At 53.3% G+C, this 111,809-nt stretch carries 123 protein-coding genes and 2 riboswitches (1 of these 125 running past the window's edge); of the genes, 93 read left to right on the top strand and 30 right to left on the bottom strand.

Annotation, left to right across the window (positions count from 1 at the left end):
• Positions 1-61 carry the 5' portion of a homoserine O-acetyltransferase MetA gene (metA, locus tag ACE99V_RS04235; protein WP_400490025.1) on the bottom strand. Its footprint begins 857 nt before the window's first position, so only the first 61 of its 918 coding nucleotides appear in the window; the start codon lies at positions 59-61; the stop codon falls past the left edge of the window.
• Between the two features lie 203 nt (positions 62-264).
• On the opposite strand from metA, the gene ACE99V_RS04230 reads away from it, so the two are divergent.
• The 3 genes from ACE99V_RS04230 (at position 265) to ACE99V_RS04220 (ending at position 2,410) form a co-directional block, all read left to right on the top strand.
• On the top strand, positions 265-639 hold the full coding sequence (locus ACE99V_RS04230) for an ATPase (RefSeq protein ID WP_400490024.1): 375 nt from the start codon (positions 265-267) through the stop codon (positions 637-639).
• 95 nt (positions 640-734) lie between these two features.
• A complete protein-coding gene (locus tag ACE99V_RS04225; RefSeq protein WP_400490023.1) occupies positions 735-1,691 on the top strand; it encodes a tetratricopeptide repeat protein in 957 nt (318 codons plus the stop codon).
• A 170-nt stretch (positions 1,692-1,861) separates the two neighbouring features.
• Positions 1,862-2,410 carry a flavodoxin family protein gene (locus ACE99V_RS04220; RefSeq protein WP_400490022.1) on the top strand — a complete coding sequence of 183 codons (549 nt, stop codon included), beginning with the start codon at positions 1,862-1,864 and terminating at the stop codon, positions 2,408-2,410.
• 194 nt (positions 2,411-2,604) lie between these two features.
• Here the strand turns inward: ACE99V_RS04220 and ACE99V_RS04215 are convergent, their stop codons facing one another.
• The 3 genes from ACE99V_RS04215 to ACE99V_RS04205 are packed head-to-tail and all read right to left on the bottom strand — an operon-like array spanning position 2,605 to position 5,194.
• Positions 2,605-3,411: an ABC transporter permease gene (locus ACE99V_RS04215; RefSeq protein WP_400490021.1), complete on the bottom strand. Its 807-nt coding sequence runs from the start codon at positions 3,409-3,411 to the stop codon at positions 2,605-2,607.
• On the bottom strand, positions 3,398-4,195 hold the full coding sequence (locus tag ACE99V_RS04210; protein WP_400490020.1) for an ABC transporter ATP-binding protein: 798 nt from the start codon (positions 4,193-4,195) through the stop codon (positions 3,398-3,400). The genes ACE99V_RS04215 and ACE99V_RS04210 overlap by 14 nt, the downstream gene beginning before the upstream one ends.
• Positions 4,196-4,201: 6 nt before the next feature.
• Complete coding sequence (locus tag ACE99V_RS04205) at positions 4,202-5,194, bottom strand: ABC transporter substrate-binding protein (RefSeq protein WP_400490019.1); 993 nt, start codon at positions 5,192-5,194, stop codon at positions 4,202-4,204.
• Between the two features lie 115 nt (positions 5,195-5,309).
• On the opposite strand from ACE99V_RS04205, the gene rnz reads away from it, so the two are divergent.
• From rnz to ACE99V_RS04180, 5 genes are all read left to right on the top strand, one after another.
• On the top strand, positions 5,310-6,251 hold the full coding sequence (gene rnz / locus ACE99V_RS04200) for a ribonuclease Z (protein ID WP_400490018.1): 942 nt from the start codon (positions 5,310-5,312) through the stop codon (positions 6,249-6,251).
• 70 nt (positions 6,252-6,321) lie between these two features.
• Positions 6,322-6,549: a hypothetical protein gene (locus tag ACE99V_RS04195; protein WP_400490016.1), complete on the top strand. Its 228-nt coding sequence runs from the start codon at positions 6,322-6,324 to the stop codon at positions 6,547-6,549.
• 77 nt (positions 6,550-6,626) lie between these two features.
• Positions 6,627-7,235 carry a YczE/YyaS/YitT family protein gene (locus tag ACE99V_RS04190; protein ID WP_400490035.1) on the top strand — a complete coding sequence of 203 codons (609 nt, stop codon included), beginning with the start codon at positions 6,627-6,629 and terminating at the stop codon, positions 7,233-7,235.
• Positions 7,228-8,163, top strand: a complete 936-nt coding sequence (locus ACE99V_RS04185) for a DMT family transporter (protein WP_400490015.1) — start codon at positions 7,228-7,230, stop codon at positions 8,161-8,163. Before ACE99V_RS04190 ends, ACE99V_RS04185 begins: the two co-directional genes overlap by 8 nt.
• Before the next feature lie 155 nt (positions 8,164-8,318).
• Complete coding sequence (locus ACE99V_RS04180; RefSeq protein WP_400490014.1) at positions 8,319-8,414, top strand: YjcZ family sporulation protein; 96 nt, start codon at positions 8,319-8,321, stop codon at positions 8,412-8,414.
• A gap of 72 nt (positions 8,415-8,486) precedes the next feature.
• On the opposite strand, the gene ACE99V_RS04175 is transcribed toward ACE99V_RS04180, so the two are convergent.
• Positions 8,487-8,801, bottom strand: coding sequence for a hypothetical protein (locus ACE99V_RS04175; RefSeq protein WP_400490013.1), 315 nt, complete (start codon positions 8,799-8,801; stop codon positions 8,487-8,489).
• Positions 8,802-8,875: 74 nt separating this feature from the next.
• On the opposite strand from ACE99V_RS04175, the gene ACE99V_RS04170 reads away from it, so the two are divergent.
• Together ACE99V_RS04170 and ACE99V_RS04165 are read left to right on the top strand one after the other, a co-directional pair.
• The gene (locus ACE99V_RS04170) at positions 8,876-9,328 is read left to right on the top strand and encodes a DUF188 domain-containing protein (RefSeq protein ID WP_400490012.1); all 453 of its coding nucleotides are present in this window, start codon (positions 8,876-8,878) and stop codon (positions 9,326-9,328) included.
• Positions 9,325-10,008 (top strand): phosphatase PAP2 family protein, encoded by a 684-nt coding sequence (locus ACE99V_RS04165; RefSeq protein WP_400490011.1) that lies wholly within the window; start codon positions 9,325-9,327, stop codon positions 10,006-10,008. The genes ACE99V_RS04170 and ACE99V_RS04165 overlap by 4 nt, the downstream gene beginning before the upstream one ends.
• 2 nt (positions 10,009-10,010) lie before the next feature.
• On the opposite strand, the gene ACE99V_RS04160 is transcribed toward ACE99V_RS04165, so the two are convergent.
• Entirely contained in the window at positions 10,011-10,892 is an 882-nt protein-coding gene (locus tag ACE99V_RS04160; RefSeq protein WP_400490010.1) for a LysR family transcriptional regulator, read from the bottom strand.
• A 129-nt stretch (positions 10,893-11,021) separates the two neighbouring features.
• Here ACE99V_RS04160 and ACE99V_RS04155 point away from each other — a divergent pair, with 129 nt between their 5' ends.
• Positions 11,022-12,227, top strand: coding sequence for an MFS transporter (locus ACE99V_RS04155; RefSeq protein WP_400490009.1), 1,206 nt, complete (start codon positions 11,022-11,024; stop codon positions 12,225-12,227).
• A gap of 472 nt (positions 12,228-12,699) precedes the next feature.
• Here the strand turns inward: ACE99V_RS04155 and ACE99V_RS04150 are convergent, their stop codons facing one another.
• The gene (locus tag ACE99V_RS04150; RefSeq protein ID WP_400490008.1) at positions 12,700-14,103 is read right to left on the bottom strand and encodes an amino acid permease; all 1,404 of its coding nucleotides are present in this window, start codon (positions 14,101-14,103) and stop codon (positions 12,700-12,702) included.
• A gap of 157 nt (positions 14,104-14,260) precedes the next feature.
• On the bottom strand, positions 14,261-15,640 hold the full coding sequence (locus ACE99V_RS04145; protein ID WP_400490034.1) for a sigma-54 interaction domain-containing protein: 1,380 nt from the start codon (positions 15,638-15,640) through the stop codon (positions 14,261-14,263).
• Between the two features lie 266 nt (positions 15,641-15,906).
• Between ACE99V_RS04145 and ACE99V_RS04140 the strand changes: the two genes are divergently transcribed.
• Positions 15,907-17,121: an ornithine--oxo-acid transaminase gene (locus ACE99V_RS04140; RefSeq protein ID WP_400490007.1), complete on the top strand. Its 1,215-nt coding sequence runs from the start codon at positions 15,907-15,909 to the stop codon at positions 17,119-17,121.
• Positions 17,122-17,469: 348 nt separating this feature from the next.
• Positions 17,470-17,622 (top strand): sporulation histidine kinase inhibitor Sda, encoded by a 153-nt coding sequence (locus ACE99V_RS04135; RefSeq protein WP_400490006.1) that lies wholly within the window; start codon positions 17,470-17,472, stop codon positions 17,620-17,622.
• Between the two features lie 62 nt (positions 17,623-17,684).
• Here the strand turns inward: ACE99V_RS04135 and ACE99V_RS04130 are convergent, their stop codons facing one another.
• Positions 17,685-18,191 (bottom strand): molybdopterin-binding protein, encoded by a 507-nt coding sequence (locus ACE99V_RS04130; protein ID WP_400490005.1) that lies wholly within the window; start codon positions 18,189-18,191, stop codon positions 17,685-17,687.
• 148 nt (positions 18,192-18,339) lie between these two features.
• On the opposite strand from ACE99V_RS04130, the gene ACE99V_RS04125 reads away from it, so the two are divergent.
• The 4 genes from ACE99V_RS04125 to ACE99V_RS04110 all read left to right on the top strand — a co-directional run bounded on the left by ACE99V_RS04125 (position 18,340) and on the right by ACE99V_RS04110 (position 22,524).
• The gene (locus tag ACE99V_RS04125; protein ID WP_400490004.1) at positions 18,340-19,509 is read left to right on the top strand and encodes a MalY/PatB family protein; all 1,170 of its coding nucleotides are present in this window, start codon (positions 18,340-18,342) and stop codon (positions 19,507-19,509) included.
• 37 nt (positions 19,510-19,546) lie between these two features.
• A complete protein-coding gene (glsA, locus tag ACE99V_RS04120) occupies positions 19,547-20,467 on the top strand; it encodes a glutaminase A (RefSeq protein WP_400490033.1) in 921 nt (306 codons plus the stop codon).
• Positions 20,468-20,535: 68 nt separating this feature from the next.
• The gene (locus ACE99V_RS04115; RefSeq protein ID WP_400490003.1) at positions 20,536-20,844 is read left to right on the top strand and encodes an Fpa/YlaN family protein; all 309 of its coding nucleotides are present in this window, start codon (positions 20,536-20,538) and stop codon (positions 20,842-20,844) included.
• 345 nt (positions 20,845-21,189) lie between these two features.
• Positions 21,190-22,524, top strand: coding sequence for a sodium-dependent transporter (locus ACE99V_RS04110; RefSeq protein WP_400490002.1), 1,335 nt, complete (start codon positions 21,190-21,192; stop codon positions 22,522-22,524).
• Positions 22,525-22,585: 61 nt separating this feature from the next.
• Here ACE99V_RS04110 and cax read toward each other — a convergent pair whose 3' ends face one another.
• Positions 22,586-23,632, bottom strand: a complete 1,047-nt coding sequence (cax, locus tag ACE99V_RS04105; protein ID WP_400490001.1) for a calcium/proton exchanger — start codon at positions 23,630-23,632, stop codon at positions 22,586-22,588.
• A 171-nt stretch (positions 23,633-23,803) separates the two neighbouring features.
• Here cax and ACE99V_RS04100 point away from each other — a divergent pair, with 171 nt between their 5' ends.
• A complete protein-coding gene (locus ACE99V_RS04100; protein ID WP_400490000.1) occupies positions 23,804-24,061 on the top strand; it encodes a hypothetical protein in 258 nt (85 codons plus the stop codon).
• A 106-nt stretch (positions 24,062-24,167) separates the two neighbouring features.
• On the opposite strand, the gene sleB is transcribed toward ACE99V_RS04100, so the two are convergent.
• Positions 24,168-24,920 carry a spore cortex-lytic enzyme gene (sleB, locus tag ACE99V_RS04095; protein WP_400489999.1) on the bottom strand — a complete coding sequence of 251 codons (753 nt, stop codon included), beginning with the start codon at positions 24,918-24,920 and terminating at the stop codon, positions 24,168-24,170.
• A gap of 145 nt (positions 24,921-25,065) precedes the next feature.
• On the opposite strand from sleB, the gene ACE99V_RS04090 reads away from it, so the two are divergent.
• Both ACE99V_RS04090 and ACE99V_RS04085 read left to right on the top strand, forming a co-directional pair.
• Positions 25,066-26,694, top strand: a complete 1,629-nt coding sequence (locus ACE99V_RS04090; RefSeq protein WP_400489998.1) for a thiamine pyrophosphate-binding protein — start codon at positions 25,066-25,068, stop codon at positions 26,692-26,694.
• Positions 26,695-26,772: 78 nt separating this feature from the next.
• On the top strand, positions 26,773-27,123 hold the full coding sequence (locus ACE99V_RS04085) for an Asp23/Gls24 family envelope stress response protein (protein WP_400489997.1): 351 nt from the start codon (positions 26,773-26,775) through the stop codon (positions 27,121-27,123).
• A gap of 104 nt (positions 27,124-27,227) precedes the next feature.
• On the opposite strand, the gene ftsW is transcribed toward ACE99V_RS04085, so the two are convergent.
• Together ftsW and ACE99V_RS04075 are read right to left on the bottom strand one after the other, a co-directional pair.
• Positions 27,228-28,397 (bottom strand): putative lipid II flippase FtsW, encoded by a 1,170-nt coding sequence (gene ftsW, locus ACE99V_RS04080; protein WP_400489996.1) that lies wholly within the window; start codon positions 28,395-28,397, stop codon positions 27,228-27,230.
• Between the two features lie 114 nt (positions 28,398-28,511).
• Positions 28,512-28,856 carry a YugN family protein gene (locus ACE99V_RS04075; protein WP_400489995.1) on the bottom strand — a complete coding sequence of 115 codons (345 nt, stop codon included), beginning with the start codon at positions 28,854-28,856 and terminating at the stop codon, positions 28,512-28,514.
• A 240-nt stretch (positions 28,857-29,096) separates the two neighbouring features.
• Between ACE99V_RS04075 and ACE99V_RS04070 the strand changes: the two genes are divergently transcribed.
• From ACE99V_RS04070 to ACE99V_RS04050, 5 genes are all read left to right on the top strand, one after another.
• Positions 29,097-29,177, top strand: a complete 81-nt coding sequence (locus tag ACE99V_RS04070; RefSeq protein WP_400490032.1) for a putative holin-like toxin — start codon at positions 29,097-29,099, stop codon at positions 29,175-29,177.
• A 343-nt stretch (positions 29,178-29,520) separates the two neighbouring features.
• Positions 29,521-29,964 (top strand): CBS domain-containing protein, encoded by a 444-nt coding sequence (locus ACE99V_RS04065; protein WP_400489994.1) that lies wholly within the window; start codon positions 29,521-29,523, stop codon positions 29,962-29,964.
• Between the two features lie 140 nt (positions 29,965-30,104).
• Positions 30,105-31,154: a methyltransferase domain-containing protein gene (locus tag ACE99V_RS04060; protein ID WP_400489993.1), complete on the top strand. Its 1,050-nt coding sequence runs from the start codon at positions 30,105-30,107 to the stop codon at positions 31,152-31,154.
• Between the two features lie 305 nt (positions 31,155-31,459).
• Entirely contained in the window at positions 31,460-32,128 is a 669-nt protein-coding gene (locus tag ACE99V_RS04055) for a thermonuclease family protein (protein WP_400489992.1), read from the top strand.
• 70 nt (positions 32,129-32,198) lie between these two features.
• Positions 32,199-32,606, top strand: a complete 408-nt coding sequence (locus ACE99V_RS04050; RefSeq protein WP_400489991.1) for a hypothetical protein — start codon at positions 32,199-32,201, stop codon at positions 32,604-32,606.
• A 39-nt stretch (positions 32,607-32,645) separates the two neighbouring features.
• On the opposite strand, the gene ACE99V_RS04045 is transcribed toward ACE99V_RS04050, so the two are convergent.
• Positions 32,646-33,074 (bottom strand): protease complex subunit PrcB family protein, encoded by a 429-nt coding sequence (locus ACE99V_RS04045; RefSeq protein ID WP_400489990.1) that lies wholly within the window; start codon positions 33,072-33,074, stop codon positions 32,646-32,648.
• A 69-nt stretch (positions 33,075-33,143) separates the two neighbouring features.
• Here ACE99V_RS04045 and ACE99V_RS04040 point away from each other — a divergent pair, with 69 nt between their 5' ends.
• Positions 33,144-35,051, top strand: coding sequence for a hypothetical protein (locus tag ACE99V_RS04040; RefSeq protein WP_400489989.1), 1,908 nt, complete (start codon positions 33,144-33,146; stop codon positions 35,049-35,051).
• A gap of 286 nt (positions 35,052-35,337) precedes the next feature.
• Complete coding sequence (locus ACE99V_RS04035; protein ID WP_400490031.1) at positions 35,338-35,793, top strand: YlbF/YmcA family competence regulator; 456 nt, start codon at positions 35,338-35,340, stop codon at positions 35,791-35,793.
• Here the strand turns inward: ACE99V_RS04035 and ACE99V_RS04030 are convergent.
• Positions 35,790-36,128, bottom strand: coding sequence for a hypothetical protein (locus ACE99V_RS04030; RefSeq protein WP_400489988.1), 339 nt, complete (start codon positions 36,126-36,128; stop codon positions 35,790-35,792). The genes ACE99V_RS04035 and ACE99V_RS04030 overlap by 4 nt on opposite strands.
• 74 nt (positions 36,129-36,202) lie before the next feature.
• Here ACE99V_RS04030 and ACE99V_RS04025 point away from each other — a divergent pair, with 74 nt between their 5' ends.
• Positions 36,203-36,553: a YlbG family protein gene (locus ACE99V_RS04025; protein ID WP_400489987.1), complete on the top strand. Its 351-nt coding sequence runs from the start codon at positions 36,203-36,205 to the stop codon at positions 36,551-36,553.
• Positions 36,554-36,691: 138 nt separating this feature from the next.
• A complete protein-coding gene (locus tag ACE99V_RS04020; RefSeq protein ID WP_400489986.1) occupies positions 36,692-37,450 on the top strand; it encodes a 5-oxoprolinase subunit PxpA in 759 nt (252 codons plus the stop codon).
• An 85-nt stretch (positions 37,451-37,535) separates the two neighbouring features.
• On the opposite strand, the gene phaC is transcribed toward ACE99V_RS04020, so the two are convergent.
• From phaC to ACE99V_RS04005, 3 genes are read right to left on the bottom strand one after another with little or no spacing between them, the layout of a single operon-like run.
• Positions 37,536-38,603 carry a class III poly(R)-hydroxyalkanoic acid synthase subunit PhaC gene (gene phaC, locus ACE99V_RS04015; protein WP_400489985.1) on the bottom strand — a complete coding sequence of 356 codons (1,068 nt, stop codon included), beginning with the start codon at positions 38,601-38,603 and terminating at the stop codon, positions 37,536-37,538.
• Between the two features lie 14 nt (positions 38,604-38,617).
• Positions 38,618-39,364 carry a 3-oxoacyl-ACP reductase gene (locus ACE99V_RS04010; RefSeq protein ID WP_400489984.1) on the bottom strand — a complete coding sequence of 249 codons (747 nt, stop codon included), beginning with the start codon at positions 39,362-39,364 and terminating at the stop codon, positions 38,618-38,620.
• A gap of 43 nt (positions 39,365-39,407) precedes the next feature.
• On the bottom strand, positions 39,408-39,740 hold the full coding sequence (locus ACE99V_RS04005; RefSeq protein WP_400489983.1) for a polyhydroxyalkanoic acid synthase subunit PhaR: 333 nt from the start codon (positions 39,738-39,740) through the stop codon (positions 39,408-39,410).
• 229 nt (positions 39,741-39,969) lie between these two features.
• Between ACE99V_RS04005 and ACE99V_RS04000 the strand changes: the two genes are divergently transcribed.
• The 4 genes from ACE99V_RS04000 to ACE99V_RS03985 are packed head-to-tail and all read left to right on the top strand — an operon-like array spanning position 39,970 to position 42,865.
• Positions 39,970-41,823 carry a stalk domain-containing protein gene (locus ACE99V_RS04000; protein WP_400489982.1) on the top strand — a complete coding sequence of 618 codons (1,854 nt, stop codon included), beginning with the start codon at positions 39,970-39,972 and terminating at the stop codon, positions 41,821-41,823.
• Positions 41,824-41,835: 12 nt separating this feature from the next.
• Positions 41,836-42,357 (top strand): shikimate kinase, encoded by a 522-nt coding sequence (locus ACE99V_RS03995; protein ID WP_400489981.1) that lies wholly within the window; start codon positions 41,836-41,838, stop codon positions 42,355-42,357.
• Positions 42,358-42,407: 50 nt separating this feature from the next.
• Positions 42,408-42,569 carry a YqzE family protein gene (locus ACE99V_RS03990; protein WP_400489980.1) on the top strand — a complete coding sequence of 54 codons (162 nt, stop codon included), beginning with the start codon at positions 42,408-42,410 and terminating at the stop codon, positions 42,567-42,569.
• Between the two features lie 23 nt (positions 42,570-42,592).
• Complete coding sequence (locus ACE99V_RS03985) at positions 42,593-42,865, top strand: YkuS family protein (RefSeq protein ID WP_400489979.1); 273 nt, start codon at positions 42,593-42,595, stop codon at positions 42,863-42,865.
• A 166-nt stretch (positions 42,866-43,031) separates the two neighbouring features.
• Here ACE99V_RS03985 and ACE99V_RS03980 read toward each other — a convergent pair whose 3' ends face one another.
• The 3 genes from ACE99V_RS03980 to ACE99V_RS03970 all read right to left on the bottom strand — a co-directional run bounded on the left by ACE99V_RS03980 (position 43,032) and on the right by ACE99V_RS03970 (position 46,824).
• Positions 43,032-43,883: a hypothetical protein gene (locus tag ACE99V_RS03980; protein WP_420998165.1), complete on the bottom strand. Its 852-nt coding sequence runs from the start codon at positions 43,881-43,883 to the stop codon at positions 43,032-43,034.
• Positions 43,884-44,024: 141 nt separating this feature from the next.
• Positions 44,025-45,092, bottom strand: coding sequence for a YqhG family protein (locus ACE99V_RS03975; RefSeq protein ID WP_400489977.1), 1,068 nt, complete (start codon positions 45,090-45,092; stop codon positions 44,025-44,027).
• 28 nt (positions 45,093-45,120) lie between these two features.
• Positions 45,121-46,824, bottom strand: coding sequence for a DEAD/DEAH box helicase (locus ACE99V_RS03970; protein ID WP_400489976.1), 1,704 nt, complete (start codon positions 46,822-46,824; stop codon positions 45,121-45,123).
• 222 nt (positions 46,825-47,046) lie between these two features.
• Positions 47,047-47,141: riboswitch (glycine riboswitch) on the top strand.
• Positions 47,142-47,254, top strand: a riboswitch (glycine riboswitch).
• A gap of 123 nt (positions 47,255-47,377) precedes the next feature.
• On the opposite strand from ACE99V_RS03970, the gene gcvT reads away from it, so the two are divergent.
• From gcvT to ACE99V_RS03950, 4 genes are all read left to right on the top strand, one after another.
• Complete coding sequence (gene gcvT / locus ACE99V_RS03965; RefSeq protein WP_400489975.1) at positions 47,378-48,481, top strand: glycine cleavage system aminomethyltransferase GcvT; 1,104 nt, start codon at positions 47,378-47,380, stop codon at positions 48,479-48,481.
• Positions 48,482-48,520: 39 nt separating this feature from the next.
• Positions 48,521-49,873: an aminomethyl-transferring glycine dehydrogenase subunit GcvPA gene (gene gcvPA, locus ACE99V_RS03960; protein ID WP_400489974.1), complete on the top strand. Its 1,353-nt coding sequence runs from the start codon at positions 48,521-48,523 to the stop codon at positions 49,871-49,873.
• Positions 49,866-51,332: an aminomethyl-transferring glycine dehydrogenase subunit GcvPB gene (gene gcvPB, locus ACE99V_RS03955; protein WP_400489973.1), complete on the top strand. Its 1,467-nt coding sequence runs from the start codon at positions 49,866-49,868 to the stop codon at positions 51,330-51,332. The genes gcvPA and gcvPB overlap by 8 nt, the downstream gene beginning before the upstream one ends.
• Positions 51,333-51,481: 149 nt before the next feature.
• Positions 51,482-52,312 carry a lipoate--protein ligase family protein gene (locus tag ACE99V_RS03950; protein ID WP_400489972.1) on the top strand — a complete coding sequence of 277 codons (831 nt, stop codon included), beginning with the start codon at positions 51,482-51,484 and terminating at the stop codon, positions 52,310-52,312.
• 49 nt (positions 52,313-52,361) lie between these two features.
• Here ACE99V_RS03950 and dat read toward each other — a convergent pair whose 3' ends face one another.
• Positions 52,362-53,213 (bottom strand): D-amino-acid transaminase, encoded by an 852-nt coding sequence (gene dat / locus ACE99V_RS03945; RefSeq protein WP_400489970.1) that lies wholly within the window; start codon positions 53,211-53,213, stop codon positions 52,362-52,364.
• Positions 53,214-53,476: 263 nt separating this feature from the next.
• Between dat and ACE99V_RS03940 the strand changes: the two genes are divergently transcribed.
• On the top strand, positions 53,477-54,838 hold the full coding sequence (locus ACE99V_RS03940) for a M28 family peptidase (RefSeq protein ID WP_400489969.1): 1,362 nt from the start codon (positions 53,477-53,479) through the stop codon (positions 54,836-54,838).
• Between the two features lie 214 nt (positions 54,839-55,052).
• A complete protein-coding gene (locus ACE99V_RS03935) occupies positions 55,053-57,056 on the top strand; it encodes a PAS domain S-box protein (protein WP_400489968.1) in 2,004 nt (667 codons plus the stop codon).
• Here the strand turns inward: ACE99V_RS03935 and ACE99V_RS03930 are convergent.
• Positions 57,053-58,063 (bottom strand): hypothetical protein, encoded by a 1,011-nt coding sequence (locus ACE99V_RS03930; protein ID WP_400489967.1) that lies wholly within the window; start codon positions 58,061-58,063, stop codon positions 57,053-57,055. The genes ACE99V_RS03935 and ACE99V_RS03930 overlap by 4 nt on opposite strands.
• Positions 58,064-58,235: 172 nt before the next feature.
• On the opposite strand from ACE99V_RS03930, the gene mntR reads away from it, so the two are divergent.
• Both mntR and ACE99V_RS03920 read left to right on the top strand, forming a co-directional pair.
• Positions 58,236-58,673 carry a transcriptional regulator MntR gene (gene mntR / locus ACE99V_RS03925; RefSeq protein WP_400489966.1) on the top strand — a complete coding sequence of 146 codons (438 nt, stop codon included), beginning with the start codon at positions 58,236-58,238 and terminating at the stop codon, positions 58,671-58,673.
• A gap of 201 nt (positions 58,674-58,874) precedes the next feature.
• Complete coding sequence (locus ACE99V_RS03920) at positions 58,875-59,816, top strand: patatin-like phospholipase family protein (protein WP_400490030.1); 942 nt, start codon at positions 58,875-58,877, stop codon at positions 59,814-59,816.
• Positions 59,817-59,838: 22 nt separating this feature from the next.
• Here the strand turns inward: ACE99V_RS03920 and ACE99V_RS03915 are convergent, their stop codons facing one another.
• The gene (locus tag ACE99V_RS03915; protein WP_400489965.1) at positions 59,839-60,195 is read right to left on the bottom strand and encodes a hypothetical protein; all 357 of its coding nucleotides are present in this window, start codon (positions 60,193-60,195) and stop codon (positions 59,839-59,841) included.
• Between the two features lie 37 nt (positions 60,196-60,232).
• Positions 60,233-61,168 carry a DUF1385 domain-containing protein gene (locus ACE99V_RS03910; RefSeq protein WP_400489964.1) on the bottom strand — a complete coding sequence of 312 codons (936 nt, stop codon included), beginning with the start codon at positions 61,166-61,168 and terminating at the stop codon, positions 60,233-60,235.
• Between the two features lie 139 nt (positions 61,169-61,307).
• Between ACE99V_RS03910 and ACE99V_RS03905 the strand changes: the two genes are divergently transcribed.
• From ACE99V_RS03905 to efp, 4 genes are all read left to right on the top strand, one after another.
• Positions 61,308-61,772, top strand: a complete 465-nt coding sequence (locus ACE99V_RS03905) for a YqhR family membrane protein (RefSeq protein WP_400489963.1) — start codon at positions 61,308-61,310, stop codon at positions 61,770-61,772.
• Positions 61,773-61,854: 82 nt separating this feature from the next.
• Complete coding sequence (gene aroQ / locus ACE99V_RS03900; protein ID WP_400489962.1) at positions 61,855-62,295, top strand: type II 3-dehydroquinate dehydratase; 441 nt, start codon at positions 61,855-61,857, stop codon at positions 62,293-62,295.
• Between the two features lie 31 nt (positions 62,296-62,326).
• Positions 62,327-63,397, top strand: a complete 1,071-nt coding sequence (locus tag ACE99V_RS03895; protein ID WP_400489961.1) for a M24 family metallopeptidase — start codon at positions 62,327-62,329, stop codon at positions 63,395-63,397.
• Between the two features lie 41 nt (positions 63,398-63,438).
• The gene (efp, locus tag ACE99V_RS03890; RefSeq protein ID WP_400489960.1) at positions 63,439-63,996 is read left to right on the top strand and encodes an elongation factor P; all 558 of its coding nucleotides are present in this window, start codon (positions 63,439-63,441) and stop codon (positions 63,994-63,996) included.
• A 197-nt stretch (positions 63,997-64,193) separates the two neighbouring features.
• Here efp and ACE99V_RS03885 read toward each other — a convergent pair whose 3' ends face one another.
• From ACE99V_RS03885 to comA, 3 genes are read right to left on the bottom strand one after another with little or no spacing between them, the layout of a single operon-like run.
• On the bottom strand, positions 64,194-64,658 hold the full coding sequence (locus tag ACE99V_RS03885) for a DUF441 domain-containing protein (RefSeq protein ID WP_400489959.1): 465 nt from the start codon (positions 64,656-64,658) through the stop codon (positions 64,194-64,196).
• A gap of 35 nt (positions 64,659-64,693) precedes the next feature.
• Entirely contained in the window at positions 64,694-65,410 is a 717-nt protein-coding gene (locus tag ACE99V_RS03880; RefSeq protein WP_400489958.1) for a 2-phosphosulfolactate phosphatase, read from the bottom strand.
• Positions 65,401-66,225 carry a phosphosulfolactate synthase gene (comA, locus tag ACE99V_RS03875; protein WP_400489957.1) on the bottom strand — a complete coding sequence of 275 codons (825 nt, stop codon included), beginning with the start codon at positions 66,223-66,225 and terminating at the stop codon, positions 65,401-65,403. The genes ACE99V_RS03880 and comA overlap by 10 nt, the downstream gene beginning before the upstream one ends.
• A 151-nt stretch (positions 66,226-66,376) precedes the next feature.
• On the opposite strand from comA, the gene ACE99V_RS03870 reads away from it, so the two are divergent.
• From ACE99V_RS03870 to ACE99V_RS03710, 33 genes are all read left to right on the top strand, one after another.
• A complete protein-coding gene (locus tag ACE99V_RS03870) occupies positions 66,377-66,640 on the top strand; it encodes a YqhV family protein (RefSeq protein ID WP_400489956.1) in 264 nt (87 codons plus the stop codon).
• 85 nt (positions 66,641-66,725) lie between these two features.
• Entirely contained in the window at positions 66,726-67,112 is a 387-nt protein-coding gene (locus ACE99V_RS03865) for a CD1247 N-terminal domain-containing protein (RefSeq protein ID WP_400489955.1), read from the top strand.
• Positions 67,113-67,272: 160 nt separating this feature from the next.
• Complete coding sequence (locus tag ACE99V_RS03860; protein ID WP_400489954.1) at positions 67,273-67,752, top strand: DUF2269 family protein; 480 nt, start codon at positions 67,273-67,275, stop codon at positions 67,750-67,752.
• A gap of 299 nt (positions 67,753-68,051) precedes the next feature.
• On the top strand, positions 68,052-69,008 hold the full coding sequence (gene spoIIIAA, locus ACE99V_RS03855; RefSeq protein WP_400489953.1) for a stage III sporulation protein AA: 957 nt from the start codon (positions 68,052-68,054) through the stop codon (positions 69,006-69,008).
• Positions 69,002-69,520: a stage III sporulation protein SpoIIIAB gene (gene spoIIIAB, locus ACE99V_RS03850; protein WP_400489952.1), complete on the top strand. Its 519-nt coding sequence runs from the start codon at positions 69,002-69,004 to the stop codon at positions 69,518-69,520. Before spoIIIAA ends, spoIIIAB begins: the two co-directional genes overlap by 7 nt.
• A gap of 15 nt (positions 69,521-69,535) precedes the next feature.
• Positions 69,536-69,742: a stage III sporulation protein AC gene (gene spoIIIAC / locus ACE99V_RS03845; RefSeq protein ID WP_400489951.1), complete on the top strand. Its 207-nt coding sequence runs from the start codon at positions 69,536-69,538 to the stop codon at positions 69,740-69,742.
• A gap of 20 nt (positions 69,743-69,762) precedes the next feature.
• The gene (spoIIIAD, locus tag ACE99V_RS03840) at positions 69,763-70,152 is read left to right on the top strand and encodes a stage III sporulation protein AD (protein ID WP_400489950.1); all 390 of its coding nucleotides are present in this window, start codon (positions 69,763-69,765) and stop codon (positions 70,150-70,152) included.
• A 15-nt stretch (positions 70,153-70,167) separates the two neighbouring features.
• Positions 70,168-71,355, top strand: coding sequence for a stage III sporulation protein AE (gene spoIIIAE / locus ACE99V_RS03835; protein WP_400489949.1), 1,188 nt, complete (start codon positions 70,168-70,170; stop codon positions 71,353-71,355).
• A 10-nt stretch (positions 71,356-71,365) separates the two neighbouring features.
• Positions 71,366-72,028: a stage III sporulation protein AF gene (gene spoIIIAF / locus ACE99V_RS03830; RefSeq protein ID WP_400489948.1), complete on the top strand. Its 663-nt coding sequence runs from the start codon at positions 71,366-71,368 to the stop codon at positions 72,026-72,028.
• A 28-nt stretch (positions 72,029-72,056) separates the two neighbouring features.
• Positions 72,057-72,695, top strand: coding sequence for a stage III sporulation protein AG (gene spoIIIAG, locus ACE99V_RS03825; RefSeq protein WP_400489947.1), 639 nt, complete (start codon positions 72,057-72,059; stop codon positions 72,693-72,695).
• Positions 72,696-72,707: 12 nt separating this feature from the next.
• Complete coding sequence (locus ACE99V_RS03820) at positions 72,708-73,340, top strand: SpoIIIAH-like family protein (RefSeq protein ID WP_400489946.1); 633 nt, start codon at positions 72,708-72,710, stop codon at positions 73,338-73,340.
• 178 nt (positions 73,341-73,518) lie between these two features.
• On the top strand, positions 73,519-74,028 hold the full coding sequence (gene accB, locus ACE99V_RS03815; RefSeq protein WP_400489945.1) for an acetyl-CoA carboxylase biotin carboxyl carrier protein: 510 nt from the start codon (positions 73,519-73,521) through the stop codon (positions 74,026-74,028).
• A 20-nt stretch (positions 74,029-74,048) separates the two neighbouring features.
• Positions 74,049-75,404 (top strand): acetyl-CoA carboxylase biotin carboxylase subunit, encoded by a 1,356-nt coding sequence (gene accC, locus ACE99V_RS03810; RefSeq protein WP_400489944.1) that lies wholly within the window; start codon positions 74,049-74,051, stop codon positions 75,402-75,404.
• Positions 75,405-75,464: 60 nt separating this feature from the next.
• Positions 75,465-75,887 (top strand): Asp23/Gls24 family envelope stress response protein, encoded by a 423-nt coding sequence (locus ACE99V_RS03805; RefSeq protein ID WP_400489943.1) that lies wholly within the window; start codon positions 75,465-75,467, stop codon positions 75,885-75,887.
• 233 nt (positions 75,888-76,120) lie between these two features.
• Entirely contained in the window at positions 76,121-76,678 is a 558-nt protein-coding gene (amaP, locus tag ACE99V_RS03800) for an alkaline shock response membrane anchor protein AmaP (RefSeq protein WP_400489942.1), read from the top strand.
• A gap of 12 nt (positions 76,679-76,690) precedes the next feature.
• Entirely contained in the window at positions 76,691-76,903 is a 213-nt protein-coding gene (locus tag ACE99V_RS03795) for a DUF2273 domain-containing protein (RefSeq protein ID WP_400489941.1), read from the top strand.
• 36 nt (positions 76,904-76,939) lie between these two features.
• Entirely contained in the window at positions 76,940-77,344 is a 405-nt protein-coding gene (gene nusB, locus ACE99V_RS03790) for a transcription antitermination factor NusB (RefSeq protein ID WP_400489940.1), read from the top strand.
• Positions 77,345-77,360: 16 nt separating this feature from the next.
• Positions 77,361-78,329 (top strand): Kae1-like domain-containing protein, encoded by a 969-nt coding sequence (locus ACE99V_RS03785; protein ID WP_400489939.1) that lies wholly within the window; start codon positions 77,361-77,363, stop codon positions 78,327-78,329.
• 77 nt (positions 78,330-78,406) lie between these two features.
• On the top strand, positions 78,407-79,279 hold the full coding sequence (folD, locus tag ACE99V_RS03780) for a bifunctional methylenetetrahydrofolate dehydrogenase/methenyltetrahydrofolate cyclohydrolase FolD (protein ID WP_400489938.1): 873 nt from the start codon (positions 78,407-78,409) through the stop codon (positions 79,277-79,279).
• Between the two features lie 4 nt (positions 79,280-79,283).
• Positions 79,284-80,657, top strand: a complete 1,374-nt coding sequence (xseA, locus tag ACE99V_RS03775) for an exodeoxyribonuclease VII large subunit (protein ID WP_400489937.1) — start codon at positions 79,284-79,286, stop codon at positions 80,655-80,657.
• Positions 80,632-80,886: an exodeoxyribonuclease VII small subunit gene (gene xseB, locus ACE99V_RS03770; RefSeq protein WP_400489936.1), complete on the top strand. Its 255-nt coding sequence runs from the start codon at positions 80,632-80,634 to the stop codon at positions 80,884-80,886. The genes xseA and xseB overlap by 26 nt, the downstream gene beginning before the upstream one ends.
• Positions 80,886-81,782 (top strand): polyprenyl synthetase family protein, encoded by an 897-nt coding sequence (locus ACE99V_RS03765; RefSeq protein ID WP_400489935.1) that lies wholly within the window; start codon positions 80,886-80,888, stop codon positions 81,780-81,782. The genes xseB and ACE99V_RS03765 overlap by 1 nt, the downstream gene beginning before the upstream one ends.
• Positions 81,783-81,956: 174 nt before the next feature.
• A complete protein-coding gene (dxs, locus tag ACE99V_RS03760) occupies positions 81,957-83,843 on the top strand; it encodes a 1-deoxy-D-xylulose-5-phosphate synthase (protein WP_400489934.1) in 1,887 nt (628 codons plus the stop codon).
• On the top strand, positions 83,840-84,658 hold the full coding sequence (locus ACE99V_RS03755) for a TlyA family RNA methyltransferase (RefSeq protein ID WP_400489933.1): 819 nt from the start codon (positions 83,840-83,842) through the stop codon (positions 84,656-84,658). The genes dxs and ACE99V_RS03755 overlap by 4 nt, the downstream gene beginning before the upstream one ends.
• A gap of 114 nt (positions 84,659-84,772) precedes the next feature.
• Positions 84,773-85,609 carry a polysaccharide deacetylase family protein gene (locus tag ACE99V_RS03750; protein WP_400489932.1) on the top strand — a complete coding sequence of 279 codons (837 nt, stop codon included), beginning with the start codon at positions 84,773-84,775 and terminating at the stop codon, positions 85,607-85,609.
• A 245-nt stretch (positions 85,610-85,854) separates the two neighbouring features.
• Positions 85,855-86,712 carry an NAD(+)/NADH kinase gene (locus tag ACE99V_RS03745; protein ID WP_400489931.1) on the top strand — a complete coding sequence of 286 codons (858 nt, stop codon included), beginning with the start codon at positions 85,855-85,857 and terminating at the stop codon, positions 86,710-86,712.
• A 5-nt stretch (positions 86,713-86,717) separates the two neighbouring features.
• Positions 86,718-87,167 carry a transcriptional regulator AhrC/ArgR gene (gene ahrC, locus ACE99V_RS03740; protein ID WP_400489930.1) on the top strand — a complete coding sequence of 150 codons (450 nt, stop codon included), beginning with the start codon at positions 86,718-86,720 and terminating at the stop codon, positions 87,165-87,167.
• A gap of 14 nt (positions 87,168-87,181) precedes the next feature.
• Entirely contained in the window at positions 87,182-88,906 is a 1,725-nt protein-coding gene (recN, locus tag ACE99V_RS03735; RefSeq protein WP_400489929.1) for a DNA repair protein RecN, read from the top strand.
• 161 nt (positions 88,907-89,067) lie between these two features.
• Entirely contained in the window at positions 89,068-90,402 is a 1,335-nt protein-coding gene (gene spoIVB / locus ACE99V_RS03730; RefSeq protein WP_400489928.1) for a SpoIVB peptidase, read from the top strand.
• A 235-nt stretch (positions 90,403-90,637) separates the two neighbouring features.
• Positions 90,638-91,426 carry a sporulation transcription factor Spo0A gene (gene spo0A / locus ACE99V_RS03725; protein ID WP_400489927.1) on the top strand — a complete coding sequence of 263 codons (789 nt, stop codon included), beginning with the start codon at positions 90,638-90,640 and terminating at the stop codon, positions 91,424-91,426.
• 351 nt (positions 91,427-91,777) lie between these two features.
• The gene (locus ACE99V_RS03720; protein WP_400489926.1) at positions 91,778-92,764 is read left to right on the top strand and encodes an HD domain-containing protein; all 987 of its coding nucleotides are present in this window, start codon (positions 91,778-91,780) and stop codon (positions 92,762-92,764) included.
• 59 nt (positions 92,765-92,823) lie between these two features.
• Positions 92,824-93,396, top strand: a complete 573-nt coding sequence (locus ACE99V_RS03715; RefSeq protein WP_400489925.1) for a beta-class carbonic anhydrase — start codon at positions 92,824-92,826, stop codon at positions 93,394-93,396.
• Complete coding sequence (locus ACE99V_RS03710) at positions 93,393-94,253, top strand: metallophosphoesterase (protein WP_400489924.1); 861 nt, start codon at positions 93,393-93,395, stop codon at positions 94,251-94,253. The genes ACE99V_RS03715 and ACE99V_RS03710 overlap by 4 nt, the downstream gene beginning before the upstream one ends.
• On the opposite strand, the gene ACE99V_RS03705 is transcribed toward ACE99V_RS03710, so the two are convergent.
• Positions 94,250-95,116, bottom strand: coding sequence for a LysR family transcriptional regulator (locus ACE99V_RS03705; protein WP_400489923.1), 867 nt, complete (start codon positions 95,114-95,116; stop codon positions 94,250-94,252). The genes ACE99V_RS03710 and ACE99V_RS03705 overlap by 4 nt on opposite strands.
• Before the next feature lie 162 nt (positions 95,117-95,278).
• Here ACE99V_RS03705 and ACE99V_RS03700 point away from each other — a divergent pair, with 162 nt between their 5' ends.
• The 8 genes from ACE99V_RS03700 to ACE99V_RS03665 all read left to right on the top strand — a co-directional run bounded on the left by ACE99V_RS03700 (position 95,279) and on the right by ACE99V_RS03665 (position 100,476).
• Positions 95,279-95,641: a hypothetical protein gene (locus tag ACE99V_RS03700; RefSeq protein ID WP_400489922.1), complete on the top strand. Its 363-nt coding sequence runs from the start codon at positions 95,279-95,281 to the stop codon at positions 95,639-95,641.
• Positions 95,638-96,015, top strand: a complete 378-nt coding sequence (locus ACE99V_RS03695) for a VOC family protein (RefSeq protein ID WP_400489921.1) — start codon at positions 95,638-95,640, stop codon at positions 96,013-96,015. Before ACE99V_RS03700 ends, ACE99V_RS03695 begins: the two co-directional genes overlap by 4 nt.
• Complete coding sequence (locus ACE99V_RS03690; RefSeq protein WP_400489920.1) at positions 96,012-96,788, top strand: class I SAM-dependent methyltransferase; 777 nt, start codon at positions 96,012-96,014, stop codon at positions 96,786-96,788. The genes ACE99V_RS03695 and ACE99V_RS03690 overlap by 4 nt, the downstream gene beginning before the upstream one ends.
• 140 nt (positions 96,789-96,928) lie before the next feature.
• Positions 96,929-97,096 (top strand): DUF2759 family protein, encoded by a 168-nt coding sequence (locus tag ACE99V_RS03685; RefSeq protein ID WP_400489919.1) that lies wholly within the window; start codon positions 96,929-96,931, stop codon positions 97,094-97,096.
• 116 nt (positions 97,097-97,212) lie between these two features.
• Positions 97,213-98,376, top strand: a complete 1,164-nt coding sequence (gene steA / locus ACE99V_RS03680) for a putative cytokinetic ring protein SteA (RefSeq protein ID WP_400489918.1) — start codon at positions 97,213-97,215, stop codon at positions 98,374-98,376.
• A 12-nt stretch (positions 98,377-98,388) separates the two neighbouring features.
• A complete protein-coding gene (locus ACE99V_RS03675) occupies positions 98,389-98,946 on the top strand; it encodes a copper transporter (protein WP_400489917.1) in 558 nt (185 codons plus the stop codon).
• Positions 98,933-99,616, top strand: a complete 684-nt coding sequence (locus tag ACE99V_RS03670) for a glycosyltransferase family 2 protein (RefSeq protein WP_400489916.1) — start codon at positions 98,933-98,935, stop codon at positions 99,614-99,616. Before ACE99V_RS03675 ends, ACE99V_RS03670 begins: the two co-directional genes overlap by 14 nt.
• Positions 99,607-100,476, top strand: coding sequence for a UDP-N-acetylmuramyl pentapeptide phosphotransferase (locus ACE99V_RS03665; RefSeq protein WP_400489915.1), 870 nt, complete (start codon positions 99,607-99,609; stop codon positions 100,474-100,476). The genes ACE99V_RS03670 and ACE99V_RS03665 overlap by 10 nt, the downstream gene beginning before the upstream one ends.
• 63 nt (positions 100,477-100,539) lie before the next feature.
• On the opposite strand, the gene ACE99V_RS03660 is transcribed toward ACE99V_RS03665, so the two are convergent.
• Positions 100,540-100,800 carry a DUF2627 domain-containing protein gene (locus ACE99V_RS03660; RefSeq protein ID WP_400489914.1) on the bottom strand — a complete coding sequence of 87 codons (261 nt, stop codon included), beginning with the start codon at positions 100,798-100,800 and terminating at the stop codon, positions 100,540-100,542.
• Positions 100,801-100,948: 148 nt separating this feature from the next.
• Here ACE99V_RS03660 and ACE99V_RS03655 point away from each other — a divergent pair, with 148 nt between their 5' ends.
• From ACE99V_RS03655 to ACE99V_RS03625, 7 genes are all read left to right on the top strand, one after another.
• Positions 100,949-103,021 (top strand): sigma 54-interacting transcriptional regulator, encoded by a 2,073-nt coding sequence (locus ACE99V_RS03655; RefSeq protein ID WP_400489913.1) that lies wholly within the window; start codon positions 100,949-100,951, stop codon positions 103,019-103,021.
• 224 nt (positions 103,022-103,245) lie between these two features.
• On the top strand, positions 103,246-104,337 hold the full coding sequence (locus ACE99V_RS03650) for a Glu/Leu/Phe/Val dehydrogenase dimerization domain-containing protein (protein ID WP_400489912.1): 1,092 nt from the start codon (positions 103,246-103,248) through the stop codon (positions 104,335-104,337).
• Between the two features lie 118 nt (positions 104,338-104,455).
• Positions 104,456-105,877, top strand: coding sequence for a dihydrolipoyl dehydrogenase (lpdA, locus tag ACE99V_RS03645; protein ID WP_400489911.1), 1,422 nt, complete (start codon positions 104,456-104,458; stop codon positions 105,875-105,877).
• A 12-nt stretch (positions 105,878-105,889) separates the two neighbouring features.
• Positions 105,890-106,888, top strand: coding sequence for a thiamine pyrophosphate-dependent dehydrogenase E1 component subunit alpha (locus ACE99V_RS03640; RefSeq protein WP_400489910.1), 999 nt, complete (start codon positions 105,890-105,892; stop codon positions 106,886-106,888).
• Positions 106,889-106,904: 16 nt separating this feature from the next.
• Entirely contained in the window at positions 106,905-107,888 is a 984-nt protein-coding gene (locus tag ACE99V_RS03635) for an alpha-ketoacid dehydrogenase subunit beta (protein ID WP_400489909.1), read from the top strand.
• 20 nt (positions 107,889-107,908) lie between these two features.
• Positions 107,909-109,237 (top strand): dihydrolipoamide acetyltransferase family protein, encoded by a 1,329-nt coding sequence (locus ACE99V_RS03630; RefSeq protein WP_400489908.1) that lies wholly within the window; start codon positions 107,909-107,911, stop codon positions 109,235-109,237.
• 267 nt (positions 109,238-109,504) lie between these two features.
• Positions 109,505-111,586 (top strand): copper amine oxidase N-terminal domain-containing protein, encoded by a 2,082-nt coding sequence (locus ACE99V_RS03625; RefSeq protein ID WP_400489907.1) that lies wholly within the window; start codon positions 109,505-109,507, stop codon positions 111,584-111,586.
• Positions 111,587-111,809: the final 223 nt, after the last annotated feature.

The raw sequence follows: 111,809 nt of genomic DNA, 5'->3' as shown, positions 1-111,809 counted from the left end.
AAATATTCTCATTCGTTAAGATCTCAACCGCGGGAAGATGATCAGGAAGTGTAATTGGCATAAGCAATCCCCCAATAACCAAAGAAATCACATCGGAATAGAATCAAATGTCGCTTTTCTTCATAATAGACCTAAGATTAGCTTTATTCAATCCATTTTATCAGAGACGGCAAACGGAATACACAGAGAAATGCCGTTTGCTCTTCCCAACGGCCTATACAATTTAGTATCATTAGAAGTAATATTCAGAAGGAGTTGACGCTCATGTTCAAACTTGGACAGCGTGTCATCATCGTTGCTGACTCCTTTGAGCAGGGTATGCCCATTGGCGAGTACGGTTATCTTATTGGTCGTGACCGGAATCCGGACAGTGCCTTTGATTGGATTGTGCGCATTCCCAAAATAGATAAGCAATTTCCAATCGTCGATGCCGACATTGCTTTAGAGGAGGAACTGATGGAGCAGGAGGCAGAGCGTCTCCAGCGAGAGGCACTGCTTGACTTCGCTTTGGCGACACGCAACGAAGCGCTTTTCCGGCAACTGATGGGCATGCAGGACGAATCGTCGGAAAACGGCGAACCTGTAAAAGAGTCGATGGAAGAGTTTATCCGAAAAGTAAATATCAAAGCGTGGATATAATGCGGTCGATGGCGGAACGGACGGTTTCCCGAGGCGGGAAATCGTTCTTTCTTTCGCGAGCGCTTCCCGAACAGGAATGAAAGCGAGGCTGTTTCATGTCGGAAGAATTTGTGACCTTTACCAACGAATATGGCCAAACAATCCAAATGACACGGGAGGATTACCAGAAAAAAGTAATCCCCCATAACCTGGAAATGTATTGGGATGACAAGGAGATGCTTCGACAATTTGCCATGGAGCTGGTGCGGGACAATTTTCCCGAACCGGCGGGAGTAGCCGCTGACCGGCTCTTGGAGCTGTACGGTCCGATCGAATCCGCCTTGATCTTCCGTGCCGTCGTCCACATGCAGGCAAGAGAGTTTGACAGAGCCAAAGCCCTGCTGCTCGACTGCCTGGAGCGGTTCCCTGCTTCCGGAACGGCTTGCACCAATCTGGCGAAAATCTACGCCTATGAGGGAGAAGAAGCGAAGGCGTTTGAGACGCTGGAAGCGGGCCTGTTTAAAGATCCCAACCAGGAAAACGGATTGAATATGTATGTGGAGAGCTTCCTGCAGCTTAACAAGCAGGAGGAACTGCGGCAGCGGCTGGAAGCGCTTTCCGCCAAGGAAGGGGCGTGGCGTCCGCAGCTTCACTTGGCGCGACTCGCTCTGTCTGAGGGCAACCTGCTGAAAGCAATGCAAAAATACAAGGAAGCGATCGAGGCTGCCAAGGAAAAAGAGGAGATCGTCATGACAGTGACGGGTGAATTGGGACAAGCCGGTTACGTTTACCAGTTGATTCAAATCTGCGAAGAATACTGGTCTCCTCAGTTCCAGTATCCGTACGCAGGATTCAACTACGCCAACGCGCTTTTGGCAACCGACCAGAAGGCGAAGGCGATCGCCGTGCTAAAAGAGATGCAGCAGCACCTGCCGGACAATACCAAACCGATGGTGGATCACTTCCTGGCGCGGGTGCCGGGAGCCGAAGAAGTGGAAGCGGGGGCTGGAGCTGGCGAAGAACAACAAGAAACGACAGCCACGGCAAAGAAAAGCTGGTGGAAGTTTTGGTAACGTAAGCGGGGTGCCCGTACGACATGTACGGGGCCCCTCTTTCTTGGCAGATAGGAATTTATAAAATGGTACCTATCTGCATAAGTGCAACTATGGCTCCGCCATCGCCAGAGGCTCGGCGGTCGCCGAGTTAGTGTCTGACTCATGAATGACAAAAGGGAGCGATACATGTGAAAATTCTAGTCTTGCACGGGAGTTCAAGAGAAGGGGGAAATACGGAGAAGCTGACGAACATCGCTTTGGAAGGAATCCCGCATACCAGCATTTTCTTGCGGGAGAAGGAAATACACGCAATCGAAGACAAAAGACATGACCCGGATGGGTTTCAGCCGGTTGATGACGACTATGATGAAGTGATCCGTGCCGTTCTCGAACATGACATTTTGATCTTTTCCACGCCGATCTATTGGTACGGCATGTCCGGCCTAATGAAAGACTTCGTTGATCGCTGGTCGCAAAGTCTGCGGGACAAACGTTTCAATTTTAAGGAAGCGATGAGCAAAAAGAAGGCTTATGTCATCATCACCGGAGGAGATCAACCGCGGATCAAGGGCCTTCCGCTGATCCAGCAGTTTCAGTACATCTTCTCGTTTGTTGACATGCCGTTTGCCGGATATATCATCGGGGAAGGGAACAAACCGGGTGAGATTCTGAACGATCGACGGGCTCTTGAAGAAGCGAAGATTTTCAATGAAAGTGTAAAGTTAATTGGAATGTAAGCACCCCAGTGGTGCTTTTTCTTTGGTGTATAAGAAATTATAAATTTGGACATCCCATACAGCCGCTAGAAAAGTGTTCGGGGCCCCGCCCGGCGCGAGCATGTTCTGGGGTCCCCAAAAAGTAATCGGAATCATCTTCGAATACATACGTCACTTTTTGGGGTTGAGCTTGTGCCGGGTGGGTTTAAAACCATCTATTTAAACTGGCTGGTAAGCCGCCGCTCCAGGAATGCCACGCCCTGGTACATCAATGTGGCGACAATCGCAATGATAAACAGGCTTACCAGGACCAGGGTAAAATTGAACACCTGAAACCCGTAGATGATCAGGTAGCCAAGCCCCTTCTGAGAGACGAGGAACTCTCCGACGATGACGCCTACCCACGAGAGGCCGACGTTCACTTTCAGCGTGGAGAGAATGGTGGGTATGGTGGCAGGCAGAATGACCATGGTAAAGATCTGCCGCTTGTTGGCGCCGAGCGTCCGCACGACCTTTACATAGTTTTGATTGACTTCCTTGAAACTGGTGTAGATGACGATGGTGGTAATGATGATGGAGATGGCACAGCCCATGGCGACGATGGACAAAAAGCCGGGTCCGAGACCGACGATAAAGACCGGTCCGAGGGCTACCTTGGGCATGCTGTTGGCAACCACGAGGTACGGCTCCAGCACGCGTGAGAGAAAGGGCGACCACCAAATGATCGTCGCGATCATCGTGCCGAACAGGGTGCCCAACACGAATCCGATCATGGTCTCTAGCACCGTCATCCCGATGTGGGGCAGCAGACTTCCGTCGACAATCTGCGACCAGAACAGCTGCAAGATTTTGGACGGATAGCTGAAAATCAGAACATTGATCGCTTCGATGCGAGCCAGCCACTCCCATATGCCGAGGAACAGAAGCAACAGAACGATTTGAGTGGTGACAATCAGATAGCGCTGCTTCGCTGCCTGGCGCAGATAGTTTCTGTGAATCTGCCTCACTTCATTTGACTGCATCGGACACCGCCTCCATCTCTTTCCACACCCGGTGGAACAGTTCGGAAAAACCCTCAAGGTTCCGGGCCGAAAACGGCAGGGCCAACCGAATCTCCTCCGGCACAACCACCTCACTGTTGATACGGCCCGGATTGCGTGCCAGAATGTAAACGCGATCCCCCATAGCGATTGCCTCGGACAGGTCATGGGTTACCAGTACGGCCGTTTTCTTGTGACGGCGCATGGTGGCGATAATCAAGTCTTCCAGTTTCAACTTGGTCTGGTAGTCGAGGGCGGAAAACGGTTCATCCAAAAGCAGGATGTCAGGCTGGCAGGCCAGGGTGCGAACCAGAGCCACCCTTTGCCGCATGCCGCCCGATAGCTGGGTCGGATACGATTTGCGAACGTCACCCAATGCCATTTCTTCAAGCAAATGAAGTGCGTATTCTTCCATCTCCTTTGAGCGGATCCCCTGAATGTCCAGTCCGAGGAAGATGTTCTCCTCGATCGTCCGCCAGTTGAACAGGTAGTCTTGTTGCAGCATATAGCCGACACGTCGGGAGGTGCCTGAAACGGGGTTCCCTTCAATCAGCACCTTTCCAGCCGTCGGTTGTTCCAGTCCGGCGATAAGCGACAGCAGTGTTGTCTTGCCGCAACCGCTGGGACCGACGAGACATACAAACTCTCCTTCCTCTACGCGCAGGTTGATGTCCTTGACCGCCATGAACGCTCGAGTCGTCGAGACGTAGAGATGAGTGACATGACGCAGTTCAATCTTTGCTTTCGAAGAAGGTCCTTGATTCATGGCGCATTACTTCCCTTCTTTGGCAGCCTTGGCGAAGGTAGTATTGACGAGTTTCGCGTAGTCCGCCCGCTGCTTTAACTCACCTGCTTCATCCATGATGTCCTGCAAGTTGTTCCACTCTTCTTCGTCCAGGATTGGGTCGGTTGCATATGAGCCTTGTTCCAGGTAGCGCTTCACTGAACTCTCCAAAATTTCCGGCTTGATGTTTGGGAAGTATTTGGCGATCACATCCGCTGTTTCTTTGGCCGAGTGGGCAGAGACCCATTGCTGTCCTTTGTAGACGGCGTTGGTAAACTTTTGAACGACGTCGGAATGTTTGTCCATGTAGCTTTTCTTGGTCATAAATACGGTGTAGGGCACCTTGCCGCTTTCTTTGCCGAAGGAGGCGACAACATGACCGATCCCATCCGCCTCAAATTGAGAGGCTGTCGGTTCAAACAACTGTACATACTCACCCGTGCCCGAGGCGAATGCAGACGCAATGTTTGCAAACTCAATGTTTTGAATCAACTCAAGGTCTTTCCGGGGATTGATGTTGTTCTTTTTCAACACAAACTCGCCTACCATTTGCGGCATCCCGCCCTTGCGCTGGCCGAGGAAGACGCTGCCTTTCAGCTGTTCAAAGCTGAAGTTGCTGACGGGTTTGCGGGCTACGAGAAAGGTCCCGTCCGTTTGTGTCAGTTGGGCGAAGTTGATGACAGGATCGGTGGCCCCTTGCTGATCGACATAGATACTTGTCTCCGATCCGACCAGGGCTACGTCAATTCCGTCCGACAAGAGGGCGGTCATGGTTTTATCGCCGCCTGCCGTAGTAGTAAGCTCTACGTCGAGACCTTCTTCTTTAAAGAATCCTTTTTCAACGGCAACGTATTGCGGAGCGTAAAAAAGCGACCGGGTTACTTCGCCGATTCGTACTTTCTCCGGTGTGCTCGAACAGCCGGCCAACAGGGCTGTCAACCCCAAACCGACCGCGAGACCCATGGAAATCAATCGTTTCATGGGAATTCCCTCCTATGCTGTTTTCTGATGTAGGGTATGCGCCCAGAGAAAAAACGGTGAATGCCTCATCGCGGGGGAATGCACCTGGCAATACTGAGAAGGGAGGTGGCGCAAGATGATCGTGACATTTTTGGGAACAGGCTCGGGGGCGCCGACTGCCAGGCGCAATGTGAGCGGGATAGCCCTGCGGTTCATCCAGTCCGGCAAGTGGTGGCTGTTTGACTGCGGAGAGGGGACCCAGCATCAGATCCTTCGCTCGCCGCTCAAGCTAAGCCAGTTGGAAAAGATTTTCATCACTCATCTGCACGGTGACCACTTATACGGACTGATCGGCCTGTTGGCCAGTCGTTCTCTCCGCGGAGGCGCTCCATCCGAGGTGACGTTGTACGGCCCGCCCGGACTGGATCGCTATGTGGAAGCCGTTATGGAGGTGAGTCCTGTTTTTCTGCAGTATCCGCTGGTCATCAAGGTCGTGCAGCAGGGGCGCATCCATGAGGACGAAGAACGGGCCGTGGTGTGCAGGGAGGTTCGGCACCGGGTACCCGCTTTCGCCTATGCCGTGGTTGAAAATGACCGCCCCGGCTCTTTTCGCGTTGATCTGGCAAAAGCGGCAGGTGTACCGGCCGGCCCGATGTTTGGAGCGTTGAAACGCGGAGAACAGGTTCAATTGCCTGACGGACGCGTGCTCGACGGAAAACGGTTCGTCGGGCCCCCGCAGCCCGGCAGAAAAGTGGTCTACAGCGGCGATACGGAGCCTTGTGCCGAGCTGATGGAGCTGGCGCACGAGGCCGATCTGCTCATTCACGAAGCCACCTATGCTTATGCTGACAAGGAACTGGCCGTGCGAAGCGGCCACTCCACGGCACGGGAGGCGGCGATTCTGGCACGGGATGCACAAGTGCGTACACTGTGCCTGACACACTTCAGTCCGCGATACGAAAACGAAGCGGGAACAACCCTGGACGATCTGCTCGCCGAGGCGAAGGAAGAGTTCGCGGACACGTCTCTCGCGGAGGATTTTCTCAGCCTGCAAATCAAACGCTTGAGGGGTATATGAAGAACCTTCATAATGAAACGGAGGTTCATTCCCTGTTATAATGATTCATCATCGGATGGGAGTGGTGAACATGAAACGGATCGCTTTTGCGACTCCGGAAGAACTGACCGAGCATTGTCTGCGGGAGGAAATCAGCCTGGTGATAGAGTACCGGGACGAGCACAATAAGCAGCGTCAGGTCGTGCTGCAAGGAGAAGAGCTGAATGAACTGGAGGAGTATTTTCGTTACTCCGGTGTGACGGCGTATTACCGTAAAGACGGGATTTTTTATGAGATCAAGGCTGAATGGCTGAGATAGAGGAGAGAAAGAGAGAGGGTGGGTGAGGAGAAGTGGCTGAAGAGCGTAAGGACAATTCGCTGGCAATTCGCTATTTCATGTTTGTGTTGGGATTGGCTATAGGGGCGTTCGGCTGCGTAATGACGATCAAGGCCAATCTGGGAGTATCTCCGTGGGATACGTTTCACATCGGCCTGCAGAGGACATTTGGACTTACGATTGGAATATGGTCCGTTATCGTCGGGGCCATTGTCATCATCCTTTCCTATTTATTGGCAGGAATGAAACCCGGCGTCCCCACCCTCTTGAACATGGGGTGCTTTGGCTTGTTTTTGGACGTGTTTCTTTGGCTGGATTTCATTCCGGAGGTGCACCTGTTCTGGCAGAGAATGTTCCTGTTCCTGGTGGGTCTGTTCATTATGTGCGTGGGAATCGGGTTGTATCTGTCACCGCGGCTCGGAGCGGGTCCGCGCGACAGCTTTATGCTGGCGCTGAATGAACGGATGGGATGGAGCATACAAAAAGTCCGTATGATGATTGAAATAACGGTGTTGGTGCTCGGGTTCTTCTTCGGCGGACCCGTTTCGATCGGCACTGTTCTGATCGCTTTATTGACCGGACCGCTGATTCAGCGAACCATTCCGTTCTGGGAAAAACGGATGCAAAAGCCATATGGCATGATTCCCAAGGAGCAGCTTCATGCGTAAGCCGACGGTTGACTTGATGCTGCTGGCTGTTGTCCTGATTTGGGGAGGCAATTACACGGTCGGCAAATTTGGGATGCAGGCGCTGTCACCCGAAGTATTTACGCTGACCCGCTTCCTGTTGGTGATTCCGGTTCTATGGGTCCTGGTGAAGTGGAAAGAGGGGAACGTCGCCATCCGCGCTCGGGATATCCCGGCCTTTTTACTGGCGGCCCTGGTGGGAATCACCCTATATCAAACGCTGTTTGTGGCTTCGTTGAAATACACGACGGCGACCAATGCCTCTCTTCTCGTCGCCATGTCGCCTCTGTTTACGGTGATCGTGGCCGTGTTGGCCAAGCAGGAGCGGGCCACCCTTGCACTGGCCTTCGGATCTCTGATGGCCGTTGGCGGAGTCGTAGTGGTGAAGGGAGCGGCTGCCGGCGGTATAACGTTCTCACTGGAGTCGCTTCTCGGAGACGGGTTGGCTGCTTTGGCGAGCCTATTGTTCGGCCTGTATCCGTTTACGACTGCCAGGCTAGCACGGTCTTATTCTGCGATGAAAGTCACCCTGTATACTGCCTTGTTCGGGACGTTCTTTTTGGCGGTGTACTGCACGCCCGACTTGCTTCGCGTCAATTGGATAGAGCTGCCTTCCTCCGCCTGGTGGTCACTGTTGTACGCAGCTTATCCGGTTACCGCCTATTCACTGGCGGCTTGGAACTACGGAATCGAGCGGCTGGGACCGGCGCGTGTGATGCCATATATGTATCTCGTGCCGGTTACTGCCATTCTCGTCGCAATGGCGGTCATTGACGAACAGATGAACGGCTGGCAGTGGTGCGGTGCGGTCATGATTGTCGCCGGGGTCTTTCTCGTCCGTCAGGGACCCGCTTTCTTCCAACGCCGCCAATCCAGGGGAGAAGCGCCGAAGCAAAATCGAAGTGCATAATGGCAAAAGCCCTCTTGTCCTGAGAACACGGCAAAACGCCTCCGTTCCATCTGGACACCCTGCAGCAGAAAAAGAGCAAGACTAGGCAAGCGTCCAAGCAAAACCCAGTGTTGACACATACCTTATGAGCAGTTGAACAAAGGAGGGGTTAACGGATGGGATTGTTTAATGGCGGAGATTTTGACGATTTCTCCCTGGTGCTTGTACTGTTTGTATTGTTGGTGATTGTAGCTTGCTCTTGCGACAACTAAGCTGACAGGGGCAGAGAAAAAACCACCGTTTCCGACGGTGGTTTTTTCTTTTTGCCGAATAAGAAGCTTTTTTTATCGGTGGTTTTTTGTCTCGTAATCTTGCTGGACGCGAAACCATATATTAAGATCGTTAATGACGCTGGCCAGCTCGTGAATCTCACTGTTCAATTCGCAGGAGCGGACGAAGTTTTCTTCTTCCGACAACTGATTTTGTTTTTGTGTAATGATTGATTCCAATTGAATGATGCGGTCGGGAATTTTTGCCCGAATTTCTTCCCACTCCAGGAGAATGTCGGCTCGCTCGTCCGGCGAATACATCTCCCAGTCGTGGTAAAGAACGGGGATACGAATCCCCAATCGATCGTCATAGGTAAATTGGTAACGCAACTGATCACACACTCCTCTCCTTTTTCATCATATCAAAAAACGAAGGAGACGGGGGAAAGAAAGGGGGGAAACGATTGGCCGTACATCGTGTCTTGATTGACGCCGATGCCTGTCCCCGACAGGCTTTGGCTATCGCCAAAGAGCTCTGCTCGGAAAAAGGGTGGGGCTGCCTCACGTTTGCCAGCTACAATCACCAGCTGACCGGTGAGCATCACATCGTGGTGGACGCCGCTCCGCAAGCTGTCGACGTCAAACTGGCAAACGAAGCGGGGCCAAACGACATCGTCGTGACGCAGGACATCGGCCTCGCTGCCCTGATTCTCGGCAAGCGCGCCAAGGCGCTCTCTCCGAGCGGTGTGATATTTCGTCCGGAGCGAATCGATTTTCACCTCGAAGAGCGAAATGAGAAAGCGCGTTTTCGCCGCGGGGGAGGTCGAACGCGCGGTCCTGCAGCGCGGACCAGGGAAGACGATGATCGCTTCACCGACGCCCTGCGAATGTTAATGGAGGAAGGAGAGCGACCATGAGACTGCATCCGCATGAAAAAACAAGCCCAACCAGGCTTCTTGTCTGGGCCGGTGTATTTTTGGCGTTGTCGCTTGTGCTCATCGCCCTGTTTTACCGAAATGCTTATTCATCGCTGGATCAGCTGGGCTTTTCCATTATGGAAACGCTCCGCACTCCGTGGCTGACCGTGCTGATGTCAGCTGTTACTCACATGGGAGGCGCGGAGGTGTTGGCACCGCTCGGCGTGTTGGTGGTCATCCTGTTTCTGGTCAAAGGGTACCGCATCGAAGCGCTGATCATTGCCTGCACCTTGCTGATCGGTGACTGGCTGAACGACTGGCTGAAAGAGCTGTTTGTCCGTCCCCGTCCGCAGGGATGGAATTTGATCGAACGACCGGATTCTTTTTCGTTTCCCAGCGGCCATGCCATGGTTGGATTGGCCTTTTACGGTATTCTTGCCCATTTTTTGCGTACCAACCTGGCCCATGCGGCATACGCCGCGGTCATACAGCCAGGCCGCGTTCTCCTGGTCACGCTCATCTGCGCAAGCCGCGTATACCTCGGCGTCCACTACCTGAGCGACGTCATCGCCGGCCTGTGCATGTCTGCCGTTTGGTACTGTGCTGTCCGCTATTTGTACGACCTCGCTGTCATTCGCTTTCGTCCACAGATACTGCGACCTGTCACACCTTGGAAATAACGCTACGTTTCATAACCGAATTCCCGCATCAAGCTCAGCCATTTCTCGACGCTGGGCTTGTTCTTTTTGTCCTTGGGAAGGACGATGTAGGCGGAGCGTTTCGGGGGTTTGTTCCCCAGAATCGTAATTTCGCGCAGGGTTCCTGCCGCCAGTTCGGCCTTCACGGTCGAGCGGGTAAGCAGGCTGACGCCCAACCCTTCCTTCACCAGATCGATGGCCAGCTCCGCTTTGTCGACCTGCAGTTTCGGAACGTAACTGCGGGGCAGGGTCTGCCTGATCCACTCGTGGAATGGCGGCCCCCAGTTCACGAACAGCAGGGGAAGGTTGCGCAGCTCACGAGCATCGACAGAGGTCGCAGCCGTAATCGTATCGTCCGGACGTGAGACAAGCACGATTTCGTCATCCCAGGCGGGAATCACCTCGAAGTTGGGAAGCGAAGGAGGGATGTATACGATCCCGATTTGAATCATGTTGTCCAGCAGGTACTGAATGACGTCGGACGAGTGTCCGGTTTTCGTGCTGATTGCAATATGCGGATAACGGTAGTGGTATTCCTTAAGAATCGGCTCCAGGGTGGAGGTCCAGATGGAGTTCAGGCTGCCGATGGAAAAGTAATCTTCATAGGGCTGCAGTGATGCGACCTCGTTCAGTGCCTCGCTCGTCAGCTTCAAGATTCGTTCCGCATACGGAAGCAGGGTGAGGCCGGCCTGTGTAATCTCGACGCTTCGCTTGTCTCGTGTAAAAAGCGGCTTTCCTACTTTCTCTTCCAACTGTTTGATCCGCATCGTAACGGTTGACTGGACAAGGTGAAGCATCTCTGCGGCTTTGGTAAAGTTTTTGGTTTGTGCCAAAGTATAGAATGCACGTAATTGTTCAAAATCCATATGAAATTTTACCCTCTTATCTAAAAAATTGATTACAATATGCAAAATTGATCGTTTCTCAAATTATACCTCGTTCTTTAGTCTGAGAATATCCCCAACTTTCGCAATCAAGAGAGCGAGGTACAAGAAATGAAACGGGAAGTTTGGAGGGAAATGCCGTTTTCCGTTAAACTGCTGTTGCTTACCTCCTTCATGATGAACCTAGGTTTTTATGCACTGATTCCGTATCTTACCCTTCACTTGACGGGGAGCATCGGCTGGACGTTGGCGATGGCCGGCCTGGTACTGAGTGTACGCCAGTTTTCTCAACAGGGCTTTGCTTTTCTTGGAGGAATTGTCGGCGACATGTTCGGATACAAGGGCACGATGATCCTGGGGATGCTTGTCCGTGCCATCGGCTTTGCCCTGTTTGCTTTTTGTACGGAGACCTGGCATTTTTTTCTGGCTGCCGTCCTCTCCGGATTGGGCGGTTCACTGTTTGACCCGGCTGGATCGGCTGCTTTTGCTGTATTGACGCCGGAGTCCATCCGCAAAGAAGTGTTCGCCTTTCGCAACGTGTTGACCAACATCGGTGTGGTCGGTTCCCAGGTTGTGGGTACCGCCCTGGCTGCGTTTGATTTTATGTATCTCTCCCTGTTTGCAGGCGGAATTTTTGCCGTAAGCGCCCTGCTCTCCTTTTTCCTCCTGCCGGCCATTGAAGCCAGAAATACGCAGCACGGGATATGGGACAGTATGTCCATCGTTCTGAAAGACCGCCAGTTCATTCGCTATACAGTCATTCTGATGGGATATTATTATCTCAACATGCAAATATTCCTGACCATCCCGCAATTGGTCGAAGACGTAACGAACAGCAAAGCGCTGGTAGGTGTCGTGCTCTCTACGGTATCCGTCTCCGTCATTCTTCTGCAGATGAAGGTAAGTCATTGGCTGGAGAATGTTTCGCAGCGGCTCACATTGATCGGCATTGGCACATTGGTAATGAGTCTCGGGTTGTTTTTACTCGCCTTCGCTGATACACTGTGGTTGTTAATGCTGGATGCCTTTCTTTACGCATTGGGAACCATGATCGCAGTTCCGAATCTGGTCGATATGGTACCGCGGTTTGCCTCCAAAGAGCATGTCGGCGCTTACTATGGTTTTAACGGCTATTCATTGGCCATCGGCGGTTCCGTTGGTCAATTCGTTGGCGGTTGGGTATACGATACCGCGCTTCGTATGCAAACTCCCTGGCTGCCTTGGACGATTTGCCTGCTGGTGGGCATCATCGTTGCATGGAAGCTTCACGAGATGGAAGGGCAGCCCGCTGGAAAAGATTATACAAAAATGGCGTGAATTTGTAAAAAAATGCGCGTGTTTGAAACATTTCCCATTCTGCTCTCGTATATAAGTGTAGAGCGGCTTCTTGGTAGATAGAAAGAGAGGGAGATTGTCGTGGAAGATATGAAAAAACTGAAACGTATGCTGCTGGTAACCAGTTCGGTCGGATTCGCCGTCTTTGCGATGGTCGTCATTACGGAGATTGTTCGTCTCTCCACGTAGTAATAAAGAACTGTAAATAAGCTTGACATGGAAGTTGCCATAAAGAAAAACCGCCTCTGATCAGGCGGTTTTTTTGTTCGTGTATAAGAATTTATAAAATTGGACATCCCATACAGCCACTAGAAAAGTGCTCGGGGCCCCGCTCGGCGAAAAAAGGGACCCCACTCGGCTCAGCGATAGCTACCGCCGAGTGGGGGGAGAATAGCTAATGCCGGGTGGGTTTTCTTGGGACGTGAAGGGGCTCATCAGGATCGCGGTGCGAATGTCATGCAGCGTTGCGGCTGTCTTCCAGGCGCTTGCCTTTTATCCGCAGATGGTAAATCAGGTAGCAGACAATCATGAACGGAATTCCGCAGTACAGGGCAATGCGCTGGCTAGGGTCAAAGGCCAGGCTGACGAGAACGGTGAGGTTTAAGATCAGTGCTGCAGCCGGAAGAATAGGATACAGCGGTGTTTTAAATTTCAGGTCTTCTACTTTGCCGCCTTGCTTCAGATACTGTTTGCGAAAAGCAAGCTGGGAGGCGGAGATGGAAATCCAGCCAACCTGGGCGCCCAACCCGGCAATGGAGAGGAGCACCATGAACACCGTGTCTTCGGCAAAGAAACCGGACAAGAGAGACAGAAGAGCAATTCCGAACGTAATCATCAGGGCGTTCATCGGAATCCCTTTCTGGTTCACCTTGCCGAGTTTGGAGCTGGCCATGTCTGTTTTTGACAAGGAGTAAAGCATCCGGGTAGCCGCATACAGGCCGGAGTTGCCTACAGACAAGAGCGCGGTCAAGATGACAAAGTTCATGATATCGGCAGCATACGGGATACCGATGTTGTCCAGTACGGCAACAAACGGGCTCTCAATGACGCCTGCTTCCTGGTACGGAATCAATCCGGCCAGAATAAAAATGGCGAGGACGAAGAACACGAGTGTACGCCATACGGTGTTGCGAATGGACTTTGGAATCGTTTTTTCCGGATCCTTGCTTTCCCCCGCTGCAATTCCGATCAATTCCGTTCCCTGAAAGGAAAAATTGACTGTTATCATGGTCAGCAGCAAACCGGTAATTCCGTGTGGCAGAAGCGGGGTGTTGACGAAGTTGGAGAACATCGGTGCCGCTTGCCCGTTTTTCATGTCGATGAGACCAAACAGGCCGGCACCGCCCAAAATGATGAATAAGATAATGGCGCTTACTTTAATGCTGGAGAACCAGAACTCGGTTTCCCCGAATGCCCGGGCGGACAGTGCGTTCAACAGGAACAAGGCAATCCCGAAAATCGCGCACCACATCCAGACGGGGGAATCCGGGAACCAGCGCTGCATTAACAAACCGGATGACAGCAGTTCCAACGCAACGGTTACCGCCCATCCGAACCAGTAAAGCCAACCGACGGTGAAACCGAGCGCGGGACTGATAAATTCGGTTGTATACGTCTGGAAGGAACCGGAAACCGGCATCGCTACCGACAGTTCTCCCAGGCAAAGCATGGTCAAATACATGATGAAACCGCCGACCAGATACGACAAAATGGCGCCGACAGGGCCGGCCTGGCCGATGGTGTATCCCGACCCGAGAAACAGACCTGTTCCGATTACCCCCCCAAGCGAGATCATGAACAGGTGTCTGCTGCTCATTTCCCTCTTCAATTCCTGATGGTTGTCTTTCAGTGATGTCATGAAACCCTCTCTCCTTTACCCAATCCGATAAATGAATGCGCTTACACTTGTGCAGTAAATTGCAAGATTGATGCCAAATGAAAGTTTGGCAGGAAGGGTTTTTCCTCTCTGATCGGTGCAAAAAAAGCAGGCGGTGTTCCGCCAAAAAAACAGGCAGTCATGCAAAGCGATTTGGCGATTGTGATCCGCGCTTCATACCCAGCTTGCGCAGCCGATACTGCAGACTTTGGCGGCTGATCATCAGCTCCTTTGCCGCACGGGAGACATTTCCATTGTGTCTGGCTACAACGTGTTGAATGTATGCTGTTTCAAATTCCTTCAGCTTGTCCTTTAGCGGCTTGATGTCCTCGTTCCATTCCGTTCGCAGGTTGTGTTCCTTCGTGCTCTGCGTTCGTCGGTGGTTGCGGCGTATAGGGAGGTGCTCCATCGTCATGACGGTTTCATCCACCATCAGGTTCATGGCGCCCTCAATCAGATGCTGCAGTTCCCGAACGTTTCCCGGCCAGTCGTACTGAAGGAAAAACTCACGAACCTCCTCACTTACACGCTCTACCTTCATCTGGAACAACTGATTGTATTTTCGGATGAAGTGGTCGACGAGAAGCATGATGTCCTCTTTGCGATCGCGCAGAGAAGGGAGGAACAGCGTGACTACGCCCAGTCGGTAGTACAGGTCCTTGCGAAGGCGCTGATGGGAGATGGCTTCGACGGGATCTTCGTTGATTGCGGCGATGATGCGGACGTTGATGGCCCGGTCTTTGGTATCGCCGATTCTGCGGATGGATTTTTCCTGCAGGGCCCGCAGCAATTTTGCCTGCAACGGCATACTAAGCGAGTTGATCTCGTCAAGAAACAGCGTGCCGCCTTCCGCCTGTTCAAACAGGCCTGGTCGTTCAATGGCTCCGGTAAAAGCGCCCCGTGTGGTTCCAAACAGCAGTCCCTCAATCAAGCTGTCCGGCAATGCGGCGCAGTTTTGCGAGATGAAGGGACCTGCGGAGCGGAGACTGGCCTGATGGATGCTTTGCACGAACAGCTCTTTGCCTGTGCCGGTTTCCCCGACCACCAGTACGGAAGAGGAGGTGCGGGCGGCACGCTTCGCATTTTCCACCACGTCCCGAATGGCCTCGCTTTCGCCGATGATGCTGTCAAACGTAAACCGGACGCCGCTCTTTTCCAGCAAATTCTCCCGGATGAGCCGCTCCATCTTGGTTACATCATTGGCAATCTCGACTGCTCCGATCACACAATCTCCGTCCTTGATGGGGTAAGTGTTGTTGATGGTGGTAATTTCCTTGCCCTTGTCATTGAAGTAGGTCTGCCTCACGTTGCGGATGCTTTTTCCTTTTCGCAGCGCAGCGAGCAGCGTGCTTTCCTGTCCCTGTGGGAACTGGAACACCTCCAATAAGTTTTTGCCCAGTACATCTTCTTTACTCATGGACTCCAGTTCGGTCATTTTTCGATTGTAAACGATGGAGGTGCCATTCGTGTCGATGACGTGTACGCCTTCGTTGATTTCGTCGAGAATTCGTTCATACATCGTCAGAAAGGTTTTCCAATTGCTCAAGTCCTGCTGAATGTTCACCGATTCCACCTTCCTTTCACAATAGATAAAATTTTATCATAGATTTGAAAAAGTGCAAAACTTTTCTGCATCTTCTCCTGCAACGGATAGGCTTTCCATGCAAAAAAATTTTTCCATTTGAGTCGATATCAAGGGAGAACGTACGAGAAGGACGCTAGTCTCACGTTGGCATCATTCTTGAATGAGGAAAACAGCAACCATACCTGAAGGAGGCAGAGCCTATGAGCAAGACACAATCCGTGATTCATCAGACCGAACAATTCGGTGCACATAACTATCATCCGCTGCCGATCGTGATTTCCAAGGCGGAAGGCGTATGGGTGGAGGATCCGGAAGGCAACCGGTATCTGGATATGCTCAGCGCTTATTCCGCTCTCAACCAGGGACACCGTCATCCGAAGATCATTCAGGCCCTGAAGGATCAAGCCGATAAGGTCACGCTGACTTCCCGCGCGTTTTACAACGATCAACTGGGTGTGTTTTACGAAAAGCTGGCAAAGCTGACCGGCAAGAACATGATCCTACCGATGAACACGGGTGCCGAAGCAGTGGAAACCGCCTTGAAAGCAGTCAGACGCTGGGCGTACGAAGTGAAAAAAGTACCGGAAAACCAAGCGGAAATCATCGTCTGTGAAGGCAACTTCCACGGTCGCACCATCACGGTAACCTCGTTCTCATCGGCCGATGAGTACAAGCGCGGCTTCGGGCCGTTTACACCTGGTTTCAAACTGATCCCATACGGCGATATCGAGGCTCTCAAGCAGGCGATCACGCCCCATACGGCAGCGTTTCTGATTGAACCGATTCAAGGGGAAGCCGGCATCGTCATTCCGCAACCGGGTTTCCTCAAGGCAGCGCAGGCGGTCTGCAAGGAAAACAACGTCCTGCTGGTTTGCGATGAAATCCAGACCGGTTTCGGCCGAACGGGCAAACTGTTCGCAAGCGACTGGGAAGACGTGAAACCTGACGTGTACATCATGGGGAAAGCACTGGGCGGAGGGGTGTTCCCGATCTCTGCCGTGGCCGCAGACAGGGAGATTCTCGGCGTATTCGAACCGGGTTCCCACGGGTCCACCTTTGGCGGGAATCCGCTCGGCTGTGCGGTAGCGGTTGCCGCGATGGACGTTTTGGTCGAAGAGGAGCTGACGGAACGATCCCGTGAGCTTGGCCAGTACTTTCTCGAGAAGCTGCAGGAAATCGAAAATCCCCTGATCCAGGAAGTTCGCGGCAGAGGCCTGTTTATCGGCCTGGAACTGAAAACGGCCGCCCGCCCGTACTGCGAAAAACTGAAGGAGCTGGGGCTCTTGTGCAAGGAAACGCACGAAACGACCATCCGCTTTGCACCTCCGCTGGTCATTTCCCAGGAGGAGCTGGATTGGGCGATCGAGCGTATCAAACAAGTTCTTCACGTAAAGACGGCCGCAGCAGCTGAATAAGAGAGAAGAAACCGGGGAAAACCCCGGTTTTCTTGGTAGATAAGAATTTATAAATTTGGACATCCCATACAGCCGCTAGAAAAGTGTTCGGGGCCCCGCCCGGCGAAGCGTTAGCTAATGCCGGGTGGGTTTTCTTACTCAAATATGGCAAATATTCCTGCAATCGTTCGACAAATTCCGACGTCATGTGGATAAGATCGGGATTTCAATCCACATCGAAAGTACTAGCTTTTGTCCTGTTGTACACAGCTTGCCCACACCTTACTCACATGATGTCCACATGCGCTGTGGATATCGGAACGATTGTTCGTTGCCGATTCGCGTGCTACAATGGGCACATGAAACGAGATGGGGGTGACTGGCGTGAAATACTTGAGCGATCAGATGTTGATAGAAGTATACCAACGTGCTGTCGACCTTCAACTAGACCCCGCATTTATAGAGCTCCTGTTTGCGGAAATGCAGAGACGTAGCATGTACGGTACGGAAGCGACTGCTTGACCGACACATCCAGATAAAAGAGCCATCCCCAAGCGGGACGGCTCTTCTTTACTTGCAGGCACCTATTCGCTTTTGACAAATTCCAGGGATGCAATGGAATGAATCGGTTCTCCTCCCGAAAGCCAGGTCTCAGGCAAGTAGAGATAGACAGGACCATTTTCCCGGATGGGCTTTCCGTCCTTTGCAAACTGCAGGATGGCCCGCTTTGCTTTTTCAATCGGAAGCTTGTGGCTCTCGCCATTTCGGCAATGAATCACGACATGAGTTGCTTCCGGCAGCGGCTTTGCATTCTCGATGAAAGGCGCGAGACGCATGCCGTAATCTCCCTCCAGTGCTTTCCGCACTTCCAGAAGACTGCGCCGCTCCGAGGGCAGCGCTGCGCCTTCCCTCAGTTCCTTGTCCCACTGGGCACCCGTCCCTTTCAGGTAATCCGCTTGCGAGTCGTCTTCCCATTCCGCCTCTCCCCGATAGGTGCGCAAATTGATTTTACGGTCGTCAAAAATCCACACACTGGGGTCGAGGGTGATGGGGAACGACACCGCTCCTGTAAACACGATCACATCTGACATGGCTGATACCTCCGTGCTTCTCCATTCATTCTGCATGCTTCATTGTACCGCAAGCAGGCAACATAGGGCAAACGGGTATCCTCTTGTGAATCGCCGTGTGAAACGGTTATGCTGAAAGCTGGACAGGTAAAAAAAGGGAGGAGAGAAAATGAACAGGCCATTTGACGCCATCATCGATCGAGAGGGAACGAACAGCATCAAATGGGATTACCGGCAGGAAGTGTTTGGGACGCAGGACGTGCTGCCGTTATGGGTAGCAGATATGGATTTTGCATGTCCTCCTTGCGTGGTTGACGCGGTAGTGAAGCGAGCGAAGCATCCGATTTACGGCTATCCGGGCAAGCCAAAAGAAATGTTTCATGCGGCCGCGGATTGGATTGACCGCCGATTTGGGGTGACGGTATCGCCCTCTTCCATGACAACGGTTCCCGGAATTGTTCCCGGACTGCACATTGCCGTAGAGGCATTTACAAAGCCTGGGGACAAGGTAATCGTGCAAAGTCCCGTCTATTATCACTTTTATCAAGCGGTCGAAAATCGAGGCTGTCAAGTCGTTGAAAACCCGCTTCGTGAAACGGACGGAACGTATGGCATGGATTTGGATGATCTCTGTAAGAAGCTCGACGAGAGAACCAAACTGCTGATTTTGTGCAGTCCGCACAACCCGGTCGGCAGAGTGTGGACTCGAGAAGAGCTGGAGCGCCTGGGGACCATTTGTGCGCAACGGGACATCATAGTGGTGTCGGACGAAATTCACGCTGATCTTGTCTACGAAAAAGGAAGACACGTTCCGTATTATTCCCTTCCGTCCGCTTTGTCTCAGCAAAGCATCACGTTTATCTCTACGAGCAAAACGTTCAACCTGGCAGGCCTTTTCTCATCGCTTGCCCTCTCAGAAAACCCGAGAATTCTCCGCGCTTTCCGCGATGCGATGCGCAAGCTGGGTCTGGAATTTCTCAATGTGTTTGGAATCGAAGCGATGACGACTGCCTATCGGGAAGGAGAACCATGGCTGGACGATCTGCTCGTGTATCTCCATGGAAACGCAACCTATATTCATCAGTATCTGCATGAGCGCATCCCACAGGTGAAAATGCGGATCCCGGAAGCGACGTACCTGGGCTGGATGGATTTTCGCGACTCGGGAATCCCTCATGGCGAACTGAAAACATGGCTCGTCAAACAGGCAAGGATCGGCTTGAGTGACGGCGCATCGTTCGGAAAGCAGGGGGCGGGGTTCCAGCGAATCAATTTTGCCTGCCCGCGTGCCACAGTGGAAGAGGCGATGAAGCGACTGGACAAAGCCCTGAATGGATAATACTATCCAAAACAACAGAGGTAGAAATAACATGGACATGGCACACAAGCAGCTGCAAGACGCGCTGGCTGAGGCGGCCACCCACACCAGACACGGTGCGGTGGCGAGTTACATTCCGGAATTGGCCAAGCAGGATCCGGACCGTCTGGGGGCGTGCGTCTGTCTATTGGACGGGACGGTACTAACGGCCGGGGATGTGGATATTCCCTTCACGCTTCAAAGTATCTCGAAGATCTTTACCCTGATTCTCGCTATTTGTGACAGGGGAACGGACTACGTCTTCCAGCGGGTGGGGAAGGAACCGACAGGTGACCCGTTTAACTCGATCGTGAAACTGGAGACGATCAAGCCGCACAAACCGCTCAATCCCATGATCAATGCCGGGGCCATTGCCGTCTGCGACATGATTGCGGGAAGCAGCGTGGAAGAGCGGCTGGAGCGCATTATGAACCTGCTCTCGCGCATGACAGGCATGCAGGATTTTCGCGTCAACGAAGAAGTGTACCGTTCGGAGAAGCTGACCGCGGACCGGAACAGGGCACTCGCCTACTTTATGAAAGACAGCGGCGTTCTCACAGGCGATGTGGAAGAAACGCTGGATTTGTACTTCCGGCATTGCGCCATCGAGGTCACATCGCGGGAAGTTGCTCAATTGGCAGTTGTGTTGGCCGCAGATGGAAAAGATCTGCAAACCGGCGTATCGATCATCCCCCGGGATGTAGCCCGAATCTGCAAGACGTTCATGGTAACCTGCGGAATGTACAATGCATCCGGGGAATTTGCCATTGAAGCGGGGATACCGGCGAAGAGCGGAGTGGCGGGGGGCATTATGGCCACAGTTCCAAACCGGATGGGGATCGGCGTGTACGGCCCGGCCCTCGACGACAAGGGCAATTCCATTGCGGGAGTGAGACTGCTGGAATCCCTTTCGGAGATATGGAACCTCAGCATCTTTTAGCCAAATGCAGTTATGTCCCCATCTCCCCTTTTCAAATGCGTCAGAATGGCGTACTATGTAAGGTAAGGATGGTGGCAAACGGAGGGATAGGTTTGGCAGAGGTTAATATTCCCGACTTGGAACAAAAAGCGCTAGCATTGTTGCGAGCAGACGCGGAAAAGATCTACAAGCTGATTGACGTACAGATGGAAAACCTGACCATGCCGCAGTGCCCTCTGTATGAGGAAGTACTGGACACACAGATGTTCGGTCTGTCGCGCGAAGTGGAATTTGCTGTTCGTTTGGGTTTGATCGACGAGGAGATCGGGCGTGAAATCATGGGCTCGTTGGAACGCAAGCTGGCCCATCTTCACGAACTGTATGATAGCAAATGCTAGAAAAGCGAGGAGATTCCTTCATCCCCTCGCTTTTTATTTTTCCGTCTTCATATAAATACCTTGTATTCGGCAGCGAATTGTTATAGATTTACTAATAAATATTTTAATACTACTAAAAAAGTGATGATAGAGACGAGTACGCGGGGTATCGGAACAAGGGTGGTACCGCGAGAACAACTCGTCCCTTTTGAGGGGACGGGATTTTTTCAGTGTATAAGAATTTATAAATTTGGACATCCCATACAGCCGCTAGAAAAGTGTTCGGGGCCCCGCCCGGCGAAGCGTTAGCTAATGCCGGGTGGGTTTTCTTAATTTACAGGTAGGAGAGGAGAGCAAAGCAACAACATGCAACAGAAAGAACAGTGGACAAGCAAACTGGGATTTATTCTGGCGGCTGCCGGTTCCGCGATCGGCTTGGGAGCCATCTGGAAATTTCCCTATGTAGTGGGAACAAGCGGAGGAGGGGCTTTTTTTCTTTTGTTTCTTCTTTTTACCGTCCTGATTGGAATGCCTCTGCTCATCGGGGAGTTTGTCATCGGACGCAGCACGCAGCGGGAAGCAGTGAGTGCCTATCAAACGATTGCCCCCGGTACGGGGTGGCACTGGGTTGGACGGCTGGGGATTGTCACTTGCTTCATCCTGCTCTCGTTTTACAGCGTGGTCGGCGGCTGGATCATGAACTATTTGCTCCGCAGTGTGACTGGCCAACTGAAAGGGCTTCCGTACGACAAGCTTTTCGGACAAGTCATTGCCGATCCCGTCGCGTCCCTCGTCGGGCAGCTTGCTTTTCTGGTGGTGACCATCGTGATTGTCGCTCGCGGCATTCAAAACGGGATTGAATCCGCCAACAAGTATATGATGCCGGCTCTCTTTATCCTGTTCATCATCCTGATGCTGCGCTCGTTGACGCTGGAGGGAGCGATGGCAGGGGTGTCGTTCTTCCTCAGCCCGGACTTTTCGGCATTGACTTCACAATCTGTGCTGTATGCGATGGGGCAGTCGTTTTTCTCCTTGAGTGTAGGGGTTTCCGTCATGGTAACGTACAGCTCCTATTTGTCAAAAAAGGAAAATTTGACTCGTTCCGCTTCTTTTATCGTAGGAATGAACCTGTTGGTTTCCCTGTTCGCAGGGCTCGCGATCTTTCCGGCGGTCTTTTCACTGGGCGTAGAGCCGACAGCGGGACCGGGTCTCTTGTTCATCGTCTTGCCGTCGGTGTTTGAACAGATTCCGTTCGGCGGTCTGTTTTTTGCCGTGTTCCTGGCGCTTTTTCTGTTTGCTACGCTGACCTCTGCATTCTCGATGCTGGAAATCATCGTGGCTTCCTTTGCAAAAGGAGAAGAGAAAAAACGGAAAACAACCTCCTGGCTGGTCGGTTTGCTGATTTTTCTATGCGGCGTGCCGTCCGCACTCTCATTTGGGGTGCTAAAGGAAGTGACTTTCTTTGGAAAAACGGTGTTTGATGCAGCTGACTTCCTGGTGAGCAATGTGCTGATGCCGCTCGGTGCCCTGCTTATCTCGTTTTTCGTTCCGCTCAAAATGAAGCGGGAAGTGCTGCTCGCCGAGCTTAAGGCGAATTCCCCTTTAGGCAAGCGCCTCTTTGCAGGATGGCTGCTGATGCTTCGTTACGTCGCTCCCATCGCGATCCTTGTCGTTTTCCTTCATTCTCTTGGTCTCTTCTAAAGCTGAGGGAACAATCAAAAAGACTGCCGATTGGATGTCGGCAGTCTTTTTTCAGATAGTCTCAGGCAAAAAAGAAGGCGGTGCCGAGAATGATGTAGACGGCGAGAAGCAGCACACCTTCGTACCAGTTTGTTGCTCCGTCCTTGGTGATGGAAATCGTAATGAATGTAGCCACGCCAATGGCCGCCAGCTCAAAGGGGGTAAAGACGATGTCCATCGGCTGTCCCAAAAACAAACTGGCCAACACCAGGGTAGGCGCTACAAACAGGGCGATCTGCAGGCTGGATCCGACAGCAATTTCTACGGCTGCTCCGATTCGCCCTTTCATCGCCAGAAGCAGGGCGGCGCTGTGCTCTGCCGCGTTCCCGATAATCGCGATCACGAACGCACCGACGAACAATTCCGACCATCCCAGCGAATGGGATACGACCTCCACACTGTGAACAAGCCATTCAGAGACAACCGCCACGAAGAAGGTAGAGAGGACAAGCATCAAAATGGAAACCCCTTTTGACCAGGCGGCCTCTCCGTGGTCGTCAGGCTCGATATCGGACAAAAACTCCTTGTGAGTAACCATGGAGAAAATCAGCCAGAGAATATATGCGACGATCAAAATCCCGGCAATCACGACACTTAATGTTCCAATCTCCACCGGAGGCAGCTCCTGCATGAAGACAGCCGGTATGAACAACGCGACGATGGCCAGTGTCATGAGAGACGCGTTATGACCCGCCAGTCTTCCGTTGAAAGTTTGCTCCTTGAACCGGAGCCCGCCCAATAAAACACTCAGTCCAAGCACCAGCAGCATGTTGCCGATGATCGCCCCGGTAATGGACGCTTTCACCATGTCAAACAGGCCTTCCTTGACCAGGAAAAATGCAATAATCAGTTCAGCCGCATTGCCGAAGGTTGCATTGAGAAAGCCTCCAATCCGGTCACCGGCGTAATGGGCGACACTTTCCGTGGACTTGCCAAGCCACGCTGCCAAAAAAATGATGGCAAGCGATGCGGATGCAAACTTAAGCATTTCGCTGCCGCTAAAGTAATGAGCATACGCTGCGAGGAGAAAGCTTCCGCCGACGAGCGTAAAAAACAGGCGCGAATTCATGGGTTCACCTCAACTCCAGATTTCAATATTTTTCCCTGCAGGCAACCATTAGTGTAACCAAAGTACGCGGGAAAGTCACGCAATAACTGCTGCTCGCGCTGCATCATACAAGGAATAGCCTGGCTGTACAGGCGGAAACTATAACGAAATACCATAAGGGAGGTGCCATGCATGACAAAACCGTATCTATGTCCCACCTGCAAATCAAATCGGATGAGGTTTACCGTGATTCAACAGACGCCTCACTACGTTCGTCTGGACCCGCAGACGGGAGAGGTAGTGGCAGAGCTTGCTTCCGATCAACTTGATGCGTTTCATCAACCGTATCGCGGCGACGCTTTTATGGTCCAATGCGGCGTATGCGGAACAATCGAAAGCGAGGAGCGCTTTGTCAAAATGGCGGAGCACATGCAGACACAAAAGGTTTGACTGTCCTCCCTGCAGCGAATACCGAAAAAGGCACGCGCAATTTTATGCGACGTGCCTTTTGTCTGGCGCTCTGCCCGGCCAGGCATTCAACGATCCGCTTGAATACCTAGCGACAGAAGATGTGCTTGCCGATTTTTTTGATTTGCGGTCGGCTCCAAATCCAGGCGGAAGTGGCCGTGGCCGGATTAAAGTAGTAGATGGCTCCCCCGGTTGGATCCCACCCCTTCAGGGCATCCTGAACCGCTTTTTTCGCCTTGGCGTTTGGCGTCAGCCAAATTTGGCCATCCGCGACGGCCGTAAAGGCACGCGGTTCAAAAATAACACCGGCAGGCGTTTTGGGAAAAGCGGGATGGCGCGTGCGATTCAAGATAACGGCGGCAACGGCGACCTGACCCACGTACGGTTCCCCTCGGGCTTCTCCGTAAACGGCGTTGGCCATCAAACGGATGTCGTTTTCCGAAATGCCCTGGACGTGGTAGGTCTTTTTCGCTGCTTTTTTTGCAGCTGTGCCAGTCGTAATACCCAAATCTGCCGCTGTAGGGCGCCAGTGTTTGCTTGCATTGTACAGCTTTAGTTTGGTCTTGGGCCCGAGCACACCGTCCACTTTCATACCGAATTCGTATTGAAAGTTACGCAGCGCCCAGTACGAACGCCATCCGAAAACCCCATCCACCTTGCCGGTGTAAAAACCGAGGAATTTCAACCGGCCCTGCATCTCACGGACGTCCTTCCCCTTCGCTCCTACCTTTACGATTTGTTTGCTGAACGCTTCCGTATGGAATGGAAACGTCACCGTCACGGATGTGGCAAGCAGAATGACGGCGGCCAGCACAAGCAACAGTTTGGTTGTTCGCTTCATTCCAAACTCCTCCTTCATGATCTTGTTTACTAGGTTCTCCAACTTCATCCGATTCTGTGCCGCATTGGGAATAGTAAAATGCTGGGAATCGTGCCACACTAAGTGGCATCTGAAGAGGACCATTCAAAAAGGAGAGAGATTGATTATGCAGGTAGCGCAATACCTTACCGAACAGCTCGCCCTGTGGGAGGTGAGACGAATATACGGAGTGGCGGGCGATGCGATATTGCCGTGGTTGGATGCTTTGGGAAAACAGCATCAAATCAAGTTCGTTCGCTGCCGGCACGAATCTGCTGCGGCCATGATGGCTTCAGCGGAAGCCAAGTTGACAGGCAAGCCGGCAGTGTGCACGGCGACAAGCGGACCGGGTACCGTTAATTTGTTGAATGGATTGGCTGATGCCCATATGGACCGTGTTCCCGTTATCGCGATTACCGGTCAGGTGGAGACTTATCAGCTCGGTGGCGGGTACAAGCAGTACGTCCAGCAGGAGGGACTGTTGGGGCCGATCTCTCATTTTTCTACGACGGTTGCCAGTCCGGAAGCAATCGGCGAAGTCCTCCACAAAGCTTTCGTTACCTCTATGCTAAACAAGGGCGTCAGCCATCTCGCCATCTGCAAGGACGTTTTTTCCAGAACGACGGGAGCCCCTTTGCTGCCGTCGCTGCCTCGCATATCGCCATCCGTTCAGGCGGATCCCATGGAAGTGGAACAGGCAGCCGATATTCTGCTGAAAGCCCAAAAACCCCTCCTGCTTCTGGGAGTGGGAGCCAGACAGGCCAAGGGCGCCTGCCGCACACTGGCCGAGAAGCTGGGAGCCGGCATTTTGATTACGCTGGGAGGAAAAGGGGTCATACCCGAATCACATCCTCTTGTCCTGGGCGGGCTTGGCGAAGGTGGCAGCAAAGCGGGGCTTCAAGCATTGGCGGAGGCCGACCTGTTCATTATCCTCGGGGCAACCTGGTATCCCCGCGCCTATCTGCCGAAGGGATTGTCCGTCGTACAGGTGGATTGCAATCCAGAGGCATTTCACGCTGAACCGTTTCTGATCTCCGTCACCGCTGACGTAAACGAAGTCCTGTCCATCTGGCAGCGTCGATTGGAAGGGCGCCGACCCAACCGGGATTGGGTATCGAGAATGGAACAGCTGCACCTGCATGTTTGGGAGGAGACACGGCAGCTATACCAACAGGATGGGGATGGTCCGCTCAAACCGGAAACCGTGATCAACGCGTTGCACAAGGCAATCCGTGATGACGCGATCGTCGCATTGGACACCGGCGAACACACGCTGTGGTTTAACCGCGCTTTTCGCTCAACCGATCAAACGCCCCTGTTCTCCGGAAAATGGCGTACGATGGGGTACGCACTGCCTGCAGCCATTGCAGCAAAATTACTTGATCCCACCAGACAGGTGGCAGCCATCGTGGGAGACGGCGGACTGCAGATGAATCTGGCGGAACTGATGACCGTGGTCGAGCAGGAGCTTGCTTTTCCCATTATCGTTTTAAACAATGGAACGCTGGGATTGGAGGAGTGGAAAATGACCCAAAACGGTATGACTCCATATGGCACGCGAATGCAAAATCCTGACTTCGCCCGGCTGGCTGAGGCGTTCGGGATCGCTGCCCGCACTGTTCGGCACACAGGGGAACTGGAAGAAGCGATGGAGGAGGCATTCGCAGCTCATCACCCCATGCTCGTGGATGTTCACTGCACCTTGCCGACACTGACGGAGCTGAAACGAGAAATCCCCTTCCAAGCCCAAGCTTAGGACGATTATAATGATAGAAAAGTACGAAAAATCGACGCGAGTAACGTCGGGTGATTTTGCAGCGAGGAGGGCGGCAGCATGGATGACAGGCGCGGTGAAATTCGAGTGGCCGATCAGGTGGTTGCGGTCATCGCCAGTATCGTCACCGAGGAAGTGCAGGGAATATCAATCAAAGGAGGGTTGTATCAGGATCTGGCCAAAAAGATCGGCGGCGGAGCAAGAGGGATATCCGTTGCCATTTCTGAAGGACAGATTGTGATTGACATGCGGGTTACCGTCACTTACGGAATGCACATTCATCAGGTATGCACGGAACTCCAGGAAAAGGTGAAGGAAACGGTGGAAATGCTGACGGGGTTGAAAGTGGAAGCGGTAAACGTCCGTGTTGAGGGAATCGACATCAAAAACAGTGAACGACCTGCCCAATAAGCAGGTCGTTTGGACATCCAATCCGGCCACTAGATAAGTGTTCGGGGCCCCGCCCGGCGAAGCGTTAGCTCATGCCGGGTGGGTAATTTTACGCCCGGCCAAAGCTAGGCTGAGTAGGATCTGGCTTGCATTTGTTCGTGGATTTTCTGTTTGCTCACTTCCCGGGAGACGCTCAGCAAGATGCCGGTTGATACGAGACAGACCAACAAAGACGAGCCGCCGTAGCTGATAAACGGGAGCGGCACTCCCGTCATTGGAATCGTGCCCGTTACCCCTCCGATGTTGATAATCGCCTGCAAACCGATCATGCTGACGACGCCGATTCCCACCAGGCTGGCGAAGGTGTCCTTGCACCGCAAACAGATCGTAAGTCCGCGCAGCAAGAACAACAGATAGACGAGTAAAAAGATCGTCGTCCCAATGAAACCCAATTCTTCCGCTATGATGGCGAAGATAAAGTCCGTGTGGGCTTCCGGCAGATACAGATACTTCTGAATGCTCTTGCCGTATCCGGTCCCCGATAAACCGCCATGGGCAATGGCGATCAGAGACTGAACCATATTGTATCCTTTTCCAAGGGGGTCGCTCCACGGATCCATAAACGAGGTAAGCCGGTTCCATGCATGCTGCTTCAACGTAATGTAGCTCAACAAAGACAGGGACGAAATGGGAACGACCAGTAAAAACAGATGACTGAATCTGGCTCCTCCACAGATCATCACGATTCCGGCCGTTCCAAGCAGGATGGCGGCTGAACCCAGGTCAGGCTGCAAGAAAATGAGCAAAAAGAAGATAGCCGTGATGACCAAAGGAGGAATCAACCCCGTTTTCATTTTGCGAAAGCCCTCGCCTTTTTTCGCGATGATCGCGGCCAGGTAAAGGATGAGTCCCAGCTTGGCAAATTCTGCGGGCTGAATACTGGCTGATCCGATCTTGAACCAGGAGCGGGCCCCGTTCGCTTCGTAACCGATTCCCGGAACGAGGACCAGCAGCAGGGAAAAAAAGCTGAGCAACACGATCACCAGAAAATTCCGTTTATAAAAGGAAAAGGGAATGTTCATTGCAAACAGCATTCCGATCACGCCGATAAACAACCAGGTCGCCTGCTTTTTGACAAAGTAAAGCTCGTCCCCGTTGCAGTAATCGCAACCGTTGGAAGCAAAGCTGGTAAGGGCAAAAATGGAGCTGGCGCTTAACACCATCGTAATCCCGAAGCCGACGAGGAGTGCGGTTAACAGCAAAAGCAGAAAGTCGGGAACGCCCCGCGTCTTCATTGGACAAGACCCCCTTGGACGTGAAACAGAGAGGGTGGAATCCTCTCTGTCGGCAACACGTTATAAAAAAAGCGTATATCGAAGCCCATTCGAAGCAGATCGTTCTCGTCTGTATTAATGGGCAGACAGCTTTTCGTTGAGTATTTGCAGCTTGCGCTTGGCGGCTTGTACGACAGAATCCGGAATCGGGAAGTCGTAGTCAAGTCCGTGGGGGAACAGATGCTTACCCATGTAAGGCTCTTCCAGTTTTAACAGCGTGTGCGGGTCTTCCAATTTGCCTTCAATGACGTTGGCTTGAATCCGCAGGTAAAAGACATTGCCTTTGTCTTCGATCTTATAATCGTATGTAGCATGGTTGTAATCCCAAGCCCAACGGATAAAGCCCAGCTCGTCCATGTAGTGATCCAGATCGGCCAACAGAACTTCTTTGTTACCGATGCCCGTTTCCTTGATTACCATTGCAGTTCCTCCTACAGTCACTCTTTTTTTAGCAGGTAAGGTGGCAGCCATGCCGGCAGCCACAGGTTTTCACTTCCTAATCATAGTCTGTTTTTCCGTGAAGTGCAATGCATAAGTCGTGTCTCAGGAAAGATGTCCTATGGCTGGTAGTCATGGTATAATCTGGTAGTGCAATAGATTTGGCTCCTCAGGGGGGGTTTTTCACCGCATACGCTTTCCTGATGGAAAGGGGGTGAAGCCATGACAGTGTACGAAGCACTGAGCCTGATGATCGCCTTCGGGACTTTAGTCGTCGTACTGTCATCGGACAAAAAGAAGTAGACCTCCCTTGAGCCAAAAGTACCAGGAGGTCTTCATGGTGAGACCTAGAGCCGTTTCCCCCTTGGGGAAGGTCTATTGTATCAGATCGACCGCCGGGTGTTGCCACCACCCAGCGGTCTTTTTTTACATATTTCTAAGTATACCTTCAAAATGTCTTGCCCATAACCGCAGAAAGTTTTTTTCTCCGACTGCGATGAGGGATTTTTACAACACCATGTTTCCATCTTATCACAAATCGCTGTAGGTTATCTAGCGTAATTTTCCATCAGACAAGCTGATTGCGCATGAAACGAGGGATCACCGGAAACACTATTGAACGTTACCAGCAAAGGAGGAGAAGTTCATGGCAATAGCGGAAAACCGCACACTTCGTGAGATAATGACAAAAGATGTGGCGACTGTCACCCTCAAGGATAACGTGTATGAAGTGGCAGTCAAAATGCGTGACTGGAATGTAGGTGTCATTCCTGTGGTAGATGAAAAGAACGACGTGATTGGCGTGATTACGGACCGGGATATCGTCATTCGCGGCTTGGCGGAGAAACGCGAAGGCTCAGCCGCAGTGGAAGAAGTGATGACACGAGACATCATACTCGGCCACCCAGGCATGACCGTGGACGAGGCGGCAAAAATCATGGCCAAGCATCAGATCCGGCGTTTGCCAGTGGTTGAGAACGGCAAACTTGTGGGCATTGTGGCGATCGGTGACATGGCTGTCCGTCAGGCGCATCACGATGAAGCGAGCGAGGCTCTCTACGAAATCTCCGAGCCGGCGCAGCGTCACTAAACCTACAACTTGCAGCGGAATACATCAATGGAAGCGGCCTGTTTGCAGGTCGCTTGTTTGGTTTTCTCATCGGGGCTTTACATTGCCGTTACGTTAAGGTTTACAATGGAACATGTAGCGAAACGGAAGGGGGAGCCCTGATGCATATCCAGGAGATGGCGAAACGGCTTCAGATTACGCCTCGAGCTATCCGCTTTTATGAAGAAAAGGGACTGATTGCGCCCCAAAAGGCTGCAGTCTCCGGTTACCGGCAGTTTACAGAGGGAGATGTATGGCGTCTGCAGACAGTGATCACCCTTCGGGAAGTCGGCATGCCGCTGGGTGAGATCAAACAGCTGTTGCACCAATTGGACGAAGAAAAGGGCAGCCTGAAGGACTATCTGGAACTGCAGCGCTCTTACATGTACGATCGCTGGGTAGAAATGAGCAATGTCATTCAGACGACGGAAGCGATGATCGAACGGGTGACACAGGACAGCTCTCTTGATCCGGCATCCCTGTTCGAACTCGCGGAGGCGAACAAACGGTTGAGGCAAGCGCGGAAAAACTGGGTGGATCGCTGGAACTTCAACCAGATCGCTCCCGTGTACGACGAATTGGTGCTGCGGGAGCGGGAGGGATTTCACCCGCACGAAGGCTATGACCAGGTTTTGGCCGAGGTAGTTGCAGCGATTGATCCACAGCCTTCAGAGACTGGACTTGACGCGGGAACAGGCACCGGCAATCTGGCCAGGTGTTTTACCGAGAAGGGGGTCGCCATGTGTGCCTTTGACCAATCCCCGGAAATGCTGAAGCGCTGCCAACAAAAAAATCCGCAGGTAGAGACAAAGCTGGGTACTTTTTTTGCCTTTCCCTATCTGGAAAACCGCTTTGACTTCGTCGTCTCCAGCTACGCCCTGCATCATTTGACAGACGATCAGAAGTGCCTGGCCCTGGGAGAGTGCAAACGGGTGTTGAAGCCAACTGGCAAACTGGCTGTCGCCGATTTCATGTTTTGTGATGAACGGCACCGCCAGGCTCATTACGACGAGCTTCGCCGAAGCGGAAACACAGAGGCAATCTGCCACATTGAAGATGAATTCTACGCCGACCGCTCCCGCTTGATTGCCGAATTGCAACGCCTTGGTTTTCAAACGGAAACCAGACAACTCAATACCTACGTCCATCTCATCCTGGCCCGGTTGGGATAGGTCCAATCCGTTCCACTTTTGGGCTCGTTTCAGTCTGACATTCACCCAGTCACCTGCATAGGCTGTAGCGAGAAGGAAAGGAGGACCCACGATGGCTTTGTTTGACTTTTTTGACCGGGAAAACGATGATCTTCTGTGGATTATCATAGTTGTGGTGGTATTGCTGTTCTTGTTTAACGATCGCGATTAACGAATGGAGACGCATAAAACGACCTGCTGCGAGGTCGTTTTCTTGCTTGCACGGCTGGACAGGCATCGGATAGAGTGATACTAGCCAAGCCTACGACGGAAAGGATGAAAGGAACGTGAGAAATGCTGCCTGGCTGAGCGTGCTGACGATTCTCTTCCTGTGTATCTCAGGATGCGGCACGCCGGATCAACCAACTCCCAACGGGGAGATGAAGGCTACGGTTACACGGGTGGTGGATGGGGATACATTCGAGATATCCGCCGGAGAAAAAGTGCGGATGATCGGTGTGGATACACCGGAGACGGTAAAGCCGAATCACCCGGTGGAGCCGTATGGAAAGGAAGCAAGCAGCTATACGAAACAGCTGCTTTCGGGAAAGCAGGTGCTTCTGCGTTTTGATGCGGAACCGCGGGACAGGTACGGACGCCTGTTGGCCTATGTGTACCTGCCGGACGGCACCTTTGTGAACGAAAAACTGGTTCGGGAAGGCTATGCACGCATTCTCACCATCCCGCCGAACGTTACCTATGCCGATTTGTTCTTGCAGGCGGAGCGGGAGGCGCGGGAACAAAACCGCGGATTGTGGGCGCTTGAGGATCACCGGGGTGATCAGCCAGGTAACTCGCCGCCACCCGGCAAGCCCATCAAAGGGAACATCAACTCGAAAGGAGAGAAAATTTACCACGTACCGGGCAGCCGGGACTACGAACGAACCAAAGCGGAGGTCTGGTTTGCCACCGAGGAGGAGGCAAAAGCGGCAGGATTCCGCCCGCCAAAGCAGTAAAATACTTCGAATGAGGGTGGATGCAAAAGGGTACACTAGCTGATGGAACCTGAACAAAAGGAGTGACCCTATGCATATCAAAAGGCTCCTGCGTCGTTTTTTGCTCCTGGTTGGCATTGTCGCCTGTGTGGAGCTTGGCCTCTACGCTGCCAATGCGGTAACAACGGATGGCCCATTGGAGAACCGCCATCACGCCCCTACGCTCAAGGTCTCTCATTCGTTGAAGGAGAATGATCTGTATCTCAACATGAACGTAACGGGCTTTTCATTCTCTCTGGAGAACATGGGAAAAGACAACCGTCATGGTGAAGGTCATATCCATCTCTACCTGGACGGTAAGAAAGTGGCGAAAGTTTTCGAAACGAAGTTCGTGCTGAGAGACATCACAGCGGGGCATCATGAGGTGGTTGTCGAGCTTGCTCACAATAATCATCAATCATACGGCGTAAAACAACGTTTTCACATCGATGTGAAATAAGAAAAGCAGAGGCGCCAACCCTCTGCTTTCCTTATGCCGTCATCTCTCTATGGTTACGTGCACAGATGCATTTGCCTGTGGCAGGGAAACCACCAGTGTCGGATACGAGATCACTTGCGTGGTAAGCGTGCCTGGCGACGGCTTGTGTTCCCGGACGTATACCTCGAAGCTGTTCGGCGCCTTTTGTTTTACCTGGTCGACGGTAAGGCGATAGCCTCCTGTGGGACGTTGGCCGACACCGATGACCACATACGTTTTTCCGCCGGCGTGGACGACTGTCTGCCCGCCGTTTTTGCGCAGCTTTTTCAGGGCGTCCTGAACGGCTGGCGGATAGGAAGACGATGCACTTTCCACTGCGGCCTGGCTTTCATTTGCCGCAGGAAATGAGGTAGGATTGTCTATAGAAAGAAATGGTCCCGTCAGGATAAGGGAAATCGCCGTCAAGATACCGAAACCTATTTTCAACAAGGACGATCCCTCCGTTTCTAATATCGTTGGATAAACATCAATACCAGTCAGATGAAGAGGTGAGCCGCCATGCGCGTGGAGTACAGCTTGCCGCTGCTTTCCGAAGCGACCATACAAGCCATCCTGCGTGAGCAGAATCAGCGCCTGTCGGTAGCATGTGAACTTGACCTGCCCAACCGGTTAACCGATGAGTCATTTCTCGCCTCCCTGTGGGACAGCGTGAGTGAAATGGAGCGTACGGTCATTCGGCTCTTTGTACAAGCTTCCTCACGCGGCTTTTTCAGCAGGAAGCAGTGGGAGCGTATCTCCCGCCACGAACACCGACACCTGTCCGCCAGCTTGACCAAACTTCGCCGGCTGGGGGTTGTCCTGACCGTCCGCAAGCTGTGGAGCGAAATCGGGTACGTCATGCCGGCAGAGGTCCGCGAACGGTTTACGCAGATGCTGCTTTCCCGCCCGCAAGAGAGACAGGCTGTCCGTGAAACGCTCCCTTATTATATCGCATCGGGGCGCGGTATACATATGGATGTTTTTGCCCTTTTCCTGTTTGTTCGCGATAACGAGGTGCTGTTGACGCAAAGGAGGACGGTTCATCGCCGTTTTTTGCAAAAAATGGCGCCGCTTGTCTCGTTGGGAGTAGAACACGTCCAAAGTCTGCTCGTGTATCGCTCATCGGACACGGTGAGAGAGGATGACCCGTCGGCACTAAACGTCGTGTTGGATCTGGCAATGCGGCTGCAGGTCGTATTCTCCGAAGAGAAACGGCTGCGAATCAATCTTCCCCAGGTACAGGAGTGGCTGCGCCTTAGCCCTTCTGCGCGATGGGAATCCATGTACCGTCTGGTGTGTGATCATTATCTCCCGCATGAGCCGTGGTGCGAGGCATTTGCATCGATGATGAATACCCAGCCACCCGACCAATGGAGCTCGGTCGATCAACTGCTGCAGGAACTCCCTAGGGCTGGATTTGAATGTCCCTCGGATGCAAAAGAACGTCTGAGGGGCGAATGGCTCCACCTGTTGCTCGGGTTTGGCTGGATTGAGCTTGGCGAAGGCAGCAATGAACAGCTCTACTGGCGATGGCGTGGACTAGCGCGAGCGGATTGGGAAGAAGGCTGGTTCGTGGACCCCGCCGGCGTCGTAACCATCCCGCCGCTGGTGCCGCTTCGAGCGATCTGGGACTTGAGCCGATTCGGTTCCCTTACCTTTCACGGGGATTCCGTCATCTGCGAGCTGCAGGCGAGACCGGTTCAATCGTTTCTTGCACGCGGGGCTTCCGAGGAGCAGGCGTTGGACACGCTGCAGCTGCACTGCGTTCATCCTTTGCCCGATTCGGTAAAAGAGCTCGTCCATCGCTTTGGAAAAACCGCACGTCAGATCCGAATGGAGCCAATGGTCCGCGTAAGCGCGGCCCATCCACAATTGCTCGAGGAATTGAGGCAGATTCCGTCGTTTGCCGACTATATGAACGAGGTCATTACGTCAACCGACTTTCTCATTCCGTTGTCAAAGCAAAGAGAGCTCTCCGATCTGTTTCGTCGGCATGGCTATGAGCCGCTAAACGGAATGGATACGGAAGCAATAGGCGAGGAACAGAGCCCTCATTTGCCAAGAGGGCTCGGTGCAGACGGTTTGTTTTCAATCGCCCGCCCATGGGATGGCTATGCCGTCGAGAATACGTTTCCGGATCCGCTGGAAGGAATGCCCCAGCTGGGTGCGCTTCCGAAGATATGGACACAGCATCTGCAAGCCTACCACCCGCAAACCCTGCGGGATTTATTAAAACGGGCGAAGGAGCTGCAGGTGGAGGTGCAGGTACAGCTCGCCGGCGGTGATGTATGGCAGGCCGTGCCCCAAAAAGTGGAAGTGGAAATGGGGTACTGGTATGTCACGATGGAAGCGCAACGCATAAAAAAGCGGTATCGGCTGGATGAAATCGGCCGGGCCCGCATCGTCGTCCCAGACTATCTCGCATGAATGTGCAACATTTTTATTGATTTCGTGTTACAATAGGAAATGTGGGCGTGGAATAAACGCCACTAAGAAGCCCCCTGCGGGGACCTGGGTGTGGCTTCGCAAGGATGAAGTATCAATGTGGTATCGCCACTAAGAAGCCCCCTGCGGGGACCTGGGTGTGGCTTCGCAAGGATGAAGTATCAATGTGGTATCGCCACTAAGAAGCCCCCTGCGGGGACCTGGGTGTGGCTTCGCAAGGATGAAGTATCAATGTGGTATCGCCACTAAGAAGGGGGGTCTCGCCATGATGGAGACACTGGAAACGGTAGACATGGCAGAGTTGATTCTTGAGTCCCATGAATTGTCCATGATGATAAACCATTCGCGCGAGGTCTCGGAGTATTTGACCGCCAAGCGGCGAATGGAACAGGATGAGGAGGCACAGCGCCTGCTGACCCTGTTCGAACAGAAGAAAGCTCAGTATGAAGATGTGCAGCGTTTCGGGAAGTACCATCCCGATTACGACCATATATCCAAAGAAGTGCGCCAGCTGAAGCGCGCGATCGAAATGTTGGATTCGGTTCAGCAGTTCAAACGGGCCGAGGGCAATCTCGACATGCTGTTGTACCAGGTAGGGCGGACGATCGCTGATGCCGTGTCCGATTCCATCAAAGTCCCGAGCAACAACCCGTTTCTCGAGGCAAAAAGCAGCGGTTGCGGTACAGGCGGAAGCTGCGGCTGCAGCACCAAAAAAACATCCTAGGATTCTCTGCTGTCTTTTGACGTGTTTTCGCGAAGCAAATAACAGTCAACGCACAGATTTCCGCAGCAAAACTGCTTTTCATTCGGTACGAGAAAGCGGAAACGGAAGACGTGCTGCTCTTCAAGAGAGCGCACGAAAATGGTTTCCACCTTCAGTTTTGTGCCAGCTGCAACGGCTTCCCCTGCTTCCAGCAGCATTTTTCTCAAGAGTCCGGCTGGGAGCGGGGTTTTTACATAATAAAAGCGCTGACCCGCGTATTCGCGCCAGTTCGCATCGATAATGCCGGGCAGATTCAGCGAGCTGTTGTGAAAACGTTGATAGAATGATTCGAGCACAAGCGAAAACCTCCACCTTTTTGGTCCATTTCCAAATGATAATACCACGTTCGGGAAGGAGACAGACCTAACACATGAGAGAGAAACGTTTGGGGGTCGCCGTCTGGGTAAAAAACACCCGCGCCGCCAAAAATTTACGTAAATTTGGCACCATTCACTACATCTCAAAACGATTGAACTACGTATCCATGTACGTGGATGCCAACGAAATAGACGAGGCCATCAGAATCATGGAAAAGCTTCATTTTGTGACCAGGGTGGAACGCTCCCATCGCCATGAGATCCCGGTCGTCTATAACAACGCGAAACCTGACAAAGCCAAAGAATACGATTACAAACAGGAGAAGCATCAGGTCTTGTCTCTGGCCGAAGCCCTTCTGGATGAAGAAGCGCCCAAATCGGAGGGGGCGGAGACTGCGCGATAAGCTGCCAAAATTCGGCAGCTTTTTTTGTTTTGATTGTCACCGCGGCATGATATGCTAGAAATATGGAAATCAAAGGGATTGGCATTTGCTTTATTGTATGCGCTTACATTTCAAGGTTGAAAGGAAGTGGGGAGTGTCGTGATAAAACTGGATATCAACTGTGACCTGGGGGAAGGATTTGGCCGCGCCCGGTTGAGCGAGGATTTAGGGATTCTCAAGTGGATTACCTCTGTGAATGTCGCCTGCGGACAGCACGCCGGGGATCCTCATATCATCTGCAGAACGGTTGAAGCAGCGATAAAACACGGTGTAAACATAGGAGCTCATCCCGGTTATCCCGATCTGCAGGGATTCGGCAGGCGCTCCATGAACCTTTCAGCCGGAGAGGTATACGAACTCACGCTGTACCAAATAGCGGCTCTGGACGGCGTCACGAGAGCACTTGGCGGTAAACTTCACCATGTAAAACTGCACGGGGCCCTTTATAATGAAGCAGCAGAACAGCCGGAACTGGCCGAAGCAGTTGTGCGTGCCGTGACCGACATAAATGAAGAGCTGATTCTGTATGCGCTGTCAGGCAGTGCCTTGGTGGAAGCGGGATTGGAGCACGGCCTACAGGTGGCCGAAGAGGTATTTGCTGATCGCGCCTATCTCCCCAACGGCCGACTGGCGCCGCGAGAACTGGAAGGCAGCGTGCTCATCAGCAAGGACGAACAAATGGAGCAAGCGAGCCGACTCGTTTTGGAACAATCCGTCCAGACAGTGGATGGCAGCGTCATTGAACTTGCCGCCGATACCCTTTGCATCCACAGCGAAAGTCCGGATGTGATACAGCTTCTCGTCGAGCTGCACCGATGGGCAAAACAGCATGGGGTAAAGATCGAGCGATTCGCGTAACATACAGGGAAAAGGTGACCCTCCCAAAAGTGGAGGGGGTCACCTTTTTTCGGCATATAGGGGCCCCGCCCGGCGCAGCGTTAGCTTAATTGGATCGTTGGGCGAGCCAGTCTCCGAGAGTGGGGAACAACTTTTTCAGCGCCACGCCTGAGTTCACGATGGATACGTGTCCGGTTGGCAGCTCCAGCAATGTCTTGTCTGTGCTGGAAACCACTTGGTTCAAGGCGACGCTCTGGCAGGGGAGAGCGATATGGTCGCGCTCCGCCACCACCGTTAAGAGGTTGGCTTTTATGTTGGAAAGGTCGACACGTCTGCCTCGCAGTACCAATTCGCCTTTGATCAGCTTGTTTTGCTGGTAGAAGTCACGAATCCACTGGCGAAACGCTTCACCGGGGAACGGCGTTCCGTCTGCCACCCACTTGTTTAACAACCGCCAGTTTTTGACGAACGTTTCATCAGCGGCACGATCCACGAGGTTCACCCATGGCCCCACGAAATTGGTGAGAGGCTTCAGCAGCTTGTTGCCAAAATCCAAAATTTCGGGAGGAATCACGCCAAATGTCTCCACCATTTTGTCCAGGTTGTAGTAACGTTCATCCAACCACACGGTGTAGGCGCCTGCATCAGAAAAATCAAAGGGGCTTGCTACGAACACCGTATTGCGAACTGGCGTGGCCGGGTGCAGAGCGGCGTACATCGAAGTAATGGTTCCGCCCATGCAGTAACCTAAGAGGGAAATCTCCTTGGCTCCGGACGTTCGCATCACCTTGTCGACCGCGCGGGGAATGTAGTCGAACACCAGATGGTCAAATGCCAGCGTGCGGTCTTCCAACTGGAAGACTCCCCAGTCAAGCAGGTACACGTCAAACCCCTGGTTGACCAGATACTCCACCATGCTCATGCCTGGCGTAAGATCCATAATGTAGGGTTTGTTAATGAGAGCGTAAATCAGCAGCAGCGGAGTCTTGTGCCGTTCTTCCGCGGATTTGACGGGGATGTATCGGTAAAGCTTTGTCTTGTTTTTGGTCCAGATGCACTCTTTTGGTGTCAGGCCGACTTCCGGTTCAGGGCGGGACAAGATGTCCTGTACCCGTTGAAACCGATCCAGGCTGGAATGGTAAATCCCGTTTCCCCATGCATTTGCTCCGGTCATGATTGGATGCCCCCCTACATGTACAGGCCGCCGTTGACGTTCAGGCTCTGTCCGGTGATGTATCCGCCGTCCTTGACGAGGAACGAGACTGCTTTGGCGATTTCCTCGGGCTGACCGAAACGGCGCTGCGGGATGCGGGATTTGATTTGTTCACGAACCTCCTCCGGTACATACGCAAGCATGTCGGTCTCAATGAAGCCGGGGCAGATGCTGTTCACGGTAACTGCGGTTTTTGCCAGTTCCAGCGCAAGCGATTTGGTAAAACCAATCATGCCCGCCTTTGCAGCAGAGTAGTTGGTTTGGCCGAATCCGCCGGCCTGGCCGATGATGGAGCTAATGTTGACAATTCGTCCCTGGGGAGATTCCTGCAGATAGGGGAGAGCGGAGTGGGTTACGTAAAAGACGCTGTTTAAGTTTACTTCAATGACTTTGTTCCAATCCTCAACGGACAGCTTTTTGAATGTTCTGTCGCGGGTAATGCCTGCGTTATTGACCAGAATGTCGAGCCGGTTGAATGATTTCTTCGCCGTATGTACCAGGCGTTTTGCATCGCTTTCCAGAGAGACGTCAGCCTGCACCGCCAAAGCCTTTACACCAAATTCTTCCTGCACTTCCTGAACCAATGTTTCTGCGGCATCCGCATTGCATTGGTAGTTGATGACAAGATGGACCCCTTGCTGTGCCAGTTCGCGGACGATAGAAGCTCCAATCCCGCGGGATCCTCCTGTTACAATACCGACAAATCCTTGCAAATGGCTCATGTTTATTCCCTCCGCACAAGGTAATGAGTGTTTTTCCAATCCCTTACTGTTGTTCCGGTTTCACGAGCGTTCGCAGCAAGTCAGTCAGTTGGTCAAGTTTGGCGTCCAGTTCATCCACTTTCGTTTCCACGTTGATTATCAACTCGGCCAGATTGGCCAGGTCCTGTTTACTTGGCAAATGGGCATGCTCCAGATAACGCTCCGTATTTTTGCGGACAGCGTCCTGGTACTCCAGCATCTGCTTTTGCATTAAGCCCAACCACGCGGAGAATGATTCGGTTTTGATCGTCTCTCCGAGGGTTTTGCTCCATTGCTCTTCCGTTTGGTCGTAGAGCTTTTTCCATAGGGTAAAGGGATCTTGAAACTGGCTGCTCATGCACGGCCTCCTTGCAGGCAATATTTGGTTGGAACACCCACATTATATCGAAGGCACTCATGCTTTGTATCGCAATCCCTTATTGTTCGATAATTGAAAGCGGTTCAAGTTTTTGCTAAAAAATGACACGTTCTTTGGGGAATTCGGGATTTTCTACCCAGTCATTGGGAGTTTTGCTACAATGGGAGCAAAACGATGTCTTTTCGCAATGGGAGTTTGAAAGAAACCTATGAATGTCGCACAAAAAACAAGCATTCTCATTTGCCTGACGATATTTGTCGTATTTGCTTCCGTCGGAGTCGTCGTAAAATGGCCTGTGCTGGAAGCGTGGCTGAACACGAGAAAACCACAGTCGGCAACTCCGTCCGGAGCCGACCCGTTTGCCTACGATCCGCCGATACCCTCACTTGTTCAGGATTTGCGCCCGAAGTACACGATACGGGCTGAATTGAATCCCACGGAGGCGAAGATCTCGGGCAGCATGGCGGTGGAATTTGACAACCCCAAAACGACCGAACTTCGCTTCTATCTGTACGATTATCCGTGGAGTCCGATGACGGTCAAATCCATTCGCCAGGGAAAGAAACCCTTGGCCTTTGATCGACGGCAATCCGTGGTTCGGCTGAAAAACACCTTTGCCAACCAATCCCGCATCGCGCTCACGGTGGAGTTTGAATCGGCTGTTCCCCGGCGGGGCACGCGTTTTGGGGTCAAGGATGACATCTGGACGCTGACTACGTGGTACCCGATGCTGGGTTCGCTCAATCGGCAAGGGCTGTGGTACGAACCGCCGCAGCGCGTTGATTTTGGCGATCCGTTCGTCTACCACTACGCTGACTACGACGTTTCCTTTGTGTCTCCGCGGGGGTATCAGTGGGTCAGCTCGTGGGGCAGGGGGGAAGCGAAGGACATGGATAACGGACGCAAGGAGGTCCGTTATCAGGCCAAGCAAATTCTTAATTTCGCACTGGTGGGAAGTCCGCTGTATCATGTGGAAACCATTCAGTTTGACCCTAATCTGACGGTGGATATCGCTTCGGTAGACAAGGCGAATATACAGCGGATCAAGGCAATTGCCGAGAAAGTTTTCCCGGCGTACCTACAGCTGTACGGTCCGCTGCCATATCCCCGCGTGGCCATCGCGGAGACTGGGACCGGCACCACGTATGCCATGGAATACGCCAACATGGCCATGTTCAAGCGGGATCTGCAGGGAACTACGCTGGTGGATCACTGGCTGCCGCATGAAGTGGCCCACATGTGGTGGTACAACAGCGTCGCGACGCTGGAGTCCACTTGCGGTTGGATTGACGAGGGTCTGGTGGAGATGAGTGTTGTCCACTATAAACAGAAGCGTTACGGCGATGCTGCGGCAAACAGCGTGCTTCAGGAGTTCGGCTACGATATGGAGCGGCTGAAAAAGCGGTACCCGTACGGGAAATTAGGGAAAAGCCTGCATCAGTTCACAACGTACGACGAGTTTAAATGGACCTGGTATTCCAAGGGAGCGCTCTTGTACAACCATTTGCGCAAACAAATCGGGGACGAGGCGTACAGCCGCTTTTTAAAGCGCGTGCAGCTGAGCTACCATGGCAGCGTCATCGGGCCGGAACATCTTGACCAGGCGCTGGGACAAGCCCTCCATGGAGAAGCCCGTTACTTTTTGCCGAACGCCCTGAACATCAACGACAGCGGTTTTGTTCCCTTGTACTGGGAGCCCTATGTGACGACGGTGATAAACGGCATAAGCTATTACCCGGACGTGCCCGCGCGTTTGAGAAAGGGAACGGTATACATTCCGCTGCGTTCGTTGATGGAGCGGTTGGGATATCGTGTCAGCTGGTCAAAAGAGAAACAGGCCATTCACATCACAGGGAGCGGAAAAGAGATTTTTCTGAGAGAGAACGACCGTTACGTCACGGTGAATCGTCAGCGCTATGAGCTGGACCAACCGCTTGTGGAAGTGGGAGAGCGCACCATGGTTCCCCTCGGCTTTTTCCAGCAGGTGCTGGGGTATGACGTATCGTTTGAGCCAGCGACGAAGACGGTGAAAATGTTCGTTCCGCAAACAGGACAAGGATAGAAGGGGAGAAAAATGGGTAACGTCATACTGATCGGTTTTATGGGAACAGGCAAAACAACGGTGGGAAAAGCATTGGCTAAAGCGCTGCAACTGCCTCACCGCGACCTGGATGAGGAGATCGTTGCGCGCGAAGGGTGTTCGATTGCGGAGATTTTTCAATCAAAAGGCGAGCCTTACTTTCGGGATGTGGAAGCAGAACTGTTGGACAAACTGCTGCGGGAACAGGCCCAGGTTCTGACGACGGGAGGAGGAGCCGTGCTTCGGCAGAAGAACGTCGCGACGATGCTGGAAAGAGGAATTGTCATTGCGCTGACGGCGAGCGAAGCGGAGTTGATTCGTCGGCTGGAGTGCGACAGCCAGCGCCCTTTGCTCGCCGGTGGTGCAGCAGAGCGGATCAAGGCATTGTTGGAGCAGCGGAAAGGTGCATACGATTTTGCGCCTATCCAAATTGACACGACGGAAAAAACGGTTGACGCCATCGTGGCGGAAATCATGGCGAGGATGGTTGAAAACGATCCGTCCGGGAAAGACTAATGGCTGAAGCATGATTCCGAGAGGCCGCTAGAGCGGAGGAGGCACATGCCATGTCGTTTCAGGATTATTTGAAATACCTGACCAAGCTGTTTGTTCAGTACATGGAAACCCCCAAGGAAGAGCGAAAGCAGCGCAAGCTTCCGCGTGAGGCGTGGTCGTCCCGTTGGTTCGGTGCGATTCCGATGTCCATCAGGATGTTATTGCGCAAATAAGGATGCACTCAGGGAGGTAACGAATGGCGAGAGTCGCTGTGGAAGGATCTCTGACACAAATTAAAAAAATGCTCCGTGACAACGGTTATGACGTAGTAGAGTTGGGCAACTGGCAGAACCTGGTAGATGCTGTCGTCATTACCGGACAGGATGTCAATGTACTCAATGATCAGAGCAAAACCATTTCCGGAGCGCCAGTCATCAACGCAGACGGGATGTCGGCGCAGGAAGTGTTTCATGCCGTGAACTCCCGTTTGCAGCCAACTGAACATAGGTACTTTGATTCCGGCCGTTGACGATGTGCCGGACTGAGAAAAGGGGCTGTTCCAAAAGTCTGGTGTAGACTGAGGAATTTGCCCCTTTTCCATAGTGTCGAAAAGATACCGTAGCGGGGAGAATGGAAACATGCTTCTTCCCACTGCAGTGAATTATTGGGGAAACCACCTAACACAAGCATGGCCTTCAATTCACATGAAAATCTCCCACTCGTTCGGCATATGCAAACGGCAAAAAGCGCAGCCCGCCATCCCATACCCCGACGTACGCCGCCCTATCGTTCCACAGATGGAGGGAGTTGACGGCAAAAGGAGCGAACACTTCATTTTGATACAGCGACACCGTTAATGTAATGTGCGTGTTGTCATGCTTTTGCATCAGCTGTTCCCAGGAAACCTCATCTTTCGGCTTGTGGAGATCCTGCAGCCAGCCAATATCGTCAAAGGGATCGGTTTGGGCATCGTCAAACAGGCGCATCTGTGTCAGGGATTGACCGGAGCCAGCGAGATTTTCAGCCAAGACCGTATTCATCACGGGATCATCCGGTCTGGCTGTTTGGGGAAAGGTTTCACCTGTCTTTGCATCGATCAGTTGTTGTAACGGATGATGGGCAACCCTCCAGAAGGAGGCGAAGCCGTCGTAAACAGGCTCGGCGGCAATTTCGCGCGGAGCAAAAGCGTCGTCGAACAAAATGTATTCGCCCACCCCGTATTCCAGCAATACGAACGAAGGAGATGGCGAGTCGCCTTGCTGGGGCGATTCTGCCACGATCAGGTAGCCTACCTGCTTACCGGCTTTGTTCAGTGATACCAGCCATTGATGCTGATTGGCTCCCAACGTTTGCACCTCTACACCCGCTTTGCGCCAGTCGCGAAATTGGCCGTCGTGCTGAATGATCTCTTCCATCCACTGATGAACCTGGGACTGAAAGATCTGCTCCCAGCTCTGTTTTTCCGCTCGGACAGCCTGGGACGAGAACATCAGCAGGCAGCAAAGAACAAAACATCCAAGAGAAGACAGGCGTCTGACCATAAGCATGCACCGTCCTTGTCTGTGTATAGAAAAAGTGTACGGTACCTATTGTAACCAGTTCTGAAAAAAAGATTTGTTGCATATTGTCTGAGATGACCGCATTTTTATCGCTGATCTTTTACATTTTCCCCCGCAATCTGCCACGGCCTATACCGGGAACGGCGGCATGTTGTGCAGGTAAAACAGCCCGCCGTTGATGAGCTTTACCTCTATTCGCGGTTCGTGCTGCCAGCGCAGTTCCGCCATGCGGCGCTCTTTTTCCTCTTCAGGCGTGCTCTTTTGCCATTCTCCCTGATTGATTTCCGCCCTGGGTGTCTCCGGTATGGTGTTCATGCGCAAAAAATCGAGAATGCGCCCGCCGGTGGAGCGATATTCGTCGAGCGACTGCGAAGCTTCGACAATAGGTGGATCATCGACAGGAGAGGCCTCTTTCATTCCCGCATCGACGGCAGCGATCTGCTGTTCCCCTCTGTCGTTGTCTTCCTCTTCATTGTCTTCGGGTTTTGCTTCCTCCCGCATCGCCAGTTCCCTGTAGTACGCATCCAGAATGGCCAATTCCTCGTTCAGCCGGGTCCGAGCTTCATCAGCCCAGCGCTGATCCTGTTTTGACAGCACGGCTCGCGTCTCCTGTTCCACCAATTGAAAGGCTTGCAGCAGGGACAGGCGCCTGTCCAGCGTGTAAAAATAGTCGGGGATGGAGGGAGACAGGCTGAGTCTCTTCAGAAACGGGTAAAAATCGTGAACGATGCGAGATTGATGCAAGTTGACGCCGAGGTAGAGCAGCAGATCCCGTTTCTTGTCGCAGATAAACGAGACCTTCAGGTTTACGCCGAGCCACGGCGTGAGTGGGACAGAGCGCCGTTGACCTGCTCCCCTGCCCGCATGCAACGGGGGATGCTCGAACATGCAAACGAATCGGCCGTGTTTCTGGGCAGATTGAAAAATCTGCTGCAACCGTCCTGCACCAAAGTGAATGTGTTCGCCCCGCATACCCTCGGGCGCCTGTTCCTGATCAAAGAAAAAGGTGAGAATCAGGGGCTTTGGCGGAAGGTTCATTTTTTCCACCCAGCTCCAGTAAAAAGGGCGATTTCCGATATCCTTGTCCACTTCCACCGACAGTTTGACGGTCAGATAATCGGGGTGCGACTCCATCACATGAGTGGAAAAGGCAGCCAGATACCGTTCCACAAAATGTCTAATCTGCTGCTGGTTCACGGTCCGCAGTGCCTCCTTTGCAGTGGGACTAGCGCTCCGCCGCTTCCGGCATTTCGCTCTCCGTCTGCTTGCTTTGGCGCAGGGCGCGTATCGCCTGCCCCATGTTGTCCAGTTTCAAGGCCATTTCCCGTTCGGATCGGGAGTCCATGATGATGCTGATCAGGTTTTCCTCCAGCGACTGGTTCAGTGACAAGCGTTCGACAATATCGTCCAGTTCACCGATGACCATCTCGAACAGATCGATCTTTTCATATAAGAGATGGAGAATATGCTGTTCAATCGTACCGACGGTGGAGAGATTGTAGATATGGACATCCCGTTTTTGTCCCAGCCGGTGGACGCGACCGATCCGCTGCTCGACACGCATGGGGTTCCACGGCATGTCATAGTTGATGACCTGATTGCAAAACTGCAGGTTGATTCCTTCGCCGCCCGCTTCCGTCGCAATCAGGACCTGGGCGCGATTCTGGAATAAATCGGTCATCCAGTCCTTCTTGCTGCGTTTAAATCCTCCGCGGAAGGGGACTGAAGTGATGCCGTGTTCGCTGAGGAACTTTTGCAGATAGTTTTGCGTCGCGCGATATTCGGTAAAAACGATCACCTTGTCGTTGATCTCCTGAATCAGTTCCACCGTTTTCGCTGCTTTGGAATGGGCTTCGATTTTCTTGATCATCTCTACCAGCTCCAAAATTTGAGCGCGCATGGGCGAATCCTCTCCCAACCGCTGGTGCATGTTGTACAGGGTCATGAAAGCAGCTTCCCGGCTTGAGCATACTTCACGCTGCAGGGTGATCAGGGCCAGTGAGTTGAAACCGCCCATACCGGAATGGTACTGTTCCCGCACGAATCCGGTAACGCCGTCATACAGGGCCTGTTCTTCCGGCGACAACTCGATCGGGATCGACTGGACGCGGCGGGTGGTAAACTGAATGCCTCCGTCGCTCCGCTTGTTCCGAATCATCACTTTGTCGATTTCGCTCTTCAATTTTTCGTTGTTTTTTGCCTGCCGCTTGCCCTCCACATAATTGGAGGAAAACGTGCTGGTATGGCCCAGATGGCCTGGTTTCAACAGGTTGATCAGGTTGTACAGCTCGTCCATTTCGTTTTGAATCGGTGTTGCGGTGAGCAGAAGACAGTATTTTTTCTTGATTTCCTTGACGAACTGGTAGTTTCGCGTTCGTTTGTTTTTCAGCTTGTGCGCCTCGTCGATGATCAGTATGTCGTAGTCGATGTCCAGTACGTGACGTCTGTGCGGATCGCGTTTGGCTGTGTCAATGGAACCGACCACCACATCGTACTGACGCCACATGTACTCCTTTTTCTGGGCGACAGCAGGAATGCCGAACTTTTGATTCAGTTCCTTGGTCCATTGAATGACCAGCGATGCAGGGACGAGAATCAGGATTTTTTTCGCGAGACCGCGAACCATGTACTCTTTCATGATCAGGCCGGCTTCAATGGTTTTGCCCAACCCCACCTCATCAGCGAGAATCGCTCGTCCGCGCATCTCATTTAACACGCGTTCCGCCGTTTTCAACTGATGGGGGAACGGTTGCACCTTGGTGATGTACTTGAGACACTGCAGCTGGTCAAATTCCCGAACCGCAAGTGCTTCTTCCGCTTCCAGAGCCAGCTGGAACAAATCCCATTTGTGCCAGGGGCCGTCCTGCAGGATCAATTCAGACAGCGGGGAAAGCCACGTTTGGTCAAAGGACACATCAATATTCGGCATCCTTGTTCCCTCCCTTGAAAAAATGCCAATTTTTGTAGGAAAATATGCGAAAACGCAAACATTAACGATTTTTTTCGAAAGTATGTTAAGGGATTATCCAACTGACGCGCAATTTGCATATTTTCATCCGCAGACTCTCATGGTAGGATAGAAAAGGGTATCATGCTTTTGTTAGTATGGAATGGAATCAAAAAGTTATGTATCACCCAACTTTCAACGCGAATGATAGTAGCAGGGAGAGACTGCTTTTACTAGCAGCGCCGAAGGAGCAAGCCGGCAACGGTGAATCTCTCAGGCAAAAGTACCTCTACTGGACGCATCTCTGGAGAGAGCTCACGGAGCCACCCAAGGGGAAACTTGCGACAGGTGTGTCGTTTCAAGACGGTACGCAGCAAGGCAACTCTCAGGTACCAAGGACAGAGGGGAAGAAATTGGGCGCCGGTAAAATACGTTGCTGGCGTTTGCTTTCTTCTGCCGCTCTGTCTTTTTTTGTGGCGGCGAACGCCCGTTCAGAGAAAGGCCCAAGGAACTATACCCAGGAGGTGCAGGTCACATGTCCAATTTGAAACGCACACCGCTTTACCCCATCTATGCCAAATACGGCGCAAAAACAATCGACTTCGGCGGTTGGGAGCTGCCCGTGCAGTTTTCAAGCATCACCCAGGAACATGAAGCAGTGCGCACAAAAGCAGGTTTGTTCGATGTCTCCCACATGGGAGAAGTGGATGTCAAGGGTGAAAAAGCGCTTGACTACCTGCAGCACGTAACGACCAATGACGTATCGAAACTGGTCGTGGGTCAGGCCCAGTACAGCGTGATGTGTTATCCGGATGGAGGAACCGTTGACGACTTGCTGGTTTACAAGTTCGCGGACGACCACTACCTGCTGGTAATCAACGCGGGCAATATCGACAAGGATTTCGCCTGGCTGCAGGAACACCTGATCGACGGTGTTCAGATTGAGAACATTTCACCGCAGACGGCGCAGCTGGCGATCCAGGGACCGTCGTCCGAGTCCATTTTGCAAAAGCTGACGGACACCGATTTGTCTGCCATCGGCTTCTTCCGCTTCCAGCGCGATGTGCTTGTAGATGGCATTCCTGCACTTGTCTCCCGCACAGGCTACACGGGTGAAGACGGCTTCGAAATCTATCTGGACGCAGACAAGGCGATACAGCTGTGGGATCGCCTGCTTGAGACAGGCAAGGAAGAAGGTCTCCTGCCGTGCGGCCTGGGTGCTCGCGATACGCTCCGCTTTGAAGCCCGTTTGCCGCTTTACGGCCAGGAGCTGACCCCCGAGATCACCCCGCTCGAAGTCGGAATCGGCTTTGCTGTCAAGGTTGACAAAGAGGTGCCGTTCATCGGTCAGGAAGTGCTGAAGGCACAAAAGGAAAACGGCGTACCCCGCAAGCTGGTGGGAATCGAAATGATCGACCGCGGCATTCCGCGCACACACTACCCGGTGTATGTCGGCGATGCGCTGGTTGGGGAAGTAACGACGGGAACGCAGTCGCCCACCTTAAAGAAGAACGTCGGATTGGCTCTGATCAAATCGGAGCATGCTGCCCTGGGAACACAGGTGGAAGTGGAAATCCGCGGCAAGCGTCTGAAGGCGGAAGTGGTCGCCACCCCGTTCTACAAACGTCCGAATAGGTAATCCCTTGAAAATTCAGGTTTGAAGAGGAGGACACATCACGTGAAATACCGTTACCTGCCAACAACGGATCAAGACAAGCGCGAGATGCTGGATGCGCTGGGGATTCAACATGTGGATGAGCTGTTTGCCGACATTCCGGCAGAAGTGCGTTTCCAGGGACAGCTTGCCATTTCTGAAGCGCTCTCCGAACCGGAGCTTGTTGCGTACATGCAAGGCCTGGCCAAGAAAAACGTGAACTTTTCCACCCATGTCAACTTCCTCGGCGCAGGGGTCTATCAGCACTACATTCCAAGCGTCGTCAACCACATGCTGCTGCGCGGAGAGTTCTTTACCGCCTATACGCCTTATCAGCCTGAAATCAGCCAGGGCGAGCTGCAGGCCATCTTTGAATTCCAGACGATGGTCTGCGAACTGACCGGCATGGAAGTGGCCAACTCCTCCATGTACGACGGCGCTACCGCTCTCGCCGAAGCGGCGATGATGGCGGCCGGCCACACCGGCAAAAAACGCGTAATCGCCTCCCGCACCGTTCATCCGCAATCGCGCAGCGTACTCAAGACCTACGCGTACGGCCAGAACGTTGAAATTCGCGAAGTGGGCTGCGACAGTGAGGGTGTGACCGATCTGGCCGCTCTGGAAGCCCTGCTCGACGAGGATACGGGAGCGGTAGTGGTGCAATATCCAAACTTCCTGGGGAACGTGGAAGACCTGGCAGCCATTGAGCATCTTGTTCACAGCAAAGGCGCGCTCTTGATCGTATCTTCCAATCCTCTTGCGCTGGGTGTCCTTGAAGCGCCAGGCAAACTGGGTGCCGACATCGTCGTGGGCGACATGCAGCCGTTTGGTATCCCTGCATCCTTCGGCGGTCCGCATTGCGGTTACTTTGCCACCTCCTCCAAACTGATGCGCAAAATGCCGGGACGGATCGTCGGTCAAACCAAGGATGAAAACGGCAAGCGCGGTTTCGTACTGACGCTCCAGGCGCGCGAGCAGCACATCCGTCGTGAAAAAGCGACCTCCAACATCTGCTCCAACCAGGCGCTGCTGGCTCTGGCTGCATCCATTGCCTTGACGGCTCTTGGCAAGCAAGGGGTTCAGGAAATGGCGATGATGAACCTGCAAAAGGCGCACTATGCGAAGCAGGCCTTGAAGGCGAAAGGACTCGAGGTTGTCTTCACCTCGCCGTTCTTCAACGAATTCGTCGTGAAGCTGTCCAAACCAATTGCGGACGTAAACAAACGATTGCTCGAGCGCGGCATCATCGGCGGCTATGATCTGGGCATCGACTATCCGGAATGGGCAGGCCACATGCTGATTGCCGTGACGGAGCTGAGAACGAAAGAAGAGATAGACACGCTGGCGCAGGAATTGGAGGCGATCACTCGTGCGTAACGACAAGGAAAAAGCGTTGATCTTTGAAATGAGCAAGCCGGGACGCGTCAGTTACAACCTTCCGGCTCTGGATGTTCCGGAAGTGGACGTGGCCCGCATGCTGCCCAAGCACCTGATTCGCGAAACACCGGCTGAGCTTCCGGAAGTATCCGAACTGCAGCTGGTGCGCCACTACACCGAGCTGTCCCGCCGAAACCACGGTGTGGACAACGGCTTCTATCCGCTCGGCTCCTGCACGATGAAATACAATCCGAAAATAAACGAAGACATAGCGCGTTTCCCTGGATTTGCACAGACGCACCCGTACCAGCCGGAAGAAACGGTGCAGGGTGCCTTGGAACTGATGTATCATCTGCAAAACGACCTGGCCGAAATCACCGGTATGGATGCAGTCACTCTGCAGCCGGCGGCAGGGGCAGCCGGGGAGTGGACGGGTCTTCTGATGATTCGCGCCTATCACGAGAGCCACGGGGAAGGCCACCGCACCAAAGTAATCGTGCCGAACTCTGCACACGGTACCAACCCTGCTTCGGCGACCATCGCCGGTCTGGATACCATTACCATCCCGTCCGACGAACGCGGTCTTGTCAACATCGACGCATTGCGCGAAGCGGTAGGGCCTGACACGGCGGCTCTGATGCTGACCAACCCGAATACGCTCGGTCTGTTTGAAGAAGACATTGTAGAGATGGCGAAAATCGTTCATGAAGCAGGCGGTCTTTTGTACTACGACGGCGCCAACGCCAACGCCATTCTCGGCATCGCCCGTCCGGGTGACATGGGCTTTGACGTGGTGCACCTCAATTTGCACAAGACGTTCACCGGTCCGCACGGCGGCGGCGGTCCGGGAGCAGGGCCGGTCGGGGTGAAGAAAATCCTCGAGCCGTTCCTGCCCGCTCCGATCGTCGGCAAAAAAGAGGACGGCACGTTCTACTGGGATAACGACCGCCCAAGATCCATCGGCCGCGTAAAAGGCTACCACGGCAACTTTGGCATCCTCGTGCGCGCTTACTCCTACATTCGCACGATGGGCGCGGAAGGTTTGCTGCAGGTTTCGCAAAACGCCGTGCTGAACGCCAACTACATGATGCGCAGGCTGGCAGAAGCATACCACCTGCCGTACGACCGCGTCTGCAAGCACGAGTTCGTCCTCTCCGGCATCAAACAGAAGAAGCAGGGCGTCCGGACGCTGGACATCGCAAAGCGACTTCTGGACTTCGGCTACCATCCGCCGACCATCTACTTCCCGTTGATTGTCGACGAGTGCCTGATGATCGAACCGACCGAGACCGAGACAAAAGAAACGCTGGATGAATTTATCGAGGTCATGCTGCAGATTGCCCGTGAGTGTGAAGAAACTCCGGAGATCGTTCAGGAAGCGCCTCACACCACGGTTGTCAAACGCCTCGACGAAGCGACCGCGGCACGCAAGCCGGTTCTGCGTTACCAGCCGCAATAAGAATCATCATGATGGGAATGACCGCCTGTTTCAGGGCGGTTTTTCCTTTTAAGAATATCGGAGGACTTCGAAAGTGCTGGGACACTTGCCCGCAGCAGAGAGAAAGGCGTACAATGGCGAGGCATGGGATTGGCAGAGGAGGTACATACATGGAAAAATGGCGCTACATCGTCACCGAAGGAATGTCACCGGCGATGAACATGGCGATTGACGAAGCGATTTTGCAAATGCACAGCGAGGGAAAGGTGCCGCCGACCGTTCGCTTTTATACGTGGGATCCGGCGACATTGTCTATCGGGTATTTTCAAAAGGCGGAGAGAGAGATTGATTTTGCCGAATTGCGCAAGCACGGCCTCGGATTTGTGCGCCGTCCTACCGGCGGCCGGGCCGTTCTGCACGATCAGGAACTAACCTACAGTGTAGTTGTCTCAGAAAGCCATCCGAAGATGCCGTCCAGTGTGACAGAGGCGTACAAAGTGATCAGTCTCGGGTTGTTGCACGGGTTTCAAAACCTCGGCCTGCAGGCGGAGATGGTGTCGCTTGCGTCAGAAGAGGAGAAGGAGAAGTACAGCTCCCCCGGTTCTTCGGCTTGTTTTGATTCGCCGTCCTGGTACGAACTGGTGGTGGAGGGGAAAAAAGTGGCGGGAAGCGCGCAGACCCGGCAAAAGGGGATTATTCTGCAGCACGGCTCGATCCTGTTGGATATGGACGTAGACTTGCTTTTCTCCTTGTTGAAATTCCCGTCGGAACGAGTCAAGGAACGAATGATGCAAAGCTTCCGACAAAAAGCCGTGACGATCAACGAGGTGAGTCGTGAGCCGGTCAGTCTGCAGGACGCGATTGCCGCATTCCGCAAAGGCTTTGCCTCCGGTTTGGAAGTGGATCTGGTAGAGGCGGAATTGACCGCTGAGGAGCGGGTGCTGGCAGAAGAGTTGGCCGAGACCCGATATGCTGCCGACGAGTGGAATTTCCGCCGATAAGCAAACAAAAGCTCTCACATAGACGTGAGAGCTTTTTTCTGGATGAGGTTTACACAAGAACTTCAGAGTAGATGTGTTCTTCAAAAAGGGCCTGCAGCTTTTGCGCCATCGGACCGACCTGACCGCTCCCGACAGCTTGGCCGTCCACGGAGATGATCGGCATCACTTCCACGGTGGTCCCGGTGAGGAACAACTCGTCCGCCTGTTTGAGGAATTCGGTGTCAAACGCTTCTTCGTACACCTTGATGTTGTTTTTCTTCGCCAGTTCAATGACCACCTGACGGGTAATTCCGTGCAGGATCAGGTTGTTGGCAGGGTGGGTGTAAAGCGCACCGTCTTTTACGGCAAAAAGGTTGGAAGCGCTGCATTCGGTAACGATGCCGTCGCGGTGCAGAATCGACTCCTGCGCCCCGGCGTCTTTTGCCTCTTGTTTCACCAGTACGGCTCCCAGCAGGTTCAGCGTTTTGATATCGCAGCGCAGCCAGCGGATATCCGGAACCAGCCGTGCGGTCATCCCTTTTTTCATGTCAGCATGAGGACGCTCCTTACGGCGGACAAAACCCATGATGACAGGGCGAATGTCGCCGGGGATATCGTGCTGGCGGGGGGCGTACCCTCGGGAAACCTGCAGATAGAGGATTGCGTCGTCCTCATGGGTAATGCCGTTTTTCTCCAACAATTGGTTGGCGATGTGCAGAAGCTCTTCCTCAGTCCACGGCAGTTCCATTTTTATTTCACGCGCACTGCGGAACAAGCGCGTAATATGTCCTTCCCACTGATACATTTTTCCTCTGTAAATGCGCACCACTTCGTAAATGCCGTCCCCGAAATTGTATCCGCGGTCTTCCGGTTGAATGGCGGCGGTACCCGGTTCAACCCAATTTCCGTCTACGTAGAGCATGGTATTTCCTCCTTCTTTGCTTACAGCCATTATCTGTTTTTTTTTATTCCTTCACAAGAATCAAACGCATACTTCACACCTTCACCTTAGCAAATCAGCGTACAAGGGTCAATTGAGAAGGTTGAAAAATCGGTCAAATACAAAAAATGCTGTCGTTGCTTGGCGCGAAATGGATTTATTTGAAATAGGATTCTGACTAGACGTACAATTTCAATCCACATCATAATGATAGGGAGAGAAGGTTAAAGGCAAAGGGGGATCTCATGAAGAAATGGATGAGGCGTTCATTTGCTTTTCTGTCGGTATGGGGCATCGCTGCATGCGTCCCCTCAGCACATGCGTGGACTGCATCGGCGGCTGAAATCGTTTCGATGGTGGACCCAGACAATCTCTACTTCGACGTGGAACATTTGTCCCAGATGCCGCGCATAGCGGCGACGGAATCGGAGTTTGTGGTCGCATCCTACATCGAACGCAGGCTGCGTTCTTACGGATACGTGACGCGGCTTGTGCCCTTTTTTTACTACGAATACCTGGAGCCAAAATCCTTGATCCTTCAAGTGTCGGGGATGAAGGCGGAGTCCTGGAACTTGTCCTCCTTGACGTATGCGTCAAGCGGTCAAGGCAGCGGTTCACTCCTCGATTGCGGATATGGTACAGAGGAAGGGTTCCGTTCACGTGACGCCAGAGGCAAGGTAGCTCTCATCAAACGGGGCAAGATCCCGTTTTCCGAAAAGGTGCGCAATGCTGCGGCTGCAGGAGCAGTCGCCGCGATCCTGGTAAACGACAGACCGGACCATGACGGCGGCACCCTGGGCGAGCCGTTGGATGCGGCCGTACCCGTCGTAATGGTGACGCAAGAGGATGGCATCAAACTGAGAGAACGCCTGAAAGAAAGTGAAACGCTGCAAGTAACCGTAAAAGTGGACGGGGCATCCATCGTCAAGCGCACGTCCTACAATGTCGAGGCGGTGCGCAAACCGTCAAACGGAAACACGCAACAGATTGTCGTGGTCGGTGCCCACCACGATACGGCACCTGGTTCGCCGGGAGCAAACGACAATGCCTCCGGTGTGGCAGTTCTTTTGGAAACGGCCCGTCTGCTAGCGGAACAACCGATTGACACGGAAGTGCGATTGGTCAGCTTCGGCGCGTCGGAACGGGGACAGCGCGGTTCGGCGGCTTATGTGCAAGGTCTTTCTCCGGATGTGAAGAGCAGGATGGCAGCTGTCTTTCAGCTGGAACGAATGGGAAGCGAGAACGCCGGAGACCTGATCATGGATACGGCCAACGGCAAGCCAAATCTGGTTACGGAACTGGGCAATCAGGCAGGTGCTGCCCTCTCGCCGGTGGGCAAAGACAGCAAAGAGACCGCGAGTGACCATCTGCCTTTTGCCGCAGCAGGGATTCCGGCTGCATTGTTCCTCTATGCGCCGGCAGAAATACGGCATCCTCAACCGGAAGATACCATCAACGACATCAGTAAGGAAAATCTTCTCCGGGCTGCCCAAACAATTGGCATGGCTGTCTGCGAGATTGTCAGCCCCGAAACCCCTGCCTTCGCGATATCCAAACAGTCGGTTGTACTTCCCGCGGAAATGGGGAACGCAAAACAACCGGAGTAGAGAAATGCCCCTCGAACGGAAAAACCCGTTTCGAGGGGTATTCTGCCTTTATGTCATAATCTGTCGAAATCTATGGAATAGATTCACCCTGGGAATCAGGATATAATTTTTACATATGTTAAAAAAGTGAACCTGACAAGCGACTCTAACAGAATGAATTATCGGAAATTTTCGAACAAAACAGCAATTGCGTTACATCACGGAGGAGGGAACGATGAAACACGCAGGTATTGCGATCTCTATTTTGTTTTGTCTGATCATTGGTAGTGGGGTGATGCTTGTCTGGCAGATGAACATGTCGTTTCATGACAGTCATGTTGTGCTGCTCCATCTTATCGGGGACTTGCTGCTCCTTTCCATGGTCGGTTGGCTGTTGTATACCATGAATCAACGGGACAGGCAATCAACCGAAACCATCCTGACAAAGGAACTTCGCTTTCGTGCCTTTATCAACGCGATGCCGGACTATATCTGCGTGAAGGACGATCAGGGAAGGGTACTGGAGATGAACGATGTAGCCCGTTCGCTGTTTCTGATCGAAAATGGGAAGGATCTCGCCGCTGCTGAGCAGAACGAAACATTCACCCGCTCCTTCTGCGGATGCGGAAAGAGCGACGAGATCGTTTGGCAAACGGGGACCCCGCTTAGGCATGAAGAAACATTCCCCATGCCGGATGGAACCTTCCGCCACTTTGACGTCCTCAAGGTGCCGGTCTTCGATACGAGCCAAAAGCGCAGGGTCATTCTGGTCATCGGACGTGATGTCACCAGCAAAAAACAGGCGGAATCAGAGTTGATCCGGACAAAGGAGCAGCTGGAATCATTTTTGCAGCAGTCCCCCGACGCGATATCCGTTATCGATCTGGACGGGAAGGTACTCAGCTGCAACCAAGCGTCGGAACGAATTTTCGGCTATACCGTTGAAGAAGTGCTGGGCGGTATGATACCGGGAATTCCGGCCCATCTGCAAGCAGAAGCAGATGATGTTCACCGGCAGGTGGTAAACGGCAAGCACATCTCTGGATTGGAAGTCATTCGGTATCGCAAGGACGGCTCGCCGATCAACATCTCTCTGTCGCTGTCTCCCATCGTTGATGCCCATGAAAAAGTGGTGGCGATCGCAGGCAGCGCTCGTGACATTACGGAGAAAAAGCACGTGGAGAAGTTGCTGCGGGAAAGTGAAGCAAAGTACCGCTTGATTGCCGAGAACATGACTGACTTGATCAGCATCATAAATGCGGAAGGAACGGTTACCTACGCTTCTCCGTCGCATCAGATGATTCTCGGGTACTCCCAGGATGTCTATTACGGAGAGGGCCGCCATCAGCTTGTACATCCCGACGACCTCGAACAGGTTTGGCAGGGTATCCGGCGGATGAAGCAAACCAAATCGTTGACCACTCTGGAATACCGATTTCTTCATCACGATGGTCATTGGATCCATCTGGAGTCCAGATATAAACCTGTTTTGGACGAGGAGGGGGAGATCCTCAATTTTCTCGTCGTCACCCGTGACATTACGGAGCAGAAGCGGACGGAGGAGCTGCTTCGTCAATCGGACAAGCTTTCGGCTATCGGTCAATTGGCGGCGGGGATCGCCCATGAGATACGCAATCCGCTGACGGCGCTTCGCGGTTTTATCCAGCTGTTGGAGTCGTCGGTGAGCGATGAAAAGAAGTACTGCGAAATCATGCTGGCTGAGCTGGATCGCATCAACTTTATCGTCAGCGAACTGCTGCTGTTGGCCAAGCCGCAGGCAATCAGGTTTCAAATCAAAGATGTGCACGAATTGTTGCAAAATGTCCTGTCTCTGTTAGACACTCAGGCGATCTTAAACAACATTCAGATACATACCAGGTTTGCGGACAATCTCCCGCAGATTTCCTGCGAGGAAAACCAGATCAAACAGGTCTTTATCAACATTTTTAAAAATGCCATTGAAGCGATGCCCCATGGCGGCATGATCACCGTGGAGGGCAGCGTGCGGGAAGACGGAAGTGTGCTGATCCGGATTTCGGACTCAGGCTGCGGTATCGATCCCGACCGTATTCCCAAACTGGGGGAACCGTTCTATACCACCAAAGAAAAAGGAACAGGGCTTGGATTGATGGTAAGCTATAAAATCATTGAAAATCACGGCGGGAGCATTCTCGTCTCCAGCGAATTGAACAAGGGAACCACCGTGGACGTGGTCCTGCCGAGCGCTGTGGGTTTTTAAACCTTGTATCTCCAGCAATAGACGGCGAGTATCAGCATGCCACAGTAGGTGGCGGCCGTGTAAGGCATAGACGTAAAAGCTTCGGTCCACAGAGGAAACAAGGCGAAGGCCGCGGTGGCAATCGACATGACGAGAAGCATGGGCGTCAGCTGCAAGTCGTAGCGCTCCGCTACCGGAACGGTTAAACCGTAGAAAAGAGCGGCCAGTACGAGACCGCTGTGTCCCAGCGATACGAGTGTATGAACAGGAGCAGCGTACGGAATCATCCTTGACAGAATTTCTTTCAGCGGAATCGCCGACGCATGGATCTCGTGCCAATAGGCGAGTAATGCGGCGTGCCCCAGCATGGTCATGAAGAAGAGGAACAGTCCTCCGAGGCCAATTCCCATGCGAATGGCGGCGGGAGTTGGCAGGCGGGTAATGAGCGGCAGCAGAGCAACGACTGACAGCAGGAGATGCAGGGCAAGGTAATAACAGGCGGAAAGGATCCAGTAACCGTTTAACTGGTACGACAGGCTGGGGACGGGGACGTGCCGCTGCTCGGTAAAAATGAGTCCGATACATGCCAGACCCAAGATTAAAAGCAACCAGGCAGCCCGAACCATTTCGTTCATCCCCCGACGTGCCAACCAAAACGCCGTGAAGCAGAGAGAACAGACAACCAAGAGAGCATAGCGGTGATCCGCCTGCAGTACAGCCTGTTGTCCAATGACGGTACCCAGGTAGGCCAGCAGAATGACATAGACCAGGACCGAGAAACTCGGCGCCAGTTTGGAACCAAACAGATGGACGAACAATTCATGCAGGGACGTAAGGCCTCTTTGGTGACAAAACCGTAAGATCGCATACGTAAACCAGCTGATCCCGATGCTGGTCAGCACGATGCCAATCGTCCCCCACGAACCAAAGAAGGAAAAAAATCGCAACCACTCGTATCCGTTCAGGTAAGCGGATCCAAGACTGATCACTGAAAAAAGTAAGGCTATCCGCCAAGCTCCAGCGCTCATCCAACATCATCCTTTTCCCAACTTGGTACAAGTGTATGTGGAAAAGCAGGATTTTCAGAACAGGAAGCACAAACGTACACAGAATCAAAACCAGTCTTGCAAGACCTCCTCTTTCCACGGTATTATGATTTTACGTGCTTTTTTTGGAATACGGTTGAAACGAGGGATTAGCGTGCCAACACCTAGCATGGAAGACTATTTGGAACGAATTTACAGCTTAATTGAGGAAAAAGGTTACGCTCGGGTCTCCGACATAGCAGAAGCGTTGGAAGTGCATCCCTCATCGGTCACGAAAATGGTTCAAAAATTGGACAAGGACAAGTACCTCGTTTACGAAAAGTATCGCGGGCTGGTATTGACGCCAAAAGGGAAAAAAATCGGCAAGCGACTGGTGGATCGACACAGCTTGCTGGAAGAGTTTTTACGTTTGATCGGTGTTGACGAGGAGCATATTTATCGGGATGTGGAAGGGATTGAACACCACTTGAGCTGGGAGTCCATCACATGTCTGGAGTACCTTGTCCAGTACTTTCAGGCGGATGCGGCGCGAGTGGAAGAGCTGCAGCGGATTCGTCAGGAAGAGGAACAAAAGGAAGAGCAGTCGATGTAAATCGCGAGCCGAAATGCGGCTTGCGTTTTTTTTTGGCATATAGGAATTTATAAAATTGGACATCCCATACAGCCACTAGGAAAGTGTTCGGGGCCCCGCCCGGCGAAGCGTTAGCTAAAGTCGGCTGGGTTTTCTTAAGTAACAGGGCCATTCTCTTGCTGAATATACAGTAGCAGATGCTAATGAGGGGATGGTGTGGCCTTGAAAGCAGACGCTGTATTCGAAGGCGGCGGTGTCAAAGGGATCGCTTTTATAGGCGCGTTGAAGGTGATGGAAGAGCAGGGATACGAATGGGAGAAGCTTGCAGGCACCTCTGCCGGCTCCATCGTGGCCGCATTGGTTAGCGCAGGGTATCGCAGTGTAGAACTGTATGAGGTCTTTAAACGAATGGATTATTTTCACTTGTTACAACGAAGGGGACTCGGTCGCATTCCGCTGGTCGGGAATCTCTACAGCTTGTTCGTCCATGAAGGCATGTATCCGAGCGATGGAATCGAGGAGCTCGTTGACGAGCTGCTTCGGAGAAAAGGAATCCGTACGTTCGGAGATTTGTCGGAAGGCAAGCTGCGAATCATCGCTTCAGACATTACCTCTGGCAAAATGCTGGTATTGCCCGATGATCTTGCCCTGTTCGGGGTTGACCCAGCGGATTTTCCCATCTCCAAAGCGGTCCGCATGTCATCCTCCATCCCCTTCTTTTTCCAGCCTGTCCGCATCGATCTGCAGAATCAACCCCACTATGTGGTTGACGGCGGACTCTTGAGCAATTATCCTGTCTGGTTGTTTGACGTTCCGGGCATTCCTCGTTGGCCGACGATCGGTTTTCGTCTGCATGGAAAACGTGCACAAGCGGTGGAAACTAACGTGGACGGACTCTTTTCCTTAACGAAGGGACTCATCATGACGATGCTGGACGCCCACGATCGGCTTTATGTGGAAAAGACAAATGCGGTTCGTACCATCTTTATCGATTCATTGGGGGTGAGAGCCACCCAATTCAAGCTGTCAGAGGAAGTTCGAGACCAGCTGTTCCGCTCTGGCGAGGAGGCTGCACGCCGCTTTTTAGAGATGTGGAACTTTGCGGAGTACATTCGCAGTTACCGCAAAAAAGAGCCGACGATCAAAATAAAAACAGGCTGCTAACATTCGCAGCCTGTTTTCTTTCTCACGGATAGATGTTGTTGGACGAGTCCTGGTCGCTTTGACTCTGTTTTTGATTGGGTTTGCCCTTGTTTCCATCAATCACTTGAAAAGGATGCTGTTTACGCGGAGGATGCCCCTGCTTCTTTACGGGGGGGCGGGACGCGGCAGCTTTCTGCCGTTGTTTCGCCTGGGGAGGCCGTTTTGATCCTGCGGGCAGAAAACGACCGCTTTTCAGGTAGTTGCTGACGAGATAGAAGATCAGGGCAGACAACCCGATAATGATCAGGGTGTTGACCGGATCGGAAATCAGCTGCAGCAAAAAGCCGTAGACAGCAAACAACAACAGAATCATGATGAGCGGGGGAATACGGCGTAACATAGGGCCTCACCTCTATGGTAATGAAAGAATGCCTGAATTACCCGGTTGACATCAAACGCTCGTTAGACACTGCCTGATCCCGCTCACGCATCTTTTGGAATGCGGCGATGGCCACTTCCACCTGGCTGTCGTCCGGTTCCCGCGTCGTGATCTTCTGCAGCCACAGTCCGGGATAACCGAGATAGCGAAGGACGGGAATGTCACGAAGCTTGTTCGTCCATTGCAAGACTTCGTACGAAACGCCGATCACGACCGGCAGGAGAACGATCCGCTGGACGACGCGTTCCCACAGGGAGTCGTACTGAAACAGGGAGTAAATCACGACCCCTACCAACACCGTGAAGATGAGAAAACTGCTTCCGCAGCGATAGTGCAGGGTGGAAAATTTTTGCACGTTCTGTACTGTTAATTCTACCCCGGATTCATAGGCGTTAATCACCTTGTGCTCCGCGCCGTGGTATTGAAACAGCCGCTTGATCAACGGTGCTTGGGCAATGGCCAGAATATAACCCAGCAGCAGCAGGATTTTAAACCCGCCCTCCGCGAGGTTTTGCGGTATGCCGGCAGGCACCCACTTGCCTAGCAGAAACTCCGCCAAAAAGACAGGCACAAGGGTAAAGACGAATTTCCCAAACAGGAAGGAAAGGATACCGACGGCGGCTACACCCAGCACAAGAGTCAGTTTGGACGGTCCTTCCGTCACCTCGTCGTCCGATTCCTGACTGTATCGCTCGGAGGCGAAATTCAAATGCTTCGCCCCGTTGGCGCTCGCTTCAATCAATCCTACGAGACCGCGGACAAATGGAATTTTTTTCAGGCGGTTCAGCCATGTATATTCCACCCGCGGAGCTTCGAAGTACTCAATTTCCTGATTTTTTCTCCGTATGGCAGTAACAGTCACGCTCCGGCCGCCAAACATGACGCCTTCAATGACCGCTTGACCGCCGTAGCTTGGTACGTTTCGCTGCGCCAATTGAGATCACCATCCTTACTTTCTATTCTAGCGTAAACCGCTCTGGGAGGCTACAAGCAGATCATTGCATGCGGCTCCAATTGTAAAGAAATAGTGAAAACAAAAGCGGCGGCACATACTAGGACAGAGGTGAGTGTGAATGAAAGCCATGAAAACAAGACATCCGTCGCACAACGAGCAAGTGGTGAAGAAACGGATCTCCCCATCCAAAATCTTCGAGGTGGCGTTCTGGGGGACTGCCATATGGGGCGTCCTCCGCATGGCCGCCCACTTTCTTAATTTTACGCCCTATGGGATCGGTGCCTATGCACGCCCCTTGCTGGGGATGTACGGAGAAAACTCGCCCACCGGCATCGTCCTGGGCACGGTTGTGATGTTTGCAGGCACATTGGCCGCCACGTTGCTTTATTCGCTGCTGTTTGCCAACCTCCGTTTCTGGTGGGCAGGAATCCTGTACGGCTTGGCTTTTCTGTTGGGCGCGGGCTTTTTCTTCCGCATGGGAAACTGGAATCAACCCACATTAAGTACGGAAGTGGCCTGGTTTCTCTCACTCGGTTTGTTCATCGGAATGACCGTGATGATGGAACGGTTTGATGAAGTGTAATGCCTGTTCAAGGGTTTCCTTCCTATGGTAAAATAAACAACTGGATAAAATGTTTTTTGCTGCGCCATGGGGAGGTTGTGGTATGGTTTCCATCCTGGTAGTGAACGGCCCGAATCTCAATATGCTGGGGAAGCGGGAGCCCGAGGTTTACGGAAGGGAGACGCTTGATGACATCGTCGCCCGTTTGGAAAAGGTCATGGATGAGCTAGGAGGACGGATGGAGCATTGTCAGTCCAACCACGAAGGCGTGCTGATTGATGCCATTCATCGAGCCAAGGGGGTTCACGACGGCATCGTCATCAATCCCGGAGCGTTCACACACTACAGTTACGCGCTCCGCGATGCGCTGGCTGCAGTCTCATTGCCTACCATTGAAGTACATATTTCCAACGTACACGCCCGGGAAGCGTTTCGCCATCATTCCGTGATCGCACCGATTGCCGTCGGCCAGGTGATCGGACTGGGTACGGACGGGTACGAATGGGCACTGCGGGCGCTGGTCCGCAAGATTAGCCGCGTGTAGACGACGCCGGCAAGAAAAAGGGGAGAGGGCTATGACTCAACGCATTGAAAAACTGCGCACGGCTTTGAAGGAGCTTGGGGTCGACGCTTTTATCACGGAAAAGGGAGAAAACCGCCGCTATTTGAGCGGATTTACCGGTTCTACCGGTTGGGTGATCGTCACGAAATCCGAGGCTTTTCTCGTGACGGACTTCCGTTACATCGATCAGGCAAAAGAGCAGGCCGCTCACTTTACCGTAGTCAACAACGAACGAAAGGCCACAGAGGCAATCGCAAAGGTTTTGATGGAGAACGGGGTGAAGCGGCTTGCCTTTGAAGGATCTGTCTCCTTCTCCACCTACCAGGAGTGGAGCAGAGCATTTGAAGGCGTAGAGATGGTGCCTGCCATCGGATTAATGGAAAAACTGCGGATGTACAAGGACGAGTCCGAGCTCACGGTGATTCGGGAGGCGATCCGGATTGCCGACGAAGCATTCAGCCACATTCTTTCCTACATCAAACCTGGGGTGCGCGAGCTTGATGTGGCACTGGAACTGGAATTCTTCATGCGTAAACAGGGAGCGGATTCCTCCGCGTTTGACATCATCGTCGCATCCGGTGCTCGCGGCGCACTTCCGCACGGTGTCGCGAGCGACAAGGTGATCCAGGCGGGGGAGATGGTCACGCTTGATTTCGGAGCCCAGTACAAAGGCTACCATTCCGATATCACCCGTACCGTTGCGGTAGGCGAACCCGATCCGAAGCTGAAAGAGATTTACGACATCGTCCTGCGCGCCCAATTGGCCGGCGTACAGGCGTTGAAGCCGGGCCTTACGGGCAAGGAAGCGGATGCGGTTACCCGCGACATCATCACAGCAGCCGGTTACGGTGAAGCGTACGGACACAGCGCCGGTCATGGCCTGGGTATGCAGGTGCACGAACTGCCAAACCTCTCTGCGGTCAGCCCGCACGTACTTGAGCCGGGCATGCTGGTCACCATGGAACCGGGGATTTACGTCAGCGGACTTGGCGGGGTTCGGATTGAGGACGACTGCCTGATCACGGAGAACGGTTGCGAGATTCTGACGAAATCCACGAAAGAGTTGCTCATTTTGCCTGTCTAATTTATACTATGTGTGGTTATTGATCTTTTAGGAGGCCTATCATGATTTCTGTAAACGATTTTCGTACTGGATTGACGATTGAAGTAGACGGCAACATCTATCAGGTAATCGAATTCCAACACGTAAAACCGGGAAAAGGTGCAGCGTTCGTGCGTTCCAAACTGCGCAACCTGCGCAACGGCAACGTGACGGAAATGACCTTCCGCGGCGGTGAAAAAGTAAACCCTGCCCGCATCGAAACCTCTACCATGCAGTACCTGTACTCGAGCGGTGACGAATACACCTTCATGAACACTGAAACCTACGAGCAAATTACGTTCACGCGTAAACAAATCGAGAACGAATTGAACTTCCTCAAGGAGAACATGAACGTTCAGATCATGCAATACAACGGTGAGACCATCGGTATTCAACTGCCGAACACGGTTGAACTGGTGGTTACCGAGTGCGAACCTGGCGTGAAAGGCGATACGGCGTCGAACGTCACGAAGAAAGCGACGCTGGAGACCGGCTTCGTGGTGAACGTTCCGCTGTTCGTCAATGAAGGAGACAAACTGATCATCGATACGCGCACCCAACAATACGTTTCCCGCGCGTAACATGAAAACAAAGCCAAGGCTGTACCCATACGGGTACAGCCTTTTTTGGTAGATAGGAATTTATAAAATTGGACCGCCAATACAGCCACTAAGAAAGTGTTCGGGGCCCCAGCCGACGCCAGAAAGGGACCCCACTCGGCACAGCGGCAGCTTTCGCCGAGTGGGTTATAGCCTAGCTTAAGTCGGCTGGGCTTTGCTCACCAGCGCCCTCCAAACCATTCCCATACTTTCATTACAAACGCGGTGATTCCCGCCGCCATCAACGGTCCCACAGGAATTCCCCGGAAGAACACGATGCCGATGATCGATCCAATGACGAGCCCGACGATGATGTGAGGTTCCGTCCGCAATAGGTCCAGGCCTTTTCCGTTCATCCATGTCGCGATTGCCCCGCCTGCCAGTGCCAGCATGCCGATGAGAGTGGTGAACAGAGGGGTTACATCTTTCCACGATACCCTCTCATTCGCGAATGGCACCAATACGGATATCGTCAAAAAAAGCAGCCCCAGCTCGAGCCCTCTTCGTTCTACAGCCGGAAAAAACCGTTCCAATGAGGTCAGCTTCAGCACCAGAAGAATACTGGCTGCCGTCGCAATGATCGGTGAGCGTCCAATTAACCCTACGACGATAAGAACGACAAGCATTACTTCTCCTGACATCATCCGCATCGAACCCCTGTCCCTGTTCTCCTTTCACTCTATGAGACAAGGTGGGGCAGTATTCGTTTTTCCTTGACGACCGGCACCAGGTTGTACCGATCAACCTGACTGCAGTAACGGATGTCGTCTGCAAATTGATGCTGTACGAGCCGTTTCCCTGTTGCGGTTTGCATCAACTGTTGCGGCAGTTGATCGGCGAGAAACAGGTAGCTTGCCCGCAGCGCTTCACCCAGATCGCACACGGTCAACCGGGAGTTCGCCTGCCTCGCCCGATCAATCAGCAATCCTGCGGCCAGACCGTCTTCCAGGGCGAATTCCGATCGCGTTCCGGCGCAGTACAGCGTGATGTCCAAATAATGCGTCAGGGCGTAGTTCATACATGCTGTAGCGTTGAGAAAACAGCCGATCAACAACGCCGGAGCGCGTTCCGCTTTCTGAATGGCGCGGGTGCCGTTGGTGGTGGTCAGGATCAGCTGTTGACCCGGGTGACGGGCCTGCGATAGTGCAGTGGGTGAATTGTTGTAGTCAAAGTCGGAAATTTTACGGCACTGACGCTCACCGGCGAGGACAGTGTCTGCCGAGCGCAGCGCATGGGCCTGCCCGATGGTTTCAACGGGAATCACGCTGCTAAAGCCGTTTCCCAGCGCAGTGACGATGGTGCTGGAGGCCCTCAGCACGTCGATGACAATGACGACCCGGTTGCTGATTTGCTCAAACCGCACTTCCTCCACGGTCGGGACCACTTCTATTCGCACGTAGCCGACCTCCTTTCCTGCAAGATGAAGGCGGCGGTGTCCCCCCGCAAGCCGCGGCGCAGGGTCTCCACGGAGAGGATGTCCGTATGGGCGATGTTCCCCAGATTGACGTCGCTGCCCAGCGTCTGAATCAGCGCCACCTGTTGGTCTTTTTGCGGCGCCTCCCAGATCAACCGGTTTGCATTCCCTTTGGCCAAGCGGCATACCTCTGTTAAAAACGTAGGGTCAACCTGCCCTGCTGCGTCATACAGGCCGACCGTCCCGCTTTCCCTCGCTTCTACGATTACGTAGCCGGCACCCGCTTGTAAATCCTCTTCCATCGACTGCAGCAGTGCCTCCGCCTCAACGCGGAAGTGGACTGCTTTTTTTCCGAACTCCGCATATACTGTCAACCCTGCATCGGCTGCCAATGAGATGGCTCGGCGACGCGCCTCGGGAGAGATGGGTAAGGTTCCGTCAGAGATTTCAATGGAATTGAATCCGATGGCTCTCAATCGCGCCAGGTAGCTTTCGAACGGAGCCTGTTTGCTGGCGATTTCAAAAAAGGTGCCGCCCGGCATGATATGCAGCCCATGGGCTTTGGCCCGTTCCACCTTCTGTTTCAAAAGATCAAGAGGGTACAGCACCGACGTGCCGAATCCCAGCTTGTATATGTCCACATAGTCGGCGGCGAGCGCCAGTATGTCATCGAAAGCGTTGAGTCCGAGGCCTTTATCGATCACCATCGTCAACCCCTTCTTTCGCGGTTTGCCCGGTCGTTTGCACGACGGATCCGCCCAGCTATCGGGCCAGAAGGGTATTTCGTTTCCCCGCATTTGTTCTCCTCATTTCTCCTAGACGATTTGTTTCAGTGTATGCTGTACAAGCGGGAGGAGTGAGTACCCTGCAGGTAGGCGTTCGCCCAGTAAATCCACGACTAATTGCGTGCAATCAAGCATAAGGTGTAGCGAGGAGGGACGAGGAATCATGTGGGAAAAAGCCATTATCGGGATGGCGGCGTTGCGGTTGATGTCGGGAACGATTGAAATTCTGGCGGCGCTTCTCATTCTGAAAGTAAATCAAGTGGAAAAAGCGCTTCTGATCAATTCAGGACTTGCGTTGGTCGGCCCGTTTGTCTTGTTGACTACCACTACGATCGGTCTCGTGGGTCTGTCCGATCGCATCAGCTTTTGGAAAGTCGCCTGGATCTTTTCGGGGGTGGTTTGCATTTTTATCGGGGTTCGCAAGTAATGGTGGTCGAGGCTTCCAATAGTAAGCACAATCTCCCATGGGCACAATACAAGAAGAATACAGCTCTAGGAGGAGGCTTGCGCAGATGGAAAAATTGGCGAAGCAAATTTCGTACCTGCGCGGACTGGCTGACGGGATGGAAGTAAGTGAGGCCAGCCGCGAGGGGAAAATACTCACGGGAATGATCCAACTGCTGGATGATGTTTACGGGGAGCTGCGCGAACTGCATGCCCGCGTGGAGGAAAACGAGGAGTACGCCGAAGCCATTGACAAGGATCTGGAAGACTTGGAGCTGTACACGTACGGTGACGTGGACAATTTGTATGAGACGGTCGGCAATTGTGCGGAAGAGCATGACACTCACGATCGGTATCAGGGGTTTTCCGATCTGGACGACGATGAAGGAGCGTATTTGTACGAAAACGTTCAACCCTCTCGCCAAGAGCAGTTGGAACCTATCAATGCAACGTAATATCCTTTGAAAGCAACGAAACGTCTGCCCGCAAACAGTTGCGGTACAGGCGTTTTTTCTATTTTCTTGAAACAAGCAGGAAGAGAAAAACGGTCTCACCTTTTTGCAACAGCCATACATTACGTATGGATAGGAAGACGATGGAAGGAGGGGAATAACAGTGGAGGCACTGATCGTCATTTTGATTATCGTGCACATCTTGTCAGCCATTGCTTGGCTGGGGGGAGCGATTTTCGAGCGTGCCGTTGTTGTGTCAGCAGTGAAGCAGGCACGGAACACACGATTGGAGTTGTCACATATCATTTTGTATACCCGCAATCTTGGGTACTATGGCACCATTTTGCTCCTTCTGGCGGTCTCTGGGATCATCTTAGCCCTTGTCACCGGATTAGGCTTTTTCCAGGTGATGTGGTTGGGGCTGAAACAAGGAATCTTACTGGGAGCCATTCTGCTCTTTTTTCCGGTCGTGCGTCCTTTGGTGCAACGACTGCAAAGGGAAGCGGTGAAGCTGGAACAGGGAGAACGGGTTGCAACGGAGGATGTGCGCAGTACATTCGCACGGTCACGGTGGTATTTTGCCGTCCTGCATACGGCAGTCCTTGTCAATGTCCTGTTGGCGACAGTGTTTCGCGGAGAGTAAGGAGAGGGAACGTAACGGAACCGATAGGGAAGGGAAAGTCCGGCATGTTTGGTCGGGCTCTCCCTTCTTTTTTGGTGTATAAGAATTTAAAATTTGGACATCCCATACAGCCGCTAGAAAAGTGTTCGGGGCCCCAGCCGACACCAGCGATCGCTTAAGTCGGCTGGGTTTTCTTATTGGGTGGTCCTCTTGGCACACAGGGTATTTTCTAAGCATAAACCTCGTCCCATCCTGCATAGGAATGAGATAAGTCAATGTGGACAAACGCAGGTGTGTCAGCAACAAAGGAGGGAAGCGATGTGAAAGAGATCATGACCATTTTGCCGGCATCTGTTCGGACCATCCTGACCACATTGCCCTCCGCTGTCAGGGACCATCTGGAGGAAATTCGCCTGAGGCAAAACCAGCCGCTGGAAATTCGTTACGGGCAGCAGTCCAGTTACGTTTCGCCTTCCGGACAACTAACCTCCAACGCCCGACAGGGGTGGGTGTTTACAGATGAGCAGGCGGGCAAGCTGCTTAATTTGATTAGTCAGCACTCCCTTTACGCATTGGAAGAAGAGCTGAAACGGGGATACATTACCGTGGTGGGGGGGCACCGTATCGGCATTGCCGGCAAAGTTGTCATGGAACATGGTGAAGTAAAGGGGATTCGGGACGTCACCAGCTTCAACATCCGGATTGCCAGGGAGAAAAAAGGGGTGGCCCAAAAGGTTCTTCCCCATCTTTTTGAAAACGGCCGGGTGCAAAATACCCTGATTGTCTCCCCGCCGCAGTGCGGCAAAACCACACTGCTGCGCGACATTGCCCGCTCCCTCAGCTACGGCAGCGAATGGTCATCCAGCCGCAAAGTGGCGATTGTGGACGAGCGTTCCGAACTGGCGGGCTGTTTGCAGGGGGTGCCGCAGCGGGACGTGGGTCCCCGTACCGACGTGCTCGATGCTTGTCCGAAAGCGGTCGGCATGATGATGATGATTCGCTCCATGTCGCCGGATGTTCTCGTTGTCGATGAAATTGGCCGCACCGAAGACGGCGAAGCAGTATGGGAGGCGATACACGCAGGTGTTGCCATCATCTGTTCCGCCCACGGAGTCGACGTCGGTGAAGTCGCCAATCGACCCACCCTCGGCAAGCTGATCCAGTACGGGGTGTTTTCCCGATACGTCGTGTTGAGCCGGGCGAACGGAGCGGGTACGATTCAGGGCATTTACGATCGAAGTCTCACCGCATTTGAAAAGGAGAAGGTGCCATGGTGAAGCTGATCGGTGCCGTGTTGATTCTTTTCTCCGCTTCCATGGTGGGCTGGCAGATCGGCAGGTATTACGCCTACCGCCCCGTTCAGCTGAGAGCTTTGCTGGTTGCTCTGCAGATGCTCGAAACCGAAATCGTTTACGGCTTGACGCCGCTGCATCGGGCGCTGATGAAAATCGGCCATCGCATTCAACGGGAAGTAGGACAGCTGTTCCTGACAACGGCGGAACTGCTGATTGCCGAAGAGACGCAAAGCGTAGAGGTGTGCCTCTTGAAATCGATTGGAAAGCACTGGTCGAACACGGCTCTGGGCAAGCAGGAAAAAGCGGTCCTGTCCAGCCTGGGTCAGGTGTTGGGGGCATCGGATCGAGAGGACCAGCAGAAGCATCTGCGACTGGCGATTACCCACCTGAGAGGGCTGGAGGAAGAAGCCAGGACAGAGCAGGAGAAATACGAAAAAATGTACAAAAGCCTCGGATTTCTAGGCGGGCTGCTCGTGGTCATCCTGATGTTCTAAAGCGAGGTGTTAACCGTGGATTTTAACGACTTAAAACCTATTTTCCAAATAGCGGGGGTAGGGTTCATTGCAGCCATTATCCATACTGTCTGCAAACAGGCGGGTAAAGAAGATTACGCACATTGGGCGACACTATTAGGTTTCATTGTGGTGATGTATATGGTTGCAAATTATCTAGGCGACCTGTTCTCCGAGGTGAAACGCGTGTTCCTTTTTAATTGACAGGAAGGGGGAGAGCGATAATGGAGATCGTACAAATCGTCGGCCTGGGGCTTGTCGCAACCATTCTCGCTTTGGTGATCAAAGAACAGAAGCCCATGTTCGCCTTCCTGTTAGCGTTAATGAGCGGTATTCTTATCTTTTACTTTCTCATCGATAAAATATGGGAAGTAATTCGTATCCTCGAACGGTTGGCGGTTCAGGCCGATCTCAACCTGGTGTTCCTGGAGACGATCCTGAAAATCATCGGAATTGCCTACATCGCGGAATTTGGCGCACAAATGACGCGAGATGCAGGTCAGGGGGGGATCGCCTCCAAGATCGAACTGGCGGGAAAAGTGCTGATCCTCGTAATGGCCGTACCGATCATCCAGATTATCATCGAAACAGTGATTGACCTCTTGCCGGCGTAAACGATAAAGGAGGGGATGCCCGTGGCGCGCGTAGGCTGGTCAATCGTACTCATCCTGCTGCTCTTCCTGCCTGCAGCCGAAGTCCTGGCCGCTGAGCCATCCACCGCGAACCCCATCAATGAACTGGTTCGGCAGCAGGTGGATCACCTGCAGTTGGACAGAGTAGAGCAATTCTGGCAGAAAACCTTGCGGGAGTATCAGGGTTACCTTCCCGACCTGAAGTCGCCCGGATTCGTCCAGCTGCTCATGCAGGATGGAGAGATCAGCTTTCTGGGCGTGTTGAAGGGGATGGGCAAGTTCGTTTTTCACGAAGTTCTGATGAACGGAAAGCTGCTCAGCTCCATTATTCTCATCACCGTGTTTGCCATGATCCTGGAGAACATGCAAAACGCGTTCGAGCGCAATACGGTGACGACCGTCGCCTACGGGATCGCCTACCTGGTGCTGATGGTACTGGCCATCAACAGTTTTCACGTGGCCATCTCGTACGCAAAGGATGCCATCCGGGACATGTCCGACTTTATGCTGGCAATGATTCCTCTGGTAATTGCCCTTCTGGCCTCGGTGGGCAACCTCGCTTCAGCGACCATGTTTCACCCGCTGATAATCTTCATGATCAATACGAGCGGGATCATCATTTCAACGGTGGTGTTTCCCCTGCTGTTCTTGTCCGCGATGCTTTCCATCGCGAGCCTGTTTTCCGAACGCTACAAGGTTACACAATTGGCTGCCCTGCTGCGCAACATCGCAATGGGCGTGCTCGGTTCCTTTCTCACTATCTTTCTCACCGTCATCTCCATTCAGGGGGCGACCTCAGCGGTAGCCGACGGCGTGACGCTCCGGACAGCCAAGTACCTGACAGGAAATTTCATCCCGGTTGTCGGCCGAATGTTTTCCGACGCTGCCGACACGGTATTAAACGCATCTATACTGGTGAAAAACGCGGTCGGGTTGGCTGGAGTCTTTATCCTTCTCGTGCTTTGCGCCTTTCCGGCATTAAAAATACTCGTACTGGCGCTGATTTACAACATCTCCTCGGCGGTACTGCAGCCACTGGGAAGCAGCCCGATCATTTCGGCGCTGGGGACCATCGGAAAAAGCCTGCTGTTCGTGTTCGCCGCTCTGGCAACGGTAGGGCTGATGTTCTTCCTGGCGATTACCATAATCATTGCAGCCGGCAACATATCCATGATGGTTCGGTAGGTGAGAGCGTATGGCATGGCTGACGTTATGGCTGAAAAAAATTATTCTGCTGGTCCTGCTCGCCGCGTTCCTCGACTTGATTCTGCCCAACACCAGCATGCAGCGGTACGTGAAAATGGTAATGGGGCTGATCATTCTCCTGACGATTATCTCTCCGGTGTTCGCCCTGTTTAATCTGTCCCAGGAGGAACTGGCAGTACGGCTGGATCGCTACCAGGAAGAACTCGACAAACCTCCCGATCAGGAGTGGAAACGCATGACAGACAAGCTGCTCGGACAACGCGACCAACAAATGACGGAATATGTGAAATCACAAATGGAGGCCGCCATTCGCGCCCAGGTAAAAGAAACCCACGGTGTGGAGCTTAGCTCGGTAGAAGTGAGTTTTGATGCCGAGAGCACGGATCAGCCTTCCATCAGCCGCATTGAATTAGTCATCGGACAACCGGATGAGCGAACCGGTAAATCCGTTGAGCCGGTTAAACCAATCGAACCGGTCGTCATTGCCGTAGGCCGATCCCCTGCCCATCCGGACGGGGCCGATCTGCCGGCGGCAGCCAAGCCTCGCGATCCTCTTCATCTGCAAATCGCAGAAGGGGTGGCGCGTGAATGGGGAGTGGAGGTGCGGCAGGTAAGCGTAACGGGAAAAACCGGTCGGGCTGTCAGGCAGTAACGATTTTTCCGAGAGTGAGGTGATAAGCATGTTCGCCAAGTGGAAGAAGCTCCTTGGAGGCGACTCAGGGGAAAAAAAGTTGAAGCCGATCCACTACTTTATCGTCCTGTTGGGGATCGGCATGGCGGTGATGATTCTGACCGACTTCCTGAATATGGAGCGTGACGAACCGCTCAGCTTCGTCGCAGGCGGCCAGGGAGCGGCGGGCGATCCGCCCTCCGGGGATTCTGCACCGGCTTTGGGCGGATCCGTCGGCAATGACATCATCGCCGAATACGAAAACCTCTACGAGACCCAGCTGAAAGAAATCCTCGGCACGGTCGTTGGGGTGGGCGCTGTCGAAGTAATGGTCAACCTGGATTCCACGCCGGAGATGATCGTCGCAGAGAATCGCAATTCCCGTTCGTCCACCACGCAGGAAACCGATAAAGACAGAGCGACACGCAACACCAGTGACCAATCGCGAGATGAAGAAGTGATTGTCGTGCAGGGAAACAAGCAGGAGCAGCCTGTCGTGGTCAAAACCTTGAAACCAAAGGTGAGAGGGGTGCTTGTCGTAGCAAAAGGAGCAGAGAATATCCAGGTAAAAGCGTGGATTACGGAAGCCGTTCAAAAAGTGCTTGACGTACCCGCGTATAAAATATCCATATTGCCAAAAAAAGGCTAGGAGGAATGAAAAATGGTACTTCGCAAACAAACGGTTTGGCTGTTGACGATGTTGGCTGTGATGGTCGTCCTGTCGGGATATTACCTCGCCAAAGGGCCAGAGGAGCAGGTGCCCGCCCTCTCCGAGGAACAACAAGGAACCGACACACTCTCCGGCGTGGTGGTCGACTCCCGGCAAACCGACCAACCGGCTCCTGACGCGACCCCGGTGGAGGGGCAAAACGGCCTGGTTGGTGCTCCGGCAACAGACTCTGCAAACAGCACCAACGAAACCATCCCGGTGGCCGACACCCCGAGCGACGTATTCCAGGGTTATAAAATGAAGCGGGAAGCGTTGACACAGCAGCAAAAGGATGAGCAAATGTCCATCATGAGCAACGGAGATTCCACCCCGCAAGCGGTCGCCGAAGCCAAGGCCAAGTACGAGGAACTCTCCAATCTGGAAAATGCAACCCTTTCGCTGGAAGAACTGCTGAAGGCGAGCGGTTATAAAGACGCGGTCGTATTTGTTCAAAACGACAAGGTAACGGTCATCGTTCAAAAGGAGAAACTGGCAGCCAACGAAGTGGTCGATATTATCGCCCAAGTGAAGCAGCAGCTGAACGTCCCAGGCAAAAACGTAACCGTCCAATTTAAAGCGTCGTAATAAGTTTCGCCCGATTCGGGCAAGCTGGTAAGGGTTTCCTCTCTTTCCAACTGAAAGAGGAGAGAGGAAATCCTTTCTTGACGTTGTGCGGGCAACAGGCTACCATGATAATTATTACCTGCTCATACATGCTTGTATAACTCCATTGAACATCTTTCGACTGAAGGAGTGCGTACGTGTGTTGAAAATTCATGAAATCCGCGAAATGATCAAGTTGATTGACCAATCTTCGATTAAAGAATTTGAACTGGAAATTGATGGCGCAAAGGTAACCATGAAGAAATCCGGAGGCGTGGTACAGGAGACCATCGTACCGCAACCGGTCGTCCAGACCGTTTCGGCCGCGGCAGCCGCACCGGCTCCCGTGATGGAAGCGACACCAGCCCCTGTACGGGCGGAAACGGCACCAGCGGTTGCTCCAGCCGCACCAGCGGTGGACGAAGCCAACCTGCACAAAATCGTTTCGCCCATGGTGGGCACATTCTACCGTTCGCCCGAACCTGGCAAACCGGCGTATGTGCAGCCAGGTGACAAGGTGACGCCCAACAAAGTCGTCTGCATCGTGGAAGCGATGAAGCTGTTTAATGAGATTGAAGCAGAGGTAAACGGAGAAATTGTCAAGGTTCTTGTAGAGGATGGACAGCTGGTTGAATACGGCCAGCCGCTGTTCCTGGTGAAGCCAGAATAATAAAGAGGGAGGAGAGCGGAATGTTTCAAAAGGTATTGATTGCCAACCGCGGGGAAATTGCGGTGCGAGTCATCCGCGCCTGCCGAGAGCTTGGAATTCGTTCGGTTGCTGTCTATTCCGAGGCAGACCGCGATTCGCTGCATGTAAAGCTGGCGGACGAGGCCTATTGCATCGGGCCGACAGCCTCCAAAGAGAGCTACTTGAACATCGCCAGCATCATGAGTGTGGCCACCAAGGTTGGTGCCGACGCCATCCATCCGGGATACGGCTTTCTCGCCGAAAACGCCGACTTCGCAGAGATCTGCGCAGCATGCAATATTACGTTTATCGGTCCGGAACCTGAGGCCATCATCAAGATGGGGGACAAGTCCACGGCCAAGGAAACGATGAAAGCGGCTGGAGTTCCGACCGTTCCGGGAACAGACGGGTTGGTGGACGATATTCAGGAAGCTGTACGCACCGCGAACGAAATCGGCTATCCGGTGATGGTGAAGGCAACGGCCGGCGGTGGAGGGCGCGGAATGCGCGTCGCCGTCAACGACGAGGATCTGGAGAAGGCGATCCGCCAGGCTCAGAACGAAGCCAAAACGGCATTCGGGAACCCCGGCGTCTACCTGGAAAAATTCGTTGAGGGGCCGCGTCACGTGGAAATTCAGATTATGGCCGATAAATTCGGCAACGTCGTTTACCTGGGCGAACGTGACTGCTCGATTCAGCGGCGCCATCAAAAATTGATTGAGGAAGCGCCGTCTCCCGCGCTGAGTGAAGAACTGCGTCATCAAATGGGGATGGCGGCCGTGGCGGCGGCAAAGGCAGTCAATTACCACGGCGCCGGAACCGTCGAGTTTTTGCTCGACAAGCACGGCAAGTTTTATTTTATGGAGATGAACACCCGCATTCAGGTAGAGCATCCGGTGACCGAACTGGTTACGGGCTTTGATCTGATCAAGGAACAGATCACGGTGGCAGCAGGGATGCCGCTGTCGTTCAGGCAGGAAGACGTGGTTCTCAACGGCTGGGCCATCGAGTGCCGGATTAACGCGGAAAACCCGGCGAAAAACTTCATGCCGTCCCCAGGACGCATCACCAATTACCTGGCGCCTGGCGGTTTTGGCGTGCGGGTGGACAGCGCCGCCTACGCCGGATACACAATACCGCCGTATTACGACTCGATGATCGCAAAACTGATCGTTTGGGGCAAGACCCGTCAGGAAGCGATTGAACGAATGAAGCGGGCGCTTGGGGAATTTGCCGTGGAGGGCATATCGACCACAATCCCGTTCCACTTGAAGGTATTGGAACATGAAGTGTTTGTCAGCGGTGAGTTTGACACCAAATTCCTGGAAAACCACAACTTGAACCTGGATGAGGCCTAGTTTGTAAAATCCGGGCTCGCTTGTTATAATGGAATATAAAGCCATTGGGAGGTGCGAAAAATGGAAGAGTTTACTCCGGATGTTGATAGAACCGAACTTGGAAAGGTCCAGATCGCTCCCGAAGTATTGGAAGTAATCGCTGGCATGGCAGCCTCGGAAGTGGAAGGGGTCGCCCACATGAGCGGCGGATTTGTCGGAGAAATAGCCGAACGGTTAGGCCGTAAAAATATCGCGCGCGGCGTGCGTGTGGAAGTGGGTTCCCGCGAAGCGGCAGTAGACGTATCGATTATCGTAAAATACGGACACCGCATCCCGGATGTCGCCCGAAATATTCAAGATAGTGTGCGCAACGCAATCGAAAGCATGACCGGGCTGTCAGTTGTCGAGGTAAACGTACATATCATCGATGTGGAACTGAAGCCGGAAGAAAAGACACAAGCCGTCACGGTTGCGGCAGCTGAAGAGTTCCAACGCGTGCGCTAGTTCCCGCATGAAACGGATGCCCCCTGACTAGGGGGCATTTTCCGCATCAGAGGTAATTTGAAAAGTTCCGGGAAACAATGCCGTCGCATTTCAGTTGCGCCGCACAGGATGTGAAAGTGTCGGCGTTGCCCCATGGATGGGGCGCTTTTAGCCGACCTCGCGACTGCCACGACTCGAACTGCTCGGCTCTGTTTGTCCTCCTTTTCAAATTTGTTACAAAAGGAGAGATGCTTGTGAACTTGTTTGATCGTTTTATCCTGACGATTTACAGTTTTGCCCTGATCGTGCTGTCGTGTATCATGATTGGTGTAACCAGCGGACTCATCCCTGCTGATTACGTTCGTCCATATGTTGAACAAATGCTCTCCGGCACCCAAATGGCCTATCTCATCGTGGCTGTCATTTTCCTCGTGGTCAGCTTGCGCTTTTTCTTCAGCTCGTTTCGCAGGCAAAAACGGAAGGGCGAAAAGGGAATCCGGCAGCACAGCGATCTGGGAGAAGTGAACATCACCCTGCAAACCATCCAGACGATCGCCGAGCGGGCTGCCCGCCGAATCAAGGGCGTTCGCGACCTGAAGACTTCGGTGAAGGCGGTGGAGAGCGGCAACATCATTGCGCTTCGTGTCTCTGTAGACGGAGAGACCCCGCTGCCTGAGCTGACACAGAAAATGCAATACGACGTAAAAAATCAGGTAGAGTCCATTGCCGGTGTCGCCATTGCAGAAGTCTCGGTAATCGTGACCGAAGTCGCCCAGCCGGACCATTACACGGTCCGCAGACGTGTGGAATAGAGGGTGAGCGCGATGATATGGGAGTTGCTTTGGGAACACAAGGGGAAACTAATCGGGGTTGCAGCCGGACTTTTTTTCGGCATGATCTACCTTCTTGTCGGGTTTTGGGATACACTAGTGTTTGTTGTTTTTACGGGAACCGGGTATTACATCGGGCGCAAACTGGATCAAAAGGAAGATTTGCGGGAGATTCTCGACCGCATTCTTCCAGGTAAGTTCAGGTAACAGAAAATCATGCATTTTGCACAGAAGGTGAACGGTATGAAACGCAGAACAGCACGAGAAAAAGCAGTCCAATGCTTGTTTCAAATTGACATGGCGGACGTGACACTGGAAGACGCGATCGCGCTTGTCATGGAAGACAGCGAGGAAGACTCCCAGTACATGCGTTGGCTGGTAGAGCAAACGCTGAAGAATCTGCCGCAGATTGATGAAGAAATCAAAAAATACCTGCGCGGCTGGCAATTGGAGCGGATTGCCAATGTTGACCGCGCGATCCTTCGTCTGGCTTTCTTCGAAATGATGTTCGAAGAAGGCATTCCGGACAAGGTGGTTGTGAACGAAGCGATTGAGATCGCCAAATTGTTCAGCGACGAGCAGTCCCACCGCTATATCAACGGTGTGTTGTCAAGCTTTTTGCAAACGCGTCAAACGACGCAGTCGTAAGCGAGTGTGAGTGCAAATGACGAAGGTATTGTTGGGGATTGATACAAGCAACTACCGGACATCACTTTGCCTGGCAAGGGAAGACGGTCAGATTGTGGCAGAGGCCAAACGCCTCCTTCGTGTTAAGGAAGGAAAACGCGGTCTGCAGCAATCGGAAGCCGTCTTTCAGCATGTGATGAACCTGCCGGAACTAAGTGAGCAGATGAAGCTGATCGACTATGAAATCGTCGCCGTCTGTGTGAGTGAAAAACCGCGCCCCGTCGATCAGTCGTACATGCCGGTATTTAAGGTTGGGGAAGGGTTGGCCAAATCGCTCTCAGCGTATTTGCGGATTCCCTGCTATTTGACGACCCATCAGGAAGGGCACATTGCGGCGGGGGAATACACGGCGGACAAGCGTCCTTCTGGCGATACTTTTCTCGCCGTCCATCTTTCAGGGGGAACGAGCGAGATTCTGGTTTGCCGGAGGCAAAGAGCGGGCTATGAGATTGAAAAGATAGGCGGTACCGCAGATTTGCATGCCGGTCAATTGGTGGATCGAATCGGCGTCGCCTTGGGGCTTCCATTCCCGGCCGGTCCTGCATTGGAAGAATTGGCGCGTCAGGCGGCAGGGGATTTTCGCGTACCTTCTTCCGTTGAGGGCCTTTCGTTCAGCTTTTCCGGACCGGAGGCGTCACTTTTACGCGCTGTAGAAAAAAATGTCGCTCCCGCCGAGATTGCCCGTGCGACAGAACAGTGTGTGGCCAACACGTTGGAAAAAGCGCTGCGTGCAGCGGTGGAAGCCGGCTGGTCCAAGGAAATACTCATTGTGGGCGGCGTGGCAGCCAATCAGTACATACGCGAACGTCTGATCAAGCGGCTGGAACATCCGGCTGTGAGGGCGAAGCTTTTTTTCTCTGACCCCGTTTACTCCGGCGACAACGCCTACGGAGTAGCAATGCTCGGCTGGGCAAAACACAAAAACACGAACAATGAATCTAAATAAAGAATAAAGATTCGTCTTTACACAAAACCCTTCGAACAGTACACTAGAGACAACAGAACGAAGGAGGTTTCTTTCTCATGGCAGCCACAATCCTCGACGGGAAAGAAGTAGCGAAGTCCATCCGCGCGGAAATGACGAACGAAGTGGAGAACTTGAAAAAACAAGGGTTGACCCCAGGTTTGACTGTGATATTGGTAGGAGAAGACCCTGCCTCTCACTCCTATGTAAAAGCAAAAGAAAAGGCGTGCCAGGAGATTGGCATTCAATCCGAGGTCATTCGCATGGACGCTTCCATCAGTCAGAAAGAGCTGTTGGAAACAATCGAACGGCTGAACCAAAATCCGAACGTTCATGGCATACTGGTGCAACTGCCACTGCCATCCCATATCTCTGAACACGCTGTAATCGAGGCAATTCGTCCGGAAAAAGATGTGGACGGGTTCCACCCGATCAACGTGGGGAACCTGGTGATCGGCCAGGAAGCGTTTCTTCCCTGCACACCGCACGGCATCGTTGAACTGATCAAGCGCACCGGTACACGGCTCGACGGAAAACACGCGGTCGTCATCGGGCGCAGCAATATTGTCGGCAAACCGGTAGCCTTGCTTTTGCAGCAGGAAAATGCGACTGTAACGATGTGCCACTCCCGCACGAAAAATCTGGAGCAGCTTACCCGTCAGGCGGATATCCTCGTCGTGGCGGTAGGCAAAGCGCACATGATCGGTAAAGAGCACGTAAATCCGGGGGCTGTCGTCATCGACGTAGGCGTAAACCGCATGGATAGCGGAAAATTGGTCGGCGACGTCAAGTTCGACGAAGTGAAGGAAATTGCCGGCTTTATCACGCCGGTACCGGGCGGTGTAGGTCCGATGACGATCACCATGCTGTTGAAAAACACGATTGAGGCAGCGAAGAAACAAGCGTTGCTGCCAAACGGAGTAAAGGGATGATGGTATGACGACCCATCAGGTTTGGTCCGTCAGTGAACTAAACCGCTGTATCAAGCAGGTTCTTGAGCAGGACGACCGCTTGAGCGACGTCTGGGTGAGGGGAGAGATCTCCAATTTCACCCACCACTCCAGCGGCCATATGTACTTTACCTTAAAGGACAGGGACTCCCGTCTGAAAGTAGTCATGTTCGCGAGCCACAACCGATTTTTGCGTTTTCTCCCCAAAGATGGAACCAAGGCGATCGTGCGTGGTTCCATTTCTGCCTATGAGCGGGACGGTGCGTATCAGCTCTACGCGAGGGAAATGCAGCCGGACGGGTTGGGTTCGCTTTACCTCGCGTTCGAGCAGCTGAAGGCAAAGCTGTCGGCCGAAGGGCTGTTTGCACCCGAACGAAAACGTCCGCTGCCGCGCTTTCCGAAAAGAATAGGGGTAGTCACTTCTCCTACCGGGGCAGCGATTCGCGACATTTGCACAACCATCCGCCGGCGATATCCGCAGGCGGAAATCATTTTGTCGCCCGCCATTGTCCAGGGAGCGGAAGCCCCCTTCTCGATTGTCTCCGCCATCCACATCATCAATCGCCACCCGGAAGTGGACGTGTTGATCGTCGGCCGCGGCGGAGGCTCCATCGAAGAGCTGTGGGCGTTCAACGACGAGCAGGTGGCGAGAGCCATCGCTGCGTCGCGGATCCCTGTCATTTCCGCCGTGGGGCATGAGACAGATGTCACCATCGCCGATTTTGTCGCTGACGTACGCGCTGCTACTCCCACAGCTGCTGCAGAACTGGCGGTTCCGCACTACCTGGAGTGGGTGGAACGTCTCCATCAGCTGGAGGCACGTATGCATCGCGCCCTGCACGGCAGCCTGACGGAGCAGCGCAAGCGGCTGGAGCGGCTGCAGCATTCCTACGCCATGTGTCGTCCGCAGCGCCGGCTCGAGGAGGCGCAGCAGCGGCTGGACGCTTTGCAGCTGCGGATGGGACAAGCAATGAAACAGCTCGTGTCTCGCCGGCGTGAGCGGCTCCAGTTCTTTTCTCAACAGGTACAGCGCTATCGACTGAAAGACCAGACCGGCAAACGACGCGAGCAGCTCGAAAAAAACCGGCTGCGATTGCAGCAGCTGATCCACCAGCGGCTAAAGCAGTCGCGAATGGAATGGGTGGGACGGGTGGCCCAACTGGACGCATTAAGCCCGCTTAAGGTGATGCAACGGGGCTTTTCGTTGGTGTACAAGGACGGAGAGTTGGTCAAATCGGTCAATCAGTTTGCTCCAGGGGACAGTCTCGTGATACGATTAAGTGATGGCAGCGTGGCTGCAAACGTGGAACAGATATCCCGGGAGGAGAAGCAACATGGCTCGCAAGAAAGCAGAAAATGAGACTGACCTGCATTTTGAAGAAGCGATGAAGCGGCTGGAGGAGGTTGTCCGCCGACTGGAGGAAGGGGATATTCCTCTGGAGGAGGCAATTGTTCTCTATCAGGAAGGGGTAAACCTTTCCCGGATTTGCGGACAGAAATTGGATGCGATTGAAGCGAAAATTACACAGTTGGTCGAGGAAGACGGCCAGCTGAAGCAAAAACCGTTTCGCGTGGAAGGAGAGGCGTAATGGTCGGCTCTCTGAAAACCTATCTGGAAGAGAAAATCGCTTATATCGAACAACACCTGCTGCCGGGTTTGGAGAGGGAAGGCGTACCCGCAACGCTGTTTGAATCGATGAAATACTCTCTGCTCGCGGGCGGCAAGCGGCTTCGTCCGATGCTCGTCCTGGCGGTGCTGGAAGCCTTCGGCAAACCGCTGGAGCGTGGCATTCCGTATGCAGCCGCACTGGAGATGATACACACCTACTCTTTGATTCACGACGATCTCCCGGCGATGGATGACGATGATCTGCGCCGCGGGAAGCCAACCAATCACAAGGTATTCGGCGAAGCGACGGCGATTTTGGCAGGTGACGCACTTTTGACCCGGGCGTTTGGCTATATCGCTGAAGCTTATCTCGCTCACCCCGAAGTAAAGGCGGAGACGACGGTCAAGCTGGTGGCCGAATTAGGCAGAAGAGCCGGGGCTGCCGGCATGGTCGGGGGACAGATGGCAGATATCGAAGGGGAAGGAAAGCAGTTGTCGCTTGAGGAACTGGAGTACATCCATCTGCATAAAACCGGCGATCTGCTGATTGCGGCCCTGCGCGGCGGCGGCTATCTGGCCGAAGCTACTCCATCGCAAATGGACGCTCTTACCCGATACGGCCTGTGCATCGGCCTCGCGTTTCAAATTCAGGACGACATCCTCAATGTAGAGGGGAATGCGATGCTGCTGGGAAAAGCAGTTGGAAGCGACGCGAATCGCAAAAAAGCCACCTATCCCTCCCTGTTGGGACTGGAAGCATCCAAGCAGCGTCTGGCCGCCCTGGTTGCGGAAGCAAAAGGGGCAATCGCGGACGCAGGTCTTTCCCACTCGGCCCTGGCACCGCTCGCCGATTACGTGATGGAGCGGAACAAATAACGAAAGGAAAGCTGGTTTTCCGCAAAGGGAGACCAGCTTTTTGCTTGCGACAGGATGGCGCGTTTTGAACAAGAAAGTGGTGTTTTGCTAGAGAAACCGTTATAATGAATCAAGCCGAGTGAAGCGCTGCAGCATATCGATCACAGGAGAATGAGTGGAAAGTGAGGCATACCTATGCTGCTTACGAAGATCAATAGTCCTCAAGAATTGAAAAAATGTACGCTGCCACAGCTGTATACATTAGCAAACGAAATCAGACAGTTCCTGGTGGAGAACCTGGCGAAAACCGGAGGCCACCTGGCCCCGAACCTCGGAGTGGTGGAGTTGACCCTGGCTCTTCACTACGTATTCAACAGTCCGGTTGACAAGCTGATCTGGGACGTCGGGCACCAGGCCTATGTACATAAAATACTGACCGGTCGCCGCGAGCAGTTCCCGACCCTTCGCCAGTACAAAGGATTGTGCGGCTTTCCGAAGATGAGTGAAAGCCCTCATGACGTTTGGGAGACAGGGCACAGCAGCACCTCTCTCTCCGCGGCGATGGGAATGGCCACCGCTCGCGATTTGAAAAAGGAAAAAAACCACGTTGTCGCAATTATCGGGGACGGTGCCTTGACGGGCGGTATGGCCTTTGAAGCACTGAACCACATCGGTCATGAACGGAAAAACGTGATCGTCGTGTTGAACGACAACGAAATGTCGATTGCCCCCAACGTCGGGGCTCTGCACAACTATCTCGGCAAACTGCGCTCCGCCAACAACTACCAGCGAGCCAAGGACGAGCTGGAACATCTGCTGAAGTCGATCCCTGCAGTGGGCGGCAAGCTGGCGCAGCTGGCAGAGCGATTTAAGGACAGCATAAAATACATGCTGGTGTCGGGTATTCTGTTTGAAGAACTGGGTTTTACCTACATCGGGCCCATTGACGGTCACAACCTCGAGCTGCTGCTGGATTCGCTAAAAACGGCCTCGCAGACCAAAGGTCCGGTGCTGATCCACGCCATAACCAAAAAAGGGAAGGGGTACGCCCCGGCAGAAGCGGATTCGGTAAAATGGCACGGTGTGGGAACCTACAAGATCGAATCGGGCGATACTCCCAAATCAGCGCCGACATACACGTCGGTCTTTGCCGATACGATGATACGGCTCGCCAAGGAAGATTCGCGCATCGTGGCTGTTACCCCGGCCATGCCGGCCGGCTCCGGTTTGTTGAAGTTCGGCGAACAATTCCCGGAGCGGCTGTTTGACGTCGGGATTGCCGAGCAGCACGCCTGTACGTTTGCAGCCGGGCTTGCGACACAGGGCCTCAAACCGGTGTTCGCGGTCTACTCCACATTTTTGCAGCGTGCCTACGACCAGCTGATTCACGACGTGGCGCGGCAGAAGCTCAACGTCATCTTCGCGGTGGACCGCGCCGGGCTGGTAGGAGCCGACGGGGAGACCCACCAAGGGGTGTACGACATTGCCTTTATGCGTGCGATCCCCAACATGGTGATCATGGCGCCGAAGGATGAAAATGAACTTCAGCACATGATGAAAACAGCGATTGCCTACGACGATGGTCCGATATCGTTCCGTTACCCTCGCCTCAACGTCCGCGGGGTAAAAATGGATGAGGACATGCAGGTGCTGCCGATTGGAAAAGCGGAGATCGTCCGTGAAGGAAAGCGCGTCGCCATCCTTTCGTTCGGTCATATATTTGAAGTCGCAGAGAAGGCCGTTGACATACTCAATCAGGAAGGCATATACCCGATGCTGGTCAACGCCCGCTTCTGCAAGCCGCTGGACGAAGAGCTCCTGCTCCGTCTGGCCCAGGAGGGTTATGACATCATTACGGTAGAGGAAGGCTCGGTGATGGGCGGCTTCGGCAGCGCCGTACTGGAGTGCTACGCTCGCGCCGGCTATCACCAGGTAACCGTACAGACCATTGGCGTACCCGATTACTTCGTCGAGCACGGCAGCGTGAAGGAACAGCGTCAGGAAGTGGGACTCACGGCTGAAATGATCGTCGCGCGCGTCCGATCGCTTCTTCCGGTTTCAAAGGGCGTCGTGGAAGCATGAGAAAAGAACGCGTAGACGTATTGCTGGTTGAACGGGGACTGTTTGAGACGAGAGAAAAGGCAAAGGCGGCGGTGATGGCTGGGCTGGTTCTCGTCGGGAACGAACGCTGCGACAAGCCCGGGACCAAAGTGGCGGAAGACGCCGCCATTACGGTGAAGGGTGAAGTTCACCCGTACGTGAGCCGCGGCGGATTGAAGCTGGAAAAAGCCCTGCGGACCTTTGGCATTGACCTGAAGGGAAAAGTGATGATGGACATCGGGGCGTCCACCGGCGGGTTCACTGATTGCGCCCTGCAGCATGGAGCCAGATTGGTGTACGCCATCGACGTGGGCTACGGGCAGCTCGCCTGGTCGCTTAGACAGGATGAGCGCGTCGTGGTGATGGAGCGAACCAACTTCCGCCACATGAACCCGGACAACTTTACCCACGAGCTGCCTGATGCTGCTTCGATTGACGTGTCGTTCATTTCCCTGAAACTGATCCTGCCTGTTCTGTACTGCTTTTTGAAGCCGGGCGGGGAGGTTCTTGCGCTGGTCAAGCCGCAATTCGAAGCGGGCAAGGACAATGTGGGGAAAAACGGCATCGTTCGCGACCCACAGATCCACGAAGCCGTGTTGCGTGATATCGGCAGCTTTGCCCGGGAATTGGGCTTTCAGATCAAAGGCGTCAGCTATTCTCCGATTACCGGAGGAGAAGGCAACATCGAGTTTCTTCTGTATTTGCAAAAGCCTCCTGCAGTCGGCGGTTTGGAACCGGAAGCATGGCTCACCGAAGTAGAGCAGATTGTGCGGGCGGCGCACAAGGAATTGCGTTGAATAAGAGTCCCCTGGCGGTTTTGGGTACCGTCGGGGGACTTTTTTCTGTTTCCCAACCTTTTCGGGAAGAAAGGCGGCAAGAAGGGATAATCTAACGGTAGGGGAGGTGCAACCATGCCAAGATTTTGGCTCGTTCTTACTGCTTGCCTGTCCGTATTTGCAACCGCATGCCAGCCTTTGGCGAACCAACCTCAACAAATCCTGCAGCGCCCATCTGCAAGCACCTATTCGCTTCCAGACCAACAGCTTAAAACGTCGATCTTGAACCGGCACCGCAGTCTCACTCCCCGCTTTTGGGGCGAAAACGTCCCGGGCGTAAAGCGAAGGCTTGCCACAAAGGAGAAGGTGATCGCCTTAACCTTGAATGCCTGCGGCGGACCGAAGGGGGACCAGTACGATGCGGAACTGATGCATTTTTTGCGTCAGCAAAACGTTCCGGCGACGCTGTTCATCAACAGCCGCTGGATCGATGCCAACTATTGGACCTTCATGGCCCTGTCCCGCAATCCTTTATTTGAGATTGAGAACCACGGATTCTCCCATAAACCGCTCTCCGTCAACGGCAAACAGGCATTGGGAATTCAGGGAACGCGCAATCCAGGCGAAGCGGTTGACGAAGTTCTGAAAAACCACCGCAAAATTCAATGGAACACGGGACGGCAACCAAGGTTTTTTCGCTCCGGAACCGCATACTACGACGAGGTGGCCGTAAAAATCGCCAACGACTTGGGGGAAACGGTGGTCAATTACAACGTGCTCCCAGATTCGGGAGCGACCTTTACCAGTGAACAGGTAAAAAATGCACTTCTTTCGGCAAAACCGGGTTCGATTGTCCTGTTGCACATGAATCAACCGAAAAAGGAGACGGCAGAGGGCGTCAAGAAAGCAATACCTGAACTGAAACGAAGAGGGTTTCGTTTTGTAAAGCTTCAGGACTATCCATTGCAATAAAATAACCCACCCGGCAGTAGCTAACGCTTCACCCACTCGGCTCTAGCTAGCGCTGTGCCGAGTGGGGTCTTTTGCTGCGCCGGGCGGGGCCCCAAACCCTTTCCAAGTAAATGTATAGGTTGTTGATCTAATAAATTCCTATCTAGTCAATCAGCGCTGTCTTTGCAGCGCTTCTTTTTTTTATGCAAAAGTGGATGTATACTTGTATAAGGAATTTCCAAACCAACAACGTTTGGGGTGGCTGTGTGAAAACGATTGGAATCGTAGCAAATAAGGGGAAACCGGAAGCGCGGATTGTAGCCCGGGAGCTCCTCTACCTGCTGGAAGCAAGAGGGGCCCGCGTCGCGCTCGAAGAGAATATTGCAACCGATCTGGGCAGAACGGACATTGCAGCCACGGTCGATCAGCTCGGCCGGGATACTGACTTGGTTTGTGTCCTTGGCGGCGACGGAACGCTCCTGGGGATCGCCCGCAAGCTGGCGGGACAGTCACGGCCCATCCTGGGGATCAATTTGGGAACGCTCGGCTTCCTGTCTGAAGCGGAACCGGAGCATCTGCCGCACGCAGTGGACAATCTTTTATCCGGTGCCTATGACATTGAAGAGCGGACCATGCTGGAAGCGACACTTGTGCGAAATGGAGTCACGCTCGCCAGCTATACAGCCATGAACGATATCGGCATCGCAAAGGGATCGTTTTGCCGGATCATTCAATGTGCGGTCTATTTGGACGACGCGTATGTGGCCACGTTCAGCGGAGACGGTGTGATTGTCTCGAGTCCGACGGGATCAACCGCCTACTCGCTTTCTGCAGGCGGACCGATTGTGGCGCCCAACGTCGACATGCTGCTATTGACACCGGTAGCGCCGCATTCATTGACGGCCCGGCCGATGGTGTTGTCGGCTGATCAGGTGATTCGCATCGAAGTGGATGCGGTTCATCAGGAGATGGGTTTGTCCATCGACGGTCAGTTCGGCTATCGCCTGGAAATCGGAGACCATATTTACGTGAAGAAATCACCGCACGTCACACCGCTGATCCGGTGGAAAAAAGGCGCCTTTTTTGAAGCAATTCGAACGAAATTACAAGGTGAATGGGAGTAATGCAAATGAATAAAGGCCAAAGGCATATTAAAATTCGCGAAATCATCAGCAACAACGAAGTGGAGACGCAGGATGAGCTGGTGGACCGCCTCCGGGAATCGGGCTTTAACGTAACCCAGGCAACGGTGTCCCGTGACATCAAGGAACTTCATTTGATTAAAGTTCCGCTCCCGGACGGTCGGTATAAATATTCAATGCCGACCGAGCAAAAATACAATCCGACACAAAAGCTGAAACGGATGCTGGTGGACTCCTTTGTGAGTATGGACCACGCCGATCATTTCATCGTGCTGAAAACACTGTCGGGCCATGCGAATGCCGTTGCTGAGCTGATTGACAACCTGCCTTGGCAGGAGATCATGGGCACCATCAGCGGTGACAATACGATATTAATCATTTGCCGTTCGAAGGATGTTTCAGAAGAAGTCGCGCAACGCTTTATGGACATGATGTAAGGGTGGGTTGACAGATGCTCGTTGAATTGTCCATTCGCAACTTCGCTATCATTAAATCGGTTACGATTTCCTTTCAACGCGGCCTGAACATTCTCACCGGGGAGACGGGGGCGGGAAAATCCATCATTATCGATGCGCTCGGACTTCTTCTGGGAGGACGAAGCTCTGCCGACTTTGTTCGTCACGGAGAGACCCGGGCGGAAGTGGAGGGATTGTTTGAACTGCCGCCAGGCCATCCGGCGCTGGGCATATGCGAAAGCGTCGGAGTGCAGGTGGAAACGGACGGGATGCTGGTCGTGCGCCGCGACATTTCCAGCCAAGGAAAAAGCATTATTCGCATCAACGGTCAACTTGTGACACTGGCCATGCTGCGAGAACTGGGACCGTGGCTGGTCACCGTTCACGGTCAGCACGATACCCATGCCCTCATGCAGTCGGACAAGCATATCAACTGGCTGGACGCCTACGGCGAGGCACGGCTGGATGCTGCGAAAAAAGAGTATACCCAGCTTTATTCAGCGTATCGCCGCACGCGTCAGGATCTGGAACGGATGGCCCGAAACGAGCGGGAGCTGGTTCAGCGCATCGACCTGTTGAGCTATCAGCTGAACGACATCGAGTCGGCATCCCTGCAGCCGGGGGAAGATGAAAAGCTGCTTTCGCAACGGAAAAAGTGGATGAATATCGAAAAAGTATACGCCGGTATTCAAGACGCTTACAACGCTCTGTACGGTGATCAGCGGGGGATGGACTGGCTGGGTCACGCCATGAGCGAGCTGGAACGACTCGTGCCATACGAAGAAAATCTGGCGCCGATCTTGGAAACTGTGCAGACCGCCTATTACCAGATGGAAGATGTCGTTGCCCAACTGCGCCAGATGAGCTACAACATGGACTTTGAGCCGGAGCAGCTGGCGGAAGTGGAGCGACGGCTGGATGTGATTCAATCCTTGAAACGCAAGTACGGCAAAAGCGTCGACGACATTTTGGAGTACGCTGCGGCTATTCAGGACGAATTGGAAGAAATTCAGCATTACGACGATCGACTGCAGCAGCTGGAAGCACGCTTGCGTGAACTGGCTGCAGATTTGGCGGTGGAAGCGCTGGAGCTGTCCATGATCCGGCGTGAGTGCGCGGAACGGCTGGCTTTTGAAATTGAGCAGCAGCTGAAGGAACTGCACATGGAACGGGCACGCTTTGCCATTGAAGTCCGGCAGACAGCGGATGAACACGGTGTTGAAATCGAGGGCGTCAAACGGTATGTGGACGCCAACGGGATGGACCAGGTAGAGTTTCTGATTTCTCCCAATCCCGGAGAGCCGCTGCGTCCATTGGCCAAAATCGCATCAGGCGGGGAACTGTCCCGTGTCATGCTGGCGATCAAGACCATTTTGGCAGGTACCGATCAGGTGGAGACACTGATTTTTGACGAGGTAGACACCGGGGTAAGCGGACGGGCTGCCCAAGCGATTGCGGAAAAACTGGCACGGGTCGCTCAAAAGCGGCAGGTGCTGTGCATCACTCATCTGCCGCAGGTTGCGTCGCTAGCCGACGCCCATTTCCTGATCCGCAAAGAAATGAGCGACAATGAGACGATGACCGTCGTGCAACCGCTGAGCGATGAGGAGCGTGTCGTTGAGCTGGCACGAATGCTTGGCGGAGCGGAAGTGACCGCGAAAACGAAAGAGCATGCCCAGGAGATGATTCTGTTGGGCAGACAACGAAAAGCTGTCAATTGAATTGGACGGCTTTTTCTTTTGGAGTCTTACCGGACGCAGCATCCGCTTGGACGGGTGGGGAATTTTCCTGACATAATCCATCAGTCCGTCGGCAACATTATTAGTACATAAGGTGGAGGTGTAGTCGTAGGTGTAGGTAGGGAACGTAGGAGTGATTGCAGGTGATCCGTCACAACAGAAGAAAATGGATGGGAAGTTTGCTTCTGCTCATCACAGCGATAATCGTAAGTTCAACCCCGTTCCGCGACCTTTCTTCGTTTCCCCGAGAATTGCGCATGTTTGAGGGGTCTTTGCAGCAACTACGCGTATCTATGCCTGTCATGGGTACACTGATTAACAGCAATCCGGATATTTTGCACGTAAACGGCACAAAAGCGCGAGAGGTCTCCATCGATCTCAGCAAACCGTTGTCCGTTGAACCCAGGCAAGCAGGCGAAGCTCAATTGCAGCTGAAGTGGAACAATATACCGCTCAAAGCGGTCAAGGTGAATGTTCTTCCCGATTTGCGGGTAATCCCCGGCGGCCAATCCATCGGCGTCAAGCTTCAAACGGCAGGCGTCCTGGTAGTTGGACATCATCTTGTGAACAGCGGAAAGGACAAGCTCTCCCCAGGAGAACAAGCGGGTGTTCATGTCGGGGACATGATCATCAGAATGAATGATCTATACATCAACGATATGTCGGATGTGAAAAAGCTGGTCAATGAGGCCGGAGTTAAGAACGAGCCTCTGCAGCTTCTGGTGGTACGCGGCAAGGAAAAGCTGTCCCTTCAACTGACACCGGCCAAGGACAACAAGGACGAAGAGTACCGCATGGGGTTGTACATCCGCGACTCTGCTGCCGGAGTGGGTACACTCACGTTTTACGAACCGAAATCAAAAGCGTACGGAGCTCTCGGTCACGTGATTTCGGACGTCGATACCGGTCAGGCGATCGTCGTGGGGGACGGGCAGATTGTCCAGGCCAGTGTCACCTCCATTGAGAAGGGGCAAAGCGGCAACCCTGGAGAGAAATTCGCCCGCTTTTACAACGAAAGCCAGGTTCTCGGTTCCATCTCGAAAAATACGCCGTTTGGGATTTTTGGGAAGATGAAGGAAGAACCGAAGCGAAGCTTGTACAGAGAGCCGATCCCTATCGCGCTGGCCGAACAGGTAAGGGAAGGGCCGGCGAAAATATTAACCGTGCTGGACGGACAGCAGGTAGAGGAGTTCGACATCGAGATCGTCAACGTGGTGAAACAGCATTTTCCGGCAACAAAAGGGATGATTATCAAAATCACGGACAAGCGGTTGCTGGAGAAGACGGGCGGAATCGTGCAGGGCATGAGCGGAAGCCCGATTATTCAAAACGGAAAAATGGTTGGGGCAGTGACACACGTGTTTGTCAACGACCCCACATCAGGATATGGCTGCTACATTGAGTGGATGTTGCAGGATGCTGGGGTGTCTGTCCGGACCGTGACAAACGCCCGGAACGTCGAGGAAAAGGCAGCATAAAATGAATATCAGAGGAGACCGCCGCTTTTTTCCGGCGGTTTTTTCTTCTATGGATTTGTAAATTTGTCGAAATATCGGAAAAATCATTCAATCTTTCGTCATTGGCAGGAACTGCATTTGCCTTGTCGAATAATTTTTAGTGTAAAGACGGTATGGACTTTTTTCCACATAAACTTCTGAGATCCGCACACGCACCTTCTTTCCAAACAGACCGAGATTGTAAGGAGGAACGAACTTGAGCAAGATTGAAGTGTTATTGGCAGACGACAATCGGGAATTTGTAAATTTGTTGGAGGAGTACATCAGCAGCCAGCAAGATATGAGCGTCATGGGTGTCGCGTACAACGGAAATGACGTCATCCGCTTGTTGCAGGAACGCGTGCCGGACATTCTCATTTTGGATATTATTATGCCGCATTTGGACGGATTGGCCGTGTTGGAACAAATTCAAGCGATGCGATTGTCCCCGCAACCTAAAATCATTATGCTGACCGCTTTCGGTCAGGAAGAGATTACGAAAAAGGCAGTGGAGCTGGGTGCTTCCTACTACATCTTGAAGCCGTTTGACATGGAAGTGCTGGCACAACGCATCCGTCAGATCATCACCAGCAAGGCGACCGGCTCATTCGTATCCGCAGTAAAACCGCAAACCACGCTCGCCGTCAAAGGGCGCAACCTGGACGCCTCCATCACCAACATCATTCACGAAATCGGTGTGCCGGCTCATATCAAAGGCTACCTGTACCTGCGTGAAGCAATCACCATGGTGTACAACGACGTGGAACTGCTCGGGTCAATTACAAAAGTGCTCTACCCGGACATTGCCAAGAAATTCAACACCACCGCCAGCCGCGTCGAGCGTGCCATCCGCCACGCGATTGAAGTGGCCTGGTCCCGCGGCAATCTGGACTCCATCTCCAATCTGTTCGGCTACACCATTTCCAATACGAAGGCAAAGCCGACCAACTCCGAGTTTATCGCGATGGTGGCGGACAAGCTGCGGATTGAGGCGAAGATCAGCTAAGAGAGACGGGGCAGGGGTTGAACCCCATACATTTTTTCATCTCACCCGATAAATCAATTTGATTTATTGGGTTTTTTCATTTCAATAGCAGCCTGTAACTCATCTTGGCTTCGTTCGCTGAATAGAATGAGGAAATCGGAGGGGGGATATGTATGTCCCGGGGACTGATTTGGATTCACGTGAAAAAACTGGGAGTATCTTTTCTCGCAGCAATACCATTCTGATTGGACCATCGCTTTTTTTCTTATACGGTTTCTTCAACGATTTAATGGGGGATTACATACGGTTATTCACCTAAACAGTCAAAACAAGTGCATATTTCATTACCATTTGGGAACAGGAGTGGAACAAATGCATTCCAGTACGGTCATCACCGACCCGCTATACGGCACATGGAACGTGGACGGCGTCCTGGCAGAGTTGCTTCTCTCCCGGCCGGTCCAAAGGTTGAAACGCATTCACCAAGGGGGAGCCAGCTATCTGGTGAACCCGATCTGGAACGTGACAAGGTATGAACATTCTGTAGGCGTCATGCTGCTGCTTCGCAAGCTGGGAGCCGGATTGGAAGAGCAGATCATGGGGCTTCTTCACGATGTCTCTCACACCGCATTTTCCCATGTGGCGGATCTTGTTTTTCAGAATCAACAGGAAGATTTTCACGAGCAGATTTTCGAGCAGGTGGTGCTGCATTCCGATGTTCCGGAGATTTTGGACCGCCATGGCCTGCAGGTAACTGACCTGTTCCAAAAATCGTTTCCGCTGCTGGATCGGCAGCTTCCCGGGCTGTCGGCAGACCGGATCGACTATACGCTGCGCGACATGTACAGCTACGGCAAAACGACCAAACGGGAAGTGGATCAGTTTTTGGAATCGCTGATCGTACAGGAAGGCATTATCTGCACCGATTCCATCCCTCGCGCGGAATGGTTCGTGCAGTTGTTCTATCAGGAAGTGATTGAGTTTTTTCTCGATCCGCTCAACCTCTACGGCTATGAGATGCTTTCACAGGCGATCCGCCTGTCACTGGAGAAAGGTGTGTTAAACCGCGAGCATCTCCTGTTGGATGACGAAACCGTCATGGGTCGCATGAAAGAGAGCGGGGACCCGCAAATCGTTCCGCTCCTGGAACGCATTCATCCCCGGGTGCGGGTGACGGAATCGAAAACCAATTACCAGTTTCATCGAATCAACAAACTTCGCACGATCGACCCTGATGTGTTGATCGAAGAAGGCAGGCTCATTCGGGCGTCAGAGGCGTCCAATCGTGTGAAAATCCAGACGGAACAAGCCCGCAAACGCGCATTGGCCGGGACGTACGTCAAAGTTTTGGATTGGTGAATGGGAAAGAACCATGTACAATAGAGAAAAGACGGTTTGAGAAAGTAGGTGTTGCAGTAGTGAGCACGCTCATCGAAATCCTGGAGTATAATCGCGAGTTTGTCGACCATAAGGAATATGAAAAGTATCACACGACCAAATTCCCCGATAAACGGCTCGTCGTTCTCTCTTGCATGGACACACGTCTGGTAGAGCTGCTGCCAAAGGCGATGAATTTGAAAAACGGCGATTTCAAACACGTCAAAAGTGCGGGAGCGATTGTTTCCCATCCCTTCGGCAGTATCATGCGAAGCATTCTGGTTGCGATTTACGAACTAAATGCACAAGAAGTCATTGTCGTCGGCCACTACGACTGCGGGATGAGTACCATCAACGCAGAGCAGATGCTGGAAAAGATGAGGCAGCGAGGCATTTCTGAGGAGACGATCGGCGTCCTTCAAAACTCAGGAATCAATCTGGGAAAATGGCTGCACGGCTTTGATGATGTGGAGGAAAGCGTAAAGACAAGCGTGGAAACGATACTCAATCACCCTCTGCTTCCCGCAGGAATACCCGTTCATGGTTTGATTATTGATCCGGTAACAGGGAAGCTGGATTTGATCGTGAACGGATACGAGCGGACACCGAGATGAATCAGGCTCGGTTACAGCCCATCAACCGGCGCCGGTTTCTTAAGCGGGGATTGATGTGGCTGGCAGCGGCAGCAGGCCTCGCGGTCGGTGGCGGAGGGTACTCGGTTTTGGTTGAGCGCCGCTGGCTGATGATACGTTCCCTGGCACTGACGCTTCCGTCTTTGCCGAACCCGTTCAAGGGTGTGAAACTGGTGCAGTTCAGCGACGTTCATCTCGGGCATTATTACGAGGCGCAGGACCTGCAAAAGATTGCTGAACTCATATTGAAGCAGCAGCCTGATGTGATTTGCTTCACCGGTGATTTGGTCGACGAAGATCATGAAGAGCTGGCACAAGTCGTACCCGTCTTGCAAAAAATGGAGGCGCCCTTGGGCAAGTTTGCCGTGTTGGGCAACCACGACTATCGGGCGGGTGCCGGCAGGGTGGTGAAAGCTCTGGAACGGGGAGGATTTCACGTCCTTCGAAACAGCCATGTTCGCGTGCAGCGGAATGGTTCCTCTCTCTATATGGCGGGTGTGGACGACGCGCTGTATGGCGATGCTGATTTGCCCCGAACCTTGCAGGGAATCCCGGATCAGGCGTGTACCATACTCCTGGCTCACGAACCGGATGTGGCTGTCCGCGCAGCCGCTCATCCCGTTGCCCTGCAGCTCTCCGGTCACAGTCACGGCGGCCAGGTGCGGCTGCCGTTTTGGGGCCATGTGCTGACACCGCCTCTGGCTCGAAAATACGTGGACGGGTGGCACGCCGTGGAGGAAAGTAGACTGCAGGTATTCGTGAACCGAGGGCTGGGTACGACGATTTTGCCGATCCGGTTTCTATGCCGTCCTGAACTGACCGTAATCACACTGAACTAGTACATCGTTTTAACCCACTGGACAAACCTTTGAAAAGGTTCGTCCTCTTTTTTGTGGTGCAAATAGGCGATCAGAGTGGGACGGGTCAGTTCGCCGCCGGCTATATCATGTCCGACGAGGCTGCCGTTTTGCAATTCCTCTTGTATGGTGCGCTCGGGCAGCATGGTGACCCCGAGGTTTTGCTGCACCATTTTTTTTACGGCACTGAAGCTGTCCAACTCCATGATGACGTTGGGATACACGCCGTTTTGAGCGAGAAAACGGTCGACTCGCTGGCGAAACGGAGCGGTATGATTGCCAAACGCGATCACTTCCTGCCTGCCCCAGTGGGCCATGCCGGGAAACTCGTTCGCCCAACCGTGCTCGGGGGAAATGACCAGCAAAATCCGGTCGTCCGGGAGGAACTCCTGATGCAGCTGCGGGTGATAAACCTCACTGCCCAGAAAGGCAAGATCCGCGGTGCCTGTCAAGAGCGAAGTGATGGACTCTTCAAACAGCGTGGAGCGAACGTAACAGGTGAAATGCGGATGGGCCTTGCGGTACTCGCCGATCAGCCGGGGCAATTCATAGGAGGCGAAAGCTTTTCCGGCAACGATGGAGAGCGATTGGCGAGACTCCTTTTCGCGCAAAAAGGAGCGCAGATGTTCCACCACCGACGTGGCGACCGGCATAAGCCGACGCCCTTCGTCTGTCAGGGTCACACCTGCTGCCGTACGAACAAAAAGAGGCGCCCCTACATACCGTTCCAGCTGCTTTAACCGGTGTGTCACGGTCGATTGGGCAAGAAACAAGGCGTTGGCCGCCCGGTTGATGGAACCAAATCGCGCGATATTCAAAAACACCTCCAGGCTTTCCAGATCCAAAGGACTCTCCTGCCTTTCTGTTATCGATACGATTGATAACCTGCTATCGATATTCTATAACAAAGAAGGGGATTTTTGGAATATAGTGAAGGCAGGAGGTGGTTATATGAAGCGGAAAGATGAAGTAAAGCAAGCAGTACTGTGCGGCCGGGTGGGCAGTTTGTGTTCATCGACAACGTAGCCCCTGAGAAATCGGAGTGGGGCCTGTTTATGAACCGGGTGGAGAAGCTGCGTGACGACAGCCACGTTTGCTGCCTGACCGTCTCCCGATGGCAGGACTTGTTCGACAAGTTCGGCCTGACGGAGGAGAAGGCCCGTCTTCGTAAAAAGCGTTTCGCCTTTTCCTCATGGGTCAGAAGGACGGCGGAATCGGAGGAGCAGGTGCAGCTGGTCGAAAGCGTGCTGTTACACGCCGATGAGGAGACCGCCCGTTCCTTCGACATTCAGATAGATGGCGGCAAGATCGTGTCCCACCAAATCGACGAATGGATGGTACTTTGTACAAAAGGAGATATCAATCGATGAGCTATCAATTTTTGGGGCTGGATCACGTACAATTGGCAGCACCGGCAGGCTGTGAAGAAGAGGCTCGCCATTTTTTCCGAGACGTACTGGGGATGCCGGAGGTGCCGAAGCCGGAAAATCTGCGGAAGCGCGGCGGTGTCTGGTTCCAGTGCGGCCCACAGACCATACACATCGGTGTGGAGACGCCCTTCACCCCGGCGAAAAAGGCGCACCCGGCATTTGTCATACAAAATATGGAAGTCCTTATGCAGCGCTTGACAGAATTGCAGGTGGAGATCAAAGTCAATGAAGAAATTCCGGGGGTCAAACGCTTTTTTATCGACGATCCATTCGGAAACCGGCTTGAATTTATGGAAGTCGGTGATCGGTCATGACGATCCATTTTCACGAAGAAAAAAACAGAAAGTCCTATGCCGTCCGAACGGCCAGCCGGGACTGGCTGGACGCATTTCAAAAATGGGTGACGCCCGCAGGGAAAACCGTGATCGATCTTGGATGCGGCGGCGGGATCTACAGTAAGGCCTGGGCGGAGTTGGGAGTCGCGCGAGTCATCGGGGTCGATTTTTCCGAAGTGATGTTACAAGCAGCGGAGGAGAATTGTAAAGGCTATGACAACATCGCGTTTTGGCAGGGAGATGCGCTGGGGACAAGACTGCCGGACGGATGTGCCGATATTGTTTTCTGCAGGGCGGTGATTCACCACCTGTCCGACCTTGGCCCCTTCTTCTCTGAGGCGAAGAGGCTGCTTGTTCCAGGCGGCGTCTGCATCGTGCAGGATCGTACGCTGGAGGATGTCATGTTGCCGGGAAGTCCTGAGCACCTTCGAGGGTACTTTTTCAGCTGCTTTCCCCGGCTGTTGGACGTGGAAGCTGCCCGTCGGCCGCAGCTGGAGGCGGTTTGCCGGCACATGGCGGGATCGGGCTTGCAGATGGTACAAGCCCATTCCTTGTGGGAGACGCGGCGTGAGTACAACGACTTTGCACAACTGGCCGAGGACTTGGCCGAGCGAACGGGCAGATCCATTCTCCACGAGCTGTCTGACGCGGAATTGAATGATTTGATTGCCGAGATCAAAAGAGAAGTCGGCGATCAACACCCGATCCGGGAGAAAGACCGTTGGACGGTGTGGACCGGGATCACGACGTGAGCATGCCCATTTGACCCACAATTGTGAAATCGTTTGTCACAATTCCTGATTCGACTTGTTTCGCAAATGGGTAGACTATATAATGGGAAGTGCCATTCTATTCCGGAGCGCTTATTTTGGTAAAGGAGTTGTCGTATCTCATGAATCTGTTTGATATTCTCATGTTCGTATTTACGTTCTTTATCGCCTGGGGCACCATCCGCTCCATCAAGGCCAAAAACAAGTTTGCTGTCGGTTTCGGGCTTGTTTCCCTCGCAGTGTTCCTGTTTTCGGACGGCTTGATCATCTACTACGCAACCCAAGGTTAATCGTCCCGATCACAACATGTGTAAGAGGCTGTGCCGTTAGTGGCACAGTCTCTTTTTCTTTTTCTCTGCATGACGAACGGAAATTTTTAGCATAATAGGGGATGGAGGTGGGAGCTTTGGGTAAGCGCAAGCGCGCCTGTACGCTTACATGCCTGTCTGTCGTTGCGGCGGACCGCAAGACCAAGCAGCTCTGCAAGCGTATCCAGCCGAATCAGATCGTCCTTTTGCAGCACGCCGACGTCGATGAGGTGGCTGCCCAATCGCTGCTTGACGCCCGTGTCCAGGCCGTTGTCAACCTCTCTCCTTTCCTGACCGGTACATATCCCGCGGAAGGAGCGAGACGGCTTCTGGAAGCGGGTATTCCTCTGTTTGAGGTCGTATCAGCATCGGTTCCGCATTTGATGGAGTGCATGGACGGCAAGCTGGGAGCCATCGCAGGGGAAGAGCTCTATTTGAAAAGCGGAAAGAGCTGGCAAGCGGTTGCCGCCTTGCGCACAATTAGCCCCAAGGACGTCGAAAACAAATGGCAGGAGGCGCATGAGCGTCTTGACCAAACCCTTTCCGCTTTTATCGACAACACGCTGACCTATGCCAGCTGGGAGAAAGATTTGTTTCTAAAGCCCCTTCGCAAACTGCCGCTCAAAACCAGCATGAAGAACCGTCATGTCGTCGTAGTGGTTCGCGGCAAGCACTACAAGGAAGACTTGCGCATGCTATCTTCATACATACGAGAGTATCGACCTGTGATCATCGCGGTAGATGGCGGAGCAGATGCCCTTTTGGAGTACGGGTACATCCCGGATCTTACAGTGGGGGATATGGACAGCATCTCGGATGGGGCACTGATGAGCGGCACGGAAGTAGTGGTTCACGCCTTCCCGGACGGCCGCGCTCCCGGAAAACAGCGGGTGGAGGCGCTGGGCGTTTCGTATCATCTGCTGCCGGCCCCCGGCACGAGTGAAGATGTCGCCATGCTGCTTGCATTTGAAGAACAAGCGCAGCTGATCGTCACCATCGGAACCCATACCAATATGATCGATTTCCTCGAAAAGGGGCGTAAAGGGATGGCCAGTACACTCCTGGTGCGTACGAAAATCGGACCCAAACTGATTGATGCCAAAGGAGTAAGCCAGTTGTATCAGCCGCGACTCTCCTGGAATGTATGGGTGTGGTTTGTCGCCGCTTCGCTGGTTCCCATCGGGGCCATACTCGCCGTCAACCCTGTTACCCGCCACGTCGCACAGATGCTTTGGATGCAGTGGCGCACACTGTCTTTTTAGGGAGAGAGTCCCATGATCCATATTCGCTATCACCTGATCACTGTAGCAGCCATTTTTCTCGCGCTCGGAATCGGCATTTTGCTTGGAGGCACCGCCGGACAATCGTGGTTTGCGCTGAAGGAACAGGAGTTTCTCAGCAGCATGGAGGCGAAATACGACAAGGCCCTGAAAAGCAACAACGAGCTGAAGCAGCAGTTGAATCAACTGATCGTGCAAATCGAACAAAGCAATCAGGAAGTGATACACTTGATGGCGGTTCGCTACGCCCAAGACTTGCAGGGCAGCAAGGTGTACGTGTGGCACCCGGACGAGATGCGACTCGACCATTTGAAACGTATCCTGTTTACGGTTGGAGTCGAGATGATTCCCTATCAACAGGGACGTGTTCCGCTCGATTGGCCGCTTCTTGTGTTTGGACGGGAAAAACCGCCATGGTTGACCGAGCTGCCGGCATCATGCCATTGGTTGCACGTCGAGCAGCTGCCTGACTCTCCATCCAGGCAGTGGAAGCTGTTGGAAGACGTGCAGACGCTCTTAAAGGAAAAGAGGTTGGAACGTGAAAAAAGTTAGCGTCGTCATACCCGCCTACAACGAAGCCAAGCACATCGCCAGCACGCTGAAAGCAATCCGTCAGAACGTTGCGTGCCACGAACTGATCGTGGTGGATGACGGCAGCGCTGATGAGACGGAAGCGCTGGCGCGTACCTGGGCCGATGCGGTCATCCGTTTGCCGCTAAACAGGGGAAAAGGCTTCGCCCTGCAGACGGGATGGCAGCGCGCGGCGGGTGACATCGTGCTGCTGTTGGACAGCGATTTGGGAGAGAGCGCGGGACAAGCGGAACAACTGCTGCAGCCTGTCCAGGAAGGGATGTGTGACATGGCTATTGCCGTACTGCCGGTTCCCGAGAACAAGGGCGGTTTCGGCCTGGCCAAAGGGTTGGCCCGTCACGGGATTCGCATGCTGACCGGCTACCAGCCGATGGCGCCGCTGTCCGGTCAGAGGGCCGTTCGTCGCGAAGTGCTTCAACGGGTGAGGCGATTGGACCGAGGTTTCGGCATTGAAGTCGGGCTGACTGTAGACGTCCTGCGAGCGGGCTATCGTGTGATGGAAGTGCCAGTCTCCTTTACTCATCGCGTGACGGGAAACGACCTCGCGGGATGCATGCATCGCGGAAAGGAATTCGTAGCGATTGGCCGGGCGCTTTGCCGGAAGTGGTGGGAGGGAGGTTCATGCAGGTAACGGTGCCGGTATTGCTCGGACTCGGTGTACCTGGCCTGCTGCACTTGATGGGGTTCACCCTGATTGGCCGTTGGCTGGGGAGCGCGGGCATGATACGCAAAAACTATCAGGGAGAAAACGTATTGACGGCCGGGGGAGTCTTTCTTGCCGTCTATTCTGCGATTCCTGCCGTTATACTATTTTTCGTCTCCGGCCTGGAAAGCGAAGCAACGGTATGTTTGACCGGCTCGCTCGCTGCCGCTCTCTTTGGATGGCAGGATGACCGTTCACCGGATCGGGACAAGGAGGCAAAAGGGTTTCGCGGACACCTCCGCATGCTCTGGCAGGAGCGAAGAGTAACCAGCGGTCTGTGGAAGGCGGTGGGCGGAGGGATCACAGCCTTGCTTGTCTCTAACGCGTTATGTGACGGTTTTGTTTTGGTAATGGTCACCGCCGGTTTGCTCGCCTTGACGACCAATTTGGTCAATCTGTTCGATCTGCGGCCCGCCCGTGCCATCAAGGTGTTTTGGCTGCTTCTTGCGATTTCCTTTGCTGTCGGTTTTCCGATGTCGGTTCAGCTATCGGGATGGGGTTGGATCCTTCCCGTTCTCACCGCTACGATTTTGCTGTTCCCGTACGATGCACGCGGACGTCTGATGCTCGGGGACACGGGCGCAAACTACCTGGGCTTCGTCGCCGGATCGTGTCTGGTCACCAATGCGCCGTTTTCGGTGCAGGCAGGACTGCTTGTGCTGTTCGCGGCCCTTCATCTGATTGCCGAGCGCGTCTCCTTTTCCCGCGTCATTCAATCGGTAGAATGGCTGCGTCGGCTTGATCAGTGGGGAAGGCAGAAACCGCGGAATCAGACGGATAGGATGTGATTCTCATACGTTCGAGTAACGTTCCCTCCCGTTTAAAAAAATAGAACCGAGCTTAGCCCGGTTCTATTCGTCGTCTTCTTCACGCTGCATGAAACGCGGCTGGACGCGGTTGCGCTTGCGATCGTGATGCAGGATAAAGCCGCCGATAAAGCCGACAGGAACGGCAAACAGAAGCAGCCCCAGCAGGAACTTCCCCCAAAGAAATCCGCCAGCCTCCGGTGAAAACGAAAAAAAGAACGCATCGCGCATCAGCTTTATCCCATATACGGCAATGGATGCCGGAATCACCATGATGAGAAGAGCGACCAGTTTTTGACCGATCAAGGTTGTTCACACCCTTTCACTCATGTTCCTCCAACATCATAATGGATTCCCCCTTTCCTTGTCCATGGAAACCGGCCGTTCACTATCCATCAGCTTTCCGTTACGGTAAAATGAAAGGGATCTGCATGAGAGAAAAGAGGGGACCCATATGCACAAGCTGCTCATCGTCGGAGCAGGTCGCGGCGGTACAGCATTACTCCGCATGCTGAGCAACATGGAGAAAATGAACATTGTCGCAGTGATCGACCACCGGGAGGATGCGCCGGGAATCCAGTTGGCGAAGTCGTTGGGAATTGAAGTGGGAACCGATTATCTTCCCTATCTGGATCAGGAACTTGACGTCATTTTGGAAGCGACCGGCGATCAGGCGGCGTACGAGCGGATCTTGCGGTTAAAACGGGATGAGACCGCGCTTATTCCCGGCACGTTCACGAAAATTGTCATGAGGCTGATTCGGGAACGGGACGAACTCATCGAAAAGCTGACGCAAAACAAGCGGGAGTACGAGACCATGCTCAACTCCACGCATGACGCCATTATCGCCGTGAACCGCAGGGGGATCATCACGCTGTTCAACAAGGCTGCGGAACGATTGATAGGAATTGATGCGAAGGAGGTGCTGGGGACCAAAGCGTCCGACAGCATCCCCAATACTCGTTTACATATTGTACTGGAGTCGGGACAGCCCGAATTGAACCAGGAGCAGGAGCTGCCCAACAAGACGCGAATCATCACCAACCGGGTTCCGGTTCGGAGTGAACGGGGCCAAGTCGTCGGTGCCGTTGCCATCTTCCGGGACATCACCGAGGTGATGGCGCTGGCGGAAGAAGTGACCGATTTAAAGGAATTGAAAAGCATGCTACAGGCGATTATCCATTCGTCAGACGAAGCCATCTCCGTAGTGGACGCCAACGGGTACGGGCTTTTGTTCAACCCCGCATACACCCGTTTGACCGGGCTGTCTCCGGAGGATGTCATCGGCAAGCCGGCGACGGTGGACATGTGGGAGGGCGACAGTATGCACATGCAGGTACTCCAGACGAAGAAGCCTGTCCGCGGCGTTCCGATGAAGCTCGGGCCAAAGCGCAAGGACGTGGTCGTCAATGTCGCGCCGGTAATGGTAGACGGCAAGCTGAAAGGAAGCGTCGGCGTCATCCATGACATCTCCGAGTTCAAGCGACTGACGGAAGAGTTGGAAAAAGCCCGCCGCATCATCCGTACACTGGAGGCAAAATACACCTTCACGGACATCATCGGCCTCAGCGAGCCGATGCAGGCTGCCATCGAACAGGCGCAGAAAGCGGCGCTGACACCTGCAACTGTGCTCTTGCGCGGTGAATCCGGCACGGGCAAGGAGCTGTTTGCCCACGCCATTCACAACGCGAGCGAGCGGAAGTACAACCAGTTTATTCGGGTCAACTGCGCCGCGATCTCCGAGACGCTTTTGGAAAGCGAGCTGTTCGGCTACGAGGAAGGCGCTTTTACCGGAGCGCGCCGCGGCGGCAAACGGGGGTTGTTTGAAGAAGCGAGCGGCGGCACCATTTTTCTGGACGAGATCGGGGAACTGTCGATGAGTATGCAGGTGAAGCTGCTGCGCGTCCTGCAGGAGAGGGAAGTGGTTCGCGTCGGGGGTACCAAGGCCGTCGAGATTGACGTCCGCGTCATCGCAGCCACACACGTCAATCTGGAGTCGGCGATTCAGGCGGGACGTTTTCGCGAAGACCTGTACTACCGCCTTCACGTCGTTCCCATCCACATCCCGCCGCTGCGGCAGCGAAAAGAGGACATCAAGCCGCTGTCGCTTCACCTGCTGCGAAAATACAATCTGGAGTATGGCCGCAATGTAGAGGAAATCGCACCGGATACACTCGCCATTCTTTGCGGCTACCACTGGCCGGGGAACGTCCGGGAGCTGGAAAACGTATTGGGCCGGGCGATGATCCACATGAAATTCAACGAGACGGTGATTTTGCCGGAGCACTTGCCGCCGCTGGAGCTGCGAACAGGGATCGCGAGAGGAGAGGCTCCTGTTGAGGCATCTGCCTTGGGCAAAACCCTGAAAGAGGCAATGGAAGAGGCGGAACGGGCACACATCCTGCGTGGACTCGCCGCAGCAAAGGGAAACCGCACGCTCGCGGCAAAACGGCTGGGGATTTCCATTCGCAGTTTGTATTACAAGATGGAAAGGCTTGGCATTGATGAGGGGAGCGTTCAAGGATAGCTGTGTGCAGAAATTTGCATGCAAAATTCTGCTTGACCGTGCAAGATTTTGCGCGATATTGAACGTCTCCTATCGGGTAGGCAGAGGGAAATAAAGCGCTTTCATCGTTGGATTCGCTTGGCATGGCTTTTGCATATAATTACATACCAGATACTTCTCCAGTACACCCTAGGAAAGATCTCAACATCTTTGTAGCGCAGAGAATACTTATGGGAGGTTTCATCATGAACATTTTTGATTACATGCAAAAGTACGATTACGAGCAGCTCGTTTTTTGCCAGGACGAGAATTCCGGCCTGAAAGCGATTATCTGCATTCACGATACAACTCTGGGTCCGGCGCTGGGCGGCACACGCATGTGGCCCTACAACAATGAAGAAGAAGCGATTGTCGACGTACTTCGCCTCGCGCGTGGGATGACATACAAGAACGCAGCGGCAGGACTCAATATCGGCGGCGGAAAAGCGGTCATCATCGGCGATCCGCGCAAGCACAAGAGCGAAGAGCTGTTCCGTGCCTTTGGCCGCTACATACAAGGCTTGAACGGTCGTTACATCACGGCTGAAGACGTAGGCACAACCGTGGCCGACATGGATACCATTCATCTCGAAACCGATTACGTCACCGGAGTTTCCCCGGCATTTGGCTCCAGCGGCAATCCGTCTCCGGTGACTGCTTATGGTGTTTACCGCGGCATGAAGGCAGCAGCGAAGCTGGCGTTCGGCAGCGATGATCTGTCTGGCCGTGTGGTAGCGGTTCAAGGTGTGGGCAACGTCGCCTACAACCTCTGCAAACACCTGCATGAAGAAGGCGCTCATCTGATCGTAACGGACATCAATGAGGAAAACGTAAACCGCGCCGTAAACGACTTCGGGGCCAAAGCTGTCGGCGTCAACGAAATCTTCAGCGTAGAGTGCGACATCTTTTCTCCATGTGCGCTCGGTGCCGTAATCAATGACGACACCATTCCGCTCTTGAAAGCAAAAGTGATCGCCGGCGCAGCGAATAACCAGCTGAAAGAGGATAAACACGGCGATATCATCCACGAGATGGGTCTCATCTACGCTCCGGACTACGTCATCAACGCGGGCGGTGTGATCAATGTGGCGGATGAGCTGCAAGGCTATAACCGCGAACGCGCGCTGAAAAAGGTGGAAACCATCTACGACAATATTCTGCGCGTGTTTGAAATTGCCGAACGAGACAACGTACCTTCCTACAAAGCGGCAGACCGCCTGGCGGAAGAGCGCATTGCGAGCGTAGCCAAGTCTCGCAACACGTTCCTTGTGAACGGCAAATCGGTATACAGCCGGTAATCAAGGAAAGACGGTCCCCCTTATCGATTGGTAAGGGAGGACATTTCAGCGCATTTTCTTTTGAATATTTTGTTTTTTGTGAACCTGGGCTTGGCTTGTAGAAAGGAGAATGAAGGAGATGTCACAGGAGTTTGATCTCGTCGTACTCGGCGGCGGAACCGGCGGATACGTGGCGGCCATCCGCGCCGCGCGGCTGGGCATGAAGGTGGCCATCGTCGAAAAGGATAAGCTGGGCGGTACCTGCCTGCATCGCGGTTGCATCCCATCCAAGGCGCTCCTGCGCAGCGCGGAAGTGTATGCGACCTTGAAGGAAAGCGACCGGTTTGGCGTGCTGGCAGACAATGTCGGCTACGATTTTGCCAAGGTGCAAAAACGCAAACAGGGTATTATTGATCAGCTCCATAAAGGCATTCACTACCTGATGAACAAAGGGAAAATTACGGTCTTCGACGGCTTTGGCCGAGTGATGGGGCCATCCATCTTTTCGCCGCAAGCCGGCGCTGTTCGCATCGAAAGGGCAAACGGCGATCAGGAAATCGTCGTCCCTCGCTTTTTGTTGATCGCCACCGGTTCCCGTCCGCGTACGCTTCCCGGTCTTGCGATCGACGGTGAGTACGTCATCACCAGCGATGAAGCGCTGGAACTTAAGGAACTGCCTTCGTCGGTCGTGATCGTCGGCGGGGGGGTAATTGGTATTGAATGGGCGTCCATGCTGAACGATTTTGGCGTGGAGGTAACTGTGGTGGAATACGCCGATCGGATTCTGCCATTGGAAGATGAGGAAATCAGCAAGGAGATGGCCCGTCTGTTGAAAAGGCGCAAGGTGAATGTCGTTACCGGCGCCAAGGTGCTTCCGGAAAGCCTCGTGAAAGCGGATGGTCAAGTGACGATCAAAGCGGAAGTGGCTGACGGGGAGAAAAGCCTTACTGCCGAAAAATTGCTCGTCTCTGTCGGACGTCAGGCCAATGTGGAAAACATCGGTTTGGAGGCGACAGAAATCAAGGTGGAGCGCGGTGTCATCGCCGTCAACGAGTACTTCCAGACGGCGGAGTCTCACATCTATGCGATCGGGGATGTGATCGGCGGTCTGCAGCTGGCGCATGTCGCCTCCCACGAAGGCATTCTCGCAGTGGAACACATGGCCGGATTGCATCCACAGCCGATGGACTATACAAAAGTAGCCAAGTGCACATACAGCCGTCCGGAAGTGGCAAACGTCGGACTGACCGAGGCGGAAGCCAAGGAGCAGGGCTATGAAGTGAAAACCGGCAAGTTCAGCTTCAAGGCTTTGGGGAAAGCGCTGGTATTTGGAGAGAACGACGGCTTTGTCAAGATGGTCGTAGATGCCAAGACCAACGATCTCCTGGGCGTTCACATGATCGGACCGCATGTGACCGACATGATTTCCGAAGCAGGCCTGGCTCGCGTACTGGACGCAACTCCTTGGGAGATTGGCCATACCATTCATCCGCATCCGACACTGTCTGAAGCGATTGCCGAAGCGGCACTGGCCGTGGACGGAGAAGCGATTCATATTTAGAGGAGGTATTTTATGACGAAGACTACCAAGCGGCACGAACAGGTTGGTTTGACCGACGAGCAGGTTTTGGATATGTACTACTACATGCTGCTCGCCCGCAAAATCGACGAACGGCAATGGCTGTTGAACCGGGCAGGCAAGGTTCCGTTCGTCATCTCCTGCCAGGGGCAGGAGGCGGCGCAGGTAGGGGCTGCCTTTGCACTGGAAAAAGGCAAGGATTACCTCTGTCCGTATTACCGTGATCTGGGTGTCGTGCTGGTCCATGGACAAACGGCTCGCGACTGCATGCTCTCCGCGTTCGCCAAAGCGGAAGATCCGAACAGCGGCGGCCGCCAGATGCCCGGCCACTTCGGAGGCAAAAAATACAACATCCTGACCGGCTCCAGCCCGGTGACCACGCAGGTTCCGCATGCGGTCGGTATTGCCCTGGCCGGCAGAATGCAAGGCAAGGACTTCGTCGTCTATACCTCCTTCGGCGAAGGTTCCAGCAACCAGGGGGATTTCCACGAAGGGGCCAATTTCGCGGGAGTACATAAACTCCCTGTCATCTTTTTCTGCGAAAACAACAAGTACGCGATCTCCGTTCCGCTGAAAAAGCAGCTCGCCTGCGAAAGTGTTGCGGATCGCGCCATCGGCTATGGCTTCAAGGGAATCAGCGTGGACGGCAACGACCCGATTGAGGTGTACCGTGTGTGTAAGGAAGCCGTTGAACACGCCCGCAATGGCGGTGGACCGACGCTGATTGAGGCGGTGATGTACCGGCTGGTTCCACACTCCAGCGACGACGATGACCGCGTCTACCGTACCCGCGAAGAAGTGGAAGAGGCGAAAAGGAAAGATCCGATTCTGCTGTTTGCCAACTACTTGAAAGAAGTCGGTTTGCTGGATGACGCCAAAGAACAAGAGCTGGCAGACCGCGTTGGGCGCGAGGTGGATGAAGCGACGGAATACGCAGAGAACGCTCCGTATCCGACACCCGAATCCACGCTCACGCACGTGTACGGCGAGTAAAGGGGGGCATACCACGATGGCAGTGATTTCGTTTATTGATGCAGTAACCATGGCGATGCGCGAGGAGATGCGTCGCGATCCCAGTGTGTTTGTACTCGGAGAAGACGTTGGCGTTCGCGGCGGTGTGTTCCGCGCGACCGTAGGACTCATTGATGAGTTTGGAGAAGAGCGGGTGATTGACACGCCTTTGGCAGAGTCCGCCATTGCGGGGGTGGCGATTGGTGCGGCTGCGTACGGCATGCGTCCGATCGCCGAAATCCAGTTTGCCGACTTTATCATGCCGGCCGTGAACCAAATCGTCAGCGAAGCGGCGAAGATGCGCTACCGCTCCAACGGCGACTGGAACTGCCCGGTGACGATACGCGCGCCGTTCGGCGGAGGGGTACACGGAGCACTCTATCACTCCCAGTCCGTCGAGGCGATGTTTAACAGCGTTCCAGGCCTGAAAATTGTGGCGCCCTCCACTCCATACGATGCAAAGGGACTTTTGAAAGCGGCGATCCGCGACAATGACCCGGTGCTGTTTTTTGAACACAAGCGCTGCTACCGCCTGATCAAAGGGGAAGTACCGGAAACGGATTACGTCCTGCCGATCGGAAAAGCGGACGTCAAACGGGAAGGTACGGACATAACGGTCATTTCCTACGGCCTGACCCTTCACTTTGCGCTGCAAGCGGCGGAAAAGCTCGCACAGGAAGGCATCAGCGCACACGTGCTTGACCTGCGAACTCTGTACCCTTTGGACAAGGAAGCGATTATCGAAGCAGCCTCCAAGACAGGCAAGGTTCTGATCGTGCATGAAGACAACAAGGAAGGCGGCATTGGCGGAGAGGTGGCAGCGATTATCGCCGAGCACTGTCTGTTTGATCTGGATGCTCCGATCAAGCGTCTGTGCGGTCCTGACGTTCCGGCTATGCCGTACAGCCCGCCGATGGAGAAATTTTTCATGCTGAACCCGGACAAAGTTTTGGCAGCCATGCGTGAGCTGGCGCATTTTTAAAGCGAGGAGGATGGCAAATCATGGCTACGAAAGTGCTTATGCCCCAGTTAGGTGAGAGCGTAACCGAGGGCACCATTGCCAAATGGCTGGTCAAGGTGGGAGATACGGTCAACAAATACGACCCTCTCGCGGAAGTCTCCACCGACAAGGTAAACGCTGAGGTTCCATCCACAGTGTCAGGCCGCGTTACGGAGATTGTCGTGCCGGAAGGGGAGACGGTTGCAGTCGGTACCCTGATCCTCTATATCGAAGAAGGCGGCACAGCGGCTTTGACCGAACAGGCCGCGGCACCCGATGCAAAGTCTGCCCCGACTTCGGTATCGGTATCGCCTGCCGCAGTTGACGCTGCGGTACCGGCCGCTGGGGCAGAGCAGAGGGCCAAGCAGCGTTTTTCGCCTGCGGTGATGCGCCTCGCACAAGAAAACGGCATTGACCTGTCCCGTGTCGCAGGTACCGGATTAGGTGGGCGGATTACTCGCAAAGACGTGGAAAAAATCATTCAGGCGGGCAAACAGCAGCCTGTACCGACTGCCGTTCCGACACAACCGGCTTCAGCTCCGGCTGTTGAGACAGAAGCGTCGGCAGCACCTTCGGCCCTAGTGGCACCGACTGCACCGGCTGCCAATGTGACGTACGATATTCCAGTTGCATCAGGCGATCAAGTCGTTCCGGTGACACTGATCCGCCGTACCATCGCCAACCGCATGGTGCAAAGCAAGCACGAAGCGCCGCATGCCTGGACGATGGTGGAAGCAGACGTAACCAATCTGGTGAACTACCGCAACCAGGTAAAAGACGAGTTCAAGAAAAAGGAAGGCGTGAACCTCACCTTCCTGCCGTTCTTCATCAAGGCCGTTGTGGAAGCGCTGAAGGAATTCCCGATGATAAACTCCACCTGGGCCGGCGACAAGATCGTCGTGAAAAAGAACATCAACATCTCAATTGCCGTCGCTACCGAGGACGCGCTCTACGTACCGGTGATCAAGGATGCAGACCAGAAGTCGGTTTACGGGATTGCCAAGTCGATTGAAGATCTGGCCGCCCGCACCCGAGCAGGCAAGCTGACGATGGAGGACATGTCCGGCGGCACATTCACCGTGAACAACACCGGTTCGTTCGGCTCTGTCCTTTCCATGCCGATCATCAACTCGCCGCAAGCGGCCATCCTCAGCGTCGAGTCGATCGTGAAGAGCCCCGTTGTGATCAACGACATGATCGCCATCCGATCCATGGTAAACCTGTGCCTCTCGCTCGACCACCGCGTGCTGGACGGTTTGATCTGCGGCCGCTTCCTGCAAAGCGTGAAGCAAAAATTGGAAAATATCGGGCCCGACACCAGATTGTATTGACAGGCCATGATTCAGAACCAAGTCATTCGGCTTGGTTCTATTGTTGTTTAGAAAATTTTATTTTTTTACCCTGTAACCTTTTTCCTATCTCGCACGTCTAAGCAGATGTACCCAGTAATTTACCTATTTTTGGAGGCGATTCCGCATATTTGGATAAAAAATGATAAAATCTGAGCGAAAGATTCCCTCTATTTCGTATTTATGGTAAACTGGTAGCGTTCAAAAGTTTTATAGATTTAGGAAAAACGAAGGAATTGGGAGGATAACATGGAAAAAGGCAAAAAGGTACTTCCAATCATGCTTGCATCGGCGTTGGTGTCGACACCGTTCGTAGCCGCTCCGCAGGCATATGCGGTCAGTGATTTGGCAGTTGACATGGATGACGATACGGCAGATAAAACAACCGACTATACGATTGACTTTACGCTCGAGGAAGATTTGGACGCGGGCGAAGAAATCATCATTACCTTTGACGATGAATTCGACCTGAGCGATATCGATGAAGATTACGACGTCGAAGTCGATGGTGAAGACATCGACGATGTGTCAGTCGATACGGATGACAACACCATTACCATCACATTGAAGGACGACCTGTCTAAAGATGACGACGTCACGATTTCCATCTACAATGTCGTCAATCCTGACGAAGAAGACAAGTACGAAATCGAAGTGGAGACAGAGAATGAGGACTCGGATACAGATGAGGTCTCCATCTATGAAGACGATGACGATGATGACGACGATGACGAAGAGTTCAGCGTCGACATCGGCGACGACGAGGAAGACGTGGAAACGGACTACTTCCTTGGACCGATCGAACTGGAAACCGATTTGGAAGAGGGCGAGTGGGTAACCGTAATCTTCCCTGATGAAGACATGGTTCCGAGCCGTATCGATACAGAAGACGTAGAGATCAATGGCTACGAAGTGGATGACATCGATATCAACGGAGACGAAGTAGAACTGAAGATTCCGGAAGATGCCGACGGGGATGATGAACTCGAAATCGAATTCCTCAAGTCCGCAGGCATTACCAACCCTGGCGCGGATGACGACTATACCATTGAAGTGGAGTACGACGGAGATACATACTACTCCGAAGAATTCGAGATTACGGAAGGTTCCGGCTCCGGCAGCGCCGACAGCGACTTTACGGTAAGCCTGTCTGATACCACCGCGGGAGCTCGCTCCAGCTACACCTTTGAAGCTGATTTCGGCAGCAAAAAACTTTACGGTGGCGACGATGTGATCGTGGAGTTTCCAAGCTCCGAGATGCTCCCTGGCGTATGGTCCGCCTCTGATGTAACGATCAACGGCAAGGCCGCGAAAAACGTCTATTCGTCGGGCAACAAGGTGTATGTCACAGCGCCAAGCGGCTTCACATCGGACAGCGAAGTAAAAGTGAGCTTTTCCTATACCGCCTGGGTAACCAACCCGAAAACAGCGGGCGATTACACTCTGAAAATGACCGTGGACGGCAAGACGATCACGTCGAAGTCGTTTAAAATCACCGGCGCAACGTATACGCCGCCGACCACACCAGCCACACCGGTTCCGGTTGACAACAGCACCGCAACCATTGGCTTGACCAATCCAGCCCTGAACACGGCAACCGGCGTCAACGTGGCGATCAAGGGCGTAAGCGTACCGTTGGTAAAACAGCGTGACTTTATTGAGCTGGTCTTCCCGGTGGGATATCGCGTACCTGCTTACATCACGCCTGCCAATGTCACCGTAAACGGCGTAATGGCAAACTACGTAGCTGTTCGCGGTCAAAACGTCCTGATCTATCCGTCCCAGGACATCCCGGCTGCAACCGCTGCGAATGTGGTGATCAGCCCGGCTGCCAACATCGTCAACCCGGCCGTGAAAAACGCGTACAGCATCAGCGTGTTCACATCGGAAGAAAAAGGTCTGCTGTTCGCCCGCGCTGTCAGCGTAGGGGGAGCTCCAACAGCTCCGCCAGCAGTAAGCGTCCCGGCTAATGCAGCGCTGATCAAGGTGAATGTAGCATCGTTCACGCTCCACGGCAAAACCTATCCGCTGCAAGCGGCTCCGACCATTGTAAACAGCACGACTGTCGTACCTGCCCAGTTCTTTAAAGAAGCACTGGCACTGACCACACAGTGGAACAACCAAACGGTGGCCATCATCAGCGGAACCAAGGTGCTTCGCTTTACCGTCGGCTCCAACAAAGCCAAGGTGGGCGCTCAGGAAGTCACGCTGCCGACTGCAGTTACCATGAAAAACAACATGCCGATGATTCCAATCAAGTTTGTCGCTGACAATCTGGGTTACAAGGTTGGCTGGGATGCAAAAACATCCAGCGTGTTCATTTACCGCTAAACAAACAAGCAAAACCCCCTCTCGGAATTAGAGGGGGTTTTTTTCAGTGTATAAGGAGTTATAAATTTGGACATCCCATACAGCCGCTAGAAAAATGTTCGGGGCCCCAGCCGACACCAGCGATCGCTTAAGTCGGCTGGGTTTTCTTATCGTGTAGGAAAGTTTAAGGGCTTCACCGTGTGAAAGCGTCCTGAAATAAACTTTCCGGAACGCATAAAAAGTT

Source organism: Brevibacillus soli, from assembly GCF_044759095.2.
GTDB lineage: Bacteria > Bacillota > Bacilli > Brevibacillales > Brevibacillaceae > JBIYSM02.
The sequence above is the reverse complement of the archived record's forward strand: the minus strand, read 5'-3'. Positions and strand labels throughout refer to the sequence as shown.

What these genes read in the sequence shown, in the direction of transcription:
- ACE99V_RS04165 (WP_400490011.1), top strand. Translation starts at nt 9,325, where the DNA reads ATGAGACTGCATCCGCATGAAAAAACAAGCCCAACCAGGCTTCTTGTC.
- ACE99V_RS04110 (WP_400490002.1), top strand. Translation starts at nt 21,190, where the DNA reads ATGCAACAGAAAGAACAGTGGACAAGCAAACTGGGATTTATTCTGGCG.
- ACE99V_RS04075 (WP_400489995.1), bottom strand. Translation starts at nt 28,856, where the DNA reads ATGGTAATCAAGGAAACGGGCATCGGTAACAAAGAAGTTCTGTTGGCC.
- comA (WP_400489957.1), bottom strand. Translation starts at nt 66,225, where the DNA reads ATGCGGGGAAACGAAATACCCTTCTGGCCCGATAGCTGGGCGGATCCG.
- phaC (WP_400489985.1), bottom strand. Translation starts at nt 38,603, where the DNA reads ATGACCGGAGCAAATGCATGGGGAAACGGGATTTACCATTCCAGCCTG.
- ACE99V_RS03995 (WP_400489981.1), top strand. Translation starts at nt 41,836, where the DNA reads ATGGGTAACGTCATACTGATCGGTTTTATGGGAACAGGCAAAACAACG.
- ACE99V_RS03795 (WP_400489941.1), top strand. Translation starts at nt 76,691, where the DNA reads ATGATATGGGAGTTGCTTTGGGAACACAAGGGGAAACTAATCGGGGTT.
- efp (WP_400489960.1), top strand. Translation starts at nt 63,439, where the DNA reads ATGATTTCTGTAAACGATTTTCGTACTGGATTGACGATTGAAGTAGAC.
- spoIIIAD (WP_400489950.1), top strand. Translation starts at nt 69,763, where the DNA reads ATGGAGATCGTACAAATCGTCGGCCTGGGGCTTGTCGCAACCATTCTC.
- spoIIIAB (WP_400489952.1), top strand. Translation starts at nt 69,002, where the DNA reads ATGGTGAAGCTGATCGGTGCCGTGTTGATTCTTTTCTCCGCTTCCATG.
- ACE99V_RS04090 (WP_400489998.1), top strand. Translation starts at nt 25,066, where the DNA reads ATGCAGGTAGCGCAATACCTTACCGAACAGCTCGCCCTGTGGGAGGTG.
- ACE99V_RS03630 (WP_400489908.1), top strand. Translation starts at nt 107,909, where the DNA reads ATGGCTACGAAAGTGCTTATGCCCCAGTTAGGTGAGAGCGTAACCGAG.
- ACE99V_RS04040 (WP_400489989.1), top strand. Translation starts at nt 33,144, where the DNA reads ATGCGCGTGGAGTACAGCTTGCCGCTGCTTTCCGAAGCGACCATACAA.
- folD (WP_400489938.1), top strand. Translation starts at nt 78,407, where the DNA reads ATGGCAGCCACAATCCTCGACGGGAAAGAAGTAGCGAAGTCCATCCGC.
- ACE99V_RS04100 (WP_400490000.1), top strand. Translation starts at nt 23,804, where the DNA reads ATGACAAAACCGTATCTATGTCCCACCTGCAAATCAAATCGGATGAGG.
- ACE99V_RS03665 (WP_400489915.1), top strand. Translation starts at nt 99,607, where the DNA reads ATGCAGGTAACGGTGCCGGTATTGCTCGGACTCGGTGTACCTGGCCTG.
- ACE99V_RS03805 (WP_400489943.1), top strand. Translation starts at nt 75,465, where the DNA reads ATGGAAGAGTTTACTCCGGATGTTGATAGAACCGAACTTGGAAAGGTC.
- ACE99V_RS04025 (WP_400489987.1), top strand. Translation starts at nt 36,203, where the DNA reads ATGAGAGAGAAACGTTTGGGGGTCGCCGTCTGGGTAAAAAACACCCGC.
- ACE99V_RS04180 (WP_400490014.1), top strand. Translation starts at nt 8,319, where the DNA reads ATGGGATTGTTTAATGGCGGAGATTTTGACGATTTCTCCCTGGTGCTT.
- ACE99V_RS03755 (WP_400489933.1), top strand. Translation starts at nt 83,840, where the DNA reads ATGAGAAAAGAACGCGTAGACGTATTGCTGGTTGAACGGGGACTGTTT.
- ACE99V_RS04115 (WP_400490003.1), top strand. Translation starts at nt 20,536, where the DNA reads ATGGTGGCAAACGGAGGGATAGGTTTGGCAGAGGTTAATATTCCCGAC.
- lpdA (WP_400489911.1), top strand. Translation starts at nt 104,456, where the DNA reads ATGTCACAGGAGTTTGATCTCGTCGTACTCGGCGGCGGAACCGGCGGA.
- ACE99V_RS04185 (WP_400490015.1), top strand. Translation starts at nt 7,228, where the DNA reads ATGCGTAAGCCGACGGTTGACTTGATGCTGCTGGCTGTTGTCCTGATT.
- spoIIIAF (WP_400489948.1), top strand. Translation starts at nt 71,366, where the DNA reads ATGGCATGGCTGACGTTATGGCTGAAAAAAATTATTCTGCTGGTCCTG.
- ACE99V_RS04155 (WP_400490009.1), top strand. Translation starts at nt 11,022, where the DNA reads ATGAAACGGGAAGTTTGGAGGGAAATGCCGTTTTCCGTTAAACTGCTG.
- ACE99V_RS03765 (WP_400489935.1), top strand. Translation starts at nt 80,886, where the DNA reads ATGGTCGGCTCTCTGAAAACCTATCTGGAAGAGAAAATCGCTTATATC.
- ACE99V_RS03970 (WP_400489976.1), bottom strand. Translation starts at nt 46,824, where the DNA reads ATGCCGAATATTGATGTGTCCTTTGACCAAACGTGGCTTTCCCCGCTG.
- spoIIIAG (WP_400489947.1), top strand. Translation starts at nt 72,057, where the DNA reads ATGTTCGCCAAGTGGAAGAAGCTCCTTGGAGGCGACTCAGGGGAAAAA.
- ACE99V_RS03915 (WP_400489965.1), bottom strand. Translation starts at nt 60,195, where the DNA reads ATGTTACGCCGTATTCCCCCGCTCATCATGATTCTGTTGTTGTTTGCT.
- ACE99V_RS03650 (WP_400489912.1), top strand. Translation starts at nt 103,246, where the DNA reads ATGAACATTTTTGATTACATGCAAAAGTACGATTACGAGCAGCTCGTT.
- ACE99V_RS04215 (WP_400490021.1), bottom strand. Translation starts at nt 3,411, where the DNA reads ATGCAGTCAAATGAAGTGAGGCAGATTCACAGAAACTATCTGCGCCAG.
- aroQ (WP_400489962.1), top strand. Translation starts at nt 61,855, where the DNA reads ATGGTTTCCATCCTGGTAGTGAACGGCCCGAATCTCAATATGCTGGGG.
- cax (WP_400490001.1), bottom strand. Translation starts at nt 23,632, where the DNA reads ATGAATTCGCGCCTGTTTTTTACGCTCGTCGGCGGAAGCTTTCTCCTC.
- ACE99V_RS04150 (WP_400490008.1), bottom strand. Translation starts at nt 14,103, where the DNA reads ATGACATCACTGAAAGACAACCATCAGGAATTGAAGAGGGAAATGAGC.
- ACE99V_RS04125 (WP_400490004.1), top strand. Translation starts at nt 18,340, where the DNA reads ATGAACAGGCCATTTGACGCCATCATCGATCGAGAGGGAACGAACAGC.
- ACE99V_RS04225 (WP_400490023.1), top strand. Translation starts at nt 735, where the DNA reads ATGTCGGAAGAATTTGTGACCTTTACCAACGAATATGGCCAAACAATC.
- dat (WP_400489970.1), bottom strand. Translation starts at nt 53,213, where the DNA reads ATGCTCTACGTAGACGGAAATTGGGTTGAACCGGGTACCGCCGCCATT.
- ACE99V_RS04130 (WP_400490005.1), bottom strand. Translation starts at nt 18,191, where the DNA reads ATGTCAGATGTGATCGTGTTTACAGGAGCGGTGTCGTTCCCCATCACC.
- ACE99V_RS04190 (WP_400490035.1), top strand. Translation starts at nt 6,627, where the DNA reads ATGTTTGTGTTGGGATTGGCTATAGGGGCGTTCGGCTGCGTAATGACG.
- ACE99V_RS03750 (WP_400489932.1), top strand. Translation starts at nt 84,773, where the DNA reads ATGCCAAGATTTTGGCTCGTTCTTACTGCTTGCCTGTCCGTATTTGCA.
- ACE99V_RS03785 (WP_400489939.1), top strand. Translation starts at nt 77,361, where the DNA reads ATGACGAAGGTATTGTTGGGGATTGATACAAGCAACTACCGGACATCA.
- ACE99V_RS04135 (WP_400490006.1), top strand. Translation starts at nt 17,470, where the DNA reads ATGGGGGTGACTGGCGTGAAATACTTGAGCGATCAGATGTTGATAGAA.
- ACE99V_RS04065 (WP_400489994.1), top strand. Translation starts at nt 29,521, where the DNA reads ATGGCAATAGCGGAAAACCGCACACTTCGTGAGATAATGACAAAAGAT.
- ftsW (WP_400489996.1), bottom strand. Translation starts at nt 28,397, where the DNA reads ATGAAGACGCGGGGCGTTCCCGACTTTCTGCTTTTGCTGTTAACCGCA.
- ACE99V_RS03990 (WP_400489980.1), top strand. Translation starts at nt 42,408, where the DNA reads ATGTCGTTTCAGGATTATTTGAAATACCTGACCAAGCTGTTTGTTCAG.
- ACE99V_RS04210 (WP_400490020.1), bottom strand. Translation starts at nt 4,195, where the DNA reads ATGAATCAAGGACCTTCTTCGAAAGCAAAGATTGAACTGCGTCATGTC.
- ACE99V_RS03895 (WP_400489961.1), top strand. Translation starts at nt 62,327, where the DNA reads ATGACTCAACGCATTGAAAAACTGCGCACGGCTTTGAAGGAGCTTGGG.
- sleB (WP_400489999.1), bottom strand. Translation starts at nt 24,920, where the DNA reads ATGAAGCGAACAACCAAACTGTTGCTTGTGCTGGCCGCCGTCATTCTG.
- ACE99V_RS04005 (WP_400489983.1), bottom strand. Translation starts at nt 39,740, where the DNA reads ATGAGCAGCCAGTTTCAAGATCCCTTTACCCTATGGAAAAAGCTCTAC.
- ACE99V_RS03675 (WP_400489917.1), top strand. Translation starts at nt 98,389, where the DNA reads ATGATCCATATTCGCTATCACCTGATCACTGTAGCAGCCATTTTTCTC.
- ACE99V_RS04010 (WP_400489984.1), bottom strand. Translation starts at nt 39,364, where the DNA reads ATGAGCCATTTGCAAGGATTTGTCGGTATTGTAACAGGAGGATCCCGC.
- ACE99V_RS03940 (WP_400489969.1), top strand. Translation starts at nt 53,477, where the DNA reads ATGAAGAAATGGATGAGGCGTTCATTTGCTTTTCTGTCGGTATGGGGC.
- ahrC (WP_400489930.1), top strand. Translation starts at nt 86,718, where the DNA reads ATGAATAAAGGCCAAAGGCATATTAAAATTCGCGAAATCATCAGCAAC.
- ACE99V_RS04205 (WP_400490019.1), bottom strand. Translation starts at nt 5,194, where the DNA reads ATGAAACGATTGATTTCCATGGGTCTCGCGGTCGGTTTGGGGTTGACA.
- spoIIIAE (WP_400489949.1), top strand. Translation starts at nt 70,168, where the DNA reads ATGCCCGTGGCGCGCGTAGGCTGGTCAATCGTACTCATCCTGCTGCTC.
- ACE99V_RS04230 (WP_400490024.1), top strand. Translation starts at nt 265, where the DNA reads ATGTTCAAACTTGGACAGCGTGTCATCATCGTTGCTGACTCCTTTGAG.
- ACE99V_RS03625 (WP_400489907.1), top strand. Translation starts at nt 109,505, where the DNA reads ATGGAAAAAGGCAAAAAGGTACTTCCAATCATGCTTGCATCGGCGTTG.
- ACE99V_RS04070 (WP_400490032.1), top strand. Translation starts at nt 29,097, where the DNA reads ATGACAGTGTACGAAGCACTGAGCCTGATGATCGCCTTCGGGACTTTA.
- ACE99V_RS03930 (WP_400489967.1), bottom strand. Translation starts at nt 58,063, where the DNA reads ATGAGCGCTGGAGCTTGGCGGATAGCCTTACTTTTTTCAGTGATCAGT.
- ACE99V_RS04035 (WP_400490031.1), top strand. Translation starts at nt 35,338, where the DNA reads ATGGAGACACTGGAAACGGTAGACATGGCAGAGTTGATTCTTGAGTCC.
- ACE99V_RS03635 (WP_400489909.1), top strand. Translation starts at nt 106,905, where the DNA reads ATGGCAGTGATTTCGTTTATTGATGCAGTAACCATGGCGATGCGCGAG.
- ACE99V_RS03720 (WP_400489926.1), top strand. Translation starts at nt 91,778, where the DNA reads ATGCATTCCAGTACGGTCATCACCGACCCGCTATACGGCACATGGAAC.
- accC (WP_400489944.1), top strand. Translation starts at nt 74,049, where the DNA reads ATGTTTCAAAAGGTATTGATTGCCAACCGCGGGGAAATTGCGGTGCGA.
- rnz (WP_400490018.1), top strand. Translation starts at nt 5,310, where the DNA reads ATGATCGTGACATTTTTGGGAACAGGCTCGGGGGCGCCGACTGCCAGG.
- nusB (WP_400489940.1), top strand. Translation starts at nt 76,940, where the DNA reads ATGAAACGCAGAACAGCACGAGAAAAAGCAGTCCAATGCTTGTTTCAA.
- ACE99V_RS03865 (WP_400489955.1), top strand. Translation starts at nt 66,726, where the DNA reads ATGGAAAAATTGGCGAAGCAAATTTCGTACCTGCGCGGACTGGCTGAC.
- ACE99V_RS03935 (WP_400489968.1), top strand. Translation starts at nt 55,053, where the DNA reads ATGAAACACGCAGGTATTGCGATCTCTATTTTGTTTTGTCTGATCATT.
- gcvT (WP_400489975.1), top strand. Translation starts at nt 47,378, where the DNA reads ATGTCCAATTTGAAACGCACACCGCTTTACCCCATCTATGCCAAATAC.
- ACE99V_RS04195 (WP_400490016.1), top strand. Translation starts at nt 6,322, where the DNA reads ATGAAACGGATCGCTTTTGCGACTCCGGAAGAACTGACCGAGCATTGT.
- ACE99V_RS03950 (WP_400489972.1), top strand. Translation starts at nt 51,482, where the DNA reads ATGGAAAAATGGCGCTACATCGTCACCGAAGGAATGTCACCGGCGATG.
- xseA (WP_400489937.1), top strand. Translation starts at nt 79,284, where the DNA reads ATGACGACCCATCAGGTTTGGTCCGTCAGTGAACTAAACCGCTGTATC.
- dxs (WP_400489934.1), top strand. Translation starts at nt 81,957, where the DNA reads ATGCTGCTTACGAAGATCAATAGTCCTCAAGAATTGAAAAAATGTACG.
- ACE99V_RS03820 (WP_400489946.1), top strand. Translation starts at nt 72,708, where the DNA reads ATGGTACTTCGCAAACAAACGGTTTGGCTGTTGACGATGTTGGCTGTG.
- ACE99V_RS04145 (WP_400490034.1), bottom strand. Translation starts at nt 15,640, where the DNA reads ATGTATGAACGAATTCTCGACGAAATCAACGAAGGCGTACACGTCATC.
- ACE99V_RS03870 (WP_400489956.1), top strand. Translation starts at nt 66,377, where the DNA reads ATGTGGGAAAAAGCCATTATCGGGATGGCGGCGTTGCGGTTGATGTCG.
- ACE99V_RS03690 (WP_400489920.1), top strand. Translation starts at nt 96,012, where the DNA reads ATGACGATCCATTTTCACGAAGAAAAAAACAGAAAGTCCTATGCCGTC.
- ACE99V_RS03710 (WP_400489924.1), top strand. Translation starts at nt 93,393, where the DNA reads ATGAATCAGGCTCGGTTACAGCCCATCAACCGGCGCCGGTTTCTTAAG.
- ACE99V_RS04050 (WP_400489991.1), top strand. Translation starts at nt 32,199, where the DNA reads ATGCATATCAAAAGGCTCCTGCGTCGTTTTTTGCTCCTGGTTGGCATT.
- ACE99V_RS03685 (WP_400489919.1), top strand. Translation starts at nt 96,929, where the DNA reads ATGAATCTGTTTGATATTCTCATGTTCGTATTTACGTTCTTTATCGCC.
- ACE99V_RS04085 (WP_400489997.1), top strand. Translation starts at nt 26,773, where the DNA reads ATGGATGACAGGCGCGGTGAAATTCGAGTGGCCGATCAGGTGGTTGCG.
- ACE99V_RS03640 (WP_400489910.1), top strand. Translation starts at nt 105,890, where the DNA reads ATGACGAAGACTACCAAGCGGCACGAACAGGTTGGTTTGACCGACGAG.
- ACE99V_RS03980 (WP_420998165.1), bottom strand. Translation starts at nt 43,883, where the DNA reads ATGCTTATGGTCAGACGCCTGTCTTCTCTTGGATGTTTTGTTCTTTGC.
- ACE99V_RS04140 (WP_400490007.1), top strand. Translation starts at nt 15,907, where the DNA reads ATGAGCAAGACACAATCCGTGATTCATCAGACCGAACAATTCGGTGCA.
- glsA (WP_400490033.1), top strand. Translation starts at nt 19,547, where the DNA reads ATGGCACACAAGCAGCTGCAAGACGCGCTGGCTGAGGCGGCCACCCAC.
- ACE99V_RS03905 (WP_400489963.1), top strand. Translation starts at nt 61,308, where the DNA reads ATGAAAGCCATGAAAACAAGACATCCGTCGCACAACGAGCAAGTGGTG.
- ACE99V_RS03885 (WP_400489959.1), bottom strand. Translation starts at nt 64,658, where the DNA reads ATGATGTCAGGAGAAGTAATGCTTGTCGTTCTTATCGTCGTAGGGTTA.
- ACE99V_RS04160 (WP_400490010.1), bottom strand. Translation starts at nt 10,892, where the DNA reads ATGGATTTTGAACAATTACGTGCATTCTATACTTTGGCACAAACCAAA.
- ACE99V_RS03985 (WP_400489979.1), top strand. Translation starts at nt 42,593, where the DNA reads ATGGCGAGAGTCGCTGTGGAAGGATCTCTGACACAAATTAAAAAAATG.
- ACE99V_RS04000 (WP_400489982.1), top strand. Translation starts at nt 39,970, where the DNA reads ATGAATGTCGCACAAAAAACAAGCATTCTCATTTGCCTGACGATATTT.
- ACE99V_RS03655 (WP_400489913.1), top strand. Translation starts at nt 100,949, where the DNA reads ATGCACAAGCTGCTCATCGTCGGAGCAGGTCGCGGCGGTACAGCATTA.
- ACE99V_RS04060 (WP_400489993.1), top strand. Translation starts at nt 30,105, where the DNA reads ATGCATATCCAGGAGATGGCGAAACGGCTTCAGATTACGCCTCGAGCT.
- recN (WP_400489929.1), top strand. Translation starts at nt 87,182, where the DNA reads ATGCTCGTTGAATTGTCCATTCGCAACTTCGCTATCATTAAATCGGTT.
- xseB (WP_400489936.1), top strand. Translation starts at nt 80,632, where the DNA reads ATGGCTCGCAAGAAAGCAGAAAATGAGACTGACCTGCATTTTGAAGAA.
- ACE99V_RS03695 (WP_400489921.1), top strand. Translation starts at nt 95,638, where the DNA reads ATGAGCTATCAATTTTTGGGGCTGGATCACGTACAATTGGCAGCACCG.